The 115343-nt window shown below is 70.8% G+C and carries 67 protein-coding genes and 1 pseudogene (2 of these 68 cut by a window edge); 26 read left to right on the top strand and 42 right to left on the bottom strand.

The genetic code is table 11. The annotated features are described in order from the left end of the window. From KYK13_RS19955 to KYK13_RS19875, 17 genes are all read right to left on the bottom strand, one after another. On the bottom strand, positions 1-1406 hold the start of the coding sequence (locus KYK13_RS19955) for a glycoside hydrolase family 2 TIM barrel-domain containing protein (RefSeq protein WP_223631613.1). 1903 nt of this gene lie to the left of the window's left edge; the window shows 1406 of its 3309 coding nt (coding positions 1-1406); it begins with the start codon at positions 1404-1406; its stop codon lies beyond the left edge, outside the window. Further along, positions 1403-2773 (bottom strand): GH1 family beta-glucosidase, encoded by a 1371-nt coding sequence (locus KYK13_RS19950; protein WP_223631612.1) that lies wholly within the window; start codon positions 2771-2773, stop codon positions 1403-1405. The genes KYK13_RS19955 and KYK13_RS19950 overlap by 4 nt, the downstream gene beginning before the upstream one ends. Next, complete coding sequence (locus KYK13_RS19945; RefSeq protein WP_223631611.1) at positions 2754-3749, bottom strand: ABC transporter ATP-binding protein; 996 nt, start codon at positions 3747-3749, stop codon at positions 2754-2756. The genes KYK13_RS19950 and KYK13_RS19945 overlap by 20 nt, the downstream gene beginning before the upstream one ends. Then, positions 3746-5518 (bottom strand): dipeptide/oligopeptide/nickel ABC transporter permease/ATP-binding protein, encoded by a 1773-nt coding sequence (locus KYK13_RS19940; protein WP_223631610.1) that lies wholly within the window; start codon positions 5516-5518, stop codon positions 3746-3748. Before KYK13_RS19940 ends, KYK13_RS19945 begins: the two co-directional genes overlap by 4 nt. Continuing rightward, positions 5511-6494: an ABC transporter permease gene (locus KYK13_RS19935; protein WP_223631609.1), complete on the bottom strand. Its 984-nt coding sequence runs from the start codon at positions 6492-6494 to the stop codon at positions 5511-5513. The genes KYK13_RS19940 and KYK13_RS19935 overlap by 8 nt, the downstream gene beginning before the upstream one ends. Before the next feature lie 2 nt (positions 6495-6496). Then, positions 6497-8140: an ABC transporter substrate-binding protein gene (locus tag KYK13_RS19930; RefSeq protein WP_223631608.1), complete on the bottom strand. Its 1644-nt coding sequence runs from the start codon at positions 8138-8140 to the stop codon at positions 6497-6499. After that, complete coding sequence (locus KYK13_RS19925; RefSeq protein WP_223631607.1) at positions 8137-8892, bottom strand: family 16 glycosylhydrolase; 756 nt, start codon at positions 8890-8892, stop codon at positions 8137-8139. The genes KYK13_RS19930 and KYK13_RS19925 overlap by 4 nt, the downstream gene beginning before the upstream one ends. Before the next feature lie 104 nt (positions 8893-8996). Beyond that, the gene (locus tag KYK13_RS19920; RefSeq protein WP_223631606.1) at positions 8997-10223 is read right to left on the bottom strand and encodes an ROK family transcriptional regulator; all 1227 of its coding nucleotides are present in this window, start codon (positions 10221-10223) and stop codon (positions 8997-8999) included. A gap of 50 nt (positions 10224-10273) precedes the next feature. Next, positions 10274-11038, bottom strand: coding sequence for a hypothetical protein (locus KYK13_RS19915; RefSeq protein ID WP_223631605.1), 765 nt, complete (start codon positions 11036-11038; stop codon positions 10274-10276). Between the two features lie 956 nt (positions 11039-11994). Beyond that, positions 11995-12957, bottom strand: a complete 963-nt coding sequence (locus tag KYK13_RS19910) for an RHS repeat-associated core domain-containing protein (RefSeq protein ID WP_223631604.1) — start codon at positions 12955-12957, stop codon at positions 11995-11997. 259 nt (positions 12958-13216) lie between these two features. Next, positions 13217-14059 carry a hypothetical protein gene (locus KYK13_RS19905; protein ID WP_223631603.1) on the bottom strand — a complete coding sequence of 281 codons (843 nt, stop codon included), beginning with the start codon at positions 14057-14059 and terminating at the stop codon, positions 13217-13219. An 8-nt stretch (positions 14060-14067) separates the two neighbouring features. Beyond that, positions 14068-14436, bottom strand: a complete 369-nt coding sequence (locus KYK13_RS19900; RefSeq protein WP_223631602.1) for a two-component system response regulator — start codon at positions 14434-14436, stop codon at positions 14068-14070. Between the two features lie 2 nt (positions 14437-14438). After that, positions 14439-16004, bottom strand: coding sequence for an ATPase domain-containing protein (locus KYK13_RS19895; protein WP_223631601.1), 1566 nt, complete (start codon positions 16002-16004; stop codon positions 14439-14441). A gap of 143 nt (positions 16005-16147) precedes the next feature. Then, positions 16148-16927, bottom strand: coding sequence for a 1-acyl-sn-glycerol-3-phosphate acyltransferase (locus KYK13_RS19890; RefSeq protein WP_223631600.1), 780 nt, complete (start codon positions 16925-16927; stop codon positions 16148-16150). A gap of 28 nt (positions 16928-16955) precedes the next feature. Beyond that, on the bottom strand, positions 16956-17741 hold the full coding sequence (locus tag KYK13_RS19885) for an exodeoxyribonuclease III (protein WP_223631599.1): 786 nt from the start codon (positions 17739-17741) through the stop codon (positions 16956-16958). An 84-nt stretch (positions 17742-17825) separates the two neighbouring features. After that, positions 17826-19619, bottom strand: a complete 1794-nt coding sequence (locus KYK13_RS19880; RefSeq protein ID WP_223631598.1) for a lamin tail domain-containing protein — start codon at positions 19617-19619, stop codon at positions 17826-17828. Between the two features lie 159 nt (positions 19620-19778). Then, complete coding sequence (locus tag KYK13_RS19875; RefSeq protein ID WP_223631597.1) at positions 19779-20741, bottom strand: alpha/beta fold hydrolase; 963 nt, start codon at positions 20739-20741, stop codon at positions 19779-19781. A 98-nt stretch (positions 20742-20839) separates the two neighbouring features. Between KYK13_RS19875 and KYK13_RS19870 the strand changes: the two genes are divergently transcribed. Then, a complete protein-coding gene (locus tag KYK13_RS19870) occupies positions 20840-21649 on the top strand; it encodes a phytanoyl-CoA dioxygenase family protein (protein ID WP_223646672.1) in 810 nt (269 codons plus the stop codon). A gap of 20 nt (positions 21650-21669) precedes the next feature. Then, on the top strand, positions 21670-22518 hold the full coding sequence (locus KYK13_RS19865; RefSeq protein ID WP_223631596.1) for a WbqC family protein: 849 nt from the start codon (positions 21670-21672) through the stop codon (positions 22516-22518). On the opposite strand, the gene KYK13_RS19860 is transcribed toward KYK13_RS19865, so the two are convergent. Next, entirely contained in the window at positions 22458-24362 is a 1905-nt protein-coding gene (locus KYK13_RS19860; protein ID WP_223631595.1) for an ATPase, read from the bottom strand. The genes KYK13_RS19865 and KYK13_RS19860 overlap by 61 nt on opposite strands. A 67-nt stretch (positions 24363-24429) precedes the next feature. Between KYK13_RS19860 and KYK13_RS19855 the strand changes: the two genes are divergently transcribed. Both KYK13_RS19855 and KYK13_RS19850 read left to right on the top strand, forming a co-directional pair. Next, the gene (locus KYK13_RS19855) at positions 24430-26091 is read left to right on the top strand and encodes an acyl-CoA dehydrogenase family protein (RefSeq protein WP_223631594.1); all 1662 of its coding nucleotides are present in this window, start codon (positions 24430-24432) and stop codon (positions 26089-26091) included. 50 nt (positions 26092-26141) lie between these two features. Next, complete coding sequence (locus KYK13_RS19850; protein WP_223631593.1) at positions 26142-26885, top strand: phytanoyl-CoA dioxygenase family protein; 744 nt, start codon at positions 26142-26144, stop codon at positions 26883-26885. A gap of 8 nt (positions 26886-26893) precedes the next feature. Here KYK13_RS19850 and KYK13_RS19845 read toward each other — a convergent pair whose 3' ends face one another. The 3 genes from KYK13_RS19845 to KYK13_RS19835 form a co-directional block, all read right to left on the bottom strand. Next, positions 26894-27346, bottom strand: coding sequence for a hypothetical protein (locus tag KYK13_RS19845; protein WP_223631592.1), 453 nt, complete (start codon positions 27344-27346; stop codon positions 26894-26896). 854 nt (positions 27347-28200) lie between these two features. After that, on the bottom strand, positions 28201-28950 hold the full coding sequence (locus tag KYK13_RS19840; RefSeq protein ID WP_223631591.1) for a hypothetical protein: 750 nt from the start codon (positions 28948-28950) through the stop codon (positions 28201-28203). A gap of 160 nt (positions 28951-29110) precedes the next feature. Beyond that, entirely contained in the window at positions 29111-32125 is a 3015-nt protein-coding gene (locus tag KYK13_RS19835; RefSeq protein WP_223631590.1) for an error-prone DNA polymerase, read from the bottom strand. 234 nt (positions 32126-32359) lie between these two features. Between KYK13_RS19835 and KYK13_RS19830 the strand changes: the two genes are divergently transcribed. After that, complete coding sequence (locus KYK13_RS19830) at positions 32360-32650, top strand: hypothetical protein (protein WP_223631589.1); 291 nt, start codon at positions 32360-32362, stop codon at positions 32648-32650. A 144-nt stretch (positions 32651-32794) separates the two neighbouring features. Here KYK13_RS19830 and KYK13_RS19825 read toward each other — a convergent pair whose 3' ends face one another. Further along, on the bottom strand, positions 32795-33271 hold the full coding sequence (locus KYK13_RS19825; RefSeq protein WP_223646957.1) for a hypothetical protein: 477 nt from the start codon (positions 33269-33271) through the stop codon (positions 32795-32797). 64 nt (positions 33272-33335) lie between these two features. Next, positions 33336-33419: pseudogene (locus KYK13_RS38885) on the bottom strand (hypothetical protein); the annotation flags it as partial. Between the two features lie 201 nt (positions 33420-33620). Between KYK13_RS38885 and KYK13_RS19815 the strand changes: the two are divergent. From KYK13_RS19815 to KYK13_RS19800, 4 genes are all read left to right on the top strand, one after another. Then, positions 33621-34121 (top strand): NfeD family protein, encoded by a 501-nt coding sequence (locus KYK13_RS19815; RefSeq protein WP_223631588.1) that lies wholly within the window; start codon positions 33621-33623, stop codon positions 34119-34121. Continuing rightward, on the top strand, positions 34112-35203 hold the full coding sequence (locus KYK13_RS19810) for an SPFH domain-containing protein (protein ID WP_223631587.1): 1092 nt from the start codon (positions 34112-34114) through the stop codon (positions 35201-35203). Before KYK13_RS19815 ends, KYK13_RS19810 begins: the two co-directional genes overlap by 10 nt. A 276-nt stretch (positions 35204-35479) precedes the next feature. Next, positions 35480-36988 (top strand): ATP-binding cassette domain-containing protein, encoded by a 1509-nt coding sequence (locus tag KYK13_RS19805; RefSeq protein ID WP_223631586.1) that lies wholly within the window; start codon positions 35480-35482, stop codon positions 36986-36988. Positions 36989-37146: 158 nt separating this feature from the next. Further along, positions 37147-40038 (top strand): CARDB domain-containing protein, encoded by a 2892-nt coding sequence (locus KYK13_RS19800; RefSeq protein ID WP_223631585.1) that lies wholly within the window; start codon positions 37147-37149, stop codon positions 40036-40038. A gap of 297 nt (positions 40039-40335) precedes the next feature. Here the strand turns inward: KYK13_RS19800 and KYK13_RS19795 are convergent, their stop codons facing one another. From KYK13_RS19795 to KYK13_RS19775, 5 genes are all read right to left on the bottom strand, one after another. Beyond that, positions 40336-41310, bottom strand: coding sequence for an NAD-dependent epimerase/dehydratase family protein (locus tag KYK13_RS19795; RefSeq protein WP_223631584.1), 975 nt, complete (start codon positions 41308-41310; stop codon positions 40336-40338). Positions 41311-41344: 34 nt separating this feature from the next. Next, a complete protein-coding gene (locus KYK13_RS19790; RefSeq protein WP_223631583.1) occupies positions 41345-41878 on the bottom strand; it encodes a hypothetical protein in 534 nt (177 codons plus the stop codon). Between the two features lie 58 nt (positions 41879-41936). Then, a complete protein-coding gene (locus KYK13_RS19785) occupies positions 41937-43466 on the bottom strand; it encodes a DNA polymerase Y family protein (protein ID WP_223631582.1) in 1530 nt (509 codons plus the stop codon). An 18-nt stretch (positions 43467-43484) separates the two neighbouring features. Continuing rightward, a complete protein-coding gene (locus tag KYK13_RS19780; RefSeq protein WP_223631581.1) occupies positions 43485-44339 on the bottom strand; it encodes an ImuA family protein in 855 nt (284 codons plus the stop codon). Between the two features lie 255 nt (positions 44340-44594). Beyond that, on the bottom strand, positions 44595-45812 hold the full coding sequence (locus KYK13_RS19775) for a VWA domain-containing protein (protein WP_223631580.1): 1218 nt from the start codon (positions 45810-45812) through the stop codon (positions 44595-44597). Positions 45813-46099: 287 nt separating this feature from the next. Between KYK13_RS19775 and lon the strand changes: the two genes are divergently transcribed. Together lon and KYK13_RS19765 are read left to right on the top strand one after the other, a co-directional pair. Further along, complete coding sequence (gene lon, locus KYK13_RS19770; RefSeq protein ID WP_223631579.1) at positions 46100-48562, top strand: endopeptidase La; 2463 nt, start codon at positions 46100-46102, stop codon at positions 48560-48562. A gap of 144 nt (positions 48563-48706) precedes the next feature. Then, the gene (locus KYK13_RS19765; protein WP_223631578.1) at positions 48707-49687 is read left to right on the top strand and encodes an aldo/keto reductase; all 981 of its coding nucleotides are present in this window, start codon (positions 48707-48709) and stop codon (positions 49685-49687) included. 25 nt (positions 49688-49712) lie between these two features. On the opposite strand, the gene KYK13_RS19760 is transcribed toward KYK13_RS19765, so the two are convergent. The 4 genes from KYK13_RS19760 to KYK13_RS19745 all read right to left on the bottom strand — a co-directional run bounded on the left by KYK13_RS19760 (position 49713) and on the right by KYK13_RS19745 (position 84317). Further along, positions 49713-50681 (bottom strand): FHA domain-containing protein, encoded by a 969-nt coding sequence (locus KYK13_RS19760; protein ID WP_223631577.1) that lies wholly within the window; start codon positions 50679-50681, stop codon positions 49713-49715. Further along, entirely contained in the window at positions 50669-52018 is a 1350-nt protein-coding gene (locus tag KYK13_RS19755) for a serine protease (protein ID WP_223631576.1), read from the bottom strand. Before KYK13_RS19755 ends, KYK13_RS19760 begins: the two co-directional genes overlap by 13 nt. A 65-nt stretch (positions 52019-52083) precedes the next feature. After that, positions 52084-52752, bottom strand: coding sequence for a hypothetical protein (locus KYK13_RS19750; RefSeq protein WP_223631575.1), 669 nt, complete (start codon positions 52750-52752; stop codon positions 52084-52086). 50 nt (positions 52753-52802) lie between these two features. Then, positions 52803-84317: a non-ribosomal peptide synthetase gene (locus KYK13_RS19745; protein ID WP_223646441.1), complete on the bottom strand. Its 31515-nt coding sequence runs from the start codon at positions 84315-84317 to the stop codon at positions 52803-52805. 311 nt (positions 84318-84628) lie between these two features. Between KYK13_RS19745 and KYK13_RS19740 the strand changes: the two genes are divergently transcribed. The 9 genes from KYK13_RS19740 to KYK13_RS19700 all read left to right on the top strand — a co-directional run bounded on the left by KYK13_RS19740 (position 84629) and on the right by KYK13_RS19700 (position 96365). After that, positions 84629-86230: an MBL fold metallo-hydrolase gene (locus KYK13_RS19740; RefSeq protein WP_223646439.1), complete on the top strand. Its 1602-nt coding sequence runs from the start codon at positions 84629-84631 to the stop codon at positions 86228-86230. 88 nt (positions 86231-86318) lie between these two features. Further along, positions 86319-87326, top strand: coding sequence for a CPBP family intramembrane glutamic endopeptidase (locus KYK13_RS19735; protein ID WP_223646437.1), 1008 nt, complete (start codon positions 86319-86321; stop codon positions 87324-87326). A gap of 76 nt (positions 87327-87402) precedes the next feature. Beyond that, complete coding sequence (locus KYK13_RS19730) at positions 87403-87882, top strand: hypothetical protein (RefSeq protein WP_223646435.1); 480 nt, start codon at positions 87403-87405, stop codon at positions 87880-87882. 161 nt (positions 87883-88043) lie between these two features. Beyond that, entirely contained in the window at positions 88044-89141 is a 1098-nt protein-coding gene (locus KYK13_RS19725) for a 6-phosphofructokinase (protein ID WP_223646433.1), read from the top strand. A gap of 22 nt (positions 89142-89163) precedes the next feature. Further along, entirely contained in the window at positions 89164-91215 is a 2052-nt protein-coding gene (locus tag KYK13_RS19720; RefSeq protein WP_223646431.1) for a serine/threonine-protein kinase, read from the top strand. Then, positions 91212-92207, top strand: a complete 996-nt coding sequence (locus KYK13_RS19715) for a hypothetical protein (RefSeq protein WP_223646430.1) — start codon at positions 91212-91214, stop codon at positions 92205-92207. The genes KYK13_RS19720 and KYK13_RS19715 overlap by 4 nt, the downstream gene beginning before the upstream one ends. Before the next feature lie 23 nt (positions 92208-92230). Next, positions 92231-94129 (top strand): sigma 54-interacting transcriptional regulator, encoded by a 1899-nt coding sequence (locus KYK13_RS19710; protein WP_223646429.1) that lies wholly within the window; start codon positions 92231-92233, stop codon positions 94127-94129. Between the two features lie 32 nt (positions 94130-94161). Next, complete coding sequence (locus tag KYK13_RS19705; RefSeq protein WP_223646427.1) at positions 94162-94731, top strand: hypothetical protein; 570 nt, start codon at positions 94162-94164, stop codon at positions 94729-94731. Then, positions 94728-96365 (top strand): carboxypeptidase regulatory-like domain-containing protein, encoded by a 1638-nt coding sequence (locus KYK13_RS19700; protein WP_223646426.1) that lies wholly within the window; start codon positions 94728-94730, stop codon positions 96363-96365. Before KYK13_RS19705 ends, KYK13_RS19700 begins: the two co-directional genes overlap by 4 nt. A 12-nt stretch (positions 96366-96377) precedes the next feature. On the opposite strand, the gene KYK13_RS19695 is transcribed toward KYK13_RS19700, so the two are convergent. From KYK13_RS19695 to KYK13_RS19685, 3 genes are all read right to left on the bottom strand, one after another. After that, complete coding sequence (locus KYK13_RS19695) at positions 96378-96887, bottom strand: hypothetical protein (protein ID WP_223646425.1); 510 nt, start codon at positions 96885-96887, stop codon at positions 96378-96380. Positions 96888-96989: 102 nt separating this feature from the next. Continuing rightward, complete coding sequence (locus tag KYK13_RS19690) at positions 96990-97976, bottom strand: tol-pal system YbgF family protein (protein ID WP_223646424.1); 987 nt, start codon at positions 97974-97976, stop codon at positions 96990-96992. A gap of 176 nt (positions 97977-98152) precedes the next feature. Further along, entirely contained in the window at positions 98153-98890 is a 738-nt protein-coding gene (locus KYK13_RS19685; RefSeq protein WP_223646670.1) for a hypothetical protein, read from the bottom strand. Between the two features lie 208 nt (positions 98891-99098). Here KYK13_RS19685 and KYK13_RS19680 point away from each other — a divergent pair, with 208 nt between their 5' ends. Beyond that, on the top strand, positions 99099-99530 hold the full coding sequence (locus KYK13_RS19680; RefSeq protein WP_223646423.1) for a YciI family protein: 432 nt from the start codon (positions 99099-99101) through the stop codon (positions 99528-99530). A 4-nt stretch (positions 99531-99534) separates the two neighbouring features. On the opposite strand, the gene mutL is transcribed toward KYK13_RS19680, so the two are convergent. Continuing rightward, positions 99535-101433, bottom strand: coding sequence for a DNA mismatch repair endonuclease MutL (gene mutL / locus KYK13_RS19675; RefSeq protein WP_223646422.1), 1899 nt, complete (start codon positions 101431-101433; stop codon positions 99535-99537). A gap of 102 nt (positions 101434-101535) precedes the next feature. Here mutL and KYK13_RS19670 point away from each other — a divergent pair, with 102 nt between their 5' ends. Both KYK13_RS19670 and KYK13_RS19665 read left to right on the top strand, forming a co-directional pair. After that, positions 101536-102507: an SDR family oxidoreductase gene (locus KYK13_RS19670; protein WP_223646421.1), complete on the top strand. Its 972-nt coding sequence runs from the start codon at positions 101536-101538 to the stop codon at positions 102505-102507. Continuing rightward, positions 102504-104588: a 1-acyl-sn-glycerol-3-phosphate acyltransferase gene (locus KYK13_RS19665; protein ID WP_223646420.1), complete on the top strand. Its 2085-nt coding sequence runs from the start codon at positions 102504-102506 to the stop codon at positions 104586-104588. The genes KYK13_RS19670 and KYK13_RS19665 overlap by 4 nt, the downstream gene beginning before the upstream one ends. A gap of 29 nt (positions 104589-104617) precedes the next feature. On the opposite strand, the gene KYK13_RS19660 is transcribed toward KYK13_RS19665, so the two are convergent. Together KYK13_RS19660 and KYK13_RS19655 are read right to left on the bottom strand one after the other, a co-directional pair. Then, a complete protein-coding gene (locus tag KYK13_RS19660; RefSeq protein WP_223646418.1) occupies positions 104618-105496 on the bottom strand; it encodes a GGDEF domain-containing protein in 879 nt (292 codons plus the stop codon). A 97-nt stretch (positions 105497-105593) separates the two neighbouring features. Then, positions 105594-108185, bottom strand: coding sequence for a carboxypeptidase regulatory-like domain-containing protein (locus KYK13_RS19655; protein ID WP_223646416.1), 2592 nt, complete (start codon positions 108183-108185; stop codon positions 105594-105596). 185 nt (positions 108186-108370) lie between these two features. Here KYK13_RS19655 and KYK13_RS19650 point away from each other — a divergent pair, with 185 nt between their 5' ends. Both KYK13_RS19650 and KYK13_RS19645 read left to right on the top strand, forming a co-directional pair. Continuing rightward, positions 108371-108670, top strand: coding sequence for a DciA family protein (locus KYK13_RS19650; RefSeq protein WP_223646414.1), 300 nt, complete (start codon positions 108371-108373; stop codon positions 108668-108670). After that, positions 108667-110268: a CAP domain-containing protein gene (locus tag KYK13_RS19645; protein ID WP_223646412.1), complete on the top strand. Its 1602-nt coding sequence runs from the start codon at positions 108667-108669 to the stop codon at positions 110266-110268. Before KYK13_RS19650 ends, KYK13_RS19645 begins: the two co-directional genes overlap by 4 nt. 119 nt (positions 110269-110387) lie before the next feature. Here KYK13_RS19645 and KYK13_RS19640 read toward each other — a convergent pair whose 3' ends face one another. Beyond that, entirely contained in the window at positions 110388-110621 is a 234-nt protein-coding gene (locus KYK13_RS19640) for a hypothetical protein (RefSeq protein ID WP_223646410.1), read from the bottom strand. A gap of 294 nt (positions 110622-110915) precedes the next feature. Here KYK13_RS19640 and KYK13_RS19635 point away from each other — a divergent pair, with 294 nt between their 5' ends. Beyond that, positions 110916-113051: a transglycosylase SLT domain-containing protein gene (locus KYK13_RS19635; RefSeq protein WP_223646408.1), complete on the top strand. Its 2136-nt coding sequence runs from the start codon at positions 110916-110918 to the stop codon at positions 113049-113051. 15 nt (positions 113052-113066) lie between these two features. Here KYK13_RS19635 and cmk read toward each other — a convergent pair whose 3' ends face one another. The 3 genes in view from cmk to KYK13_RS19620 are tightly spaced (at most 12 nt apart) and all read right to left on the bottom strand, a layout consistent with a single transcriptional unit that may run on beyond the window. Next, positions 113067-113762: a (d)CMP kinase gene (gene cmk / locus KYK13_RS19630; protein ID WP_223646406.1), complete on the bottom strand. Its 696-nt coding sequence runs from the start codon at positions 113760-113762 to the stop codon at positions 113067-113069. Continuing rightward, entirely contained in the window at positions 113759-114850 is a 1092-nt protein-coding gene (gene hisC / locus KYK13_RS19625) for a histidinol-phosphate transaminase (protein ID WP_223646404.1), read from the bottom strand. The genes cmk and hisC overlap by 4 nt, the downstream gene beginning before the upstream one ends. Positions 114851-114862: 12 nt before the next feature. Continuing rightward, a protein-coding gene (locus KYK13_RS19620) for an acetyl-CoA carboxylase carboxyltransferase subunit alpha (RefSeq protein ID WP_223646402.1) crosses the window boundary here: on the bottom strand, positions 114863-115343 show its final stretch. 488 nt of this gene lie beyond the right edge of the window; 481 of the gene's 969 nt are visible here — the last part of the coding sequence; its start codon lies off the right edge, out of view — the gene reads right to left on this strand; the stop codon is at positions 114863-114865.

Raw genomic sequence — 115343 nt, 5'->3', positions numbered from 1 at the left:
AAGTAGTCGCGGATGACGTCCGGGTTGGTGGTGGGCGCATATGGATCCAACCGGAACGCGGCCTGGAGGACGTAGTAGGCCGTGCGCGGCTGGATGACGCTGATGCCGTTGGAGTCCGGCGGGCCCAGGGCCGCGATGCCGAACCACTCCTCGTTCATGTTGTTCTGACCGGGGACGAAGTCGGCCATGTAGCCGCCGTTGGGCCACGTCGCGGTGGTGTCGTGGATGGACAGGTTGGACTCCTGTCCGTGCTTCCACCAGCCGTCCACCCACTGGAACACGAAGCCGCCCAGCGCGTTGCCGGACAGGCCCTGGCCGTAGCCCTCCAGGTAGATCTGCTCCCACTGCGTGCGCAGGTACTCCGCCTGCATCACGTGGTCCTCGCGGCCCGCCTTCGCGTCGTAGGCGTCCGCGCCGAACTCGGAGAAGAACACCGGCTTGTCGAGCCTGGCCTTCACCTCCGCGAACAGGTCGCGCGCGGTGGGGCCGCGGTAGACGTTCGTGCCCAGCGCGTCCAGGTCCTGGCAGTGCTTGGCGATGAGGTCGATGTACTGGAGATCGCCGTTGGCGATGGACACGGGGTGGTTCGTGTCGCGCTTCTTCACCGTGCGGGCCGCCTCGCCGTAGAGCGAATAGAGCGACTCCGCGCGCGCGGCGTCCTCGTGGCCCGGCAGGGCTTCGATTTCAAACGACGTCCAGTGCAGGCCGTAGTTGTTCTCGTTGCCCAAGAGCCACATGAGGACGCCGGGAACGTCCCGGTAGACCTCCACCTTCTCGGCGAGCGCGCCGAGGATGGCCTTGCGATGCTCCGGGTTCGAGTAGTCGATGTTGACGACCATGACCCCGTTCACCGGGTGGCCATAGCGTCCCATCAGCGGGTTGAGCATCGTGTAGATGCCGTAGTTCCGGTAGATGTACTCGACCCAGACGGGCGGGATGTCGTCGAACTGGCGGATGGCGTTGATGCCCGCGTCGCGGAGCATCCCCATCTCCTTCGCCAGCACCTGCTTGATGAAGTCCTCCGGCTGCGTCCAGAGCGAGTACCGGTAGTTCTCACCGATGGGCGTGTAGCCCCAGTTCACGCCGTGGATGGGGAAGTCCTTCCCGTCCACCTGGAGCTTGAAGCCGCGCTCGTCGTGGATGATGCGCGTCACCGTCGTGCGCCTCGCGTCCGAGGCCGCGGCGGCCTGAGGTGGCGGCGCCTCGGGAGCCACGGGCGCCGCCGGAGCCTGCTGCTGTCCAGGCGGCGGCTGCCCGGGCACGGGCGCGGCGGAGTCAACGGGGCCGGCCGAGGGCGGCTGCGCCGAGGGCGGTGATTGAAGAGGCGCGCCTGCTCCGGCAACCTGGGCGAAAGCCTGGGTGCCGCCGCACAGCGCCAGACACGTCGTCAGGAAGAGCTTTTTCAAGCGGCCTGCTCCACGTCCAGGCCGTTGTGGGCCACGACGTCGCGATAGAGGTGGGCGCTGTCCTTCGGGATGCGCTGCTGGGTGGCGTAGTCCACCCACACCAGGCCGAAGCGCTTGGTGTACCCGTAGGCCCACTCGAAGTTGTCCAGCAGCGACCACGCGAAGTAGCCGGCAAGGTTCACGCCCTGCGCGATGGCGTCACCGCACGCCTCCAGGTGCCCGCGCAGGTACTCCACGCGCTGCGCGTCGTGCACGCGGCCGTCCGCGCTGGGGGCGGTGGAGTACGCGCAGCCGTTCTCCGTGATGTAGATGGGGCCCGGCTTGTATTCCTTCTCCAGGTGCACCAGCAGGCGCGTGAGGGAGGCCGGACACACCTCCCAGTCCATGTCTGTCTTGTCCGGGCGCACGAACACGGTGCGCGGCGCGTTCTGCTCCTCGGGGATGCGATTGCTGCGCAGGACGGCGCGCGAGTAGAAGTTTACGCCCAGGAAGTCGGTGGGCGTGGCGATGGTCTCCATGTCCCCGGGCTGGATGAAGTCCAGGTGTGGGGACGCGATGCGGCCTGCCTTCACGTGGTCTTCAATCACGTCCCGCGGGTAGCCCCGGCCGTAGAGCGGCTCCAGGAACCAGCGGTTGAAGCCGCCGTCGAAGTCGCGCGTGGCGTCCGCGTCCTCCGGGCTGGGCGACGCGGGCTCGCCCGGTGTGAGGTTGAGGGTGATGCCCACGTCCGCGTGCTTCACGTTGGCGCGCAGCACCTTCACCGCGTGGCCATGCGACACGAGCAGCGTGTGCGCCGCGGCCAGCATCTTGGACCAGTCCTTGTGGCCCGGCGCGTGCTCGCCATTGCCGTAGCCCAGGTAGCTGATGCACCAGGGCTCGTTGTGGGTGATCCACCGCTTCACGCGGTCGCCCAGGGCGCGGCTGATGACGTCCGCGTACTCCACGAAGGCGTCACCGGTGGCGCGCGCGGGCCAGCCGCCCTGGTCCTCCAGCACCTGCGGCAGGTCCCAGTGGTAGAGTGTGACGAAGGGCTCGATGCCCGCGCCCAGCAGCGAGTCCACCAGGCGCGAGTAGAAGTCCACGCCCGGGGTGTTCACCCGGCCGCGGCCCTCCGGGAGGATGCGCGGCCACGCGATGGAGAAGCGATAGGACTTGAGCCCCATCCAGCGCATCAGCTCGATGTCCTCCGGCCAGCGGCGGTAATGCTCACAGGCCACCGAGCCGTCGGACTTGTCTTGGATCTTCCCCGGGGTGGCGGCGAAGCGGTCCCAGATGGACTCGCCGCGGCCATCCACGCGGGTGGCCCCTTCAATCTGAAACGCGGAGGTGGCCACGCCCCAGAGGAAGTCAGGAGGAAACTGACGCATCGGCGGTAACTCCTTTCGGAACTTCAAGGTGGCAGCGGACGAGGTGATTCGCGGCCGGGAGGACGTCGGGAGGGGTGAGCGAGGAACAGCGCGGCTCGGACACCGGGCAGCGCGGAGCGAAGGGACAGCCCACGAGCGGCGGCGCCCCCGTGGCGGGCCTCGCCGGCAGCGCGGCCTGGAGGAAGTCGTCGCCATCCGGCACCGCGGACAGGAGCAGCTTCGTGTACGGATGGTGCGGGTGGCGCAGCACCTCATCCGCCCTGCCCGCCTCCACCACCGTGCCCGCGTAGAGCACGAGGATGCGGTCGGCCAGGTGGCGCGCGCTCGCCAGGTCGTGGGTGATGAAGAGGATGCCGATGCCGCGCTCCTGCGTGAGGCCGCGAAGCAGCTGCAGCACGCCCTTGCGCGTGGACACGTCCAGCATGGACGTGGGCTCGTCCGCGATGATGACCTGCGGCTCCACCGCCAGGGCGCGCGCGACCGCCACGCGCTGGCGCTGGCCACCGGACAGCTCATGCGGGTAGCGCTTCGCGAAGGCCTCCGCGGGCGTCAGGCCCACGGACTCCAGCAGCGACAGGACCCGCGTGCGCAGGCCGGACTTCGGCACGCGGCCGTGGCGCACGAGCGGCCGCTCCAGGTGATACGCCACCGTGTGCACGGGGTTGAGGGACGCGAACGGATCCTGGAACACCATCTGCACGCGGCCGCGGTACTCGAGCGACGCCTGCGCGCTGCCGTCCGCCAGCACATCGCGCCCGGCGAGCCGCAGCTGCCCCGCGTCCGGCATGTCCAGCCGCGCCAACAAGCGCGCCAGCGTGCTCTTGCCGCTGCCAGACTCGCCCACCAGCGCGACGATCTCCCCCGGCTGGAGGGAGAAGGACACGCCCTTGAGGATGGGCTTGCGCTCGCGGGAGAAGAAGCCGCCTGCCAGGTAGCTGCGGGTCAGTCCCTCCGCCTCCAGCAGGGGCGCGCTCATCGGTGACCTCCGGGGACGGCGGCGATGCGCCTGGACGGCCGGGCCACGGACAGCTCCGGCGCCTGCGTCACCGGCTGGGGCACGGGGGCCACGTCCTTCGCGGACAGGTGCGGGAACGAGGACAGCAAGAGCTGCGTGTACGGGTGGCGGGCCCCGGCGCGCAGGTTCGCCGAGGTGTCCACCTCCACCAGCCTTCCGCCCTGGAGCACGCCCACGCGGTCCGACAGCGCGAGCAGCAGCGGCAGGTCATGCGTGATGAAGAGCATGGCGAAGCCCAGCCGCTGCTTGAGCTCCACCATGCGCTGGAGCAGCTCCTTCTGGACCACGACGTCCAGCGCCGTGGTGGGCTCGTCCATGATGATCAGCCGGGGCTCCAGGGCGAGCGCCAGCGCGATGCCCACGCGCTGCCGCATGCCGCCGGAGAGCTGGTGCGGCCACGCCGTCACCAGGTCCGGCGACAGGCCCACCATGCCCAGCAGCTCCCGCGCGCGGGCATAGGACGAGGCACGCGATACGCTTCCATGCGCCGCGAGCGTGTCGTGGAACTGCTCGCCCAGCGTGAGCACCGGGTTGAGCGCGCTCATGGCGCTCTGGAACACCATGGACACCTGGCGCCAGCGGAACGCGCGCTGGGCCTGCCCCTCCAGCGCGGTGACGTCCATGCCGTTGAAGAGGATGCGCCCCTGCGTGACACGGGCGGAGGAAGGCAGCAGCCCCAGCAGCGCGGAGCCGATGGTGGACTTGCCGCTGCCGGACTCGCCCGCGAGGCCGAACACCTCGCCGGGCGCCACGTCGAACGACACCGAGTCCACCACGCGCGAGGCGCCCTTCTCCGTCGCGTAGTCGATGCACAGGTCCTGCACGCGCAGGAGCACGCCCGGCACCGGCTTCTCCAGCTGCGCGCGCGGAGCGGTGCTCACGGGCAGCGCCGCGGGCTTGTGGACGCGCAGCGCGGGGTTGGTCATCTCGTCGATGGCGGAGCTGAGCAGCGTGAGCGCGAAGCCCACGAGCGCGATGCACAGGCCCGTGGGGACGAAGATCCACCAGGAGCGGGTGAGCAGCGCCGCGTCGTTGCCAGCCCAGTAGAGGTTGGTGCCCCACGTCACCACGCTCACGTCGCCCAGGCCCAGAAACTCCAGGCCCACCTGCGCGCCCACGGCGTAGAGCGTGTTGCCGATGAACGACGAGCCCACCAGCGACGCCATGTTCGGCAGCAGCTCGCGCGACACGATGCGCGAGTGGCTCTCTCCCGTCACCACCGCCGCGGACACGAAGTCGCGCCCGCGCAGCGCCAGCGACTCCGCTCGGAACACGCGCGCGTTCCAGGCCCAGCCCGCCACGGTCAGCACCGCCACCATGCGCAGCGGCCCGGAGGGCAGGTACGCGCCCAGCACGATGGCCAGCGGCATGCCGGGGATCACCAGGAACACGTTGGTGGTGAGCGACAGCACGTCGTCCACGCGGCGGCCCAGGTAGCCCGCGGTGACGCCCACCAACGCGCCCATCAGCGTCACGAGCGCGCCCACCGCGAAGCCCACCGCCAGAGTCTGGCGCGAGCCCACCACCGTCTGCGCGAGCACGTCCTGCCCCTGGCCCGTGGTGCCGAACCAGTGCGCCGCGCTGGGCGGCTGGTGCGGCCGGCCCACGAGCTCCGTGGGATCCATCACGAAGAACGGCCCCACCACCGCGAGCAGGAGGAAGAACAGGAGCAGACCGCCCCCTACCCCCGCCTTCCGGTGGCGGGAGAGCCTTCGCAGGAAGTCACGCATGGGCGCGGGTCCTCGGGTCCAGCCAGAGGCAGAGGAGGTCCACGGCGAAGTTCGCCGCGAGCACCGCCAGGGTGATGACCAGGAACAGGCCCTGCATCAGCGGGTAGTCCTGGTTGCGCACGGCGAGGATGAGCAGGTAGCCCGTGCCCGGATAGGAGAAGACGATCTCCGTGAGCAGCGAACCGGACAGCACGAAGCCCACCGCCATGCCGAAGCTGGTGACGTTGGGCAGAAGCGCGTTGCGGGCCGCGTAGCGCAGCATCACCTGCCGGGGCGGCAGGCCGCGCGCGTGCGCCAGGCGGATGGAGTCCGTCCCCAGCGTGGCCACCATCGTGTTGCGCATGCCGAGCATCCACCCGCCCAGCGTGGCCACCACGATGGAGGACGCGGGCAGCACCGCGTGGCGGGCCACGTCCGCGGCGAACGCGAACGAAAGCCCAGGCTCCATGTCGTGCCCGTACGCGTGGCGCAGCGGGAACCACCCCAGCACGAAACCGAAGAGGTACAGCGCCAGCATGGCCAGCCAGAAGTAGGGGAAGGCCCCCAGGAACGCGAGCGCGGGCGCCAGCGCCGAGTCCAGCCACCCGCCCCGGTTCCACGCGGCGAGCACGCCCAGGAAGGACCCCACCACGAAGCTGATGATCACCGCCACGCCAGCCAGCCCCACCGTCCACATCAGGCCCGTGCCGATGACTTCGGAGACGCGCGAAGGGAAGTACGCGTAGGACATGCCCAGGTCGCCCTGCACCAGGTGCTTCAGGTAGGTGAAGTACTGGGCATAGAGCGGCGCGTCCGTGAAGCCGAAGGCGGCCTTCAGCGCGCCCATGGCCTCCGGCGCGACCTTGCCCTCGAAGCGCGCGAACATGGCCGCGGCCGGATCGCCGGGAGCCAGCCGCGGAATCACGAAGTTGAGCGTGAGCGAGGCCCACGCGGCGATGAGGTAGAAGCCCAGTCGCCGGAGGATGTAGCGGCCCATGGTCAGCGCTCCCTCGGGGACAGCGCCGTCAGCACCAGCAGGCTGTCCGGCTCCGCGTGCGGCGCGAGCCGCGCGTAGGGGTTCTGCTCGGTGGGGAAGCCCGTGAAGCGCGAGGAGTTGGACTCGCCCCACGACGGGTTGGGGAACAGGGGGATCGCGGGCGCGACGGCGGAGAAGCGCTGCTGCACCTGGGACATCAGCGCGTGCTGCTCCTCCGGCGTGCCCGCGCGCTCGAAGCGGATGAGCAGCTCATCCGCCTGCGCATCGCCCATGCGGTGCCAGTTGGCCGCGGCCACCTCGCCCACCGGCCGCACCGTGCGCGGCGACAGGAGCCACTTGTAGAAGTTGTACGGCGTGGGTCCGTCCAGCGACCAGGAGATGGCCAGCTGGAACTCGCCCTTCTGCAGGCGCGTGAACCAGGTGCCGAACTCGTACGTCTTGAGCGTCACGCCGATGCCCAGCTTGCGCAGGTCGCGGCCCACCACCTGCCCTGCGCGCACCCAGTCCGACCACCCGCTCACGACCTCCAGGTCCATCGTGAAGGGCTGCCCGTCCCTCAGGCGCCGCATCCCGTCCGCGCCGCGCGTGAGGCCCGCCTCGTCCAGGAGCTTGTTCGCCGCGCCCAGGTCGTAGTGCGTCCACGCGTCCTTCGCGACGTCCGCGTCCTTCCAGCCGGTGTACGCGTCGTTGAGCGCGGTGGCGTCCGCGGGGCGGGTGTAGCCATACATGGCCACCTCCACCAGCTGGTCGCGGTCCAGCGCCATGCTCAGCGCCTTGCGCACGCGCACGTCGTCCAGCGGCGGGCGCGTGGTGTTGGGATAGAGGAAGACGGTGCTGCCGTAGAGCGGGAACCAGCGCGCATGGTGCGCGGGGTCGCGCGACACGAAGGTGCGGTCCACCGCCGGCACGAAGTTGCCCGCCCAGTCCACCTCCCCCTCCACCAGCGCCATGTTGGCCTGGTCATTGGTGGGGAACGCGAGGAAGCGCAGCGCGGACACCGCGGGCTTGCCGGGCTGCCAGTAGTGCGGATTGCGGCCCAGCTCGTAGACCTGGTTGCGGAACAGCGTCACCTGGGTGAACGGCCCGGTGGCCACCGGCTCCGGGTTGGTGAACGTCACCGGATCCGCGACGTCCTTCCAGATGTGCTGGGGGACGATGATCTGGTGCGCCAGGTCGCTGAAGCCCGGCAGGTACACGCGCGAGAAGCTGAAGGTGACGGTGCCCTTGCCTTCCGCCTTCACGTCCGTGAGGAAGCGCCACACGCCGGCCGCGTCCAGCGCCGGGTGCTGCTTGAGCACGCCGAAGGTGAAGACGACGTCGTCCGCGGTGAAGGGCGTGCCGTCCGACCAGAGGACGCCGTCGCGCAGGTTGAAGCGCAGCGTGCGCTGGTCCTCCGACCACGCGTGGCTGACCGCGAGCCACGGCACCCACCTGCCCTGCGCGGAGCTGAAGACCTCCATGCACTCGTACACGCCCGCCCGGGTGGGCCAACGCGCGTTGGCGCCCGCGAACAGCGGGTTGAAGTTGCGCACCCACGCGCTCTGTTGCTCCACGGAGACGAACAGCACCCCCGGTGGCCGGGGGCGCGGCTCGGAGGAGCACGCCACCAGCAGCGCGAGCGGCAGGAGCGCGCGGGCGAACCTCACTGCGCGGCCCTTTCGTAGACGCGCACGTAGTCCACCTTCATCGACTGCGGGAACACCGTCTTGGAGTCCGGCGGCCCCACGAACGAGCCGCCCACCGCGACGTTGAGGAGAATGAAGTGCGGATGGTCGTAGACCCACTTCCGGCCGGCGGGCAGGTTCTTCGGGGTGACCTCGAAGAAGACGGTGTCGTCGAGGATGAAGCGCAGGCGCTCGGGCTCCCACTCCACCGCGTAGATGTGGAAGTCCGCCGCAAGCGGCGCGCCGGAGATCGCATGCTCGCGGCCGATGTTCCCGCCGCCCGAGTAGCCCGGTCCGTGCAGCGAGCCGCGGATCACCGAGGGGATCTGCCCCTTGTGCTCCATGATGTCGATCTCGCCGCAGTCCGGCCAGCCGACGGAGTCCACGTCCGCGCCCAGCATCCAGAACGCCGGCCAGATGCCGCGGCCCGTGGGCAGCTGGATGCGCGCCTCGATGCGGCCGTAGGCCTTGCTGTAGCGGTTCTTCGTCGACAGGCGCGCGGACGTGTAGTCGTTGTTGCCGTAGCGCTCCTTGCGCGCGGTGATGAGCAGGTGGCCCTCACCGTCCAGCGACGCGTTCTCCGCCCGCGCGGTGTTGTATTCGAACTGGCCGTTGCCCCACCCGTCCCCGCCCACTTCCGGGGTCCAGCGCTCCTTGGACGGCTGCGAGCCCGCCGGCCCGTCGAACTCGTCCTGCCAGACGATCTCCCAGCCCGTGCCCGGCTGCTCCGTCACGGGCCCGGGTTGCTCGCTTTGCTTGTTATCCAGACCTGCTGCCGGATCACACGAAGCCATCCCCAGGCCCGACAGGGCCAGGGCGAGGACAACACGGCGCGAAGTCATGCAGTTCTCCCGACGTTCTGCGTGGGAAAGAGGGAGCGGTCGCGCAGCGCCGCCTGGAGCACGAGGGTGGCCGCGCCCACGGCGATGGAGCGCTCGCCCAGCGTGGACGTGACGATGCGCGTCTCCGCCATGGAGACGGACAGGGCGCGCTGCCGAACGGACGCGCGCAGCGGGTCGAGCAGCATCTCGCCCACGGAGGAGATCTCCCCGCCGAGCACGACGACGGCGGGGTTGAGCAGGTTGAGCAGGCCGCCCACGGCGATGCCCAGGTAGGCGCCCATGCCGTCGATGATCTGCTTCGCGGCGGCGTCGCCGGTGCGGACGCCGTCCACCAGGTCGCGCACGGTGGGGCCCTTGCGGCCGCGGGTCCCCATGAGCTCGCGCGCGCGTTCGGTGAGCGCCGTGGAGCCGATGAGGGTGACGAGGCAGCCCCTCAGGCCGCACACGCAGAGCGGCCCGTTGGAGTCCACCGGGATGTGGCCAATCTCACCGGCCGTTCCGCCGGCGCCGCGGTAGACGTCGCCGTGGATGATGTGGCCGGCGCCGATACCGGTGGCCAGCTTGATGTACGTGAGGTCCTCACCGTTGGAGCCCGCGCCCCAGAAGCACTCGGACAGCGCGCCGAGGTTCGCGTCGTTGTCCACGAACACCGGCATGTCGAAGGTGGTCTGGAACCACTCCTTCACGTCCACGTGCTTCCACGCGGGGAGGATGAGGGGGGACATCTTGCCGGGAGCCGCCGGGTGCACGGGGCTGGGCACGGCGATCCCCATGCCGACGACGGAGCGGCGCGGAACGCGCTCGGCATCCAGACACTCCTGGACGAGCTCCCTGGCCTTCTGCAGCGACCCTTCCGGATCGCCGCGCACCGCGTGGCTCGCCTTGCTCTGCGTGCGCACGCGGCCGCGGAGGTCCGTGAGGACGACGGTGATGTGGGTGGCGCCCAGCTCGACGCCCACCAGGCTGAATGCCTCGTCGCAGAAGCCGATGAGGGTGGGACGGCGGCCCCCGCGGGAGACCCCGGCGCCAATGCTGCGCACCAGGCCCGCCTGCTCCAGGTCCGCGACGATGGCGGAGACGGTCGACGGGCTGAGCTCCGTGCGCCGGGCGATCTCCGCCCGGGAGATCTGACGCTCGTGCCAGATCATGTTCAGCAGCAGGCCGCTGTTCTGCGCACGCATGCCCGCCGCATCGACCGTCAACACCGCCGTTCCCGCTTTCATCGTCCGCTCACGTTCCTTGGTTGGCGCACCGGGCGCTCACAGGTTGGAGATCAGTGCCACTGGATGTCGTCGAGGAAGAAGACCAGCGGTTTGACGTCCAGCCCACCCGCCGACCAGCCGAAGCCCGCGCCGACCGCACCGTAACGGACCTTGCTGATGTCCAACGTGTACTGCTTGGGCTCGGTGGTCAGCGTGACGTTGATCTTCTTCGTGAAGCCATCCTTGTCTTCGTAACCGACGAAGAAGTCGACGATCTCACCGCCGGATTCACCCCAGGCGTAGAAGGACACGGAGTTCGCGCCATCCGGCACCTGGAAGCCGGGCCGCGGGTCATCCGCCCAGGCCCCTTCCGGGAACTGCCAGAAGACGCCGGCCCACAAGTCCGCCTTCTGGGTGGCGGTGAACTTGTGGCAGTTGCCCAGGCCCGAGCCCGGACGGGGCGTGTGGCAGACAGGCTCGTCCACCAGGCCGCCCTGGTTACCACCGCCTGAGCCCATGTAGCCGCTGGCCGCCCAGGTACCGTCGACCGCCAGGGGCAGCGACGTCTGGGTGCCGGCATCGGTGCCCGCGTCGGTGGTGGTGCCCGCGTCTGTCGTCGTCCCGGCATCCGTATTGGTGCCCGCGTCGGTGTTGGTCCCCGCGTCGGTGTTCGTGCCCGCGTCGGTGTTCGTGCCCGCGTCCGTCTTGGTGCCGGCGTCGCTCTGGGGGCTGGGAGTGGGCTTCTCATCCTCGGGGTCACAGGCGCCCACCAGCCCCGCCGTCGCGAAAACTCCGACGACCGCCAACGTCCACGCGAAACGCTTGTTGCGAAGCATGAGTCCCCTCCGGGTTGTCTTGCTGGGATGACTTCGTTCTTACGGCGAAGAAATTAGAAGCTGCTGTAAGCCGCCACCCGCGCGTCGCAATGCGTCACTCACACCGACATACGCCAGAGGAGAATCCGCTGTCTCCCGCCGCCGGGGCTCCTGCCACCTGGAGTCGTCCCGCGTCCCCGCCAACCGCGAACATGCGAGTTCGTTCGATTGACGAAGAAATACCAGCCCCCTTTGCCAATTTGCAAGCGCGTGACCGCACGCGCAGTGCTGTCAATCGGCTGATGCAGTGCGCTATGGGCCTCATGCGCAGCGTCGACGTTGAGGTGACCGCACCGCGCCACGATGGGAGGGGGCCAACCTCAAAACAGGAAGGCCCTGGAGCAACCGAACGCGGCTCCAGGGTCTCGCTCACGACGTTCTACAGCTGACGTCCAGTTCGGCCAGGTGTGCACGGCACGTTGCACGCCTCATGCTGGCACCGAACGCACGACTCCGGGCCGGATACCTTGCACGCGTCGAGAACGCCCTGAAGTATCTCTCCAGTCCACTCTTCCGCCTGCCGGTAATCCGCCTCACCCACGCGATCAGGTGGCAATGTCGTCACCGCGACCAGGATGAAGGCGGGCCCAAGAACCTTGTGATGCTGAATCCTCACAGGAACCTGATGGGCCATTGATGGCCCATCAGGTTCCGCTATCACAAACAGCTGGTTATCCAGATTGCCGGTGCTCCGCAACCGGAGTCGATGCAATCCCTCATTGATGCATGACTCCGTCAACGCCGACTTGAGGCGTGCCGACCGTTCCACTGTTGGCTCTCTCTTTTTGCCGGGCAGCCACGAACAAGCCCACAAGGCCGAAGCAGCAGCCACGAGAATGATAAGAAGAACAGGCTTCATGGTTCACTTGGGAATCTGCGTCGGCCAAGGGGTCGGCGGGTTCTGGTTCGGTCCCCACTCAAGAGGGTTCAGCGCGTAGTGAGTTCCAGTAAAGGCCTGCGAGATTCCCTGGAGCATCAAATGAGTCGTGAGGTACGCGTCCCCCAAGAAGTCCGACTGCAGGATATGAGCCTCTTCGTGGGGGGCGATTGGAAAGGTCCTTGCCTGAATAGCAGATGATCCGCCCAAACGTGGTGTCGTAACCACGCTGCGCCTGAATCGGGTGATTCTGCACTTGAATGTAGGGGCCGACCGTTGGCGAGAACTGGAGGCTGACGTCCGCACCACCGAGCAATCCCAATCCAACGCCATAGTAAAGACCAATGTAGGTCTGCAGGCTGATGATCGGGTCCTTTCCGGAAGGGTCGGTTACATTGACCGGATTGTTCATCGCATATGCGTACGTCGGCAGCACCGCCGGCCCCATCGCGAGTAACGGCTCCGGCTGGAGATACCGCCCCACACTCGGGTCGTAGTATCGGTTCCAGTTCTCGAAGAGGTCCGTCTCCGCGTCGTAGTAGTGACCCGCAAAGCGCAGGGGCGTCCAGAATGGCTGCGCACCCGTCTGGTAGCGCTGGTACTCGAAGCTTTCCATCGCCGCGCCCAGGGAGGTATTCGGTCCGGAGCTATCCTCCGGGCCCGCGGAGATACGCACGCCCATCCCATCGTCGGGCAACGAGTACCAGGGCGTGATCACCTGGCTCATCTCCGGGTCCTGATAGGTCACCTCCTGGGGAGCCACGGGGTCATTCCTGTAGACCGTCACGTCGTCCTGCCCATCGTGGATGTCGACGAACATGAACCGGGCGCGCGCACGCCCCTGGACGTTGCTGTTCTCCGCGGGCTGCCGGAAAGAAGTGAAGGTCTCTCGGTCCTCATCCAGGTAGGGAAGGTTTGAGCTGTCCGGAGTGGAAAGCCGGTTGACGTGGCCAAAGGGCTGGTAGTCCGCCGCGCCTGCCACAAGTCCATTGCTGTTCAACATCAAAACCGGCTTACCGATGATGTCTGTGACGGGGAAGTAGACACCTCACGCCGCAGCTTCACCGTCACGCCTGCAATCCACGGTCGAGTCAGGCTCCCGAACGTTCTGTGTCGCGTCCAGCCTGCCCCGGAAGATCATCAACGGATGGCCTCCGAGCCATACGTAATCATCCACCACACGGAAGTTGCCCTGACTCTGCGGGATGGGCTCATTCCATCCCTGATCCACCAGCAGCTGATTGCCAGTGCCATGGAAGAATTCATCCCGCCGATTGAACGGGTTGACCTTGGCGCGCCTGCGTCCCAGGGCATCGTAGAAGTAGTTGTACGTCAGGCCGTTGACCCGTACGGCACGGAAGACAGACTCTCGCGCTGCCCCCTTGCCCTTCCGCCGCGTTGAAGGGTGCATAGCGGAACTCCATCAGGTTCGCGGGCTGTCCAGACATGTAGTGACCCGATTCCTTGGTCACTGCGCGCCCATCCGCGTCGTAGGTGAAATTCGTCTCCCTGTACTGCCCACCGGGGGGCGCCACTGACATCAGCAGGTCCGCGCGAGCCCCGGTGTCGTATGCGAGCGAGTATGAGAAGGTGCTGTAGAACTGGGAGAGCTGTGACCGATTGCTACGGCGATCGTAGCCAAAGGTCTGCTCCGCAAACGCGCCACCGGTCGCGTCCCAGTTGCCAGGAGGCCGGGACGCGGACGTCAGCCGCAGGGTCCGATCATAGGCATACAGTTCCGTCCTGGGAGTCGTCGCCCCCAGCAGGCACGTGTCCGTCCGCACGACCTGATCCGCGCTCCACGTGAAGGTGCGCTTGTAGATGCCGCCGTTGTTGAACGTGCTGCCCGGAGTGAAGTCATCCCGGTTGACGCGCAATGAGCGCACCCGCCCCGTCAGATCCGAATTCGCGGCGGATGGGAAGGCCGCCGAGCAATTGGCGGGGGCCTGCGTGCCATCATCCCCCAGCGCGTACTCCACGGCCACCGGACGCGTTTGAGCGGGCAGTGGGTTGATTTGATAGCCCCGCAGACCGCCGAACGGTTCCCACGCCACCTTGCTCACCAGTCGTTCGGTTTGCGGACCGGAGCTCGTGAAGAGGGTCACGTCGACCCTCAGTGCGCCACGGGCGGCGGACCCGCGATGCGCTGGACGATGGCGATCAATTGATCGATGTCGAAGGGCTTGGGCAGGAAGCCCGCGCACGGCAGGTGCTGCCAGTAGTCCGGCGGACTGGCGCTCATCATCACCACCGGGACGTCGCGCAGGGCCTCGTCCTTCTGCATGGCTTCCAGCACGCCCGGCCCATTGAGCAGCGGCATCATGTAGTCGAGCAGCACCACCGACGGGCGCTCCTGGCGCATCCGCTCCAGGGCCTCCCGGCCATTGAGCGCGGTGACCGTGCGGTAGCCCTCGTCGGACAAGAGATCCCGGACGGCCTCCACGATGCCGAACTCGTCGTCGACGATGAGGACGGGCCCCATGGTCACGTGCCTCGGCGCTTGACGTTGCGGCGCGGCTTCGAAGAGGTCGCCCTCGCGGAGGACTTCGCGCCCGCGCGCGGCTTGCGGCGCGGCTTCGGCAAGGGGGTCGGTTCCGGCGTCCGCGTGCGCGCGAGCCCCGTCATCAACATCTGCCCTTCGGCGAAGGGCGCTCCCACTTGGATTCCCTTGTCCGTGATCTCCAGCTCACGCAGGGCGGGATCGTAGGCGCTGTTGCGCACCTTGAGCACCGCGATGAAGCGGCGCAGCCCGGAGTGCAGCTCCACCATGCGCAGGAACAGGATGTTCTCGGCCACCATGGAGATGCCCTTGAGCGGGAACCTCACCTCCGGCCCGAACGCGGAGGTGACCTCCGCGGTGTAGAGGAGCGTCACCTCCCGCACGCGGCACTCGTTGATGAGCGCCGCCAGGAAGCGAGCCACCCGCGTGCGGCGCGTGGAGGCGCGGCGCAGCGCCTCGTAGCCGTCCAGGAAGATGCGCCGCACCCGGCCGCTGCGCACGAGTGTCAGCAGCTCCGTCCCCAGCTTGTCGAGGATGTTCTCCGTGGGCGGCCGGAAGCTCACCTCCAGCTCGCCGCGCTCCATCAGCGGCTGCAGGTGCAACCCCACGCCCGCCGCCTGCGCGAGCATCCGCTCCGGCGCGTCGTAGAAGGCGAAGTAGTGGCCGCGCTCTCCCTGGCGCGCGCCCTCCGCCAGGAAGCTCAGGCCCATCAGCGTCTTGCCGCTGCCCGGCGGCCCCAGGAGGATGGTGGTGGAGCCCGCCGGCACGCCGCCCTTGAGCATCCGGTCCAGGCCGGTGATGCCGAAGGCGTCCCGCTCGCGCCGGCCCGCGCCCGGCACCAGGTTGCCGTCCACCATCGACTCCAGGCGGGGATAGACGGTGAGCCCGTCACCGGTGATTTCAAAGCCGTGCCGCCCCAGCTTGTACGCGCTGCCGCGGAACTTGCGCACGCTCAGCTCGCGCAGGGTGCGCACGCCGAAGGTGCGCTGCTGGAGCATCAGCAGGCCGTCCACCATGGTGTGCTCCGCGCGCAGGCCCTTGTCGCCGCCGGTGGTGAGCACGACCGTGGTGCAGCCGATGAGGCCCGTCACGACCTGGAGGCCGTGGATGAACTTCTTGAGCGCCTGCCGCGACGGGGCCAGCTCCTCCGCCGCCAGCAGGCCATCCAGCACGAGCAGCGAGGCCTTGTGAGACTTGATCTCCTTGCGGACCAGCTCCGCGAGCGCGTCCAGCCCTCCCTGCTCCAGGATGGTGAAGGCGCTCAGGTAGCTGATCTTCCCCGGCACGCAGGACGGGTCGAAGAACGACAGCGTCTGAAGGTTGCTCACCAGCTCCGTGTGCGACTCGGCGAGGAGCGTGAGGTAGAGGACCTTGTGGCCCAGGGCCGCCTGATGGAAGCAGATCTGGTTGGCCAGGATGGTCTTGCCCGCTCCCGGCAGGCCCATGACCATGTACATGCGGCCCTTGCGCAGGCCACCACACAGCACGGTGTCCAGGCCGGGAATGCCCGTGGACACCCGCTGCTCTTCACGTGGACTGCCCAGCGCCATCACACGTTCCCTTCCTGGGGCGCCAGGCGCCGAGCCGGCCCTGGGGACCGGACCTGGAGACTCTTAGTCCAGCCAACCCTGGAGGGATCAACAATCTGGGAAACGTGTACGACTGGACGACGAATGCCGGGTCCGCCGTCCGTTCACCGGGCGGTGTTGGCGTCCGTCGCCGGGGCGACGGGCCCGCTCCCCGTCAGCGGCTTGAGCGACGCGCGCAGGGATTCAATCTGGGCGCGCGCCTGATTCTTGAGCGTCTCCACGTCGTCCAACGTCATCCCCTTCGTGGAGATGGGCGTGCCCACCGTCACCAGCCCGCGTGACGTGGCGAAGCGCCACGAGTGCTTGGGCAGGGCCAGCCGCGTGCCGCTCACCGCCAGCGGCAGCACGTCCGCCTGCGCCTCGATGGCGAGCCGGAAGGCGCCGTCCTTGAAGGGCAGGAGCTCCTCGGTCTTGGAGCGCGTGCCCTCCGGGAAGATCATCACCGGCATCCCCTTGGCCAGCCATTGCTTGCAGCGCGCCATGGCGCCGGTGGCCGAGTCGCGGTCGCCGCGCTCCACCGGGATGTCTCCGGCGATGCCCATCATCCAGCCCACCACTGGCACCCGGAAGAGGCTCTTCTTGCCCAGCCACTTCATCTCCCACGGCAGATGGGAGATGAGGAACGGATCCGCGTTGGACTCGTGGTTGCTCACCACCACCGTGTTGGGCGCCACCTGGGCCGGCACGTTGCCGTGCACGCCGAAGCGCCAGTAGGGCGTGAGCTTCGCGGCGGTGACGCCCACCAGCCGGAAGCAGCGGCCCACGGCGTAGCGGCGCTTGTCAAACGGGAACGTGAAGATGAGCAGGAAGATCTGGACGAAGAAGCCCACGAGGGCGACGAGGCCCACCTCGACCCAGGTCCAGATGGAGAGCAGTGCGTTCATGAGGGGTGTCCCTTGAGGATGCGCGGGTTCAGGTGAGGATCGCGGGGTCCAGGTCCACGCTCACCGGGCAGTGATCCGAGCCGTGGACGTCCGCGTGCACGGAGGCCTTCTTCACGAAGGCGAGCGCCGCGGGGGTGGCGAGCACGTAGTCGATGCGCCAGCCGATGTTCTTCTCGCGCACGCCAGCGCGCTGGCTCCACCAGGAGTAGTGGCCGCCGTCGGCGTTGAAGTGGCGGAAGGTGTCCACCCAGCCGGAGCGGATCCACCGGTCGAACTCCTCGCGCTCCTCCGGGCGGAAGCCGCTGGTCTCGCGGTTCTCGCGCGGGCGCGCCAGATCGATGTCGCGGTGGGCGGTGTTGAAGTCCCCCATCACCAGCACGCGCTGGTTGTCGCGCAGCGGCTTCTCCAGGCGCGCGAAGAGGCGGCGGTAGAAGTCCAGCTTGAAGGGGATGCGGGAGAGGTCGCGGTCCTTCCCGTTGCCATTGGGGAAGTAGCCGTTCACCACGGTCAGCTTGCCGAAGCGGGCGAACTGGAGGCGGCCCTCCGCGTCCACCTCCGGCGCGTCCAGGGTGGTGGTGAGGTCGTAGGGCTCGTGGCGGCTGTAGAGGCCCACGCCGCTGTAGCCGGGGCGCTCCGCAGCCACGAAGTGGGTCTTCCACCGGCGGGGGGCGCGGACCTCCGCGGGGAGCTGCTCCACGCGGGCGCGCACCTCCTGTAGCCCCACGATGTCCGCCCGGGCCTTGGAGAGCCACGGGAGGAACCCCTTGCGGTGGATGGAGCGCAGACCGTTGACGTTCCAGGAGACGACTCGCACGCCCCCGCTTATGGCGAAAGCGCGCGGGCATTTCCAGCCCCACCGTTCCTGGAAGGACGGTGGGGCCGGTCACTGCTCAGTGCGTCACGGCACTTCGAGGGCACTCGCCTTGTTCTGCGGATCACGCGTGGTGCGGATGATGAAGTCCGCGCCGTTCACGTCCGTGTCCTGGCTGTTGCCCTTCGTCGCGTCCGAGCCACCCTCCATGGTCGCCGCGGACGAGCCGGCGTTGGCCTTGCGCTCGATGCTTCCGTTGGTCCCGATCGTTCCCGAGACGGGGCTCTTGCCTTCCGCGGAGTCCGCCGTGCCGAAGCCCACCGTGTCCACCGCGAGCGCCTCCGTCGGGGCGTTGCCGATGCCGGGCTTACCCAGCCGGATGTGGCCGTTCACGGCCATGGAAATGGACCCAGTGCTCGCGTCGCCCTTGACGGTGCCCTGATAGGACGTGTGGGTCACCAGGAAGAAGCCGTGCGCGGCGATCTTGGCTCCCGAGGCGAACGTGAATGCGGTGGCGTTGTAGGTCGGACCCGACGCGCTCTTGTACTGGAGCTTCCAGCCGGTCAGGTCCACGTCCTCGTTCGTCGGGTTGTAGAGCTCGATGAACTCATCGTTCGCGCCACCAGGACCCGCGGGGGCGAGCTCGCTGATGACGACGTGGTTCGTCGTCGGGGCGGCGGTGACCTTCGCCTGGGCGGACACGGACTGGCCGTTGAGCGTGGCCACGATGGTGCCCGTCGAGCCGGCCGCGCCGGCGGTGAAGACGAACTTCGCGGAGATCTCGTTGGCCGGCACCGTCACGGTGGCCGGCACGGAGCCCACGTTGCCCGTGGTGGACAGCGCGATGGACGTGGCCGCCGCGGCCGGGATGTCGAGCACCACGGTGACGTTCGCCGTCTGACCGGAGGACAGGGACACGGTCTCCGGCGACAGGTACGCCAGCGAGGCCGCCTCGGTCGCGCCGAGCACGCGCACGGTCGCCGTGCGCGAATCGCCGCCCAGCGTGGCCGTCAGCGTCGCCTTGGCGGAGCCCGCCGCGTCGTTCGCCGTCACGATGACCGCCGCGGAGCGCGAGCCCGCCGGCACCGTCACCTGGCCGTTGTTGGCCACGACCACCGACGGGCTGGACGAGGAGACCTGGACCACCACGTCCGCGGTGGCGTTGGCGCTCAGCGTCACCGCCAGCGGCTCCGGAATCGTCTCACCCGTGGTGCCCGAGCGCGCGAAGACCGCGGCCGGCTCCAGCGCGCTCAGCGTCGCGGTGGTGCCCGCGTCGCTGCCTGTGCCGGCGTCCGGAGCCGGGCCACCGTCGATGGCGCCGCCATCCGTGCCCGCGTCGATGGTGCCGGCATCCGTACCCGCGTCCGTGCCCGCATCGATGGTGCCGGCATCCGTACCCGCGTCGATGGTGCCGGCATCCGTGCCCGCGTCGATGGTGCCCGCGTCCGTGCCCGCATCGATGGTGCCGGCATCCGTACCCGCGTCCGTGCCCGCGTCGATGGTGCCGGCATCCGTACCCGCGTCCGTGCCCGCATCGATGGTGCCGGCATCCGTGCCCGCGTCGATGGTGCCCGCGTCCGTCTCCGTCCCGGCGTCCGTGCCCGCATCGATGGTGCCGGCATCCGGCTCCGTGCCCGCGTCGGTGCCCGCATCCACCTCGGTGCCAGCGTCAGAGCCCGCGTCGACCGCGGGCGTATTCACCTGACAGCTGTTGTTGCAGCGGTCGTTGTCGACGCGGTTGCCGTCGTCGCACGCCTCGCCGCTCTCGACGATGCCGTTGCCGCAGACAGGGTTCTTGTTGTCGTCATCACCACCGCACGCCGACAACACCAACAGCACCGCTGACAAAGGGACCAGCAGGTGCCGGGAAGACCAGGACATGGAGACTCCGTGTTGAGTACTGAGCCTCCTCCAAACCACAAAATTACAGGGCGACGCAAACCCCACCCTGTGACTTCTGGCTCACGTCCAGGGGACCTTCCAGGTCGCCGGTTTCTCAGGATTCGACAGCCCAGATGGGTTGTCCGGACCCAAGCGCGTTCAGCCTGGAGTGACGGGGGTTTGCGCGGGGTCCGAAGCCTCCAACCCATGTGCATCCAGGAAACCCCGCACAGCCTGGGCGATCTCGGTCCCGGCCTCCAGGAGGCCCGCGTGGCCGGCGTCATCCACCTGGAGCCAGTCGGCCTGGGGCAACGCGCGGTGCAGCCGCTGCACCTCCGTCAGGGGCACCAGGACGTCATTCGCCGCGGCGATGATCAGCACGGGCACCCGGATGGATGGGAGCACGTCCCAGGCGTGGCCCTCGGTGAGGCCCCGCAGCGTGCGCCAATAGGCCTGCACACTCATGTGATAGAGCGCGTCGAGGAACTCGGCGATGTCCTCGCGCGGAGCCCGGGGCCGCAGCGCTCCCACGGCCCTCGCGAACGGATCCGCCAGCGGGCTGGCGAGGAAGGCCCTCACCGCGGGCGCCGCCACCGGCACCCATGGCGTGCTCGCGGCGAGGAAGCCCTTCGCGGCGGACAGCACGGCGCGAGGCCCCCAGCGCGGATCCGCCGAGCCCGGCACACCCGGCGTCCCCGCGATGAGCGTCATGGAAGGCACCAGGTCCGGGCGCCGGCGGTACAGCTCCAGCAGGATGCGCACGCCCATGGAGAAGGCGATGTGGTGCGGCGGCCGGCCGTCGCCGCGCGCCATGGCCGCCTCGGTGATGCGCTCCAGGTCGTCCACGTGCACCTTCACGCGGTAGTCCCCGTCGCGCGACTCCTCGCTCATGCCGTGGCCGCGGTAGTCCCAGTGCACCACGCGGTGGTCCTGCTCCAGGTCGGCGACGATGTGGCGCCAGAAGTTCTCCGACGTGCCGATGCCGTTGGTGAGCAGCACCGTGGGGCGGTCCGCGAGCAGGGCGTCGCGCCTCTCCTCCGGCATGCCCGAGCTGTGGGTGTGGACCGCCACCCGGGTACCATCCGGGGCGGAGACGAAGTGCGTGGCGCGACGATAGGGCATCCCCGCCCACCATGCGGCCGGGCAGGCGCGGGTGCAAGGCCCGAGGGCTCCCTCCCCCGCCCTCACGGCCGGACTGGACGCGCACGGTGCTTGGGGCAATGGTGGCGGAGATGCTCAGCACGGAGGCGGAAGGGTTGGACGTGGCGGCCGCGCTCGCCCACTACGGGGCGCACGGCTACGCGCGCCTGGGCCGGGTCCTGGACGACGCGGGCGTGGAGGCCCTGCGCGAGCGGGCGGACGACTTGATGCTCGGCCGTGTGGTGTACCCGGGGATGTTCTTCCAGCCGGACGCCACCACCGGCCGCTACGAGGACGCGCCCCTGGGGCTGGGCTGGCAGGGCCCGTCCCTGGAGTACCGCAAGCTGGAGAAGCTGGAGAAGGATCCGCGCTTCCTCGCGTGGCTGGAGAACCCGCTGTTCGAGCGCATCGCCCGCGCCCGCATCCCCGGCGACATCGTCCTCTACCGCGCCATCCTCTTCCACAAGGGCCCCGCGGGCGGCAGCAACCTGCCCTTCCACCAGGACGGTGGAAAGCTGTGGGGCCTCACGCGCGAGCCGGACCTCCAGATCTGGACCGCGCTGGATGACGCGCCGGAAGGCGGCGGCTGCCTGGAGGTCATCCCCGGCAGCCATCGCGCGGGGCTGGTGACGGCCCTGGGAGGCGTGATTCCGCAGGATCGCGTGGAGGCGGAGGACGCGGAAGGACACGTGGTGTCCCTGCCGGTGCGTGCCGGAGAGGCGCTGCTCGTGCACAACCACGTCTGGCATCGCTCCGGACGCGGCCGGCCCGGACAGCGGCGGCGCGCGTTCTCCGCCTGCTACATGAGCGCGGACACCACCTGCGTGCGCAAGAAGAAGGCCCCCCGCGTCTTCCCCCCGGTGTTCCGCCACCCGCCGCGCGGCGGCTGAAAGGCCCTATCATCCGGGCCGTGTCCGGACACCCTGGAGTCCTCGTCGCCGAGCAGCCCCACTACCTGCCGTGGGTGGACTTCTACGAGCAGGTGGCTCGCGCCGGCACCCTGGTGGTGCTCGACGACGTGCAGTGGCTCCGGCGCGGCTGGCAGCGCCGCACGCGCGTCGCCCTGCCCCACGGCGTCCCCATGCCGCCCCCGTCCGAGCCGGGCTTCCAGTGGCTGTCCATCCCGCTGGAGGATCCGCACCGCGACACGCGCATCCGCGACCTGGCGGTGGACGCGAGCCAGCCCTGGGCGCGCAAGCACCTCCAGTCCCTGGTGACGCTCTACGGAGGGCGGCCCTGCTTCCGAGCGCAGGTGCTGCCGCTGCTGGAGCCCTTCTATGACGCCGCCGCGCGCGAGTCCGGGCCGGGGTCGCTCCTGCGCGTGCTGCTGTCCAGCATGGCGCTGTTCTACGCGCCGCTGGGGCTTCAGCCGAACCTCGTGTGCTCCTCCACGCTGGAGCGCCGGGGCGAGGACAAGACGCAGCGGCTGGTGGAGTACTGCCTCCAGACGGGCGCGCACACGTACTACTCGGGGACGGGCTCCACCGTGTACCTGAAGCCGGAGCGCTTCCGCGCGGCGGACGTGCGCCTGCTGTGGCAGCGCTTCCGCCACCCGGACTACGCGCAGGGGCGCGAGGGTCGCTTCGTGACAGGGCTGTCCATCGTGGACGTGCTGGCCAACGTCCCCGTGGAGACGGTGCGCGAGTGGCTCCAGCCGTCGCCGTGGGGGCCGTTCGCGGGGGACGGCCCCCAGCCGCTTCAGCCGGCGGACGCGGAGGTGGGCGAGGACGTCTGGGGCTTGTCGAAGCGCACGAAGTAGCTGCGCACGGCGGCGTCGAGCAGCGCGGGCTCCAGGCGCGGCGACATGCCCTGGTAGTGCGCCATGTCGATGACCTGATCCAACAGGTCGCGAGGCTGGCACGCGGCGAAGGGCCGGTTCGCCGGGCGGTAGTGCTCGTCGATGAGGTAGTCCACGGCGCGCGCGTCGTAGGGCACGCCGCGCTTCTTGCACATCACCTGGAAGATCTCGTGGAACTGCTCCTCGTCCGGGCGCTGCACCTCCAGCTTGTAGCGGACGCGGCGCAGGAAGGCGTCATCCACGAGGGCGCTGGGGTCCAGGTTGGTGGAGAAGGCAGCGAACACGTCGAAGGGCACCTGGATCTTCTTGCCGGTGTGGAGCGTGAGGATGTCCACGTCGCTCTCCAGCGGGACGATCCACCGGTTGAGCAGGTCCTTGGGGGACACCTTCTGGCGGCCGAAGTCGTCGATGAGGAGCATCCCGTTGGACGCCTTCATCTGGAACGGCGCCTCGTAGTACTTCACCTCCGGGGTGTAGACGAGGTCGAGCATCTCCAGCGTGAGCTCACCGCCCACCACCACGAGCGGCCGGCGGCAGCGCACCCAGCGGCGGTCGTACGAAGGCGCGCCGGGTTCGTCCTCCACCGCGCGGTGGATGTTCGCGTCGAACATCTTCACCACGAAGTCGTCGATGAGCACCGCGTGCGGGACGAAGATGTCCCCCTCGTAGCAGTTGACCATGCCCTGGCAGATGGCCGTCTTGCCGTTGCCCGGAGGGCCGTAGAAGAAGATGGCGCGTCCGGAGTTCATCGCCGGGCCGATGCCGTCGAAGATGTAGTCGCGGATGATCAGGTCGCCGAACTTGTCCTGCATGCGCTGGCGCGTGATGCGGTTGCCGCGCACGGTCTGCTGCTTCACGGCCGCGACCCATTCGTTGAACGGCACGGGCGCCGGACCGTTGTAGCGGTTGCGGTCCAGGATCTGCCGCAGCACGTCCGTCACGAAGGTCGTGAGCTGGTAGATCATCGTGGAGCGGCCCACGCCGGACGAGCCACCGCCGCGGATGTCGATGTACTTCTGCCGGCGCAGGCCCTCGATGACCTCGTCCACCAGCGTGGTGGGCAACTGCAGCCGCGTGGCCACATCCATGCCGCGCATCTCGCCCGCGAAGAAGATGGCCTTGAGGACCAGCTCCTCCACGAACGTGGTGGTGAGGCCGGCATCCTGGAGCGACTTCGGCTGCGCGGGCCAGAAGCGGTTCGTCGCCGGGGCATCCGACGCCTCACCACGCCGGAAGCCGCGACGCTCCGGGCCGACATAGCCCTGCGGGGCCGCGCCCGCGCCACGCCGGTCGGGGCCCCCCGGGCTCGGTGCCGGACCCCGGCGATCCGCGTCCGAGCCGCGACGCTCCGGCCCTGGGGCCGCGCGGCGCTCGGGGTCCTGTGAGGAGGCGAAGGAGGCCCCACCCCGCCGGTCGCCTTCCGGGGGCGGTGGAGGGGGACCGGGGGGCGCGGTGCGCCGTTCCGTCTGCACGTCCAACATCTCCCCGTCGAAGGGCGGCGGCGCCGGAGGGGCCACGCTCGCGGACTGCGCGGGGGGCACCCGAGGGCGCGGCATTGGATCAAAGATGACAGAGGGAAGCGGCGCGGGCTGCGCGGCCCTGGAGCGCGTGGGCTCCGGGGGCTGAGACCCTCCCAGGGGCATGCCGGCCACGGGGGGCTGGCGCGGACGGGGAGGCGGCGCCAGGACGGGATTCGCCGACGCGGCAGGCGTCTCCAGGGGAGTGATGCTGCGATTGGGGTCCTGCTCGGCGTCGAGAGAAGACGAACCTGGGCCAGGAGGGGGCCTGCGGGGAAAGTCGCTCATCACGGCTCCGGCGGGAGGGGGCGACCACTGTACCCCACCGTCGTGTCAGCGGTGTTAACTTCGGCCCATGAGCTTCTTCCAGGCGCCCCCCGTTCTTGGCAACCAGTACGACGACGACGCGTTCCTGCAGGGCTACCTTGCCCGCACCCTTCCAGGGGACTTGTTCCGCTCGCTCCAGGATGACTTCCGCGAGCTGGGCGAGCTGGGGGGCAAGTACTTCTACGAGTTCCAGCAGCGCGACCGGCTGAACGAGCCCGTGCTCACGCAGTGGAGCCCGTGGGGACAGCGCATCGACCACATCGAGGTCACGCCCCTGTGGAAGGAGGCGGAGGCGCTGACGGCGAGGAAGGGCCTGATCGCGGTGGCCTACGAGCAGAAGAGCGGTGCGCTCAGCCGCGTGCACCAGTTCGCGCTGAACTACCTGGTGCAGCCGTCGCTGGATGTCTACTCGTGTCCGCTGGCGATGACGGACGGCGCGGCGCGGTCGCTCCTGTCCCTGGGCAACCAGGCGCTCATCGACCACGCCCTGCCCCGCCTGACGTCGCGGGATCCGGCGACGTTCTGGACGTCCGGCCAGTGGATGACGGAGCGCACGGGCGGCTCGGACGTGGGCCTGACGCTGACGGAGGCGCGGCAGTCCCCCGATGGCTGGCGGCTCTACGGCACCAAGTGGTTCACGTCCGCGACGACAGCGCAGATGGCGCTGACCCTGGCGCGGCCCACGGGCAACGGCCCTGGCGGCAAGGGGCTGGCGCTCTTCTTCGTGGAGACGCGAGACGCGCAGGGCCGGCTCAATGGCATCCAGATCAACCGGCTGAAGGACAAGTTCGGAACGCGCAAGGTGCCCACGGCGGAGCTGACGCTGGACGGGACGCTGGCGGTGCCGGTGGCGGGGCTGACGGACGGCATCCGCAACATGGCGATGATGCTGAACGTGACGCGCACCTGGAACGCGATGGGCGCGACTTGGAGCATGCGCCGCGCGATGGCGCTGGCGCACGATTACGCGAAGCGCCGGGTGCAGTTCGGCGCGCCGCTGTCGGAGAAGCCGCTGCACGTGGACACGCTGGCGGGGCTGGAGGCCGAGTTCCAGGCGGGCTTCCTGCTGGCGTTCCGCGCGGTGGAGCTGCTCGGCAAGCTGGAGACGCGCACGGCGACGGAGCAGGAGCTGCTGCTGCAGCGGCTGGTGACGCCGCTGGCGAAGCTGACGACGGGCCGGCAGGTGGTGCACATCACGTCGGAGGTGTCCGAGTCCTTCGGCGGCGCGGGCTACGTGGAGGACACGGGCCTGCCGCGCATCCAGGCGGACGCGCAGGTGCTGTCCATCTGGGAGGGCACGACGAACGTGCTGTCGTTGGACTCGCTGCGCGCGCTGGCGAAGGAAGGCACGCTGGAGGCGTTCTTCCACGAGGTGGAGGGCCGGCTGTCGAAGGTGACGGACGCGGGCCTGCGGCCGTGCGTGCAGACGGCGCACGACGCGCTGGAGCACGCGCGGGCGTGGGTGTCCGGCGCGATGGCGAACCCCACCACGATGGAGGCCGGGGCGCGGCGCTTCTCCATGACGCTGGGGCGCACGCTGGAGCTGGCGCTGCTCAGCGAGCACGCGCAGTGGTGCCTGGAGCACGGGCACGGGCCGCGCAGCCGGGCGGCGGCGCGGCGGTTCCGGCAGAACGGCGTGGACCTCATCCGGGATGAGATCGACCTGGATGATTCGCGGCTGCTGGGCTGAGCATCACGACAGGTGCAGACGGCGGGCGCCCCCATTAAGAAGCGGGCGCCATGTCCGTCCTGAGCCCCGAGCAGAGCCAGCGCTTCGCCACCGATGGGTATCTCGTGCTGCCGTCCTTCGTGGACAGCGGGACGTGCGAGCGGATGCGGGCCGTCATCCTGGAGCAGCTGGCCTCCGGCGGCGGCCCGGTGGAGTACGAGGCCGACGTGGCCTATCCGGGCTCGCCGGCCAGCCTCGAAGCCGAGGGCGGACGGACGGTGCGGCGGTTGTTGAAGGCCCATGGGCGCTCGCCCCTGTTCGCGGCGTGGTTCGACGACGCGCGGGTGTTGGAGGCGCTGGGGCAGTTGCTGGACGGGCCGGTGGTGCAGGCGCGGGCGCATCACAATTGCGTGATGACGAAGCAGCCGCGCTTCTCGTCGGACACGGGGTGGCACCAGGACGTGCGCTACTGGGCCTTCGAGCGGCCGGAGCTCATCTCCACGTGGTTGGCATTGGGGGCGGAGGCGCCGGAGAACGGCGGCCTGAAGGTGCTGCCCGGCACGCACCGGATGCAGTTCGCGCCGGAGCGCTACGACGCGAAGCTGTTCCTGCGACCGGAGCTGCCGGAGAACGCGGCGCTCATCCAGGGCGCGCAATACGTGCGGCTGTCCCCCGGGGACGTGCTGCTCTTCCACGCGCGGCTGTTCCACGCGGCCAGCCGGAACCACACGGGGGACACGAAGTACTCCGTGGTGGCGACGTACCGGCGGACGGACAACCTGCCCGTCCCCGGCTCACGGTCCGCGAGGGATTGAGGGCAGGCTCACGGCGAGTACTGATACCGCTCGATGATTCGTCCTTCGGGTGAGACGGCGTAGAGCTCGAACCAGTCGAGCTCGAAGTTGCCTCCAGGCCCAATTCCCTCGCAGTGGTCGACTCGCCGATTCACCCGGACGATGTAGACGCCCTTCCCCTTGCCCACGACGACCTCCAGGGCTCGCGCCGTGAAGATGCACTCATTCCTGCGATCCTTGGGGAAGCGACTCACGACGTCCTGAAGGGCCGCATGGGACGCCAGGACTGCGGGTCCATCCAGCGTCGCCATGGGCTCCACGTCCTCCGGCCATTCAAAGGCAGACGTCCCCGCATCCAGCGCAGGGACGAGACGAGGCACTGCGGGGGCCCCCGCATCCGCCTTGGCTCCCTTCTGAGACGGAAGAGGTGTGCCCGCGTCCGCGAGCAGCGCGGCCACCAGCAGCAGCATGGAACCAATCATCACGGGTGCGCTCCGAATGGAGTCGAGAACCTTGCCTGTGCCGCTACCAGGTCAGGTCGGGAGTACATGTCGGCATCACTCCACTGCGACGGAGAATGTTGGAGGTAGCGGGGCGACATGTCGCCTGGAAGGTCCACCCGGCTTCACGTCCCGTCCAGCGGAACACCGCTCCTGACGGGTTCCACTTGTAAAAGCGCGGCGCACTCCGTGGCCCCGTGGCGAGCCAACCCCATGCTGGGATGGGCTCGCCGCGAGCGTCTCGAGCAAGTCGCCCGCTGGGCGTAGAGGCATAAGCGACCAGCACCCAGCCCTCCTCGCCAGCCTTCAGTCGCGGCCAGCTCTCCAGATCCTGGCTGCTTGCTCCCGCTCCACACGGGTGGTTGTGCGCATAGCCAAAAACAGGCAGGTCATCGCCAAAATCCGCGTCATCCACGCCACCAAAGGGCGGCCAGCAGGTTTTCGATGCTCCCGACATGCTGCGCACAGGCCAGGAGACACGTCAGTCCCTGGGGGTGCGATAGAGGGCAACGCAGTACTCGGTGGCATCCGCTCTGGGACGACCTGTTGACGCTTCGCAGGCATCCACCGCCCCGGGAAGCCCCTTGAGAGAAGACAAGGTACTCAGGACCAGATCATCTGGAACGTGAGCCACGTCTTCAATGACCGCAGGAACCTCTGGCCAGGGGCCCGGCGCGATGGAGAGGAAGGAATTGTCCTCTCTTCGGCGCAGCTCTTCGCTCAAGTAATAGCGTTTCGCGCCCGCGCAGGAGAGCAGCCCCAACAAGAATGCTGACGGCGAACTGCACCGTGCCGCGTCTGCTGTTCGGAAGACGCGGCATCGGGACTGACATGCGCTACTTCGCGGCCTGCGCGAGGGCGTCTTCCACGTAGCGGATGCCCTTGGCGGTGATGGCCTTGCCCTTCTTGGTGTCCTGGGCGTAGCCGGCATGCAGACGCAGGGCCTTGGCGGCGTTCGGCGCGGCGTAGGTCACGCCCAGCCCGCTCCAGAAGCGCGACGTCGTTCCGGACGTCACCTCCACGTCCAGCGCCTTCGCCAGGTAGAGCGGGATCAGTGAGCGCAGCAGCTGATCCTTCTCCTTGCCGGCGGAGACCAGGTCCTTCTGGCGCGCGTGGCCGCGCAGCGCGGACTCCAGCACCGACACCGCGTCCTCGCTCGCCCCCTGCGCGGCCTTCTTCGCGGCAGGGGCCTTCTTCGCCGCGCTCTTCTTGCGCGCGGGCGCCGCCTTCTTCGCGGCCGGTGCCTTCTTCGCCGCGCTCTTCTTGCTCGCAGCCTTCTTCGCCTTCGGCGCCGTCTTGCGGCGGGCGGCGGGCGCCAGCTCCATGCGGCCCTCGAAGGGGATCTCCACCACCGTCGCGTCCACCTGACGATCCGGGATCGCGTTGCGCAGGGACTCGATCACCTCATGCACGGACGCGCGCGGGGGCTCGGAGTGCACCGGGCGGGAGACGCGGGTCGGCGCGGGCTCGTTCACCGGCGGCTTGCCCTGCGCATAGTACCGCACCCAATCGCTCGCCTCCTCCACCACTTCCGACAGGCCCACGCGATCGAGCAGCGACCCCAACCACCGAAGACTGTTGCGCACTGAGTACCCTCCCGTTCTGATCCACGCTACTACACTCCAGACAGAAGCAACCTATATCGCTAGCAATACGGGTTGTTCCATGCCCCCGTGGGCCTTCCCGCCCCCTCCCTCACGGATCACAGGAACAGACGTGCAGATGTAGCACGGGGCTCCTCGCTGCTCACTGACGCACGGACACCACGCTGCGCGTCTTCACGTTCGTCACCTTCCCCGAGCGCTCCAGCGTCCCCTCCCCCACGAGGAACAGCGCGCCGTGGATCTCCTGCCTGCACCGCGCATACACCTCCGAGGGCACCACCAGGTTGGCGATCCCCGTCTCGTCCTCCAGCGAGATGAAGCAGATCCCCTTCGCCGTGGGCGGCATCTGCCGGCAGATCATCATCCCCCCCACCTTCACCCGCCGCCCCGCCGACACCCGCTTCAACCCCTCCGCCGTCACCGCCCCCATGCGCTTCAACGTGGGCCTGAGCAGCTCCATCGGGTGCTTCTCCAGGGACAACCCCACCGTGTCGTAGTCCGCCACCACACGCTCCTGGACGTCCATGGGCGGCAACCGCACCGCCGTGCCATCCATGGGCATCCCGAAGAACAGGTCGTCCGCGTCCAGCGGGCCCAGCGCCTGTATCTCCCACAGCGCCTGCCGCCGCGCCCCGCACAGTGACGCCAGCGCCCCCGCCAGCGCCAGCCGCGTCAGCTCATGCCGGGGGATGCGCGCCCTCCGTGCCAGGTCCCCCACGCTCGTGTAGTCCCCCCGCCTGGCGGTCTCCACCGCCCGGCCGGAGGACTCGCCCAGCCCCCGCACCATCCTCAATCCCAGCCGCACCGCCCCGTCCTCCAACGTGCAATCCCAGTTCGAACGGCGCACGTCCACCGGCCGCACCTCCACGCCGTGCCGCTGCGCGTCCGCCACCAGCGTGTGCGGCGCGTAGAACCCCATGGGCTGGGAGTTGAGCAGCGCCGCGGTGAAGGCCGCCGGGTAGTGGCACTTCAGCCAACTGGACGCATAGGCGATCAACGCGAAGCTCGCGGAGTGGCTCTCCGGGAACCCGTAGTGCGCGAACCCGCGGAAGTGATCGAACCACTCCTCCGCCTGCCGCCGTGTGTAGCCGCACGCCTCGCAGCCCTCCACGAACCGGCCCCGGTACGGGAGGATGCGCGTCTCCGCCTGCTTGTGGCTCAGCGCCCGCCGCAGGCCGTCCGCCTCCCCCGCGCTGAAGCCCGCCGCCACCATCGCGAGCCGCATCGCCTGCTCCTGGAAGAGCGGCACGCCCAGCGTCTTCTGGAGGATGCCGCGCACGTCCTCGCTCGCGTACGTCACCGGCTCCTGGCCGTGCCGCCTTCGCAGGTACGGGTGCACCATGTTGCCCACGATGGGCCCCGGCCGGATGAGGGCGATCTGCACCACCAGGTCGTAGAACGTCCGGGGCTGGAGCCGGGGCAGCATGTTCATCTGCGCGCGGCTCTCGATCTGGAACACGCCCACCGTGTCCGCCTCGCACAGCATGTCGTAGACCTTCGGGTCCTCCGGCGGCACCGTGGCCAATGACAGCTCGCGGCCGTAGTGCTGGTGGATCAGGGCGAAGCAGCGCGACAGCGCCGTCAACATGCCCAGCGCCAGCAGGTCCACCTTCAGGAGGCCCACCGCGTTGATGTCGTCCTTCTCCCACTGGATGACCGTGCGCCCCGGCATCGCCGCGTTCTCCACCGGCACCAGGTCCACCAGCGGCTCGCGCGTCATCACGAAGCCGCCCACGTGGATGGACAGATGCCGGGGCACGCCCTCCAGCTCCTTCGCCACCGACAGCGTCCGCTGCACCCGCCCGTCCGTCGGGGACAGCCCCGCCTCCTGGAGCACCTCCGGCGTCACCTGGAAGCCGTGCGACGACGCCACCCGCGACAGCCGGTCCACCTGATCCAACGACAGCCCCAGCGCCTTGCCCGCCTCGCGCAACGCGAGCCGCCCCCGGTAGCAGATCACCTCGCACACCATGCCCGCGTGGCGGCGGCCGTGCTTCTCGTAGACGTACTGGAGCACCTCCTCGCGCCGCTCGTGCTCGAAGTCCACGTCGATGTCCGGCGGCTCCTTGCGCTCCATGCTGAGGAAGCGCTCGAACAGCAGCCCCATCCGCACCGGATCAATGGCCGTGATGCCCAGCGCGTAGCAGACCGCCGAGTTCGCCGCGCTGCCCCGCCCCTGGCACAGGATGCCCCGTCCCCTCGCGAACATCACGATGTCCCACAGCGACAGGAAGTACCCCGCGAAGTCCAGCGCCGCGATGAGCCGCAGCTCGTGCTCGATCTGCCTCGTCACCTCCGGAGGCACTCCCCCCGGATAGCGCGCGCGCAGGCCCGCCTCCGTGAGCACCCGCAGGTGCTCGTCCGCGGTGCGGCCTTCCGGCAGGTCCTCCTCCGGGAAGCGGTAGTGCAGGGCATCCAGGGACGCCTCGCAGCGCGAAGCCAACTCCACCGTGCGCGCCAGTGCCTCCGGCCGGTCCGCGAACAGCCTCGCCATGTCCCCGGGCGATTTCAGCGTCCGCTCCGCGTTCGGGAACAGCCGCGTGCCGGACTGATCCACCGTCACCCCATGGCGGATGGCCGTGAGCACGTCCTGCAGGGGCTGCCGGTCGCGGTGGTGCGTGTGCACGTCGTTGTGCACCACCAGGGGCACGCCCAGCGCCCGGGCCAGGGCCTCCGCTCGCGCTTCCCGGACCGCGTCCCCCGCGGACAGCGAGCGGCTCAGGCCCACGTGGAAGCTCCCGGGAAACGCCTCGGCCAGCGGGGCCACCGCCTCCAGCGGCGCGGGGGCCGGCAACAGCGCGAGCAACCCCGACGCGTGCTCCGCCACCTTGCGCCAGGGCACGCCCGCCTCCCCCTTGGGGTGCGTCATCCGGCCGTGGGACACCAGCCGGCACAGGTTCGAGTACCCGGCCGCGTCGCGCGCGTACACCACCACCGGGGGAGCATCCTCCAGCGTCAGCTCCGCGCCGAGGATCAGCTTCACGCCGCGTTCCTTCGCCGCCAGATGCGCCTTCACCACGCCGTAGAGCCCGTCACGGTCCGTCAGCGCCAGCGCGGACAGTCCCAGCCGGGCCGCCGTGGCCACCAGCTCCTCCGGATGGGAGGCGCCATGCAGGAAGGAGAAGTGGGATCGGCACACCAGCTCGGCGTAGCTCACGCCGGATCAGGATACTGAGCAGGCGTTCAGGCGCTAGATTGGATCGCCGTTCGGCGAGAGGGCGACTTCATGGGTTGTTCCAGACGCGCGGACTGAAGACAGACATCCCCCAGCCCTGTCCGTGACACCTGGCGCCGAGCTGTTTTTTCGCCCGCCCGCGACCAGCACAGCGATTGGATTGCGTATGAATTCCTGCAGGACGCCGTTCAACCCAAGCAGACAGGAGTTCCCACCATGAAGCACACCAAGACCCTTCTCGCTGGCGCTGTCGGTCTCTTCCTCCTTCCCCTGACCGCTGGCGCCGCGCCCCGGCCCTGCCCCGAGCAGTGCAAGCCCACCAGCTCCTGCGGCCTGCTCTGCGACAACGGCGGCGAGATCATCCGGTGCAGCGAGTACGGCATCTGCAGCGGCCTCCTGCAAGTCGCCCCGTCCGAGCCGCAGGCATCCGCGCAGCAGCCCGCGCCCGCGCAGGCAGATGACGCGGAGCTCGTCTGCCGCGCCCCCGTCGAGCAGGCCCAGGGCTGACATTCACCTTCGTCCCACCTCCTGGAGCGGTATCCACACCGCCTCCAGGAGGTACTTCCGGCCAAAGTCAGGGCTCAGAACGGATTCCGCTGCCGCCGCGAATGAAAGAGCATCCGCCCAAATGTTGTCTTTCCGCCCCAGACCTCATCTGGCGCCGGGTGTGTCATTGCCTCTCATCCAGGTCCTCGCGCCGCTGACCGCCAGCGCGCTGCCGCCCGACTGTGATGTCCAGTGCAAGCCCACCCGGTCCTGTACCCTGCTTTGCGCCATGGGCAGCTCGATCATCACCTGCGGCGAATACGGCATCTGCCGTGGCGTGCTGCCGGTGCAGCCCTCCGAACCGCAGGCCTCCGCGAAGCCCGCTCGGACCGACGAGGAATCGGAGGCGGTCTGCCGCGCGCCCGAGGCCCGGGGCTGGTTCGCCGCCGCCATCGCCACAGCCTGGAGCGAGGCGCGCTCCACCTCCCCCAGGAAATCCCCCAGCGCGGCGTTGACCGCATGGGGTTGCCACAGCACCCGATAGCGCGCCCGCGTCAGTGGCAGCTCCGCCGCGGCGGATGAGGCCAGGAGCGCCAGCGAGTGCAGGAGCTCCGGATGCCGCGCCGCCACCCTCAAGCCCACGAGGCCCCATGGACTGGCCCACGAAGTGGCACGGCGCCAGCCCCAGGGCCTGGATGACCGCCACCGCGTCCTCGTACACGGTGCGCAGGTCGATGACCGAGCCGCCAGGCGGAGGCTCGCTCAGGTCCTGTCCACGGTGGTCGTACACGATGCAGCGACAATGGCCCTGGAGGGCCTCCACTGTCCTCGTAGTACAATCTCGCGCCACGGATGGACAGGGAGGGCATCTGATTTTCCCCCGGCTGGGACCCGCTTAAGTCCTTGCCCGGACCCCACCCTCCTTCCGGATTGATTCCAGCTGCCCGCCCGGTTTGACAGAGGACCGAAGCGGCTGCCAAACAAGGACCCCATGGACCCCACCGCCTGGCAGCTCTGGCTCATCGCCGCGATCGCCCTGGGCGTGCTGGAGATCAAGCTCTCCGGCTTCGTGACGCTCTGGTTCGCCGTGGGCGCGCTGATGGCCGCCCTGGTGGCCGGCGCGGGCCTGGGCCTCAACAGCCAGCTCTTCGCCTTCACCCTGGTGTCCGCCATCCTCTTCGGCGCGTCCCGCACCATCTTCAAGAACATTTTCATGCGGGACGCCGTGCATTTGAAGACCGGCGTGGAGGCGATGCTGGGCCAGGAGGCGGTGGTGACCGAAGCGCTGGAGGACGGGCCCGGAGGCACCGTGCGCATCAACGGCGAGTTGTGGATGGCGCGCTCCCTGTCCGGGCCCCTGCCCGAGGGCGAGCGCGTCACGGTGGAGCAGATCGAAGGCCTCAAATTGTGGGTGCGACGCCCGTCTGCGTCCCCCGAAGTCGCGCTGCAACCGGCGCGTCAGAAGAAGAAGGAGAACGCAGGATGGGACTGACCATTGTTCTGCTCGTCGCGGCCGCGGCTGTCGTGTTCGGGCTCGTCACCGGAGTGCGCATCGTTCCCCAGGCCAAGGTGATGGTCGTGGAGCGGCTGGGGAAGTTCCACCACGTGGCCTCCAGCGGCCTCAACATCCTCATCCCCTTCATGGACAGCCCCCGCGCCATGGAGATGCGCGCCGGCAACCGCTTCACGCGCAACACCCTGGTGGACCTGCGCGAGCAGGTCATGGGCTTCGAGACCGTCCAGGTCATCACCCATGACAACGTCAACATGGAGGTGGGCTCGGTCATCTACTACCAGATCATCGACCCCAGCCGGGCGCTCTACCAGGTGGAGAACCTGGCGCTCGCCATCGAGCAGCTCACCATGACCAACCTGCGCAACGTCATGGGCGGCCTCACGTTGGATCAGACGCTGACCAGCCGCGAGACGGTCAACTCCAAGCTGCGCAACGTGCTGGACGAGGCCACGGAGAAGTGGGGCGTGAAGGTGACGCGCGTGGAGCTGCGTGAAATCGAACCGCCCCAGGCCATCAAGTCCGCCATGGCCAAGCAGATGACCGCCGAGCGCGAGCGCCGCGCCGAGGTCACCAAGGCCGAAGGCGACAAGGCCGCCGCCATCCTCCAGGCCGAGGGTGAGAAGATCTCCCGCATCCTGCGCGCCGAGGCCGAGCGCGACGCGGAGATCGCCCGCGCGGAGGGCCACAAGCGCGCCGTGATGCTGGAGGCCGAGGGCAAGGCCGAGGCCACCCGCCTCACCTTCGAGGCCATCCACACCGGCCGGGCCACGCCGGAGGTGCTGGCGCTGCGCTACCTGGAGACGCTCCAGGAGCTGGGCAAGGGCGACAACAAGATGTTCGTCCCCTACGAGGCCACCGCCGCGCTGGGCTCCATCGCCACGCTGAAGGAGGTCTTCGCCAAGGAAGACGCCCCGGCCGCCGCGCCCCAGGCGCTCCCGCCCCGTGCGCCCGCTCCATCGGCCGCCGCGCTGAGCGCCCAGGCCCTGGCCCGCAACGCGGCTGCCAGCTCCACCCTCCCCGCCACGCGCCGGGTGCAGCCGCCGCCGTCGGAGGAGTAGTCCCCGCCCCGCGGGAATCGTTGTCAGGGCACCGGCGTTTTTCCGTCGGTGCCCGCGCCACGGCACACGTCCGGCCTTGTCATCCGCCCGGGCCGTGCCGCATGCTGCACCTGAAGCACCGGCTGTCCACGCGGGGAGATGTCAGAGATCTTCCCCTGAACGAGGTCCGCAGACCCTTGAAGCTGCACGCCTGAAACCCCGGTCCCCCGCTGTACCCCGCCGCCGCGCGCCCTGATGGGCGTGTGCGCTGGCTTCCGGTTTCAGGAGTCGCTTCACATGCCCTCGTCCTCTTCCTCCGTGCGCGCGCACGACGTGTGCTTTTCGTTCACTGATGCCATCCCCGTCCTCACGGACGTGGAGTTCCACCTCGCCCCGGGCTGGACGGGCCTCGTCGGTCCCAACGGCGCCGGCAAGTCCACCCTGCTGCGCCTCTTGTCCGGGGAGCTGAAGCCCACGTCCGGGCAGCTCCAGTTCGAGCCGGACTCGCCGCTCGTGTGCCTGTGTCCGCAGGGCGTGGAGGAGCTCACGCCCGACATCACCGCCTTCGCGGACGCCTGGGACGCGCTGGCGCGCAGGCTCCAGGGCCAGCTGGGCCTGGACGTCACCGCGCTGGAGCGCTGGCCCACGCTGTCCCCGGGCGAGCGCAAGCGCTGGCAGGTGGGCGCGGCGCTCGCCCGCGAGCCGGACGTGCTGCTGTTGGATGAGCCCACCAACCACCTGGACGCGGAGGCGCGCACGTGGCTGGTGGCCGCGCTGCGCCGCTTCCGGGGCGTGGGCGTCGTCGTGTCCCACGACCGCGAGCTGTTGGAGACGCTCACCCAGGCCACGCTGCGCGTGCACGGCGGCGAGGCCCACCTGTACCCGGGCGCCTACTCCGCCGCGAAGGGCCACTGGGAGGCGGAGCGCGAGGCGGAGATCGCCTCCCACCAGCAGTCCAAGGCGGAGCGCGACCGGGCCGCGCAGTTGCTGGACAAGGCCCGGCGCGAGCACCAGGGCGCCACCCTGTCGCGCAGCACCAGCCGGCGGATGCGCAACAAGAACGACAGCGACGCGCGCTCCATCATGGCATCCACGAAGGCCAGTTGGGCGGAGTCGCGCCTGGGCCACCAGGTCACCGTGAAGCGCCGCGAGCTGGAGCGCGCTGAATCCGCCGTGGGCACCTTCACCGTGGACAAGACGGTGGGCCGCTCCGTGTTCGTGGACTACGTGCGCTCGCCCAACCCGTGGCTCTTCACCTTCGACACGCCGGGCCTGAAGGCCGGCGACGTGGAGGTGCTGGGGCCCACTCGCCTGGACGTGGACCGCGAGGCGCGCATCCGCATCGAGGGCCCCAACGGCGCCGGCAAGACGACGCTGCTGAAGGCCCTGCTGGAGCAGGCGCGCGTGCCCCGCGAGAAGCTGCTGTACCTGCCCCAGGACCTGAGCGCGGAGGAGACGCGCGCCATGCTCGATGCGGTGCGCGAGCTGCCTCCGGAGGAGCGCGGCCGGGTGATGTCCCTGGTGGCCGCGCTGGGCGTGGATCCGCACCGGCTGCTCGGGTCCGGACAGCCGTCGCCCGGCGAGGCGCGCAAGCTGGCCATCGCGCGCGGCCTGGGCCAGCACGCCTGGGCCCTGGTGTTGGACGAACCCACCAACCACCTGGACCTGCCGTCCATCGAGCGGCTGGAGGCGGCGCTGCACGACTACCCCGGCGCGCTGCTGCTCGTCACCCACGATGCCCCCTTCGCCCGCGCCTGCACCACCACGCGCTGGCTGGTCGCGAACGGACGCGTCGAGGTGGAATGAGCCACCCGGCCGCCGGGGTGGAGTGAAGACAGACACTGTCGGGAAAACGCTGAAACACGTTTTCTCCAGTGGGGGCTCAGTCCTAGAAGAGACGCGCAGGCCCGGTGGATGTCACACCGGGTCTGTATCGTCTTCGTCCCCCCATTCCAGGAGTCCGTATGTCTCGGCGTACGCCGCCATGGCGGCATTCGTGTCTCTTCATCACGGGCGTGCTCGCGCTCACCGGTTGTTCGGAGGGGGTCGAGCAAGAGGAATCGCCCCCGCTCCAGCAACAGGCCCGCGCGCTCATGCCCGGTCCGGACCTGCGCATCACGGAGCTGACGGCTCCGGACAACGCGAAGCCCGGCCAGCCCGTCAGCGTCACCGCGAAGGTCTGTAACACCGGTGACCAGGCCGTGTACGCCAACACCCAGCTCCAGGTGTACCTGTCCACCACGCCCACGCAGCAGATGCCGGGGCCGGGGACGCCGCCTCCTCCCACCCAACAGCTCCTCCAGGGCCAGACGGACGTGGGCACCGTGTACGCGGGTCAGTGCGTCAGCCGTTCGTTGAGCATCTACATCACTCCTCCCTCGGGATTCACGGGCAACGGCGCCTACTACCTGGGGGCCATCGTCGACGCGTTCCAGGCGGTGCAGGAGTCGGATGAGACGAACAACGGCTTCGTCCGCGGCCTGATGGGCGTGGGCTCCCGCCCGGACCTGATCGTCACGCGGGTGGATGCACCGGCGAGCCTGGCGCCGGGCCAGTCCTTCAGCGCCACCGCGACGGTGTGCAACACGGGCACGGAGTCCAGCTCCGTCGCCGCCGTGCAGCTGTACCTGTCCACGGTGAATGGCGTGACGATGCCGTCGCCGTCCGGCCCGCCCCCCGCCACGCAGGCGATGCTCGGCGGCACATCCATTGCCAGCCTGGCCGCGGGCCAGTGCCGCATGGAGCCCATCATGGGCAACGTCCAGATGCCGCCCACGCCCGTGCCGCCGGGCACGCCCCTGTACCTGGGCGCCATCGCGGATGCCCAGGCGAACGTGGTGGAGCTGCGCGAGGACAACAACGCGTTCGTGCAGGGCCTGGTGGGAGTGGGCAACGGCCCGGACCTCGTCGTGCGCTCCGTGACGGGGCCCGCGAGCGTGCGTCAGGGCGACCCGCTCCAGGCCACGGTGACGGTGTGCAACGCGGGCACCCAGTCCTCCAACTCGGCGGACGTGATGGTGGTGCTGTCCACGGGGACGTCGCTGGCGGCCCCGTCGTCCCAGCCCCGTCCCCCGACGGAGGCCCCGGTGGGCAACGCCAACGTGCCGCCGCTGTCCGTGGGCCAGTGCGCCACCCGCACGGTGCAGGGATATGCCTACCGCCCGTACTCGCCGCCCGGCGAGCAGCCGCTGTACCTGGGCGCCATCGTGGACCTGCCCCGGAGCGTGCAGGAGCTGCGCGAGGACAACAACACGCGCGCGGACACGCTGGTGGGCGTGGGCACCCAGCCTGATCTCACGGTCGTCACGCTGGAGGCCCCCACCAACCTGCCGCTCAGCGGTCCGTTCACGGTGTCCACGAAGCTCTGCAACGTGGGAACGACGCGCTCCATGGATTCGCTCGTGGAGGTGTACATCACGAGCGAGCCCTCGCTGGCCATCACGGCGGGCCCGCCGCCCATGACCGCCATGATGGCGGGCTCGGCGAACGTGCCCGCGCTGGAGCCGCGTGAGTGCATCACCCGCCAGGTGAGCAGCTACGGCACCGTGCCGCCCGGAGCGACGATGCCGAACCCGACGCTGTACGTGGGCGCCGTGGTGGATCCGCGCGCATCGCTCCTGGAGCTGCGTGAGGACAACAACGTGTCCGCCCTGTCCCGCATCGGCATGGGGTCCGGACCTGACCTCGTGGTGCGCACGTTGACGGCGCCCTCCAGCGTCAAGCCCGCCACCTCGCTGTGGACGGACGTGCAGGTCTGCAACGAGGGCACCCAGTTCGCGCCGAACTCCACGGTGGGGCTCTTCCTGTCCACCACGCCCACGGCGGTGTCGCCCGTCCAGGGCCCGCCTCCGTCCCAGATGCAGATCGGCTCGGTGGAGGTGTCCTCGCTCCAGCCGGGCGCCTGCGCGCTGTACACGAAGTCGGTGTACGCCGCCGCGCCCCCTCCCGGGGCTCCCCCCTCGCAGCCGCTGTACCTGGTGGCCCTGGCTGACGTGGGCGCGCAGCAGCAGGAGCTGCGTGAGGACAACAACCTGGGCGTCGCTGGTCCCCTCCTCCTTGGCAACGGCCCGGACCTCGTGGTGACGGACGTCACCGGTCCCACCAGCGCCATCCCGTATGGCCCTGTCACGCTGAACGTGACGGTCTGCAACACGGGGACGGATCCGGCGGGTCCCTCGCGGGTGATGGGCGTCGTGTCCGCGGGCGAGACGCTGCCCACGCAGTTCCCGTCCCCTGGAGCGACGGAGTCCGTGGTGGGCGAGGTGTCCCTGCCTCCGCTCGCCGCGGGCCAGTGCGTGACGACGCCGGTCAGCGGTTCCGCGCCCCCGCCGTATTACGCCGAGCCCAACAGCCCGCTCTACCTGGGGGCCCGCGTGGACAGCACCAATCAGGTGATGGAGCTGCGTGAGGACAACAACACCCGCGTGACGTCGCGGCTCGTCCTGGGCAACGGCCCGGACCTGGTGGTGCGCTCGGTGACGGCCCCCACGAACCCGACGCCATACAGCGCCTTCAGCGCGCAGGTGAAGATCTGCAACGAAGGCAACGTGTCCACTTACGGCTCCGTGCCGCTGGACCTGGTCATCTCCACCGAGAAGTCCCCCTACGTGCCCGGCCAGGGGCAGCCGCCGTACACCCAGGTCCAGATGCCCGTGGGCGGCGTCATGGTGCCCGCGCTGGCCGTGGGCCAGTGCACCACGCTGCCCGTGCAGGGGTCGTTCAACCGTCCCCCCGCGGCCACGCCCGGGCAGTCGCTCTACCTCGGCGCCATCGTCGACGGGCCGAACACCCTGCAGGAGCTGATCGAGGACAACAATGCGCTGACGATGGCCACGTCCATCGGACAGGCGCCGTAAGGGCTTCCCAAGCGGAAACCCGCATCGGTTGAGCTGGAATCGTCGGCCAGGGGACTCCCTGGCCGGCGATTGTCTTTCCCGCGCCGCCGCATCCGGTGGACCTGCTGTTCTCCACGGTGGCCACGCCATCTGCGTCCGCCATCCACTGGGAGCCCATCGAGTCGCCCCCCCTGCCGCGGCTGGGCTCGGTGCAGGTGCCGCCCCTGGCTCCCGATGAGTGCGCCTCGGTGGGCGGCTCCGTCAACGCCATCCCTCCGCAGGCCGCGCCGCTGGGCGCGCCCCTCTTTCGTACAAGCTTCAGCGGACGGTGCCGCTCCACTCGCGGTACCACGCCACCAGCCGGGCCACGCCCGCGTCCACGGACACGTGTGGCCTGAAGCCCGTCTCCGCCTCCAGCCGCGAGGTGTCCGCCCACGTGGAGGCCATCTCCGCGGGCTGCGCGGGCACGGACGTCACGTGGGCCTTCGCACCCCAGTACCGCTCCAGCAGGCCCACGAAGTCCCCCAGCGCCACCGGCTCGCCGTGCCCCACGTTGAGCAGCCGGTGCGGCGGGCTTCCCGAGGGCGGCCGGTCCAGCACGCGCAGCACGGCCTCCGCCACGTCGTCCACGAAGGTGAAGTCGCGCCGCATCCGCCCGTCGCCGTGCAGCCGCAGGGGCTCTCCCTTCGCCAGCGCGCGCAGGAACAACAGCGGCGCCATGTCCGGCCGCCCCCACGGCCCGTACACCGTGAAGAAGCGCAGGCCGCTGGCGGGCAGCCGGTGCAGGTGGCTGTACGCGTGCGCCATCAGCTCGTTGGCGCGCTTGGTGGCGCCGTAGAGGTTGAGCGGTTGATCCACGGGCGCGTCCTCGCGGAACGGCGCGGGCGTGGCCGCGCCGTACACGGAGCTGGAGGACGCGTAGACCAGATGCGCGACCTTCGCCTCGCGGCAGGCCTCCAGCACCCGCACGAAGCCCGTCACGTTGGTGTCCGCGTAGGCCGGGGCCTCCGCGTCCGGGGCCCGCACACCCACCCGCGCGGCCAGGTGCACCACGCCCTCCGGACGCGCGGCCGTGAACGCCTCGCCCAGACGGGCCGCGTCGGTGATGTCCCCGGCCAGGAAGGTGAAGCCACGCGCACCGGCCAGCCGCTGGAGCCGGGAGCGCCGGAGCGCCACGTCCCCCGGGGCCGCGTCCAGCGCGTCCAGGCCCACCACCGCGTCGCCCCGGGCGAGGAGCCGCTCGCAGACGTGGGCTCCGATGAAGCCCGCCGCGCCCGTCACCAGGACCCGCATGCCCCCCTCTTCCCGAGTGAAAGGAGGACGGCCATCACGGCACCGCCTGCACCGCCTCGATGACGGCCCGGCGCAGGAACGAGTTCCAGTCCGTGGCGGACTGGTAGGCGCTCACGATGGGCTGCGAATGGAACGTGTCCGTCCAGAGCACCTGGCCGTTGGGATCCACCAGTCCCAGCCGCAGCACCACGTCCACCCGGTTCAGCACCGTCGCGCCGGACACGTCCAGCCAGTCCAGGATGACCACCACCGCGGCCTCGGCCTTGTTCTGCTGGACGAAGGACGACACCTCGTCCGTGAGCGGCACCGGGGCCTGGGACTGACGGGTGGCGACGACATCGAAGCCGCGCGAGAGCAGCTCCGACTCCGCCTGGCGGGCCAGCACCGTGCGCGGGTTGCTCTCGCCGATGATGTCCTGGCGGAACGTGCCCGTGGGCAGCACGTCCACGCGCGAGCCCGCCACCACCACCACCTTGCGGATGCTTCCCTCCGGGCGCACCTGCCGGGCGGCGCAGGCCGAAAGGACGAGGGACACCAGGAGCAGCGGAAGGAGTCGTGCGGGGCGCATGCCGTCACGCTAGGCCACAAGCGGCGGGGCCTCCACCCCGACCGCACCCGCCCGCCCCTCAATCGAACAACCCCTGCAGGTAGAAGCCTCCGTCCCGCCCGTCCCGGTACACCCAGGCGGGCCCCAGCCCCTCGAAGTGCACGCGGTAGTAGTCCCGCTGGTACGGGGTGTCCGTCCACCACTCGCCGCCCAGTCGCTCCGGCCCCGCCATGGCCGTCACCCGGTGCCGCCGCCCCGCGAGCCGCGCCGCCAGCATCTCCCCGGACGCCGCCACCTCCGCGTCCAGCCGGGCCGGCCGGGCCAGCAGCCGCGACGGCCGCTCCCGGGCCGCCCCTGCCTCGCGCCAGACGGTGACGGGCGCGGCAGGCTCCGGCGCCAGCGGGCCGGAGGGGGACAGCAGGCCGCGCCGCGTCTCCGGCGGGTGGAAGGCCCGGGGCGCGTGCGCGGCCTCCGGCCGGTGCACCGCCTCCAGGGACGCCGCGAACAGCGCCTCCTCGCCCAGCGTCGTCGCCAGCCGCGACAGCACGCCCTCCAGGGCCATGTCCCCCTCGGGCTCGTCCCCCAGCGCCAGCTGCTGCCCCAAGTCCTCGTCGTGCGCGTCCACCCGCACGGCGACCTCCGCCACCGGCCGCTCCAGCCGCAGCTCCCCCAGCCGGTGCCGCGCCAGGTCCAACAGCAGCTTCGCTCGCGCCGTGGGACGCGCCAGCAACAGCGGCACCTGGGCCTCGCCGGTGGGGTCCAGGCGCAGCACGAAGGTGAGCCGCACCGCCGCCCGCTGCCGCCCGGAGAGCCGCGCGCCCAGCCGGTCCAACAGCGTCTTGAGCGCGAACTGCACGGGCTCGAAGGTGTCCGCGGGCGCGTCCAGCACCACCCGGTCCTCCAACGCCTCCTCCAGCGGCTCCGGCGTGAAGGGCGTGTCGTCCACGCCCCGGCACCGCGCATGGGCACGGGCCGCGCCCGCGCCTCCGCGCGCCGTCACCGCTCCGGCCGGCAGCGCCGCCACCTCCCCCAGCGTGGACAGGCCCAGGACGGAGAAGGCCTTCGCCGCCGGGGCCTCCAGCGCGCCCAGCGGCAGTGGCGCCAACGCGCGCGCGCCCTGCCCCTCCGCGACCACCTCCACCCGCCGGGCCCCATGCCGCGCCAGCACCCGCGAGGTGAACGCCTCCGACGCCACCGTCACGTGCGCCCGGTAGCCCAGCCCGGCGCAGACCCCCAGCACGCGCGCGCCCAGCTCCAGCTCCCCCCCCACCAGGTGCGCCGCGCTCGCGTCGAACCACAGGCCTTCCGGCGCGTCGCGCTGGAAGCCCGGACACAGGCCGAGCAGCGACTCCCCCAGCGCGGCCAGCGCCTGGGCCTCGTCCTTCGGCCGGTATGGGAAGGACTGCAGCGCCGGCTCCAGCGCGGTGGCCGCCGTCAGCGTCATCCCCGGCCGCACGCCGACCTTCAGCGCGCGCGTGGAGGCGAAGGCCACCCGGCGCTGGCCGCGCACCTCCTCCACCAGCACCAGCGGCTGTCCCGCGAGCGCGGGCGACTCAATGACCTTGCGCTGCACCGGGAAGCGCGTGACGTGCAGGTAGCCCCTCCGCATGGCCCACCCTCTCCCTTGTCAGCGGCCGTCCGGGGACAGCGCGCCCCCCAACGAAGGCATGGGCGCGTCGCGGCCGGGGCGCTGGCCCAGGATGCCCATCCCGTTGCGCACGCGGTCCGCCGGGTCGCGGTAGAAGCCCGGGCCCGCGTCCCCGGCTTGCGCCACGTCCGCGTCCAAGAGCCGCGCCCCGGCGTCCAGCCCCACCTCCGGGTAGAGCTCCCGCCACGGGCGCACGATGCGCGTGCCCACGCCCCCGCCCCGGCTGCGCTCCAATTCCACGGACCAGCCCTGGACGCCCCGGGCCTCCAGCCGCAGCCGCGCGAGCCCGTCCGCGGGCGCCTCCGGCGACGTCAGGAGCAGCACCAGCGTCCCGCCCCGCGCCGCCGCGTCCGCCAGCTTGCGCGCCTCCGTCAGGGCCAGCCGCTCCGGGCGCCCCGGAGCGCCCACACCGAGCGTCAGGTCCACCACCACCGCCGTGAAGGCCCCGCTGCGCGCGAGCTGCACGGCGGACCACACCCGCTGCGAGAAGGCCTGGGGCCTCACGACGAGCAGCCGCTCCAGGTCCACGCCCAGCGCCGCCGCGGCCGGCGGATAGAGCTCCCGGGGACCATCCACCCACGCGCACAGGCGCATCTCCCGGTGCGCGGTCGCCACCGCGCGCAACGCCAGGCTGGTGCGCCCCGACGCGGCCTCGCCGCACAGCTCCACGGAGGTCCCCAGCGGCAGGCCCCCCTGCGGCAGGAGCGCGTCCACCGCGTCCACGCCCGTGCGCAGCACCGACAGCGCGCGGCGGGGCGCCGCCTGCAACTGGCGGATCCGTTCACGCAGCTCCTCCACCACCGCCAACCCCGACCGCTCCAGCGCCGCGCCCATGTGGCCTCCTGGCCTCGAGCACCCGCCACCTTCGCGAGTGCGGGGCCAGTATCCGAGCCCGTCTGACACCCCGGCCGGCGGGATTCCGAGCGGGCCGGACCTGTCGCGTCGGGTGCGCCGCTCGACGGGAGGGGGCGGCTCCGCGCCCATCACTCCACCTGGCACCGGACATGACAGGTCACGCGCCAGACCACGAAAAAGGGCCCCGCGTCCTTCTCGCGGGGCCCTTCGGGTGAGGCGCGCTTCAACGCCGCGCTAGCCGGCGCACAGCACCTTCACCTCCACCTTCGTGTCGCCCACGCGGCGCAGGCACGGGCCCAGGAAGAAGATGCGCGCGGCGCGGCCGCCGCTGGGGGGCTCGTAGCGGAAGTCGCCGTTGGCCGCCGTGCACGTCTGCACGGAGCCGTCCGCCCGCGTGACGTACACCACCGCGAGCCGCGGATCCGGCAGGTTCATCACGGCCACGCTCTGCGCCACCGTGGCCAGCTCCGCGATATCCAGCAGCGTCTGCTGGTAGCTCGCCTTGCAGATGGAATCCAGGTTCGCCCGGGTCGCGTCGAACGCCTTCGCCATGTCGCTCTGCCGGTAGCCGGGCCCATAGGACGTCGGGCAATCGACGTTGCGCACGTAGGTGGTGCCGCCCACCGTCTCCGTCGTCAGCTCCGCCCGCTTGTCCGTCAGCGCCACCGGCCCGATGGTCGCCCACAGCACCTCGCGCGACGCGCCCCGGCTGTCCTTCAGGGACTGGAACGCCTGGTAGTACTCCGACACCGGCGTCAGCTTGTCCCCCTGGGCGGTGCACGAGTCCACGGCCGTGTCCTGCCCCAGCGCCACCGGGGGCGGCCGCTGCGTGGAGCTGCAGTCGTCCTCGTCCGACACCACCACCACCAGCAGGCGGGCGTCATCCCGCAGGAAGCCCCCGTTGCCCCCTTCCGCCAGGGGCTGGGTGGCCAGGGGGGAGGCGACCGCCAGCCGCACCGCCTCGAAGGGCGTCTCCTGGCCGCTGCCGGACGTTCCCTGGTTCACCAACCGCTGGAACTTGGGCAGCAGCTGCGGATCCGAGCTCTCGATGAAGCGCTCGGCGGTGGGCTGGTTGGACTCGTCCTTCACCGGCTGCAGCCGCCCCTCCTGATCCGGGAAGGAGCGGATGACGTCCGCCCCGTCCGGGAAGACCTGGCGCTGGTACACGGACGTGGTGATGACGCCCACGCGGAAGTCCTGGATCACCCCGCTGCCCGCTTTCAGCGCGGACAGGAAGGCGGGCAGCTCCGTGGCGATGCCCTGCTGCTCCTCCCGCATGGATCCAGAGTTGTCGATGACGAAGAGGATGTCCGTCTTCTGGGGAGCGACCACCGGAGGGGTGGCCTCGCAGGCATCCGGGACGGTGGAGCCCGCGTCATCCACGGGGGAGTGGCATCCGAGCGCCAGGAGCGCGGACAGCGACAACAGGTGGGCGCAGGTGTGGAGCTTCACATCGGCCTCCAGTGCGGGGGCGCGCGCTCGCGCACCGCATCAAGCGTGAGAGGGGGGCAAGCATGCCCCACCCCTTCGCCGGACGCGAGACTTCTGGGCCGTTACGACTTCAGGGCCGTTACATAGAGGAGCGTCGTACACCCGACGAGGCACGGAAATAACGTACATCGCGTTTGCCATGTCCGGTTTGGTTGTTACGTTGGTTCATCCGTCGCAGAAATCAACCGGATGGTTCACCGGCCCGGCCGCTTGCTGACCGGGTTCAAGCAAGGAAGAGGCCGAACTCCATGTCTGACGAGAAGAAGAAGGGCACCGCGGCCAGCGCAATGCCCACCGCGATGGCCCCTCCGGGGCTCATCAACAAGGAAGACATCCCGCAGGTGTTGCCCATCCTGCCGCTCCGCAACAGTGTCTTCTTCCCCGGTGGCGTGCTGCCCCTGGCCGTCGGCCGCCAGAAGACGATCGCGCTGATCAAGGACGCCGTCCGTGACGACCAGGTCATCGGCGTCGTGACGCAGCGCCGCGCCGAGGAAGAGGATCCCGGCGCGTCCGACCTGTACACGATGGGCACCGTCGCCCGCATCGTGAAGCTGCTGAAGATGGGCGAGGACAACTACTCGCTCGTGGTCCAGGGCCTCGCGCGCTTCCGCGTGATGGAGCTGGTGCAGGAAGCGCCCTACCTGAAGGCCCGCGTCGACGCGGTGGAGGACAAGACCTCCAGCGAGAACGTCGAGGTGGAGGCCCTGGGCATCAACCTGAAGAAGCTGGCGCGCGAGGTCATCGAGCTGATGCCCGAGCTGCCGGCCGCCGCCACGGAGCTGGTGGAGAGCATCACGCATCCGGGCCACCTGGCGGACCTCATCGCCGCCAACGTGGACGTGCCCATCGAGGAGAAGCAGGCCGTGCTGGAGACGGTCGACCTCAAGGCGCGCATGAAGCTCGTCCTGGAGCTGCTCAACCGCAAGCGGGAGATCCTCAAGCTCTCCAACAAGATCGACTCCGCCGTGAAGGGCGAGATGTCGAAGACCCAGCGCGAGTACTACCTGCGCCAGCAGCTCAAGGCGATCAAGGAAGAGCTCGGCGAGATGGGCGAGGAGGAGGAGGAGCTGGACGAGTTGCAGGAGCGCCTGAAGAAGGCCGCCCTGCCCCCCGAGGTGGAGAAGGTCGCGCAGAAGGAGCTCAACCGCCTGAAGACGATTCCGGCGGCCTCCAGCGAGTACACCGTCGCGCGCACCTACCTGGACTGGATCGCGGACCTGCCGTGGTCGAAGGTGTCCGAGGACAACCTCGACATCGAGAACGCGCGCCAGCAGCTGGACAAGGATCACTTCGGCATCAAGAAGGTGAAGAAGCGCATCCTGGAGTACCTGGCCGTCCGCAAGCTGAAGAACGACATGCGCGGGCCCATCCTGTGCCTCGTCGGTCCCCCGGGCGTCGGCAAGACGTCGCTGGGCCAGAGCGTGGCCAAGGCCACGGGCCGCAAGTTCGTGCGCCTGAGCCTGGGCGGCGTGCGTGACGAGGCGGAGATCCGCGGGCACCGCCGCACGTACGTGGGCGCGCTGCCGGGCCGCTTCATCCAGAGCATGAAGAAGGCCGGGACGAAGAACCCGGTCATGATGCTGGACGAAATCGACAAGCTGGGCGCGGACTTCCGCGGCGACCCGAGCGCGGCGCTGCTGGAGGTGCTGGACCCGGAGCAGAACAGCACGTTCAGCGACCACTACCTGGACGTGGCGTTCGACCTGTCGAAGGTCATGTTCGTCGCGACGGCGAACCAGCTGGATCCCATCCCCGGGCCGCTCCGGGACCGCATGGAGATCATCGAGCTGACGGGCTACACGTTCGAGGAGAAGCAGTCCATCGCGCGGATCCACCTGGTGCCCAAGCAGCTGAAGGAGCACGGGCTCAACGGGGACCACATCGAGGTGCAGGACGACGCGCTGCTCATCCTCACGACGTCGTACACGCGTGAGGCCGGCGTGCGTAACCTGGAGCGCCGCATCGCGGACATCTGCCGCGCGGTGGCGGTGGAGGTGGCCGGCGGGAAGACGGAGAAGCAGACCATCAACGCCGAGCGCGTGAAGGAGATCCTCGGGCCCGAGACGTTCTACTCGGAGGTCGCGGAGCGCACGGAGGTTCCCGGTGTGGCGACGGGGCTTGCGTGGACCGCGGCGGGTGGCGACCTGCTCTTCATCGAAGCGACCAAGATGGCGGGCAAGGGCGGCATGACCCTGACCGGCCAGCTGGGCGACGTGATGAAGGAGTCCGCCACGGCGGCGCTGAGCTACCTGCGCAGCAAGGCGGAGGCGCTCGGCATCCCGTCCAACTTCCTGGAGAAGACGGACCTGCACCTGCACTTCCCCGCGGGCTCCATCCCGAAGGACGGCCCTTCGGCCGGCGTCACCATCCTGACCGCGCTCACCAGCCTGCTGACGGGCATCCGGGTGCGGCACGACACGGCGATGACGGGCGAGGCCACGCTGCGCGGCCTGGTGCTGCCGGTGGGCGGCATCAAGGAGAAGGTCCTGGCGGCGCACCGCGCGGGCATCAAGCGGGTCATCCTGCCCGAGCGTTGCCGCAAGGATCTGGCGGACGTGCCGGATCAGGCGAAGAACGAGCTGGAGTTCATCTTCGCCACGAAGATGGACGAGGTCCTCAACGCCGCGCTGGAGACGTCTCCGTTCAAGGAGGGCGCCGCCATCCCGGCGGCCACCCCCACGGACTCGCCTCCGGCGGAAGTCCGGGCGTAACGGCGGGCTTCGGCTCCTGAAGTGACGCGGGCAGGTTCCCTTCACGGGGGACCTGCCCGTTGTCTTATACGCACGCAGCGGACGGAGCTGGCACCACCAGGCGCCCCGGCACCTGGAGGTGCCGGCCACGCGAAGGAGCGGACCATGAAGTACGCCAATCTGGGACACACGGGCCTGCGGGTCTCCCGCATCTGCCTGGGCTGCATGAGCTACGGCACGCCGAAGTGGCGCCCGTGGGTGCTGGACGAAGCGGCGGCGCAGCCCTTCTTCCGCCGCGCGGTGGAGCTGGGCGTCACATTCTTCGACACCGCGAACATGTACTCGGACGGCGTCAGCGAGGAGGTGACGGGCCGCGCGCTGCGCAAGTACGCGAAGATGGACGAGGTGGTGCTGGCCACGAAGGTCTACTTCCCCATGGGCAGCGGCCAGAACGAGCGCGGCCTGTCGCGCAAGGCCATCACCCAGGCCTGCGAGGCGAGCCTCCGGCGGCTGGGCGTGGACACCCTCGACCTCTATCAAATCCACCGGATGGACCCGCACACGCCCATCGAGGAGACGCTGTCCGCGTTGGATCAGCTCGTGCGCCAGGGAAAGGTGCGCTACCTGGGCGCGAGCTCCGCGTACGCGTGGCAGTTCATGCGCGCGCTGAGCGTGTCCGAGCGCAACGGCTGGGCGCGCTTCGTGTCCATGCAGAACCACTACAACCTCGTCTACCGCGAGGAGGAGCGGGAGATGCTGCCCCTCTGCGAGGCGGAGGGCGTGGGCGTCATCCCGTGGTCGCCGCTGGCGCGCGGGCTGCTCGCGGGTTCACGCAAGTCGCTGGACGACAAGGAGTCCACGACGCGCGCGGGCTCCGACACGCTGTCGCCGGTGCTCTACAACCAGCCCGGGGACTGGGACGTGGTGGAGGCGGTGAAGCAGGTGGCGGACGCGCGCAAGGCCCCGCCCGCGCAGGTGGCGCTGGCGTGGCTGTTGTCCAAGCCCGTCGTCACGGCGCCCATCATCGGCGCGACGAAGCCCGAGCACCTGGAGGACGCGGTGAAGGCCGTGAGCCTCAAGCTCACGCCTGAAGAGGTGAAGGCGCTGGAGGCCCCCTACAAGCCGCACGCGGTGCGCGGCCTGTAGCAGGCCGTGAAGCGGTGGACGCGCCTCAGCGCTCCTTCACGAGCGCGTCCACCTTCTTCTCCAGCGGCTTCGCGTCCTCGAAGAACGAGTCCATGGAGTGCGCCGGAGCCAGGCGCAGCACCGGCGGAAGGAGCGAGCGAGGGAACTCCAACTCCTCGCTGAAGTCCTCGTTGCCCAGCGCCTTCGACACGTTGGTGAGGACCAGCACGCCCACTGACGCGATGACGAGCCCGCGGACCACCCGCCTGCCGCTCCAGCGCGTCACGTAGCGCAGGTGCCAGTAGAGCCCCCACCCCACCAGCCCCAACACGGCCAGGATGCGCACGAAGCCCAGCCACGCGCCCAGGGAGAAGCTGAAGCCCAGCAGCGCGAACAGGGGCGGTGCCAGCGAGAAGCCCAGCAGCACCAGGGCGGCGATGGTGGTGTGCACGCGGAAGTAGAAGCGCTTGCGCGCGATGCGGCTCGCCAGCGACCAGCCGCCGGCCCACAGGAGCGCCAGTCCCAGGGGCACCACGGCGGACATCAGCAGGTCGCCCCAGTCCGTCTTCCGGAACTGGGTCACCCGCTCGGAGATGAAGGACGTCACGACCAGCGCCTGGAGCGCGAGCGCGAAGGCCCGGGGCCGCTCCAGCAGACGCTCGCTGGGCGCGGCGGGGGCTTCGTTGACGACGGTGTCCTCCACCACGAAGGAGCGCGGGCGGAAGCGCAGCACCGTGTCCCCCACGGACACGCGCGCGTCCGGGGTGAGGACCCATTCCTTCAGCGCGGCCCACGGCTCCACGCTGAAGGTGCCGTTGACGCTGCCCACGTCGCGCAGCACCACCGCGCCGTCCTCGCGCCGCTCCAGGCGCAGGTGCTCCGCGGACACCTTCGGGTCGTCCAGGATGATGTCGTTGGCGTAGCCGCGCCCCACCGACACCGGATACGTGGACAGCCGGTGGCGGGCCTGGACGGCGTCCCCTTCCAGCACCTCCAGGAAGATCACTTCGTCCACGACAGGCCCTCCAGGTAGCGGCGCGCCAGCTTGCGCGCGTTCTCCGCGGAGAAGCCGCCCAGCGTGAGGCTGGTGTCCACGCCGCGCGTGGAGGCGTTCAGTGTGGCCGCGCGCAGCACCAGATCATAGAGGCCCGGGAAGCGGCGGTAGGCGCGCAGGCACAGCGCCGCGCGCACCGGGAGGCCCTTCACGTCGACGAACTCGGACGTGCAGCGGAAGTTGGTGACGTCCTCGCGCGTGGCGGACACCGCGTCCGGGTCCTGTGAGAAGAGCGTGCTGTAGAGCGCGGAGAAGCGCATCGCGCCCAGCTTCTGGCTCTCCACGTGCTGGTGCAGGTAGGCCACCACGCCCGTGCGGTGGCTGGAGGACAGGAAGATGTCCTCCTCGGAGGAGCACTGGTAGCTCGTCACCGTGTAGGGGGTCTCGGGGTCGTGCGGCGTGTCGCCCCAGCACTTGAGGAACGGGCTCCAGCGGCCGGGGACGCGGTAGTCCCCCAGCGCCTGCTTCGGCAGGTCCGTGGCCATCAGCCGGTCGGTGATGCGCTGCTGGTTGGCCATCAACTGGTCCTTCACGGACGTCATCAGCGCGGCCGGGTCCGGGGGCGCGTCCTGCGCCAGCGCCCGGTCGAGCAGCGCCCGCGCGCGGGCCACCGGCACCAGGAAGCCCACCTGGTTGCCCATGGTGGCCACGTTGACGCCCACGACGCCGCCCTCGCCGCTCAGCGTGGGCCCGCCGCTCATGCCGGGGTTGATGGCGCCGGTGAAGTGCACGCGTTCATAGAGGGCGTCGCGCACCAGGCCGTTGTAGGTGCCCTCCACGATGGTGGTGCCCAGGTCGCGCGGGTTGCCCATGGCGAACAGGCGCGTGCCCTGCGGCGGCTCGTGCTCCTCCAGCTTGAAGTAGTCGCTGATGGGCGTGTCCACCTGGATGACGGCCAGGTCGCTCACCACGTCCACCGCGAGCAGGCGCACCGGCACCGTCGCGTCGCCGCGGTCCAGCTCCGCGGTGTAGTCCTCCGGGTGGAGCACCAGGTCGGACACGACGTGGTAGTTCGTGAGGGCGTGGCCCTTCGCGCCCACGAAGAACGCGGAGCCGATGGAGGACTTCGTGCCGGAGCGGCGCTCGATGATGCGCACCTGCGCGACGCGGCCCTGGATGCGGCGGAACAGCTCGTGCGTGGCCGGAGGCAGCGTGGCCACCGGCAGGGGCGGCACCACCGCGTCCGCGACGCCGGCGTCTGGCGCCGGGAGGACCGGCGGCGGGGCCGGGGACGCCGAGGGCGCCGGAGGGGCGGCGGGCCCCTGCGCGAGCACGGCGGCAAGGAGAAGGGAGAACATGGGCGGAGGACCGTATCCCACCGCGAGCCCCACCGGGGGACGCTGTCGCCCTCCCGGCAGGCACGTTACGACGAGGCCGGCCCCTCCCCCTGCCGGCGGCGCCGCCAGGCCGCGTAGGACACCACCAGGGCTCCGGCCAGGGTGCCGGCCAGCGCCCCCGCGAGGCGCCGGGACAGGACGCCCGCCACCGGAGTCTCCATGCGGAAGGTCTCCAGCGAGGCGCGCACCCCCGGGGCCAGGGCGTCCCAGCGGGCGGCGGGCGCGCTGACCGTCACCACGGCGTGGCGGCCCTCGGAGGCCAGCCCCGTCACCAGCACCGTGCGCACCTGCCCTGCCTCACGCAGCGTGCCCAGCACCTCCACGCGGGGCACCGGGCCGCCCACGCGGTCCACCCGCTCCGGGGTCAGCGCCACGCCCAGCTCGCGCTGGAAGTGCTGCACCACGGCGGTGGAGAACGCGTCGCGCTCCGAGGGGCTGGCGGAGAAGCCCCCGTCCACCACGGCGATGAGGAACGTGGCCGCGTCCGGGCCCTCGCCGTCCGCCAGCGCCGCGGACAGGGCGCGCGTGCGCACGCCGTCCTCCGACACCGCGCCCACCTGCGAGCCCGTGTAGCGCTCCCAGCGCGTCATCCGGAACGTGTCCGGCGGCCGGAAGCTGTAGCCGTCCCGCCGCAGCTCCGTGCCGAGCGCGCCGGACAGCGACAACCACACACCGGTGAGGACGGGCAGGAGCACGGGCCGCGAGGATAACCCCGAAGCCCGCGCCGCGCCCGCCCCCTGCCCCGCTACCCGCTCTTCTTCTTCGCGTCGTCCACCGGCGCCGTGAAGGAGCGGATGCGGGCCTGGAGCTCCCGGGCCACGTTCGTGATGAGCGGCTTGCGCATCATCGTCATGTGCGAGCCCGGCATGTCCACGACCTCCACACCGCCGGTGACGAGGTCCTCCCACCCGTGGTGCTCACGCGTGTCCGGCCGCTGGCTGGCGCGCAGCAGCACGAGCTTCCCGTCGAGCGGCTTCGCGTCGTACTGCGTGAAGGCGCGCGAGGTGGACTCGAACACCCGGTACAGGTTGCGCACGCGCTCCACGCCCACGTCGGCGATCTGCGTGTCGCCCTGGCTGCCCACTTCGTAGAAGTAGTTCACGCGCTCCGCCTGCGTCATCTGGGAGATGCGCTCGCGCAGCTCCAGGGGGTCGCGTCCCGTGGTGGCCGCCAGCATCATGGTGAGCTCGGAGGTGAGCATGTCCTCCAGCACCTGCTCCGGGGTCTTGTCCGGCACCATGTGCTGCACGGTGTACGCGTCGATGCTCGCCACCAGCGCGACCTCCTCGCCCTGGGCGCGCAGCTGCCGCGCCATCTCGAAGGCGATGATGCCGCCCAGCGACCAGCCCGCCAGGTGGTAGGGCCCGTGCGGCTGCACCTGACGCACGGACGCCAGGTACAGCGCGGCCATCTCCGCCACGGTGCCCAGGGGCTCCTCGCCCTCGGTGCCCCGGGCCTGGAGGCCGTAGCACGGCTGATCCGCGTCCAGCTCGCGCGCCAGGTCCACGTAGCAGAGGACGCCGCCGCCCGCCGGGTGGATGGCGAACAGCGGAGGCCTGGTGCCCTCCGGCTTCAGCGCCACCAGCGGCGACCAGGCGTTCGACTCCTGCTCCAGCAACGCGGCCAGCTGCTCCACCGTCGACGCCTGGAACAGCGACGCCAGGGGCAGGTTGCGGCCGGTGAGCTGCTGGATGCGGCCCATCAGCTGCACCGCGAGCATGGAGTGGCCACCCAGGTCGAAGAAGTCATCGCGGATGCCAATGGGCGACATCCCCAGCGTCTCCTCCCAGATGCGGACCAGTTGCAATTGCAGCGGAGTCCGCGCCACCACCAGCGTGGAGGCCTCCGTACGCGTGGTGTCCGGCGCGGGCAGCGCGCGGCGGTCCACCTTGCCGTTGGACGTGAGCGGCAGCACGTCCAGCGTGACGAAGGCCGCCGGCACCATGTACTCCGGCAGCGTGCGCCGCAGCTGCTCGCGCAGCTCCTGGCTCCCCGCCACGGCCTGGCCCGGCGCGCCCACCAGGTACGCCACCAGGCGCTTGTCGCCCGGCACGTCCTCGCGCACCAGCACCACGGCCTCGCGCACGCTCGGGTGCGAGAGCAGGCCCGCCTCGATTTCGCCCAGCTCGATGCGGAAGCCGCGCACCTTCACCTGGAAGTCCGCGCGGCCCAGGTACTCCAGCGTGCCGTTGGGACGCCACCGCGCCAGGTCGCCGGAGCGGTAGAGCCGCGCCCCGGGCCGCGTGCTGAACGGATCCGGGATGAAGCGCTGCGCGGTCAGCTCCGGCCGGCCCAGGTAGCCGCGGCCCAGGCCGTCGCCGCCCACGTACATCTCCCCCGTGACGCCCGGAGGCACCGGCTGGCCGTGCGCGTCCAGCACGTACACCTGGAGGTCGGGAATCGGCAGCCCCACCTCGCTGCCGCGGCCGCCCTCCGCGTCCACCGCCTTGAGCGCCCGGTAGGTCACGTGCACGGTCGTCTCGGTGATGCCGTACATGTTGACCAGCACCGGCGCGTTGTCCGCGTGGCGCGCGTACCAGGGACGCAGGCTGCCGAACTCCAGCGCCTCGCCGCCGAACACCACCGTGCGCAGCGACAGACCCTCGTGGTCTCCCGTGCGCTCCTCGTGCTGGATGAGCTGACGGAAGGCGGACGGCGTCTGGTTGAGCACCGTGACGCCCTCGCGCTTGAGCAGCGCGTGGAAGTCCGCGGGCGTGCGGCTGACCTCGTAGGGCACCACCACCAGCCTGCCGCCGTACAACAGCGCCCCCCACATCTCCCAGACGGAGAAGTCGAACGCGTACGAGTGGAACAGCGTCCACACGTCCTGCGTGCCGAAGTCGAACCAGTGCTTCGTGCCGTCGAAGAGGCGCACCACCTGGGCGTGCTCAATCTGCGCGCCCTTGGGGCGGCCCGTGGAGCCGGACGTGTAGATGACGTAGGCCAGATGATGCGGCGCCACGCCGCTGTCCGGCGTCGTGGTGGGCGCGGAGGCCCACTTCGCCGCGTCCGCGTCCAGGCACAGGCGCTTGGCCGCGCCCGACGGCACCACGTCCAGCAGGTGCTGGTGGGTGAGCACCACCGGCACGCGCGCGTCCTCCACCATGAATTCCAGGCGCTCGCGCGGGTACGCCGGATCCATGGGCAGGTATGCGCCGCCCGCCTTGAGGATGGCCAGGAGGCCCACCATCAGCTCTAGCGAGCGCTCCACCGCGAGGCCCACCAACACCTCCGGTCCCACGCCCAGCGAGCGCAGGTGGTGCGCCAACTGGTTCGCCCGCGCGTCCAGCTCGCGGTACGTGAGGCGCTGTTCGCCGTAGGTGACGGCGATGGCGTCCGGGGTGCGCGCCGCCTGCGCCTCGAACAGCGAGTGCAGGCACGCGTCCACCGGGAAGCGGTCGTACGTGTTCCAGCCCGCCACCACCTGCTTGCGGTCCTCCGGCGTGAGCAGCGGCAGCTGGTGCAGCCGCGCATCCGGATTCGCCGCGATGCCCTCCAGCAACACACCCAGGTGCCGGGCGAGCCGCTCGGCGGTGCTCGCGTCGAACAGGTCGGTGTTGAACTCGAGCCCGCCCTCCAGGCCGTTCGCCGTCTCCGTGAGGCCCAGCGACAGGTCGAACTTCGCGGTGCGGTGCTCCACCTCCACGCCTTCCAGCGTGAGGTCGGTCAGCGTGAACGCCCCCTCTGGCGCGTTCTGCAGCGTCATGGACACCTGGAACAGCGGCGTGCGGCTGGTGTCGCGCGTGGGCGCCAGCTCCTCCACCAGCTTCTCGAACGGCACCTCCTGGTGCGCGTACGCGCCCAGCGTCGTCTCGCGCACGCGGCCGAGCAGCTCGCGGAACGTCGGGTCGCCGTCCAGCTTCGTGCGCAGCACCAGCGTGTTGACGAAGAAGCCGATGAGGCCCTCCGTCTCCGCGCGCTGGCGGCCCGCGATGGGCGTGCCCACGCTGATGTCATCCTGTCCGGAGTAGCGCGCGAGCAGCACCTGCCAAGCAGCGAGGAGGACCATGAAGGGCGTGGTGCCCTCCTTCAGCGCCAGGGCCTTCAGCGCCTCCGTCAGCTCTTGGCCCACCTTCACCGGGGCGCTGCCGCCGTGCGACGTCTGCACGGCCGGACGCGGACGGTCCGTGGGCAGCTCCAGCGCGGACGGCGCGCCGGACAGCTGCTGCTTCCAGTACCCGAGCTGCTTCTCCAGCACCTCGCCCTGGAGCCAGCCGCGCTGCCAGCCCGCGTAGTCCGCGTACTGCACCGGCAGCTCCGGCAGCACCGGCGCGCGGCCGTTGGAGAAGGCCTCGTAGGACGCGGCCATCTCGCGCACCAGCACGCCCATGGACCAGCCGTCGGAGACGATGTGGTGCATGACGAGCACGAGGATGTGCTCCTCCTCGTCCAGCTTGAGCAGCTTCACGCGCAACAGCGGGCCGGTGGCCAGCTGGAACGGGTGCACGGCCTCCTCGTCCGCGAGCCGGCGGGCCTCATCATGCCGCTCGGGCTCCGGGATGTCGGAGAGGTTCACCACCGCGAGCGGCAGGGACACCGCCGGGTGGATGACCTGCGTGGCCTGTCCGTTCACCACGTGGAACGACGTGCGCAGCGATTCGTGGCGGCGCACCAGCTCCGTGAAGCTCTGCTCCAGCGCCATCACATCCAGCGAGCCCTTCAGGCGAAGGACCATGGGCACGTTGTAGGCCGGGCTGGCTGCATCCAGCTGGTGCAGGAACCACAGGCGCTGCTGGGCGAACGACAGCGGCAGCTGGCCCTCGCGAGGCAGCGGCACGATGGCGGGCGCCTGCGTGCCCGCGCCGGCCTGGAGCGCCAGGTCGATGAGGGCCGCCAGCTTCGCCAGCGTGGGCGCGTTGAAGACGTCCCGCAGCTGCAGGTCCACGCGGAAGATGCTCCGGACGCGCGACAGGACCTGCGTGGCCAGCAGTGAGTGGCCGCCCAGCTCGAAGAAGTCGTCCGTGGAACCCACGCGCTCCACACGCAGCAGCTCGCTCCACGCACCGGCGAGCAGCTGCTCCGTGGGGGTGCGCGGCGCGATGAACGCATCGGCCTCCGTGCGCTCGTCGCTGGGGACGGGCAGCGCCTTGCGATCCACCTTGCCGTTGGAGGTGACGGGCAGCGCCTCCAGCACCACGAAGGCGGACGGCACCATGTACTCCGGCAGCGTGCGCTCCAGGTGCTCGCGCAGGCCCTGGCGGTCCAGGGACTCCACGTCACCCGCGACATAGGCCACCAGCCGCTTGTCGCCGGCCACGTCCTCGCGAACGACGACGACGGACTCGCGCACGCCGTAGGCGCCCATGAGGGCGGATTCGATCTCCCCCAGCTCGATGCGGTAGCCGCGCACCTTCACCTGGTGGTCGACACGGCCCATGTATTCGAGCGTGCCGTCGGCGCGCCACCGGGCCAGGTCGCCGGAGCGGTACAGCCGCGCGCCAGCGTCGGTGCTGAACGCATCCGGGATGAACCGCTCCGCCGTGAGCTCCGGCCGGCCCAGGTAGCCGCGGCCCACCTGCACGCCGCCGATGTAGAGCTCACCCGGCACGCCCACCGGCACGGGTTGCAGCTGCGCATCCAGCACGTACATCCGCGTGTTGGGCAGCGGCTTGCCGATGCGCACCGCGCCGGAGCCCGGGTCCTCCGGGGCCACGACGTGCACCGAGCAGCCCACCACCGTCTCCGTGGGGCCGTACTCGTTGATGAGCCGCGTGGCTGGCGCGTGCGTACGCCAGAACGCCAGCTCCTCCGAGAAGAGCGCCTCACCGCCGATGACGAAGGCACCCGTGCGCCCCGCCGCCGCGTCCGCGCCCAGGAGGTCCGACAGCAGCCGCAGGTGGCTGGGCGTCAGCTTCACGAGGCTGAAGCCCGTGCCCTCGCGCAGCACGTCCGCGAGGCCCTCCACGCCCCGGGCCTCGGACACCATCACCACGCCCCGACCCGCGACCAGCGGTGCCAGCATGCTGGTGACCGTCAGGTCGAACGCGAGTGACGAGTGCACCGGCGCGCCCGCGCCTGAATCCAGCCCATACGCGGACAAGCACCACGTCAGGTAGTTGGACACGCCCCGGTGTTCGATGGCCACGCCCTTGGGCTTCCCCGTCGAACCGGACGTATAGATGACGTAGGCCAGGTTGCCCGCCGTCACCGCCGTCACGGGCGCGTCCTCGCGCTCACGGGCGATGCTGCGCTTCCAGTCTCCATCCAGGCTGATCAGCTGCTGGGTGGTGACGGGCAGCTCGTCCGCGAGCGAGTCCTGCGTCAGCACCACCGGCACCTGCGTGTTCTCCAGCATGAAGGACAGCCGGTCCAGCGGGTACTTCGGGTCGAGCGGCACGTAGGCGCCGCCGGCCTTGAGCACGCCCATCACGGCGATGACCATCTCCAGCGAGCGCTCCAGGCACAGGGCGACCTTCACCTCGGGCCCCACGCCCAACCGGCGCAGGTGGTGCGCCAGCTGGTTCGCCTTCGCATCCAGCTGCCGGTACGTGAGCTGCTCACCCTCGAAGGTCGCGGCGATGGCGTCCGGAGTGCGCGCCACCTGCGCCTCGAAGCGCTGGTGGATGCAGGCGTCGCGCGGGAAGTCAGCCCGCGTGTCGTTCCAGGTCGTCAGCAACTGCGTCCGCTCGCCTTCGGTGAGCAGCGGCAGGCGCTGGACGGGCACGTCCGGCTGAGCAGCCACGCCCTCCAGCAGCACGCGCAGGTGCTCCAGCATCCGCTCGGCGGTGCCGGCGTCGAAGAGGTCGGAGTTGTACTCCATGGCTCCGCGCAGCTCGCCCTCCACCTCCGACAACGTCATGTTCAGGTCGAACTGCGCGGTGCGGTGCTCCAGCGGCACGGCGCGCAGCGTGAGGCCCTTGACCTCCAGCTCCGGCACCGGCGCGTTCTGGAACGACAACAGCACCTGGAACAGCGGTGTGCGGCTGGTGTCGCGCGTGGGCGCCAGCTCCTCCACCAGCTTCTCGAACGGCACCTCCTGGTGCGCGTACGCGCCCAGCGTCGTCTCCTTCACCTGCGCCAGCAGCGCGCGGAAGGAGGGGTTGCCCTCCAGCTTCGTGCGCAGGACCAGCGTGTTGACGAAGAAGCCGATGAGGCCTTCCGTCTCCGTACGGCCACGACCCGCGATGGGCGTGCCCACGCTCACGTCGTCCTGTCCGGAGTAGCGCGCGAGCAGCACCTGCCACGCGGCCAGGAGGACCATGAAGGGCGTGGCGCCTTCCTTCAGTGCCAGGGCCTTGAGCGTATCCGTCACCGGCTTGCCCAGGCGCAGGTTCACGCTGGCGCCGCGGTACGTCTGCACCGCCGGACGCGGGCGGTCCGTGGGCAGCTCCAACGCGGAGGGCGCGCCGGTCAGCTGCTGCTTCCAGTACGCCATCTGCTGGGCCAGCACGTCGCCCTGGAGCCAGCCGCGCTGCCAGCCCGCGTAGTCCGCGTACTGCACTGGCAATTCCGGCAGGGACGGCGCGCGGCCGGAGGCGAAGGCCTCGTAGAGCGCCGCCATCTCCCGCACCAGCACGCCCATGGACCAGCCGTCGGAGACGATGTGGTGCATCGTCGCGAGCAGCACGTGCCGCTGGGCCTCCAGCTTGAGCAGCTTCACGCGCAAGAGCGGGCCGTTCGCCAGATGGAACGGACGCTGCGCCTCTTCGTTGGCCTGGCGCTGGGCCTCGGCCTCACGCTCGGCTTCGGGCCGAGCGGACAGGTCCACCACCGGGAGCGACACCTTCGCCGCGGGGTGGATGACCTGCGCGGGCTGACCGTCGCGCATGGGGAACGTGGTGCGAAGCGATTCGTGGCGGCGCACCAGCTCCGTGAAGGCGCGCTCCAGCGCGGAGACGTCCAGCGTCCCCTCCAGCCGCACCGGCAGCGGGAGGTTGTAGAAGGCGCTGTCCGGCTCCAACTGGTTGAGGAACCACAGGCGCTGCTGCGCGAACGACAGCGGCATCCGCTCCGCGCGGGGCAGCGCGACGAGCGGCGGCGCCTTCACGCCCCTGCCCTGCGCCACGAGCATGTCCACGCGCCGGGCCAGATCCGACACCGTGGGCGCCTCGAAGAGCGCGCGCAGCGGCAGCTCCACGTCGAAGGACTCGCGGATGCGCGAGGCCAGCCGCGTGGCCATGAGCGAGTGACCGCCCAGCTCGAAGAAGTGGTCCTCCACGCCCACGCGCTCCACGCCCAGCAGCTGCGCGAAGAGCGCGGACAGCAGCTCCTCCGTCGGCGTGCGCGCGGCCACGAAGTCGCGCGTGCGGGACACCTGGCCCGTCGGCGCGGGCAGCGCCTTGCGGTCCACCTTGCCCGCGGGCGTCAGCGGCAGTGCGTCCAGCACCACGAAGGCCGCGGGCACCATGTACTCCGGCACCTCGCTCTTCAGGTGGCGGCGCAGCTCCACCACGTCCAGCGGACCGGCCTGCTGGGGCACGACGTAGGCCACCAGGCGCTTGTCGCCCGGGACATCCTCGCGCACCACCACCGCCGCCTCACGCACTTCCTTGTGGTGCAGCAGCACGGACTCGACCTCGCCCAGCTCGATGCGGAAGCCGCGCACCTTCACCTGCGAGTCGATGCGGCCCAGGTACTCCAGCTCGGCCGAGCCCGTCCACCGCACGCGGTCGCCCGTGCGGTACAGGCGCGCGCCCGCGTCGGCGCTGAACGGGTTCGGGATGAACCGCTCCGCCGTCAGGTCCGGCCGGCCCTGGTAGCCGCGCGCCAGGCCCACGCCGGACACGTACAGCTCACCCGCCACGCCCGGAGGCACCGGGCGGAGCGCGTCGTCCAGCACGTACACCTGCACGTTCGCCCACGGCCTGCCGATGGTCAGCCGCTCGGGGTTGGCTCCGCCCTCGGTCAGCGTCGCGCAGACCGTGGCCTCCGTGGGGCCGTAGGCGTTGATCATCAAGCGCCCTGCGCCCCACTTGCGCGCCAGCTCCACGCTGAGCGCCTCGCCGGCGGAGACGACGGTGCGCAGGCCCTCCAGGCCCTCCGTGCCCAGCTGCGCGAGCACCGACGGCGTCAGCGTGACGGCGGTGATGCGCTGCGCCTGGAGCAACGTGCGCAGCGGTGCATCCGGCAACAGCCGGTCGCGTGGCGCGAGCACGAGCGTGGCCCCGGCGACGAGCGTGCCGAACACCTCGCACACGCTCGCGTCGAAGCTGGACGCCGCGTACTGGAGCACGCGGCTGCCCGGCGCGTACCGGTGCGCGCGGCCCGCCTGAAGGGCCGTGTTCACCAGGCCCTGGTGCTGCAGCAGCGTGCCCTTGGGCCGGCCCGTGGAGCCCGACGTGTAGATGACGTAGGCCAGGTTGGCGGAGGTCATCACCACGGACGGCGCGGTGGTGGGCAGCGCCTGGAGGACGTCGCGCACGTCATCCAGGTGGAGCCCCTCACGGCCCTCCGCGTGCAGGCCCGGCATGGGCTCGCCGCGCGTCACGAGCACCGTGGCGCCGCTGTCCTCCAGCATGTAGTCGAGCCGGTCGATGGGGTACGCCGGATCCAACGGCACGAACGCGCCGCCGGCCTTGAGCACGCCCAGCATGCCGACCACCAGGTCCAGCGAGCGGTCCAGGCAGAGCGCCACGCGCACCTCCGGTCCGACGCCCCGGCCGCGGAGCAGGTGCGCCAGCTGGTTCGCCTTCGCGTCCAGCTGCGCGAACGTGAGCGACGTGTCCTCGTAGACGAGCGCCGTCGCGTCCGGCGTGCTCCGCGCATGCGCCTCGATGAGCGACGGGACGCACACGTCGCGCGGGAAGGCCATGGCGGTGTCGTTCCACACCACCAGCACCTGCCGCGCCTCGTCCTCCGTCATCAGGGGCAGCGACATCACGCGCTGGCCCATGTCCGTGGCGATGCCGTCCAGCATCATCACGAAGTGCTGCACCAGCCGTTCGGCGGTGGCGCGGGAGAACAGGTCGGAGTTGTACGCGAGCCGGCCCAGGAAGCCCTCGGCTGCGTCCGCCAGCGAGAGCGACATGTCGAACTTCGCCGTGCGCGCTTCCGCCTCGAACGTCTTCAGCGTGAGGCCGGCCACGGACACCTGGCCGGACAGCTCCTCCGCCTGGAGCACGAACATCGCCTGGAAGAGCGGCGAGCGGCTGGTGTCGCGCACCGGGTGCAGCTCCTCCACCAGCTTCTCGAACGGCACCTCCTGGTGGACGTGCGCGGACAGCACCGTGTCACGCACCTGGCCCAGCACGTCGCGGAAGGTCGGGTTGCCGGACAGCCTCGCGCGCAGCACCAGCGTGTTGACGAAGAAGCCGATGAGGCCCTCCGTCTCCGAGTGCCCGCGGCCCGCGGCCGGCGAACCCACGCTGACGTCATCCTGGCCCGCGTGGCGCGCCAGGAGCACCTGCCACGCCGCCAGGAGGAACATGAACGGCGTCACGCCCTGTTCGCGGCACAGCGCCTTGATCCGCTGCGACAGCGTCCGCGGCACCTTCACCGCCACGCCGCCGCCCGAGTACGTCATCACCGCCGGGCGCGGGAAGTCCGTGGGCAGCTCCAGCGCGGAGGGCGCGCCGGAAAGCTGCTGCCGCCAGTACTCCACATGCCTGCCCATCACGTCGCTGCGCAGCCACTCCCGCTGCCAGCCGGCGTAGTCCGCGTACTGCACGGCCAGCTCTGGCAGCGGCGAAGCCTTGCCCTCGCGGAAGGCCGCGTAGAGCGTGGCGATCTCGCGGACCAGCAGGCTCATGGACCAGCCGTCCGTGATGATGTGGTGCAGCGACAGGAGCAGCACGTGCTCCGTCCGCGACATGCGCAGGATGAGGGCGCGCATGAGCGGCCCGGTATCCAGGCGGAAGCCCCGGTTCGTCTCCGCGTCGGCCAGGCGCTTCGCCTCGGCCTCGCGCTCCGCGTCGGCCAGGCCGCTCAGGTCCACGACGTTGAGCGACGCCGGCGTAGGCTCGTGGATGCGCTGCACGGGCTGGTCGCCTTCCGCGTGGAAGGTGGTGCGCAGCGATTCGTGGCGGCGGACCAGCTCCGTGAAGGTCCGCTCCAGCACGCCCAGGTCCAGCTCGCCCTCCAGACGGACGGGCAGCACGATGTTGTAGAACGCGCTGTCCGGCTCCATCTGGTCCAGGAACCACAGGCGCTGCTGGGCCAGGCCCAGCGGCAACGAGCCATTGCGCGGCAGCGGCACGATGGGCGGCGCCTGGAGGCCCTGCTCCGTGCGCACGGACTGATCCACGCGCTGGGCCAGGTCCGCGATGGTGGGCGCCTCGAAGAGCGCGCGCAGCGGCAGCTCGACGCCAAACGCCTCGCGGATGCGCGAGGCGACCTGCGTGGCCAGCAGCGAGTGCCCGCCCAGTTCGAAGAAGTTGTCGCGCACCCCTACCCGCTCCACGCCCAGGACCTCCGACCAGACCGTGGCGAGCATCTCCTCCGTCGGCGTGCGCGGCGCGGCGAACTCCGCCTCGCTGCGCTCCGTGCGGGCATCGGACGGCGCGGGCAGCGCCTTGCGATCCACCTTGCCCGCAGGCGTCATCGGCAGCGCCTCCAGCACCACGAAGGCGGACGGCACCATGTACTCCGGCACCTCGCCCTTCAGGTGGCGGCGCAGCTCCGCGACATCCAGCTCGCTGTCCGGATGCGCGACGACGTAGGCCACCAGGCGCTTGTCGCCCGGCACGTCCTCGCGCACCACCACCGCCGCCTCACGGATGTCCGTGTGGTGCAGCAGCACGGACTCGACCTCGCCCAGCTCGATGCGGAAGCCGCGCACCTTCACCTGGAAGTCGATGCGGCCCAGGTACTCCAGCTCGCCCGTCGCCAGCCACCGCACGCGGTCACCCGTGCGGTAGAGCCGCGCGCCCGCGTCGGTGCTGAACGGGTTCGGGATGAACCGCTCCGCCGTCAGGTCCGGCCGGCCCTGGTAGCCGCGCGCCAGGCCCACGCCGCCGATGTAGAGCTCACCGGCCACGCCCACCGGCACCGGACGCTGTGCCGCGTCCAGCACGTACACCTGCGCGTTCGCCCACGGCCTGCCGATGGTCAGCCGCTCGGGGTTCACGCCGCCCTCGGTGAGGGTCGCGCAGACCGTGGCCTCCGTGGGGCCGTAGGCGTTGATCATCAAGCGCCCTTCGCCCCACTTGCGCGCCAGCTCCACGCTGAGCGCTTCACCGGCGGACACGACGCTGCGCAGGTTCTCCAGGCCCTCCGTGCTCAGCTGCGCGAGCACCGACGGCGTCAGCGTGGCGGTGGTGATGCCCTGCTCCTTGAGCAGCGTGCGCAGCGGTTCGTCCGGCAGCAGCCGGTCGCGCGGCGCGAGCACCAGCGTGGCGCCCGTGGCCAGGGTGCTGAAGATCTCCCAGACGCTGGCATCGAAGCTGGACGCCGCATACTGGAGCACGCGGCTGCCCGGCCCCACCCGCTTCGCCGCGGCGGCGCGCAGGGCCGTGTTCACCAGGCCCTGGTGCTGAAGCAGCGTGCCCTTGGGACGGCCCGTGGAGCCGGACGTGTAGATGACGTAGGCCAGGTGGTGCGCGGACACGCCCGAGCGCGGCGCCTCTTCCGGCATCCGCTCGATGGCATCCACGTCCATGTCCAGTTGGATGGTCAGGCGGCCATCGGTGGGCAGCGAGTCCATCAGCGACTCCTGCGTCACCAATACCGGCGCGCCCGAGTCCGACAACATGTAGTCGAGCCGCTCCACCGGGTACGAAGGGTCGAGCGGGATGAACGCGCCACCGGCCTTGAGGATGCCGAGCATGCCCACCACGAGATCCAACGAGCGCTCCATGCAGAGCGCCACGCGCACCTCGGGCCCGACGTAGCGGCGGCGCAGGTGGTGCGCCAGCTGGTTGGCCTTCGCGTCCAGCTCCGCGTACGTGAGCGACTGGTCCTCATACACGAGGGCCACCGCGTCCGGCGTGGCCTCCGCGTGCGCCGCGACGAGCGAGTGGATGGTCGCCTCGCGCGGCAGCTCCGCGTGCACGCTGTTCCAGCCCACCAGCACCTGGTGCCGTTCCTCGGCGGACAGCACGGGCAGCTCGCCCACGGGCGACTCCGGCCGGGCGACGATGCCCTCCAGCAGCACGTGCAGGCGCGACATCATCCGCTCCGCCGTCGCGCGGGCGAACAGGTCGGAGTTGTACTCCAGGCGGCCCACGAAGCCGTCCGCCGCGTCCAGCATGGACAGGGCCAGATCGAACTTCGCGGTGCGGGCCTCCGCCTCGTAGGCGCTCAGCGTGAGGCCCGGCACGGACAGCTTCGCCGCCAGCTCCTGGTGCAGCACGAACCACACCTGGAAGAGCGGCGAGCGGCTGGTGTCGCGCACCGGCTGGAGCTCCTCCACCAGCTTCTCGAACGGCACCTCCTGGTGCGCGTGAGCGCCCAGGACCGATTCGCGCACCCGCGCGAGCACCTGGCGGAACGACGGGGCGCCGTCCAGCCGCGTGCGCAGCACGAGCGTGTTGATGAAGAAGCCGATGAGGCCTTCGGTCTCCATGCGGCCGCGGCCGGCCACGGGCGAGCCCACCGTGACGTCGTCCTGGCCCGCGTGGCGCGCGAGCAGCACCTGCCACGCGGTGAGCAGCAGCATGTACGGCGTGACGCCTTCCTTCAGCGCCAGCGCGCGCAGCGCATCCGACAGCTCGCGCGGCAGCGTGAACGGCAGTGTCTCACCGCGGTAGGTCTGTACGGCCGGGCGCGGGAAGTCCGTGGGCAGCTCCAGCGCGGAGGGCGCGCCGGTCAGCTGCTGCTTCCAGTAGCCGACCTGCTTCTTCAGCACGTCGCCCTGGAGCCAGCCGCGCTGCCAGCCCGAGTAGTCCGCGTACTGCACCGGCAGCTCCGGCAGCGGCGACGGCTTGCCCTGGCGGAAGGCCTCGTAGAGCGCGGCCACTTCGCGCACGAGCACGCCGCGCGACCACCCGTCGGACACGATGTGGTGCACCGTGAGCAGCAGCATGTGGCGCACGTCCGAGATGCGCACCAGCGTGGCGCGCAGCAGCGGGCCCGTGGCCAGGTTGAACGGCTTGCTCGCGTCCTCGTCCGCCAGGCGCTGCGCCTTCGCCTCGCGCTCGGTCTCCGGCAGGTCCGTGAGGTCCACGAGCGGCAGCGGCACGGCGGCAGGCGCGTGGACAACCTGCACCGGGTTGCCACCCTCCGCGCGGAAGGTGGTGCGCAGCACTTCATGCCGGCGCACCAGCTCCGTGAACGCCTGCTCCAGCGGGGCCACCTCCAGCGCGCCGTCCAGCATGACCGGCGCGGCGATGTTGTAGAACGCGCTGTCCGGCTCCAGCTGATCCAGGAACCACAGGCGCTGCTGCGCGAATGACAGCGGCAGCGTCTGCTCGCGCGACAGGGGCACGATGGCCGGCGCCTCCAGGCCGAAGCCCTGGCGGACCGCCTCGTCCACGCGGGCGGAGAGCGTCTCCACCGTGGTCGCCTCGAAGAGCGCGCGCAGGGGCAGCTCCACGCGGAATGCGCTCCGGATGCGGGAGATCATCTGCGTCGCCAGCAGCGAGTGGCCGCCGAGCGCGAAGAAGTCATCCTTCACGCCCACGCGCTCCACGCCCAGCAGCTTCGACCACAGGCCCGCGATGAGCTCCTCGGTGGGAGTGCGCGGGGCCACGTGGGCCCGGCCGCCTTGAGTCTCCTGCTCCGGTGCGGGCAGCGCGCGGCGGTCCACCTTGCCGTTGGACGTGAGCGGCAGCGCGGCCAGCATCACGAACGCCGACGGCACCATGTACTCCGGCAGCCGCGACTTCAGGCCCTGGCGCAGCGCACCGGCCTCCAGCGTGTGGCCGGGGACCGCGACGACGTAGGCCACCAGGCGCTTGTCGCCCGGCACGTCCTCGCGCGCCAGGACGACGACCTCCGCCACGCCGGGCAGGCCGCTCATCGCCGCTTCGATTTCAGGCAGCTCGATGCGGAAGCCGCGCACCTTCACCTGGAAGTCGACGCGGCCCAGGAACTCCAGCGCGCCGTCCGGCAGGTAGCGCACGCGATCGCCCGTGCGGTACACGCGCGCGCCCGGCGCAGGGTGGAACGGATCCGCCAGGAAGCGCTCCATCGTGAGGCCCGGCTGGCCCAGGTAGCCCCGGGCCACGCCCGCGCCGCCGATGAAGAGCTCACCGGGCACGCCCACGGGGACGGGCTGCATGGCCGCGTCCAGCACGTACATGCGCGCGTTGGGCAGCGGACGCCCCAGCGGCACGGAGGCCGTGGCCGCCAGCTGCGTGCCCCGCTCCACCTTCCACGTCAGCACGCCGACCGTGGTCTCGGTGGGGCCGTAGTGGTTGAAGACCTCGAGGCCGGGCACCAGCGCGTGCACGCGCGCCACGAGCGCCGGGTCGGAGGCCTCACCGCCCAGCACCAGCCGCTTGCGCGGCAGGACGCGCTCGGGAGACGACGACGAGAGCAGCGCCGTCAGGTGAGAGGGGACGATCTTCAAGCAGTCCACCGCGTGGCGCTGGAAGTAGTCGCCCAGCGCGGCCGGATCGGAAGCCCGGTCGCGGGAGATGAGGTGCAGCGTGCCGCCGCCGCTCAGCGTCGGGAAGACGGCGGTGTGGCCCAGGTCCGCGGCCAGCGTGGACACCGACGCGAAGCTCGCCGCGGGCGGCAGCTCCAGACGCAGCGTCACGCCCTCCACGTAGTGGTTGAGCTGGCGGTGCTCGATGGCCACGCCCTTGGGCCGGCCCGTGGAGCCGGACGTGAAGATGACGTAGGCCAGCGAGCTCGCGTCGCCCAGCCGCGCGGGGTTGTCCTCACGCTCGCGCGCGAGCATCGAGGCGTCGGAGTCCAGGCACACGTGTCCCCTGGAGGCATCCGCCACGTTCGCGGCGAGCGAGGCCTGGGTGACCACGAGCGAAGCGGCCGCATCCTCCAGCACCGTGCGCAGGCGCTCCGGCGGGTGCGAAGGATCCAACGGCACGTAAGCGCCGCCGGCCTTGAGGATGCCCATCATGCCGACGATGGCGTCTGGGGTGCGCTCTGTGAGCAGACCCACGCGAGCATCCGGGCCCACGCCGCGCGCGCGCAGCCAGTGCGCGAGCTGGTTGGCCCGGCGGTTCAGCTCGCCGTAGGTGAGCTGGCCGTCGTCGCAGACCACCGCCACGGCGTCCGGCGTGTGGGCCGCGTGAGCCGCGAAGCGCTCATGCACGCAGGTGTCACCCGCGGGCGCCGCGTCCGTGGCGTTCCACTCCACCAGCAGCTTCTGGCACTCCACGTCCGGCAGCAACTGCGCGTGCTCATGACGCGCGTGCGGGTTGGCGGCCATCGCCTCGAGGGCACGGAAGTAGTAGCCCGCAAGCGCCTCCGTCTGGTCCGCGTCACGCTGCGTACCGTTGGTGCGCAGCACGAGCATCAGCGCGCCGGTGTCCGGCCGCTGGAGGAAGAGCGTGCTCAGCGGCAGCTCCATCCACGCGGTGGACGGCGTCTCCTCCAGCAGGCGCACGCCTTCGAGCTGAGACAGGCCGCCGGCCACGTGGAAGTGGACGAAGTTGAAGATTGTCTCGAACAGCCGCTGGCCCCCCAGCTGCTGCTGCAGCCGGCCCATGGGATAGCGGCGGTGCGGCCAGATGTCGCCGTCCGCCTTCGAGACCTGGCGCACCAGGTCCAACCACGTTCCGTCCTCCAGCGTCACCGGGAACGGGATGCTGTTGAGGAACAGGCCCACCATGCGCTCGCTGTCGGCGGTCTCCGGACGGCCGTTGGCGACCACGCCCGTCACCACCGAGCGACGGCCCTCCATCAACGCGCGCACGCGCAGGTGCGCCGCCAGCAGCACGGTCTTCAGCGGCACGTTGGCCGCCTGCGCCACGCGCTGCAGTCCTTCCTGGAGCGCGCCGGGCACGTCCACCTGCCGCATGCTCAGCACCGGCGACTGGCCCTCGGGCAGCGGCGGGCGCGGAGCCGGACGGTCCACTTCCGCGAGGCGCGACTTCCAGAAGCGCTCGCCCTCGCCGGAGGTGAGCGACTGGTGCTCCAGCGCGACGAACTGGCGGTAGGTGACGGCCAGCGGCGCCGCCTCCGGGGCCGGGGTGCCGCGCAGCAGGTTCACGTAGCCGCGGAACAGCTCCGCCAGCAGCGTCGCGAGGCTCCAGCCATCCAGGATGGCGTGGTGGAAGATGAGCGAGAACTGGAGCGTCCTCTCCGTGCGGCGGTAGAGCGCGAAGCGCAGGAGCGGCGCGCGGCCCCAGTCGAACGGACGGCAGCGGTCCTCCTCCACGAGCTTGCGCAGGAGCGCGTCCTGCTCCGCGGCAGGCACGTGGCGCACGTCGTGGAGGGTCAGCGGCACCTGCGCCTCGCGGTGCACGAGCTGCAAAGGCTGCTCGTAACCGGTGAGGTCGAACGACGTGCGCAGGATGGAGTGGCGGCGGGCCAGCTCGGCCAGCAGCTGGCGCAGCTTCGCCTCATCCAGCGCCATCTCCAGGTGGTAGCTGGTGGCGTCGTGGTACATGCCGGACGCCTGGTCCAGCTCGCTCTGGAAGAGCATGCCGGCCTGGAGCACGGCGACCGGGTAGGCGTCCTCCACGTCCGAGGGCAGGCGCGCGCGGTCCGCGTCGGACAGCAGGCTGAACGGCTCCGAGCCCGGGACGGCCTGCGCCGCGGCCTTCGCCGGGGCCGCCTGCACCAGGTTTCCGAGCGCGCGGATGGTGGGCTGGCGCAGCAGCTCCATCATGGGCAGATCCAGCCCGCGCTCGCGCAGCTTCGCGATGAGCTGGATGCTGCGGATGGAGTCACCGCCCAGGTCGTAGAAGCTGTCGTCGATACCGACGCGCTCCACGCCCAGCACCTCCGCCCAGACCTCGCACAGCGCGGTCTCCTCCGGCGTGCGCGGCGCAGCGAACGCGGTGGACATCTGCGGACGCTCGCTGCCGGGCACGGGCAGCGCGCGCCGGTCCACCTTTCCGTTGGGCGTGAGCGGCAGCGCGTCCAGCGGCACCAGCGCCGTGGGCACCATGTACGCGGGCAGCTTGTCGTGCAGGAACGCCCGCATCGTGTCCACGCCCAGCGGCTCCGCGCCCTCCTCCGTGACGACGTAGGCCACCAGGGCCTTCTCGCCCGCGACCTCCTGCACGGCCACCGTGACGTCCAGCACGGACGGGTGTCCGCGCAGCGCCGCCTCGATCTCGCCCGGCTCGATGCGGAAGCCGCGCACCTTCACCTGCTGGTCGATGCGGCCCAGGAACTCCAGGGTGCCGTCCGCGCGGAAGCGGACCTGGTCACCGGTGCGGTACAGCCGCGCGCCCGGTACGGGGCTGAACGGGTCCGGGATGAACTTCTCCGCCGTCAGCTCCGGCTGGTTCAGGTAGCCATGCGCCAGGCCGTCGCCGCCCGCGAAGAGTTCGCCGGGGGCGCCCAGGGGCACGGGCTCCAGGGACGCGTTGAGCACATGCACGCGCGTGCCGTTGATGGGACGGCCAATGGGCACGGAGATGCCGAGCGCGCCCGAGCCCTCCACCGGGTAGCACGCGGTGAACGTCGTGTTCTCCGTGGGGCCGTAGCCGTTGATGACGCGGCAGCCCGGCAACTGCTCCATCACGCGCAGCACGTGCGCGGGAGACAGCACGTCACCGCCCGCCAGCAGCTGACGCACGGGACGCAGGCCCTCCAGGTTGCCGTCCACCATCTGGTGGAACAGGCCCGCGGTGAGCCAGAGCGTGCTCACACCCTCGCGAGCGATGACCTGGCCCAGCTCGTCCAGCGTGGGCGCGCGCGGCGGGAACACCGCGAGCTTCGCGCCGTTGAGCAGCGCGCCCCACAGCTCGAAGGTGGACGCGTCGAACGCGAGCGGCGCCAGCTGGAGGAAGACCTCCTTCGACGACAGGCTCACCCACTCCGGACCGCACACGAGGCGCACGACGGCGCGGTGTGGCACGGACACGCCCTTGGGCCGGCCCGTGGAGCCGGACGTGTAGAGGACGTACAGCTCGTCCTCACCCGCCGGCGCCGCGTCGAGGTTGGTGTCCGGACGCCTGGCGAGCGCTGCCGCGTCGTCATCCAGGCTGACCACCTGGAGCCACTGCGCGGGCAGCTCGTCCGCGATGGCGGAGACGCTGACGAGCGCGGACAGGCCCGCGTCCTCGATGAGCATCGAGAGGCGCTCGGTGGGGAAGCTGGGGTCGAGCGGCACGTACGCGCCGCCCGCCTTGGCGATGCCCAGCACCGCGACGACGAGGTCCAGCGAGCGCTCCAGTGACACGCCCACGCGCTTGCCGGGCCTGACGCCCAGGGCACGCAGGTGGTGCGCGAGCTGGTTGGCGCGGGCGTTGAGCCGCGCGGCGGTGAGCGCCTCACCCTCGAAGCTCACGGCCACCGCGTCGGGGGCGCGAGCGACCTGCGCCTCGAAGACGCGCGACACGGGCTGGCCGTGCGGGTACGTCCGCGGGCGGTCGTTCCACGCGGCGAGCGTGCTCCGCTCGTCCTGCGTGAGCAGCGGCAGCGTGCCGATGCGGCGCTCGGGGTCGTCCACGACGGCGCGCAGCAGCGACTCGAAGTGGGCGAAGAGCCGCTCCACCGACGCGCGGTCGAGCACGTCCGTGTTGTGCTCCACCGTGACGGTGAGGCCGCCCTGCCACGGGAATACGACGACGAGCAGGTCCCACTTGGCGGTCCCGTTCGTCTCCGCGTCCAGCAGGCTCAGCTCCAGGCCCGGCAGCTGGAGCGGCGGCAGCGGCGCGTTCTCCAGCACGAACTTCACGTTGAAGAGCTGCCCGCCCGGCTCGCGCGGCGGCTTGAGCGCCTGCACCAGCGTGCCGAAGGGCAGGTCCTGGTGCTCGTAGGCGTCGAGCGTCCCCTTGCGCACGCGCTCCAGCAGCGCGCGGAAGGACAGGTCGTCCGTCACCTGCGTGCGCAGGACGAGCTGGTTGGTGAAGAAGCCGACCAGCGACTCCAGCTCCTCGCGGGCGCGGTTCGCGATGTCCGTGCCCACGACGATGTCGTCCTGGCCGGTGCGGCGATGGAGGAGCGCGTCGAACGCGGCGAGCAGCACCATGAACAGCGTGGCGCCCTCTCCGCGTCCCAGCGCCTCGATGCGGGACGTAAGCTCCGGCGACAGGTGGAAGCGGCGGCTGTCACCGTGGAAGCGATCGCCCGAGGGGCGCGGTGCGTCCGTGCGCAGCGCGATGCGGGGCGCTCCGGCGAGCTGCTTCTTCCACCAGGAGATCTGCTGCTCCAGCACGTCGCCGCTCAGCCACTGGCGGTGCCAGAGGGTGTAGTCCGCGTACTGCACGGGCAGCGCGGGCAGCGGCGAGGGCTCACCGCGCGAGAACGCGGTGTAGAGCGCCTGGAGTTCGTGCATGAACACGCCCACGGCCCAGCCATCCACCACGATGTGGTGCTGGACGAGGCACAGAACATGCTCGCGCGCGCTCAAGCGCAGCAACTGGGCGCGCAGGAGCGGACCCTGGACGAGGTCGAACGGACGCGCGGCCTCCGCGTTCAGGTGCTTGCGGGCCTCGACCTCCGCCTGGGCCGCGGGCAGCGAGGACAGGTCCACCAGCGGCAGCACGAACGGCTTCGGCGGCAGGATGACCTGAGTGGGCGCGCCGGACGCGTCCTGACGGAAGACGGTGCGCAGCGCCTCGTGGCGCCGGACGATCTCCTCCAGGCCGCGGCGGAGCACCTCGACCTCCAGGTCGCCGCTCAGACGGGCCGCGCTGGGCACGTTGTAGATGGGCGTGCCCGGCGTGAGCTGCTCGAAGAGCCAGAGGCGTTCCTGATCGAACGACAGGGGCAACGCGCCGTCGCGAGAGGCGGGCTTCAGGGGCGGCGTCTTGAACTTCCGCTCGGCACCCGCCGCCTCGTCCACGCGGGCGGCCAGGGCGGCCACCGTCGGGGATTCGAAGAGCGCGCGCAGGGGCAGCTCCACCTGGAACTCGCCGCGCAGGCGCGACACCACCTGCGTGGCCATCAGCGAGTGGCCACCCAGTTCGAAGAACGAATCCTCCGCGCCCACGCGCTCCACGGTAAGCACACGCGCGAAGAGGGCCGCCACGCGCGCTTCCGTCGGGGTACGAGGGGCCACGTAGGCGTCAGGGCGCGTGAGCGTGCCCGTAGGGGCCGGCAAGGCCTTGCGGTCCACCTTGCCAGCGGGCGTCATCGGCAGCGCGTCCAGCACGACGAAGGCCGACGGCACCATGTACTCCGGCACGCCGTCCTTCAGGTGCTTGCGCAGCGAGGCCGCGTCCACCGACCGCTCCGGATGCGGCACGACGTAGCCGACCAGACGCTTGTCTCCCGGCACGTCCTCGCGCACCACGACCGCCGCCTCACGCACGTCCGCGTGGCGCAGCAGCACGGCCTCGATCTCGCCCAGCTCGATGCGGAAGCCGCGCACCTTCACCTGGTGGTCGATGCGGCCCAGGTATTCAATCTCGCCGTCCACCAGCCAACGGACGCGGTCGCCGGTGCGGTACAGCCGCGCGCCGGGCTCCTGGCTGAACGGGTCCGGGACGAACTTCTCCGCCGTCATGTCCGGCCGGCCCTGGTAGCCACGCGCGAGGCCCTCGCCCGCGACGTACAGCTCGCCCGGCACACCCACGGGCACCGGGTGGTGCAGGGCATCCAGCACGTACACGCGCACGTTCGCCAGCGGCTTGCCGATGGTCAGGCGCTCCGCGCGGACCCCGCCATGCGTGAGCGTCGCGCAGACCGTGGTCTCGGTGGGGCCGTACGCGTTGATCAGCGTCCTCCCCTGCCCCCACTTGCGAGCCATCTCCACGCTCAGCGCCTCACCGGCGGAGACGATGGTAAAAAGGCCCTCCAGCCCGTCGGTCCCCAGCTGCGCGAGCACGGACGGCGTCAGCGTCACGGTGCTGATGCGCTGCGACTTGAGCAGCGTGCGCAGCGGCTCATCCGGAAGCAGCCGGTCGCGAGGCGCGAGCACCAGCGTGGCCCCGGACACGAGCGTGCTGAACACCTCCCACACGCTGGCGTCGAAGCTGGACGCCGCGTACTGCAACACACGGCGGCCCGTGCCCAGGCCCTTCGCCGCGGCGGCCTGCCGGGCGGTGTTGTTGAGGCCGCGGTGCGGCAGCAGCGTGCCCTTGGGGCGGCCCGTGGAGCCGGACGTGTAGATGACGTACGCCAGCGTGTCGGCGTTGGCGCCGGAGGCCGGAGCGGTCTCCGGCAGCGTCTGGAGCCGCGCCGCCTCCACGTCCATGCGGACCACGCGCAGGCCATCCGTGGGCAGTTGCTGGCTCAGCGACTCCTGCGTCACCAGCACGGGGGCGCCGCTGTCCTCCAGCATGAAGGACAGGCGCTCACGCGGGTAGGACGGATCCAACGGCACGAAGGCCCCCCCGGCCTTCTGGATGCCGAGCATCGCCACCGCCAGGTCCAGCGAACGCTCCACGCAGAGCGCCACGCGCACCTCGGGCCCGACGCCCAGCGAGCGCAGGTGGTGCGCCAACTGGTTCGCCCGCTCATCCAATTGCGCGTACGTCAGCGAGGCGTCCTCGAACACCAGCGCCTGCGCGTCCGGCACGCGACGCACCTGGGCCTCGAAGAGCGCCGGGAACGTCACATCGCCCGCGGTCTCGCCGCACGTGTCGTTCCACGCCACCAGCACCTGGTGACGCTCCTGATCGCCCATCAGCGCGAATTGGGACACCTTCGCCATGGGCCGCACGGCCACGGACTCCAGCAGCACCCGCAGGTGCTCCGTCATCCGCCGCGCCGTCGCCGCCGCGAACAGGTCGGTGTTGTACTCCAGCGCTCCTTCGAACCCGTTCGCCGTCTCCGTCAGCGACAGCGTGAGGTCGAACTTCGCCGTCTTGGATCCGACCTCGTACGGGGACAGCTCCACGCCCGGCAGCTTCAGGTGCGGCAGCACGTCCTGCTGCAGCGCGAACATCACCTGGAACAGCGGCGCATGGCTCAGGCTGCGCTGCGGCTGCAGCTCCTCCACCAGCTTCTCGAACGGCACCTCCTGGTGCGCGTACGCCCCCAGCGTCGTCTCGCGCACCTGCTGGAGCACCTGCTGGAAGCTCGGGTTCCCAGAGAGCTTCGTGCGCAGCACCAGCGTGTTGACGAAGAAGCCGATGAGGCCCTCCGTCTCCGCCTGCGTGCGGCCCGCGATGGGCGAACCGACCGAGATGTCGTCCTGGCCCGAGTAGCGAGACAGCAGCACCTGGAATGCGGCCAGCAGCAACTGGTACGGCGTGACGCCTTCCTGCTTCGCCAGCGCGTTGAGGGAACGGCTCAGGTCCGCGCCGAGCTTCACGGGCACCGTGGCGCCCCGGTACGTCTGCACCGGCGGGCGCGCGAAGTCCGTCGGCAGCTCCAGCACCGCCGGCGCACCGGACAGCTGCTGCTTCCAATAGCCGACCTGCTTCTCCAGCACTCCGCCCAGCAGCCACTCCCGCTGCCACTGCGCGAAGTCCGCGTACTGCACCGTCAGCTCCGGCAGCGGCGACTGCTGGTTGAGGACCTGGGCCTCGTAGAGCGCGGCCACTTCGCGCACGAGGACGCCCAACGACCAACCGTCGGAGACGATGTGGTGCATCGTCACCAGCAGCACGTGCTTCGCTTCGCCCAGCTTCAGCAGCTTCGCGCGGAACAGCGGACCCGCGCCGAGGTCGAACGGGCGCGCGGCCTCTTCCTCCGCCAACCGCCGCGCTTCCGTGTCCTGTGCACCGGAGAGGTCCACCACCGGCAGCTCGAAGGCCTTCGCCGGGTGGATGACCTGCACCGCCTGACCGTTCTCATCGCGGAAGGTCGTGCGCAGCGACTCATGCCGGCGGACGATCTCTTCCAAGGCCCGGCGCATGGCCTCCACATGCAGCGTGCCCTCCAGCTTCACTCCGCCCGCCACGTTGTAGAAGGCGCTGCCCTGCTCCAACTGGTCCAGGAACCACAGGCGCTGCTGCGCGAACGACAGCGACTCCGTGGCGCTCCGAGGCCGAGGCGTGATCGCCGGAGCCTTGGATACACCCTGATCCGAAATGGCCGTGTCCACGGACGCGGCCAGCGCCGCCACGGTGCTCAGCTCGAAGAGCGAACGCAGCGGGATTTCGACGCCGAACGCAGCACGCAACCGGGAGACCAGCTGCATCGCCAGCAGCGAGTGACCGCCCAGCTCGAAGAACGAATCCTCCACTCCCACGCGCTCCATGCGCAGCAACTGCGCGAAGAGCGTGGCCACCTGCTCCTCCGTCGCCGTGCGCGGCGCCACGTACTGGCCCTGAGACAACTGGGCCTCCGGCACGGGCAGCGCCTTGCGGTCCACCTTGCCGTTCGGATTGAGCGGCAGCGCGTTCAGCACCACGAACGCCGACGGCACCATGTACTCCGGCAACCGCGACTTCAGCCCCTTGCGCAGCTCGGCCACATCCAGCGACGCGCCCGCCACGTACGCGACGAGGCGCTTGTCGCCCGGCACGTCCTCGCGCACCACGACCACGGACTCGCGAACGCCGGCCTGCGAAGCCAGCACCGACTCCACCTCGCCCAGCTCGATGCGGAAGCCGCGCACCTTCACCTGGAAGTCGATGCGGCCCAGGTACTCCAGCTCGCCCGTCGCCAGCCACCGCACGCGGTCGCCCGTGCGGTACATGCGCGCACCGGGCTCATCACTGAAGGGATTGGGGACGAACCTCTCCGCCGTCAGTGACGGCTTGCCCAGGTAGCCTCGCGAGAGGCCCGCACCCGCGATGTACAGCTCGCCCGGCACGCCCTGTGGCACCGGACGCAGCCATGCATCCAGCACGTACCCCCGTGAACCCGTCAGGAGACGGCCAACGGTCGGCTCCCGCGTCGCGCCCTTCTCCACGCACAGGTACGTCGAGTACGTCGTGTCTTCCGTCGGGCCGTAGAGGTTGTAGACGGCCTCCACGTTCTTCAGTCCGTACACCGCCTGCGCCAGACGGTTGAGCAGCGGCTCGCCCGCGAGGTTCACCGTCCGCACGGTCTCCGGCACGCCCTGGCTGCGCAGCAACTCCGCCATCGCGGAGGGCACCGTGTTCACCAGCGTCACCCGGCTCGCGTCCTTCATCGTCGGCAGCGCCAGTGCGTTCTCCGCGACGATGACGGCACCGCCGCTGCTCAGCGGCGCGAAGACTTCAAACACCGAGATGTCGAAGTTCAGCGACGTCGACGCCAGCGTGCCCGACAGCTGCTGCGGCATGAAGAACGCCGTCGCCCAGCGCAGGAAGGCCACCACGCTGCGCTGCTCGATGGCCACGCCCTTCGGACGACCCGTCGAACCCGACGTGTAGAGCACGTACGCCAGGTTCCCCAAGCTCGTGCGCGCATCGATGCGCGACGCAGGGTTCTTGGAGATGGTCTCCCAATCCGTATCCAGGCACACGTTGCGAGCCGAGTGCGCAGGCAGCGTGCCCAGCAGCTTCTGCTGCGTCAGCACCACGGGCGCCTGCGCGTCCTCCAACATCCAGCCCAGGCGATCACGCGGGTACGCCGGATCCAACGGCACGTAAGCGCCACCCGCCTTCAGCACGCCCAGGAGCGCCACCACCATGCGCGCCGAGCGCTCCAGGCTCACACCCACCAGCGTGTCCGGCCCGATGCCCATGCCACGCAGGTGATGCGCCAACTGGTTCGCCTGCGCCTCCAGCTGCGCGTACGTCAGCACCTGCCCGTCGAAGTAGACGGCCGGCGCGTCCGGCGTACGAGCCGCCTGCGCCTCGAAGAGCGCCTGCATCGTCCCGCTCACTGGGGCCGGAAGGTCCGTCCCCGAGATGTCCTTGAGCAGCGCCTGCTTCTCCTGCGCGCTCATCAGCGCAAGGTCGAACACCTTCGCCATGGGCCGCACGGCCACGGACTCCAGCAGCACGCGCAGGTGCTCCGTCATCCGCCGCGCCGTCGCCGCCGCGAACAGGTCGGTGTTGTACTCCAGCGTTCCTTCCAGCCCGTTCGCCGTCTCCGTCAAGAAGAGCGTCAAATCGAACTTCGCCGTCCTGGACTCCACGTCGTACGGCGACAGCTCCACGCCCGACAGCTTCAGGTGCGGCAGCACGTCCTGCTGCAGCGCGAACATCACCTGGAACAGCGGCGCATGGCTCAGGCTGCGCTGCGGCTGCAGCTCCTCCACCAGCTTCTCGAACGGCACCTCCTGGTGCGCGTACGCCCCCAGCGTCGTCTCGCGCACCTGCTGGAGCACCTGCTGGAAGCTCGGGTTCCCAGAGAGCTTCGTGCGCAGCACCAGCGTGTTGACGAAGAAGCCGATGAGGCCCTCCGTCTCCGCCTGCGTGCGGCCCGCGATGGGCGAACCGACCGAGATGTCGTCCTGGCCCGAGTAGCGAGACAGCAGCACCTGGAATGCGGCCAGCAGCAACTGGTACGGCGTGACGCCTTCCTGCTTCGCCAGCGCGTTGAGGGAACGGCTCAGGTCCGCGCCAAGCTTCAAGGGCACCGTGGCGCCCCGGTACGTCTGCACCGCGGGACGCGCGAAGTCCGTCTGCAACTCCAGCAGCGCCGGAGCCCCAGCGAGCTGCTGCTTCCAGTAACCGACCTGCTTCTCCAGCACCCCGCCCGACAGCCACTCCCGCTGCCACTGCGCGAAGTCCGCGTACTGCACCGCCAGCTCCGGCAGCGGCACGGCGCGGCCCTGCGAGTGCGCCTCGTAGAGCGCGGCCATCTCGCGCACGAGGAGCCCCAGGGACCAACCGTCGGAGACGATGTGGTGCATCGTCACCAGCAGCACGTGCGTCGCCTCACCGAGCTTCAGCAACTGCGCACGGAACAGCGGACCCGTGCCCAGATCGAAGGGCTGCAGGGCCTCCTCGTTGACGCGGCGCTGGGTCTCTGCCTCGCGGGCCGCTTCGGCCACGGTCGACAGGTCCACCACGGGCAGGGCCACCCGGCCCGCGGCCTGGATGATCTGCACCGCCTCGCCGTTCTCCTCACGGAACGTCGTGCGCAGCGACTCGTGCCGCGCGACGATCTCCTGGAGCGTCAGGCGCAGGGCCTCCACGTCGAGCGCACCTTCCAGACGCACCGCGCCCGGGATGTTGTAGAGCGCGCTGCCCTGCTCCAGCCGGTCCAGGAACCACAGGCGCTGCTGCGCGAACGACAGCGGCAGCGAGCCCTCACGAGCCACCCGCTTCAACGGCGGCAGGCTCGCGCCTTCCGACGGCTGTAGCTTCTTCCCGTCGATGAACGCCGCGAGCGAAGCCACCGTGCTCAGCTCGAAGAGCGAACGCAGCGGGACCTCGACGCCGAACGCAGCGCGCAGCCGGGAGACCAGCTGCATCGCCAGCAGCGAGTGACCGCCCAGCTCGAAGAACGAATCCTCCACTCCCACGCGCTCCACGCGCAGCAACTGCGCGAAGAGCGTGGCCACCTGCTCCTCCGTCGCCGTGCGCGGCGCCACGTACTGGCCCTGAGACAACTGGGCCTCCGGCACGGGCAGCGCCTTGCGGTCCACCTTGCCGTTCGGATTGAGCGGCAGCGCGTTCAGCACCACGAACGCCGACGGCACCATGTACTCCGGCAACCGCGACTTCAGCCCCTTGCGCAGCTCGGCCACATCCAGCGACGCGCCCGCCACGTACGCGACGAGGCGCTTGTCGCCCGGCACGTCCTCGCGCACCACGACCACGGACTCGCGAACGCCGGCCTGCGAAGCCAGCACCGACTCCACCTCGCCCAGCTCGATGCGGAAGCCGCGCACCTTCACCTGGAAGTCGATGCGGCCCAGGTACTCCAGCTCGCCCGTCGCCAGCCACCGCACGCGGTCGCCCGTGCGGTACATCCGCGATCCAGGATCCGTGCTGAAGGGATTCGGAACGAAGCGCTCCGCCGTGAGCGACGGCTTCGCAAGGTAGCCACGCGCCAGGCCCGCGCCCGCCAGGTACAGCTCGCCCGGCACGCCCTGCGGCACCGGTCGCAGCCACGCGTCCAGCACGTAGGCACGTGAACCCGTGAGCGGACGTCCAATCGTCGGCTCGCGGGCACCGTTCTTCTCCACCCGCGTGTACGTCGAGTACGTCGTGTCTTCTGTCGGGCCGTAGAGATTGTAGACGCCCTCCACGTTCTTCAGCCCGTACAGCGCCTGTGCCAGACGGTTGAGCAGCGGCTCACCCGCGAGGTTCACCGTGCACACCGAGGCCGGCACGCCGTGGCTGCGCACCAACTCCGCCATCGCGGAGGGCACCGTGTTCACCAGCGTCACGAGGCCCGCGTCCTTCAGCGTCGGCAGCGCCAGCGCGTTCTCCGCGACGATGACGGCACCGCCGCTGCTCAGCGGCGCGAAGACCTCGAACACCGACAGGTCGAAGTTCAGCGACGTCGCCGCCAGCACACCCGCCAGCTGCTTCGGAGTGAACGCAGCCTTCGCCCAGTGCAGGAACGCCACCGCGCTGCGCTGCTCGATGGCCACGCCCTTCGGGCGACCCGTCGAGCCCGACGTGTAGAGCACGTACGCCAGGTTCCCCACGCTCGTGCCAGTCGCGACAGGCGTGGTCGGCTGACGCGCGATCACGGATCCGTCCGTGTCCACGCAAACGGTCTTCGCCGGGTGCTCAGGCAGCACCGTGAGCAGCTTCTGCTGCGTCAGCAGCACCGGGGCCCTCGCATCCTCCAGCATCCAGCCCAGACGCTCACGCGGATACGCCGGGTCCAACGGCACGTAAGCGCCACCGGCCTTCAGCACGCCCAAGAGCGCCACCACCATCCGGGCCGAGCGCTCCAGGCTTACGCCCACCAGCGTGTCCGGTCCCACGCCCAGTCCGCGCAGGTGGTGCGCCAGCTGGTTCGCCTGCGCATCCAGCTGTGCGTACGTCAGCAGCTCTCCATCGAAGTGCACCGCGGGCGCATCCGGTGTCCGCACCGCCTGCGCCTCGAAGAGCGCCTGCATCGTCCCGCTCACAGGGCCCGACAGGTCCGTCCCCAAGATGTCCTTCAGCAGCGTCTGCTGCTCCTGCGCCCCCATCAGCGGAAGCTCGGACAGCTTCCCGCCCGGGTTGGCGACCAGCGACGCCAGCAGCACGCGCAGGTGTTCCATCATCCGCCGCGCCGTCTCGGCCGCGAACAGGTCCGTGTTGTACTCCAGCGTCCCTTCCAGCCCGCCCGCCGTCTCCGTCAGGTAGAGCGTCAGGTCGAACTTCGCCGTCTTCGACTCGACCTCATACGGGGACAGCTCCACGCCCGGCAGGCGGAAGTGCGGCAGCACGTCCTGCTGAAGCGCGAACATCACCTGGAACAGCGGCGCGTGGCTCAGGCTGCGCTGCGGCTGCAGCTCCTCCACCAGCTTCTCGAACGGCACGTCCTGGTGCGCGTACGCACCCAGCGTCGTCTCCTTCACCTGGGCCAGCAGCGCACGGAAGCTCGGGTTGCCCGAAAGGTTCGTGCGCAGCACCAGCGTGTTGACGAAGAAGCCGATGAGCCCCTCTGTCTCCGCGCGCGTGCGTCCCGTGATGGGCGAACCCACGCTCACATCGTCCTGGCCGCTGTAGCGAGCCAGCAGCACCTGGAACGCCGCCAGCAGCAGCATGTACGGCGTGACGCCTTCCTGCTTCGCCAGCGCTCCCAGCGCCTTGCTCAGCTCCGCGCCCAGCTTCACCGGCACCGTGGCGCCCCGGTACGTCTGCGCCGCCGGACGCGCGAAGTCCGTCGGCAACTCCAGCAGCGCGGGCGCACCGGCCAGGCGCTGCTTCCAGTAGCCGACCTGCTTCTCCAGCACCCCGCCCAGCAGCCACTCCCGCTGCCACTGCGCGAAGTCCGCGTACTGCACGCGCAGCTCGGGCAGCGGAGAACCCCGGCCCGCACGGAACGCGTCGTAGAGCGCGGCCACCTCCCGCACGAGCACGCCCATGGACCAGCCGTCGGAGACGATGTGGTGCATCGTCACCAGCAGCACGTGCTTCGCCTCGCCCAGCTTCAGCAGGTGCGCGCGCACCAGCGGCCCCGTGCCCAGGTCGAACGGGCGCACGGCCTCTTCGTCCACGCACCGGCGCGCCTCCGCCTCACGCGACACCTCCGGGAAGCCTGTCAGGTCCACCACCGGCAGCTCGAAGGCCTTCGCCGGATGGATGAACTGCACCGCCTCGCCGTTGTCCTCGCGGAACGTCGTGCGCAGCGACTCGTGCCGGCGGACGATCTCCTCCAGGCTTCGCCGCAGCGCCTCAGCGTCCAGCGCGCCGTCCAGCCGCACTGCGCCCGGGATGCTGTAGAGCGCGCTGCCCTGCTCCAGCCGGTCCAGGAACCACAGGCGCTGCTGCGCGAACGACAGCCGCTGTGTGGCGCCCCTCGGCCGAGGCGCGAGCACCGCCGCCTTCGTCGCGTCCTGCTTCGAGGCCACGATGCGCTTCGCCAGCTCCACCAGGCTCGGTCCCTGGAGCAGCAGCTCCATGGGCAGCGCCGTCCCCAGCCCCTTCTCCACCGCGTGCGCCAGCTCTACCGCGCTCAGCGAATCCAGGCCGTAGCGCGTGATGGGCTCACGCACATCCACCGTCTTCGCCGGCACCTTCAACTGCTCCGCCACGCGCTCCACCAGCCATGCCAGCGTGGCCCGCACGGGCTCCGGCACGTCCTCCCGGACCGGCGCCGCCACGGGCTCCGCGGCGGCTTCCGTCTCTTCCGACTCCTCGAACCCCGGCTCGCGCCACACCAGCACCGTGCGCAGCTCGTCCGAGAGGAACTGCGCCTTGCACGCGTGCCGCTGGATCTTCCCGCTGGAGGTCTTCGGGATGCTGCCGGGCTCGATCAGCGCCACGGCGTGCACCTGCACCTCGTGACGCTCGGCGACGCGCTGGCGGATCTCCTTCACCGCCGCCTCCGCCATGTCCACCTGCTTGCGCAGGTTGCCCGCCTTGCGCAGGTCGATCTCCTGCACCACCACCAGGCGCTCCTCGCCCGCTACCTCCAGCGACACCGCCGCGACGCTGCCGGCGCGCAGCGCGGGGTGGCTCTCCTCCACCGTCTGCTCGATGTCCTGCGGGTAGTGGTTGCGGCCCCGGATGATGATCAGGTCCTTGGCCCGGCCGGTGACGTACAGCTCACCGTCCCGCATGAAGCCCAGGTCGCCCGTGCGCAGGAACGGACCTTCGTCCGTGCCCTTCACGCGCGCCTGGAACGCCTCCGCGGACGCCTCCGGCTTGTTCCAGTAGCCCAGCGCCACGCTGGGACCACGCACCCAGATCTCACCCACGCCGCCGGGCGCGCACGCCTCGCGTGTCTGGGGATCCACGATGACCACGGGGTGCCCCGGCCGCTCCTCGCCGCAGCCCACCAGGACGCGTGCCTCCGGCTTCGCCGCGTCCACCAGCACCGCCCGGCGCTGCTCCAGCGCGGGGGCATCCAGCGCGCACTGCACCGGCGGCGCCTCCACGCGTCCGCCCGACACCAGCAGCGTCGCCTCCGCCAGGCCGTAGCACGGGTAGAAGAACTCCCGCTTGAAGCCGTGCGGCCCGAAGGCCTGCTCGAAGCGCTCCAGCGTCGCCGGACGGATGGGCTCCGCGCCGGTGAACGCCACACGCCAGGAGCTCAAATCCAGCGACTGCCGCTCCTCCGCCGGGATGCGCCGCACGCACAGATCGAACGCGAAGTTCGGTCCACCGCTGACCGTGGCCTTGTAGCGGGTGACGGCCTCCAGCCACACGCGCGGGTTCTTGAGCATCGTCAGCGGCGACATCAGCGCCGCGTGGAACGTCGCGTACAGCGGCGTGAGGATGCCGCCGATGAGCCCCATGTCGTGGTACGGCGGCAGCCAGATGACGCCTGAGCTGCTCGCATCCAACTGGAACGCGTGGGTGATCAGCGCCAGGTTGTGCGCCAGGTTGCCGTGGCTCAGCATCACGCCCTTGGGCGAGCCCGTGGACCCTGACGTGTACTGGAGGAACGCCAGCGTCGACGCGTCCACCGCAGGCGGCGTCCAGTCCGCCTCCCCGCCCGCCGGAATCTCGTCCGTCGCCACCCAGTGCAGCGAGCGCAGGTCCGGCGCCTGCTCGAAGACGAACTCCGTCATGGACAGGATGCCGGACGTGGTGATCACCACCGTCGCGTTCGCGTCCTGGATGATCGCGCGCAGGCGCGGCAGCGTGCGCTCCAGCCGCATCGGATCCGGCGGGTACGCCGGCACCGCGACGAGCCCCGCGTAGAGGCACCCGAAGAACCCCGCCACGTACTCCAGGCCGGGCGGGTACAGCAGCATCACGCGCTCGCCGGGCTTCGCCACCTTGCGCAGCGCCACCGCGATCCGGCGCGCCCGCGCATCCAACCCCGCGTAGCTCAGCGTCCCGTCTTCCTGCCCCGCATCATCCAGGAAGGTGTACAGCGGCTGATCGGACCGATCTCTGGCCCGGCTCCGCAGGATTTCGATGAGGGTGGAATGCGAGGGCGTCAGCGCAGGGGGACGAGACAAGGAGGAACCCATCAAGGAAGGCCGGAGCACATGACACGGGCTTCAGCGGGCCGACTTCCCGTGTGACACGCACGGACTGCGTGACACAGGCACCCTTGAAATGTGTCCGGGAAAGCAGAACTGGATACGAGAATACCACTACGATTGGGTTCTACCGCTCTTGAACAATTTGCTCGAATCGCACAAATTCGCTCGGCAGCTCTGCTTCCTGCTCTTCAGCGCTCACCCCACCCTTCATTGACTCCGCGAGTTCCCACTTTGGAACCGCAGTGAATCGAGTCCGGGTGTGGGTGCCTTCTCGATCGCACACCATGACCGTTCCCCTGTATCGCCTCGCGGACGCCACCCTCGTTGAACCGCTCGTCCAGGACTTCCAGGCCTGGTGGATGACGGTGGCCCCCATGCCCGCGAGCCTGCATCTGCAGGCCTACCTGCTTCCCCTGCTGAAGGCCTACCTGCAGACGCCGGACTTCCACGCGAAGGCGGCGAAGGACCCCGCGCTCAGCGGCAGCTCCTTCGTGGGCATCGCGCCGGAGCGCGCGGACGAGGTGCGGGCGCTCATGCAGCGGATGACCGCCGCGCAGGAGGATCGCATCAAGCTGGCGGAGGCGTTCGACGAGTTCCAGACGCAGCTGCTGGCGGAGGCCAAGGGCCAGTCCCTGGAGCCGCTGTACGCGCGGCTGCCGGAGCCGCTCAAGGGCGTGGTGGAGCTGGTGTACGACTACGTGAACCGCCCGTCGATGCGCGTGCACGAGGGCCTGCTGTATCGCGGGCGCCACCACAAGACGGACCTGCAGTCCATGCGGCTTCGCCGGCTGAAGACGGACGCGGAGCGCGACTCGCTGCTCACCACGCCGCGCCTGATGGGGCCGGGGCAGCTGGACTGGAAGGTTCCGTTCCACGACGAGCGCCTGGACAAGCTGTTCAGCCTGGACCTGGAGCCCAAGCCCCTGGAGTGGATCCGCGACGTGCTGGGCGACGCGGTGCAGTCCGACGCGGACCTGATGCCCCTGCTCACCGAGGCGCCGCAGACGCTTCCCGAGACCTGGAACGGGCCGGGCGTGCGCATCCGCTACGTGGGCCACGCGTGCGTGCTGGTGGAGTGGAAGGGCACGTCCATCCTCATCGACGCGGTGGTGCCGGTGCGGCCGGAGAAGACGGGCCCGCTGGAGCGCATGTCCTTCGCGGACCTGCCCCGCCGCATCGACTACGTGCTGATCACGCACAGCCACCCGGATCACCTGGACATCGAGACGCTGCTGCGCCTGCGCCACCGCATCGGCACGCTGATGGTGCCGCGCGCCAGCGGCGCCCTGGCCGGTGACTACTCGCCGCGGCTGTTGGCCAGGTCGCTCGGCTTCAAGAACGTGCTGGAGCCGTACTTCTACGAGTCCCTGCCCATCGCGGACGGAGAGATCATCGCCGCGCCGTTCATGGGCGAGCACGGCGACGTGGCCCACGCCAAGACGGCGTGGATCATCCGCACCGGCGACGAGCGCCTGTTCTTCGCCGCCGACTCCATGTGCGTGGACGAGACGACCTACCGCGACCTGCGCAGCACCGTGGGCGAGCTGCATACGGTCTTCATGAACACGGAGATCGAGGGCGCGCCGCACACGTGGATGATGGAGGGCTTCTTCCCCAAGAAGCGCGACCGCAAGCTGGAGAAGAACCGCCGCTGCCGCGGCAGCAACTCCACGGAGGGCCTGCGCCTGCTGGAGCTGGTGGGCGCGAAGCGGCTCTTCAACTACGCCATGGGGCTGGAGCCCTGGATGGAGCACATCATCGGGCCCGCGGCCACGCCGGAGACGCCCCGCATGAAGGAGTCCGACCTGCTGCTCACCACCGCCCGCGAGCGCGGCCTCCAGGCCGAGCGGCTCCAGGGCGCCCAGCAGGTCCACCTCAAGGCCTGAGACGCACCCGGGCGCGGGGCGGGCCGTCCGCCCTCCCCCCTGCCACGTCGGGCTCGACGGGACGAGCCCAACCGGTATGCTCGGGAACATGAGGAATCCCCGGAAAGAAACCCTCACCTTCATCGCGGTGACGCTGGCGGTGAGCTGGACGATGGCGGTCCTGTTCATCGCCGGTGGTGAGAAGTCCCCGTGGCTGATTCGCTGGATGATGTGCGTGCCCGGCATCGTGGGCCTGGGGTGCTCGTGGTTCTTCCGGCGTGAGCCTCCGTCCGCGGTGGGCTTCGCTTTCCCCGGCTGGAAGTGGTGGTTCCTGGGGCTCGCGCTGCCGCTGGCGTACGGCGCCGTCATCGCGCCGCTGGCCTACGCGGTGCGGTTCGTGACCGGGGACGCGGCCTTTGTCCGGTACCAGCCGGAGCTGCTCAAGGGGCCGTTCGGCGTGACGGGCCTCGCCACCGTGCCGGTGATGATCCTCCTGTTCTGGACGCTGACGGTGACGTGGTTCCTGGCCGCGGCGGCCGTGCGCTGGCGCTGGGTGGAGAAGCTGGGCGCGAAGCTGCCCGAGCGCTGGCGCTGGCTGCGCTACGGCCTGGCGGCGCTGGTGTGGTGGCCCGTCGTGGGCTTCGGCGTCCCCAGCGAGCTGGGCGAAGAGGTGGGCTGGCGCGGGACGCTCTTGCGCTGGTGGATGGACCGGCCGGCGGTGGCCGCGGCCCTCACCATGCCGGTGTGGGCCGCCTTCCACCTGCCCCTCGTCTTCTCCTCCACACAGCGCGGGCACACGGCGCAGAACGTGACGTTCCTCCTGTCCATCGCCGCGGCCGCGGTGGTGTTCGCGCAGCTCTACATGGCGTCGCGCTCCATCTGGCCGCCCGCCCTCTTCCACATCAGCTGGAACCTGATCAACCCGCTCCTCTTCGGCAGCGTCTACAACGGCCGGCCGGGGCTCTTCGGCGGTCAGGTCTGGGTCTTCAACGGCGAGGGCGTCTTCGGCCTGCTGCTTCACGGAGTGGTCGCCGCGTGGCTCTTCCGTCACTGGCGGCGCAGCGCCCGGAGCGCGGAGCGCGATGTGATGCAGGGCTCCGCCGCCACGCCCGCCTGAGCCCTTGCGGCCCGGCGAGCGCCGGCTTTTCCGAATGTGACATCCCGGGCGGGGTCCAGTTACTCTCCCGCGCGAGATGACCCCTGCCGTCCGGGCCGACATGGAAGCACGTGCCGACCGCGCCTTGCGCCGGGGCGAACTCGCGGAAGCGTTCGAGCTCTTCGAACACCTGCTCGCCGCCTTCCCCCGCGAGGAGGCGCTGGCCCTCAAGGTGGCCCACCTGCGCGACAGCCTCCAGCCGCAGGAGCTTCAGCACCTGAAGAACCGCGTGCGCGAGCCCCAGCGCCTTCCGCTGGCCCCGCCCTCGCCCATGCAGGAGGGCGAGCGCCTCTTCATGCTGGGCGACTACGTGGGCGCCGCCGCCGCGTACCGCCGCGCACTGCAGGAGCGCCCCGGCAACGAGCTGGTGCTGGAGCGGCTGGAGGAGCTGTACCGGATGGCCCGGGAGATGCCCGTACAGTCCCCCACCGACCGGGCCCTCCCCGCGCAGAAGGAGGACCGGCTCCAGGCGCTCCTGGACCGCCTGGCCTCCCGGCGCCGCCTCAAGCGCGACTGAGGGGCCGTCCCGGCGTTCCAGCGTGCGCGGATCCGACCTCCCCCGCTGATTCGTGCGTTGCACCCCCCTGGGGTGGCACCTACAATCCGCACCGACGTTGCTGTCATAGTGCCGCCCGTTCCCACTGACACCCGCGTCCGACTTTCTTTCCGCGCGCTCCCATGGCCCGACCTCTACGACTTGGTGTCCTCACCGGCGGTGGTGATTGCCCGGGGCTCAACGCGCTCATCCGGGGCCTCGTCCGCCGAGGGGTGCACGAGTTCGGCCACTCGTTCGTGGGCATCGAGAACGGCTACATGGGCCTGGTGGAGCCAGAGCTCGTCCGCCCGCTCGGCGTGGAGGACACGCGCGGCATCCTGCCCAAGGGCGGCACCATCCTCGGCACGTCCAACAAGGCGAACCCGTTCTCCTACCCGGTGCGTGAGAGCTCCGGCTGGGTGGAGATGGATCTGTCGGACCAGGCCCTGCGCCGCTGCGAGGAGTTGCGGCTGGACGGCCTGGTCGCCATTGGGGGGGACGGCACGCTCTCCATCGCGCACCAGCTGGCGGACAAGGGGCTGAAGGTCGTCGGGTGTCCGAAGACCATCGACAACGACTTGTCCGGCACGGACCAGACGTTCGGGTTCGACACCGCGCGGCTCATCGTCACGGAGGCGCTGGACCGGCTGCACTCCACCGCGGAGGCGCATGACCGCGTGATGGTGGTGGAGATCATGGGCCGCCACGCGGGGTTCCTCACGCTGGAGAGCGGCATCGCGGGCGGCGCGGACCTCATCCTCATCCCGGAGATTCCCTACCGGGTGGAGTCCGTGCTGGAGACGCTGAAGCGCCGGGCCACGCGGCGGCGCAGCTTCTCCATCATCGCCATCTCCGAGGGCGCCTATCCCGAGGGCGGCGCGCTGTCCGTGCTGGCGGAGGCCGCGGACATCCCGGGCCGGGGCGTGGTGCGGCTGGGCGGCTCCGGCAAGGTGTGCGCGGACCTGCTGGCGCGGCACATCGACGCGGAGATCCGTGTCACGGTGCTGGGCCACCTGCAGCGCGGCGGCAGCCCCAGCGCGGCGGACCGGGTGCTGGCCACGCGCTACGGGTGCAAGGTGCTGGACCTGGTGCGGGACGGACAGTGGGGACACATGGTGGCGCTGCGGAACAACGACGTCGTCGCGGTGCCGCTGAGCGAGTCGCGCAAGGAGCGACGCGTGGACGTCCAGGGAGACCTGGTGCGGTTCGCGCGGAGCATGGGCATCGGGTTCGGGGACTGAGGGGAGCGCACGCGCCTACGCCATGACGCTCGTCGGCCGCCATATCGGTCGTTATCGCATCCTGGAGGAGCTGGGCTCCGGGGGCATGAGCGTCGTGTACAAGGGCCTGGACACGGCCCTGGACCGCGAGGTCGCGGTGAAGGTGCTGCACCCGCACCTGGCCGGCAAGGACGAGTCGCGGCGGCGCCTGGCTCGCGAGGCCCGCGCGGTGGCGAAGCTGCACCACCCCAACATCCTGGAGGTGTTCGACTTCTCCTCGGCGGAGGCGCACGACGCCTTCATCGTCACGGAGTACATCCGCGGGCGGACGCTCAAGACGTACCTGGATGAAGGCCCGCTGGAGCCGCCGGAGCTGGCGGCGATGATCATCCACGAGCTGGCGGCGGCGCTGGCGCACGCGCACGAGGCGGGCGTCATCCACCGCGACCTGAAGCCGGAGAACGTCATGGTGCGTGAGGACGGCGTCCTCAAGCTCATGGACTTCGGCATCGCGCGGCTGCTGGACATCGAGGACCGGATGACGGTGACGGGCGCGCTGGTGGGCTCGCCCGCGCACATGTCGCCGGAGATCATCGAAGGCCTGGAGGCCGGGCCCGAGGCGGACGTCTTCAGCCTGGGGATCATGTTCTACGCGCTGATGACGGGCCGGCTGCCGTTCACCGCGTCGAACACCACGGCGACGCTGAAGCGCATCCTGGACGGGGCCTATGAGGACCCGCGCCGCCGCGTGCCCGCGCTGTCGGACGAGCTGGCGGACATCTGCGCGACGTGCCTCCAGCGGGACCCGTCGCGGCGCTATCCCAACGCGGGGAAGCTGCGCGACGCGCTGGCGGATGCGCTCGCGGGGCTGGGCTTCCCCCGCGTGGGCGAGGAGCTGATCTCCTTCTTCGCGGATCCGCCGTCGTACCAGCGGCTCGCGCGCCAGCGCATCGTCGCGGCGCTCCTGGACCGCGGGGAGCGGCAGCTGGAGGAGAAGCGGACGCCGCGCGCGCTGGCGTGCCTCAACCAGGTGCTCGCGCTGGACGCGACGAACGAGCGGGCGCTGGGCTTGCTCAAGGGCCTCCAGCGTCAGCAGCGGCGGCGCACCTGGCGCAGGCGCGGCATCCGCGTGGGCATCGGTGCGGGCGTGGCGCTCGCGCTGGGGCTGGGCGGCTGGCAGCTGCACCGGATGAACGCGAGCTCGCCCGAGACACCGAAGGCCGAAGGTTCGAAGGCACCGGGTTCTCAGCTCGCGGCCGGCGCCGCTCCGTCCAAGGGCGCGCAGGCCGGCGACACCGGCTCGCAGGCCGTGGGCAACGCCCGTGGCGCACAGGACACCGCAGGCACGACGGGTTCGCCTGGCGGCACGGGCCCCACTCGCGGCACGCAAGTCACGGGCCCCGTCAACGGCGCGCCGGGCACTCCGAGCGGCGCACAGGCCACGGGTGGCACCACGGGCCCTCCGAACGGCGCGCGCCCCTCCGGCGCGCAGGGCATGGGCGGCACCGGCCGCGACGCCCCCGCGTCCCAGGGCGACACCTCTCCGCGCCTCCCCCCCTCCCCGGATCGCGCCCCCTCGCGTCCCACGCTCGTCGCCAGCGTGGAGCCGCAGGACGACCCCAGGCACCCGCGCGGTGGCCGGATCCCCGTGTCCATCCTCGTGCGCCCCTACGGCTCCATCCGCGTGGACGGCGGCCCGTCCGGCACCCAGCAGCTGGCGCAGCACGACCTGCACCTCACCCCGGGTGAGCACACCGTCATCGTGTCCTGCGGCTACTGCGAGGACGCCACGGAGACCATCGACGTGAAACCGGACGGAGATCACGTCTTCCGCCTGCGCGCCCTGCTCAAGCCGTCACAGCTCTCCATGGACTACCAGCCCCCGGACGCGACCGTGCGCGTGGGAGACGTGGAGCGCACCGCGAGCGACAGCCTCCAGCACCCGTTCGACATCCGCTCCCCCCGGGGCCCCGCCAGCTTCCAGCACCGCGTGCAGGTGGAGATCTCCTCCCCCGGCTACAAGGCGGAGAAGCGCGTCGTCCTGCTGGAGCCCGGCAAGCCCACCACCCTGCGCGGGAGCCTGGCGCCCGAATGATCCGCGGCCTGCTGCTTCTCCTCGTCCTCCTCGTGGCCCTGTTCGGCCCACTGTCCGCGCGCGCGCAGATGCCCACGGCCGCGGATCCGGAGGTCGCCGCCCTGCGCTCGTCGTTCGAATATGGCAAGTACGCCGAGGTGCTGGAGCGCGCCGGCCAGCGCATCGACCGGGGCGACCTGCCGGAAGACGACCTGGTGGAGCTGCACAAGCTCGCGGGCCTGTCCGCCTTCAACCTCAACAAGACCGAGGAGGCGGAGCGCCACCTGCGCGCCGTGCTCCGGCTGGACCCCGACTTCAGCCTGGACCCCTTCGTCGTCCCGCCCCCGGCCGTCGCCTACTTCGAGGACTTGAAGAACCAGATGTCCGGCGAGCGCGAGTTCCTCCGCCAGGAGCAGCGCCTGCGCCTGGAGCGCGAGAAGGCCGAACAGGAGCGCCGGGAACAGGAGCGCGTCGCCCTGGAGACGCAGCGCCGCCGCGCGGAGGAGCTGGCCCGCCAGGTCACCGTGCGCACCGTGGAGAAGCGCAACTTCCTGGTCAACTTCGTCCCCTTCGGCGCCGGCCAGTTCCAACAGGGCCGCAACGGCATGGGCATCGCCTTCGCCGCCACCGAGGGCGTGCTGGCCCTCACCAGCATCATCGCGTTCTTCGCGTACGACTCGCTCTTCGAGGAGCGGCTCGTCAACCTGGACAACGTGCTGGACGAGGACGGACGCGCCTCCATTCCGGTGCGCTACATCCCCACGGACCGCGCCCGGCAGGCGGACACGTGGCAGCTGCTCAAGCTCGCGTCCGCCACCGGCTTCTACACCGTCTACACCCTGGGCGTGGTGGACGCCGTCTACCACCATGAGGACCAGGTGGTGACCAGCACCACCGTCGAGTCCCGCCCCGAACCGAAACCCAGTCCCTCCGTCTCCCAGGCCGCGCCGCCGCGCGTGCGGCTGTACTCCACCCGCGGTGGGCTGGGCGCCGGCTTCTCCCTCACGTTCTAGCCCCCGAAACGCAAAGTCCGCCCATGGCCAGCCTCACCGTCCGCACCCCCGATGGAAAGGTCCGCACGGTCTCCCTGCTCAAGCGCATCACCAGCCTGGGGCGGGGATCCGACAACGACGTGCTCCTGGAGGACGCCAGCGTCCCCGCCAGCGCCCTGCACGTCACCTTCGACGGCACCCGCTATGAAGTGGGCAGCCTGGGCGCCACCTTCCACGTCAACGGCAAGCGCCGCGACAGCCACGCGCTCTCCACCGGCGACGTGGTCAAGGTGGGCGGCACCGAGCTGACCTTCTCCCGCGAGGACGCCCTCCGCGAGCCCGCGCGCCGCGACCTGCCCGAGCGCGAGGTGCCCCTCTCCCCCGCCACCACCGCGTCCTCGGATTCCCACACCGCGGAGCTGCCCGGCGTGGTGGGCCGCGAGCTGGTGCTGCTCAAGCGGCTCACCGTGTTCAGCGAGCGGCTCTTCGGCAGCTACGACGTGGACCGCATCCTGGAGAGCCTGCTGGACGAGGCCATCGAGGTCACCCGCGCGGACAAGGGCTTCCTCATCCTGATGGAGAGCGGCGAGCCGCGCGTGAAGGCCGCGCGCAACGTGGCCCGGGAGAACATCGAGGACGCGGTGGAGAAGCTGTCCGACTCCATCATCGCCAAGGTGGTGAAGGACCAGAAGGCCATCATCGTCGCGGACGCGCTGGACGCGCCGGAGTTCAAGGCCAGCGAGTCCGTGGTGAACCTCAAGGTCCACTCCGTCATGTGCGTGCCCGTGATGCACAAGGGAGACCTGTTCGGCGTGCTCTACGTGGGCAATGACCGGCTGGTGAACCGCTTCGAGCCCAAGAGCCTGGACATGCTCACCGTGTTCGCGGCGCAGGCGTCCCTGCTGCTCCAGAACGCGCTGCTCGTGAACGACCTGAAGCTCGACAACACGGAGCTGCGCCGCAAGCTGGAGGATCAACGCTACGGCGACATCGTGGGCGCGTGCCAGGGCATGCGGGACGTGTACAAGCGCATCGACAAGATCGCCCCCACGGACATCTCCGTGCTGATCACGGGCGAGACGGGCACCGGCAAGGAGCTCATCGCCCGGGAGATCCACCGCCGCTCGCCTCGCGGCAAGGGCCCGTTCATCACGGTGAACTGCGGCGCCATCCCGGAGAACCTGTTGGAGAGCGAGCTGTTCGGCCACGCCAAGGGCGCCTTCACCGGCGCGGTGGCCACCCGGCCCGGCAAGTTCCAGGCGGCCATCGGCGGCACGCTCTTCCTGGACGAAATCGGCGAGATGCCGCTCCAGCTCCAGGTGAAGCTGCTGCGCGCGCTCCAGGACAAGGTCGTCTACAAGGTCGGTGAGAACCGCGGCGAGCCGGTGGACATCCGCGTGGTGGCCGCGACGAATAAGATCCTGGAGGAAGAGGTGAAGCGGAACACGTTCCGCGAGGACCTCTACTACCGGCTCAACGTCGTCACGGTGAAGCTGCCGCCCCTGCGCGAGCGCGGCGAGGACGTCATCGTCCTGGGCCGCTACTTCCTCCAGAAGTACGCGCGCGAGTTCAACTCCAAGGCGCGCGGCTTCACGCCCGCGGCCGCCGTGTCCATGAAGAAGTACGGCTGGCCGGGCAACATCCGCGAGCTGGAGAACCGCCTGAAGAAGGCGGTGGTGCTGGCGGACAAGCCGCTGCTCGGCGCGGACGACCTGGACCTCAAGCCGGAGAACCTGGAGCCCATCATGCCGCTGCTCCAGGCGAAGGAGGAGTTCCAGAAGCGCTACATCAACGAGGTGCTGGCGCGGAACAACGGCAACCGCACCAAGACGGCCAAGGACCTGGGCGTGGATCCGCGCACCATCTTCCGCCACCTGGAGAAGCTGGAGGCGGAGAAGACGGGCGGTCCGCTTCCTCCCGACGAGAACGAGGAACTGCTATAGCGTTCCCCGTCCACGCCATGCACCGTCACGCGATGCGACAGTCCCGGGGCATCCTCCAGCCGCTCATGGCGGCGCTGGTGCTGGCGGCGATCGCGACGGGCTCGGGCTGCCTCATCCCCCAGGACGAGGCGCTGCTGGAGGGCGTGCCCCGGTTCAGGAACCGGCCGCCGCGCATCGTGGAGGAGCAGGTGGAGCCCTCCGAGCGCATCCTGCGCACCTTCGGCGTGGGCAGCTGCACCCAGGACTTCGGCGTGGTGGTGGAGGACCTGGACGTGGACGACCAGATCATCGTGGAGTGGTACGTGGACTACAACCCGGCCGCGCCCAAGGGGCCGGACCTGCAGGTCGCGCTCGCCGCCACCGGCCAGCCCCGGCGCGACAGCCGCGGCACGCTGCACGTGGACCTGCGCACGGCCAACAGCCCGCTGGCCCCGCCGGGCATCCACCTGGTGGAGGCGCTCGTCACGGACCGGCACCTCATCAACCGCCAGCCGGCGCCGCCGGACGAGGTGCTCCTCCCGGATGGCGGCGTGGTGAAGGACCCCGGCTTCGTCACCTCGTATGCGTGGGTGGTGAACACGGTGGCGGGGGACTGCCAGTGAGGCGCGCGCTCCGGGCCCTGGCGCTGGCGCTCGGGCTGACCGGGGCCGGGTGCGCGTTCCTGAAGGATGAACCGCCTCCGGAGCAGCTCGTGTGCCGCTCCGACGCGGAGTGCGCCGCCGGTCAGGTGTGCTTCGTGGACGGCTGCGGCGACCCCGGCGGCGACATCGTGGTGGAGGTGCAGGCCCTGCCCAAGGCGGGCCTGTTCGCGCAGGACTTCCCGGTGGACCGGCTGCGGCCGGAGCAGAACCTGGAGCTGTTCAGCCCCGTGCGCCTGCGGGGCACCGTGACGCGAGGCACCACCATTGCGCCGGACGGCGGCACCGAGCCCCTCCCCTATCGCGCCCCCATCCACCTGCTGGCCACGGGCGAAAGCCGCCTCATCCCGGGCGTCGCGCGGCGCTACGAGGCGACGCTCGACCCGCTGGACGGCGCGTGGGCCCTGCCCGTGGGCAGCGGCGACTACACGGTGACGCTCACGCCGAAGGACACCGCGCTGCCGCCGCTGTCGCGCACCGCCTCCGTGGCCCCCGCCACGGGCGGCACGGTGGCGTTCGACCTGCCCACCGCCTCGCACGTGGTGAAGCTGAACGGGACGCTGGTGCTCCAGGGCACGATGCGGGTGGACGCGGACATGGAGGTGCAGGCGCTGGATGAGTCGCTGCGCCCGCTGTCCCAGCGCGTCCACGTGACCCGCGGCACCGGAGCCTTCCAGCTGGTGCTCGCCGACGAGGACGCGAAGCGCGCCACGGTGCTGTTGCGCGCGACACCCGTGAACGCCGAGGACCTGGTGCCCTGGAAGACCTTCGTGGTGGAGCCGTCCGCCACCCGGCCGCTCGTGCTGGAGCTGGGCGACCCCGGCGCGGCCGTGAAGGTGGAGGGCCGCGTGCTGGAGACGGACGGCCAGACGCCCATGGCGGGCGCGCGCGTATCGCTGCAGGGCCGCGTGGCCGGCGGCGGCACGTTCAAGGGCGCGCCGGTGATGACGGACGCGCAGGGGCGCTACCAGCTCCAGTCACTGCCCGGCGTCACGGAGGCCCCGCTCACGCTGGTCATCTCCCCGCCGCCGGGCTCGCCCTCGCGCCTGACGCTCCAGCCGGTGGCGGTGGCGGCGGTGGACACGGCGCTGCCGGACGTGACGTGCCCCGCGCGCATGACGGTGCTGGGCAACGTGAAGAACCCGGAGGGCACGGGCCCCGCGTCGGGCGTGCGCGTGGTGGCGGAGCCCGTGGGCGCCCTCACCGGCTGGCCCCAGCCGCCGCTGGGCTTCGAGTCGCCCTTCACCACCGACAGCGAGGGCAACTTCTCCCTGGCCCTGGACCCGGGCGAGTACCGGCTGGACTTCCTGCCCGGGGAGAACCTGCCGCGCGTCAGCCGCTTCGTCACCGTGCCGCCCGGCGGCTTCGGGTCGGACGTGATGACGCTGGCCGCGTTCACGCTGTCGCGGGGCCGTTCGCTGAGCGGCCGCATCACCCTCCCCCCGGACCCGGTGCTGGCGCCGGGCGGAATCGGGGCGAACGCGTCCGTGCGCTTCTTCCGCGTGGTGACGGTGGCGGGACGGCCGGCGTCGCTGCTGCTCGCGCAGACGGTGTCCGACAGCACGGGGCGCTACTCCACCGTGCTGCCCACGCGCTGAAGGAAGCGCGTCCTAGCGGCCGCTGTCCTTGCGGCGCGCGGTGTCGAAGGCGGCGTGCAGCGCGTCCACCGCGCCGCCCACCTCGCCCGCGTACTGCACCGCGTGGATGGTGTAGAGGTCCTGCACCCGCGTGAGGTGGCGGTAGACGGAGCGCAGCTCCACGCGCGCGGGGTCGCGCGACTCCAGGGCGCACTCGGATTCGGACTTGCGCACGCGCGTCAGCCAGTCCGTGCGGAAGCGCATCCATTCCTGGTCGACCTTGCGCGCGGGCAGCACGTGCACCAGCTTCTCGCGCTCGGACTCCAGGTCCTTCCAGTGCGCGTCCGCGGCGTCCAGGCACTCACGCACGGTGAGCGGCGGCATCACCTCCGGGGGCCGCCCGGGTGTCATCGCCGCGACGGAGCGCCCCACGTTCCAGATGAGCCACACCGACACCAGCGAGGCCAGCGTGATGTGGACCGCGTACGCGGCGCCACGATAGCGGCGGAAGCGAGGGTCTTTCGGCGAGTCGGAAACGGACACGGGGTCCAGGTCTTACGACCCTGGACCCCGGGTGGCAATCCTTCCCTTGAACTCCGTCCGGAAGCGCAAATCCCGCCTCCGGAGGGGCGGACCGCCTGGGGCCTACTGGCCCGCGACGGGGGCCGCCTGCACGGCCGGAGCGGCCTGGGGCGCGGCGGCCGGAGCGGCGGCGGGCACCGCGGCGGCCTCGGTGCCACCAGCGGCGGCGCGCTTGGCGGAGTTCAGACGGCCGCGGAACTGCGACAGGTACTGGGTGGCCGGGTACGTGGCCAGCGCGTCGCGCACCGTGTCCGCCGCCTTATCGAACGCGCCCGTCTCCTGGTACGACTGGGCGAGCAGCAGCATGGCGTAGTCACGCGTCTTGGACTTCTTGTCGCCTTCCACGAAGCGGGCCAGCAGCGGCACGGCCTTTTCGTGCTGACGCAGCTGGTTGTAGGCGGTGCCCAGGAAGAAGGACGCGTCCAGCGCGTCCGACTCCTGCGGGTTCATGGCCAGGAAGCGCGACAGGTTCTCCACCACGGCGGGCATCTCGTTCTTGCGGAAGGCGATCTTCCCGCGCTCCAGGGCAGCGTCGCCCGTCTCGCGGCGCAGGATGGCGGCGCGGTCGTTGAGCGCCTGGCGCTCCAGCGAGGACAGCTTCGACGTGTCCAGCTTCACCAGCGCGTCGATGCCCTTGAGGCGCTCGTCACCCGGCAGCGTGGTCATCATCTTGTAGACCTCGTTCGCGGCGCGCTGGGCCGTCAGGTGCGCGGTGCTGTCCGCGCGCTGCTTCTCCAGCTGCGAGGAGAGGTCCGCCACCTGCTTCTCCAGCCGCTCGCGCTCATTGGTGTTGCTGGAGCTGCGCGCGCTGTTCACCAGCACCGCGCCACCGACCGTCAGCACCGCGAAGAGCGCGTAGGCCACGGCCGAGGAGAGCCACTGCCGCTTCTGGAAGTCCTCGTGGCGCTTGCCCACCGCCTTCACCTCCGCGTGGAGGTTCTTCAGCAGGTTGTCCGTCTTGATGACGAGGTTGCGTGACTCGATGACCTCGCGGCGGAGCTCGGAGAGCTCCTTCTCGACGTCGGTCTTCGGCTGTTCAGAGGGGGGCATGGACATCTTCCTGGGACCGGAAATGACTTCGGCCGACTCACGCATGCTAGGGGACTCTCCGGGATGAGGGGCGGGTTCTTTTTCCGCTCCCCAACAGGGCTCTTGGTGCCCACCATTCCCCGGCGTGCCTGCCTCGCGCGCGGTCGCCTGCTTTCGCGTTGGAACTTTCCGCGAGCCTAGAACGAGGACAACGGCCGCGACGGATCCGGCGGGAACGCGTAGGTGACACCGAGCGCGAACCAGTTGCCGCCGCTGCTGAAGCTGAAGGGCCCGCCCCACTTCGCCGCGTCCGGAGACTCCACGGGGCCGCGCATGAACATGAAGCGGTACTCGGCGGTGATGCCCCAGTGCGCGGACAGGCGGAGCGTGGTGCCGAGCGAGCCCACCCAGGCCTGGGAGACCTTCTCCTGGATGGACGAGCCCTCGCGCGTCGAGGAGACGACCGCGGGCCCCGTGAGCACGCCCGCGAAGGGCACCAGCCCGTGGGGACCCACGTCGAGCACGCCCTGGAAGCGCAGGCCGATGAGCAGGCCGTACGCCACGGTGCTGACCTTGCGGGACACGGTGCTGCCGTCGCCCAGGGGCTCGGTCAGGCGCAGGTTCTGCGCGGTGCCGAACAGATCGATGCCCACCTCCACCAGGTCCGACATCGCGTACGCGAACGTGGCCGCGCCCACGGGCGCGCCCGACGACTCGACCGAGCGCTCCAGGCCACTGCCCGGGCCCTTGGCGCCATACCAGGCGTCATACAGCGTGGCGTTGGAGGTGAGCCGGTAGCCTGCCTGGAAGGTGATGCGGCCCACGCCGTCCAGGTTGGTGGGGGCCTGGTCTCCGCCGGTGTCGCCGTACTCCTGGGCAAGGGCGAGGGTGGGCGCGGCGACGAGGGCGAGGACGAGCGGCAGACGACGGAGCATCAAGGCGCGGAACCCGGGGCTTTCTGCTGGCCCGGGCATGGACGGCCCGGTGCTACAGGCGTGTCGCACACCGTAGCCGGGGACCCTCCCGCGTCAATTTTCCGGAGCGTTCGTCTCCGTGTCGATTTCGCGCACTACCATTCGTCGCCCTTTTGGAATCGGCATTCCGCCCCGAATTTCCAAACCCGACGCACCCGGAGATACACCCATGCGCTTCATGATGATCGTCAAGGCCTCGCAGGACAGTGAGGCCGGTCGCCTCCCCTCTTCGGAGGAGCTGGGGGAGATGGGCAGGTACAACGAGGAGCTGGTGAAGGCCGGCATCCTGCTCGCGGGCGAGGGGCTGCACCCCAGCGCCAAGGGGGCGCGCGTGACGTTCTCCGCCAAGGGCGCCACGGTGACGGATGGGCCCTTCACGGAGACGAAGGAGCTGGTCGCCGGCTTCTGGATCATCGAGGTGAAGTCGCGCGAGGAGGCCATCGCCTGGGCCCGCCGCCTCCCCTTCAAGGACGGCCAGGTGGAGGTGCGCCAGGTGTTCTCCGTGGAGGACTTCGCGCCCAGCGACCCCACGGGCGAGCACCGCGCGAAGGAGGAGGCGCTGCGCGCGCAGTCGGAAGCGCAGGCCAAGGCCAAGGCCTGAGCCGTCAGCGGGCGCGCCGCTCCAGCTCCAGGAGCGGCATCTCCAGCACCACCACCGTGCCGTGCGTGCACGCGGGGGTGAAGTCCGCGCGGTCCAGCTCGCCCAGCAGCGCGCGCAGCTGCGCGTCGGTGAGCGGCGCCGAGGACGCGCGGCGGGCCGCGTGACAGGCCATCACGCGCACGGCCTCCGCGAGGCTCGTCACGTCCAGCGGCGCGCTGCGGGGAGGCAGCGCGCGTGACAGGGCCTCCAGGAGCGCGCGGGGGTCCACGCCCTCCAGGCCCGGCGGCACCGACTTGAGGGCCAGCGCGGTGCCGCCAAAGGGCTCCACGTCCACGCCCAGCTTGAGCAGGGCCTCGCGGCCGTCCACCAGCGCCTTCACCGCCGCCAGCGACAGGTCCACCGTCGTTCCGAAGAGCGACGGCGGCGGCGCCTTCGTGTCCTCGTCCAGGCGGCGCATGTAGGCGGTGAGGCGCGCGCGCTCCAGCGCGGCGTGCGGATCCAACACCACCAGCGTGCCACCGGGGCCTTCACATACGTGGAAGCGGCTGCCCAAGAGGCCCATGGGGCGCAGCGCCGCGAAATAGCCCGGAGGCGGCGCCTCGTTGAGCTGGGGCTGGGCCTCGCCGAACGCGGGCGTGCGTCCCGGCACCTGCGGCCCCTGGAACGGACCGGGAAACGCGCTGCCCTGGGCTCCGCCGCCCGGCGTGAAGTAGGACGGCGTCAGCGGGCGCGCGGGCATGGAGGCTCCCGAGCCGGCGCCAGGGCCGCCTGGGGCGTCCATCGCGGTGGGCAGCGGCGCGCCCCAGGTGGCCTCCTGCGCGCGGGTGAGGAAGCGCTCCACGGCGTGCGCGTAGTGGGCTGCGTCGCGGGGCTGGGGGTTCGCGGCCTGCTCCTCGGCCGAGCCCAGCCACGGGGCCGCGCGCAGCACGCGGGACAGCGCCGCGCTGACCGCGTCCTGCACGCCGCGGGCGTCCGCGAAGCGCACCTCCATCTTCTGGGGGTGCACGTTGACGTCCACCGCGCGGGGCTCCACGTCGATGTGCAGCACCACCACCGGCTGACGGCCCGCGGGCAGGTAGTCCTGGAACGCGCGCTGCACGGTGCTGATCAAGCCCCGGTCGCGGATGTAGCGGCGGTTGACGAAGGTGTAGAGGCCGCGCGCGTTGGGCAGCGTGTACTCCGGCGACGCGAGGTAGCCCGTCACGACGACGCCCAGCCGGCGCTCCTCCACCGGGAACAGGTGCGGAAAGGACGCGGGGCCCAGGGCCGCGGCGATGCGCTCGCGCGGATCATGCTCGCTGGCGGGGCTGCTGAAGAGCTCGTTGCCCTCGTGCGAGGCGAAGAAGCCGACCTCCGGGTGCGCGAGCGCCAGGCGCACCACGGCCTCCTCGCAGTGCTTGAGCTCGGTGGCGCCCTGGCGCATGAACTTGCGGCGCGCGGGCACGTTGAAGAAGAGGTCCTCCACGGTGATGACCGTGCCCACGCGGGGCGGCGCGTCCTCCACCGTCGGCGGTCCGCCGCCCTCCACCGTGACCCGGGTGCCCTCGTGCGCGTCCGGCTCCGCGGTGTGCAACGTGAAGCGGGACACCGAGGCGATGGCGGGGATGGCCTCCCCCCGGAACCCCATGGAGTCGATGTGGAAGAGGTCGTCCAGCTCGCGCAGCTTGCTGGTGGCGTGGCGCTCCAGGCTGAGCGTGGCGTCCTCGCGGCTCATGCCGTGGCCGTCGTCGGAGATGGTGATGCGGCCCACCCCGCCGCCCTCCAGCTCCACGCGCACGGTGCGCGCGCCCGCGTCGAGCGAGTTCTCGCACAGCTCCTTCACCACGGAGGCGGGGCGCTCCACCACCTCGCCGGCGGCGATCTTGTTGATGAGCACGTCGCTCAGGCGCGCGATTCGGGACATGGCGATCAGCCACCCTCCGCCACCTGGATGACGTTGTCCAGAACATCAAGGGCGCGCTCGGCTGACATTCCTGGACGGCTGGGCTAACACCCGCCCCTGCGAATGGAAGTGATCCAAGCAGGCAAGGGCCCGATGCGCATCGCGGTGACAGGCGCCAATGGCGACTACGGCAAGCTGCTGCTGCCGAGGCTGGAAGCCGATCCCGGCGTGGAGAGCATCCTCGTGCTGGACACGAAGGAGCCCCAGGGGATGAGCAAGGGGGAGTTCCACCGCGTGGACCTCACCCGCTACGACGCGGAAGGGGAACTGACGGACGCGCTCACCGAGCGCCCCGTGGACGCCCTCTTCCACCTGGCGTTCCTCTTCGGGCCCATCCTCAACGGCCCGCTGGCGCACGAGCTGGAAGTGATTGGCACCATGAACGTGCTGACGGCGGTGGGCCGCGCCCGTCTGCCGAGGCTGGTGGTGCCGTCGCTGACCGTGACGTACGGCGCGCGGGGCAACAACCCGGCGCTCCTGCGTGAGGGCTCGCCGCTGTTCGGCTGTCCCAACAGCCGGTTCGTCAACGACAAGGTGGAGGTGGAGGGCCAGGTGCGCGCGTTCCGCGAGCGGCACCCGGACACGCGCACGCTGGTGCTGCGGTTCGCGCCCCTGCTCGGCCCCAGCCTGGACAATCCGGCGACGCGGTTGCTGTCGCACGCGGTCGTGCCCACGCTCCTGGGATTCGACCCGCTCTGGCAGGCGGTGCATGAAGAGGACGCGGGCCGGGCGCTGCACCTGGCCCTGCGGGCGGAGGCCGCCGGGGACTTCAACATCGTCGGGCGCGGGGTGCTGCCACTGTCGGGGCTCATCCGCCAGGCGGGCGCACGACCCCTCCCCCTGCCGGGGCCGTTGTTTCGTGCTGCACTTCGCGCGCTCGGGGCGGTAGGGGCGAGCACGTTGCCGGTGGCCCTGCTCGACTACATGCATTACTCCTGGGTCGCGGACGGGGAGCGCGCCGAGTCCGCGCTGGGGTTCGTGCCCCTCCACCACGTCAGGGACGCCGCCTCGGCGCTCAGAAGGAGCCAGTCATGACCAAGGGTGTCCTCGGGAATGATCCCTTCCAGCGGGGTGCCGCGCCTCGCACGGGCGAGGTGAAGGACGACGCGGCCGAGAAAGCCGCGAAGAAGTCCGCGTCGCCGAAGTCCGGCAAGGGCGCGAAGTCCGCGAGCAAGGCGAAGGCCGCGAAGGGCGGCGCGTCGAAGTCCGGCGCGCAGGCGAAGGCCCCGAAGGGTGGCAAGGCCGCGGAGACGAAGCAGGCCGCGCCTGCGATGCCGAGGACGCCCGCCGCCAAGGTCCACAAGTTCGAGGCCCGCGCGAACGGGCGCGGGGGCGCGACGCACGAGCAGGACACCCGCGCCCAGGCGCCGCACGCTCCCAGTGAAGAGACCGCTCCGCTGCGAGAGCCCTCCACGCCGGGCCCCGCCGCCGGGCCCGGTCCGTCCCGGCCCCAGGTGCTCGCGGACGAGGCGCAAGGCGCGCTCCCTCAGGAGCGCAAGGTGGATCGCGCCCTGACGGAGGCGCTCGCCTCGGACGCAGCGGAGGCCGCCGCGAAGACGGCCGTGGATGAGCTGTTCGAGGGGCGCCAGACCCCGGACCGCGAAATCGAGCGCGTGCTCGCGACGGAGATGGTCGCGGAGCTGGCTGAGTCCGCCGTGAAGCAGGTGCTGGACGACGGCAACGCCGATGGCCCCGAGCGGGAGGTCGCCACCGCCGTCGCGACCCAGGTGGCCGAGGCCACCGCGGGCGTCGCCGTGGACGAGGTGCTGGACCGCCACTCCCCGAACCCCGAGGAGCGAACCCACTCCTCCGCGGAGGATCGCGACGCCGACGAGGACGAGGTCTGGACCGCGGACGCCTGGCGCCGGGATCCGAAGGACGTGCCGCCTCCCCCCGAGGAGCCCGGAGACGTCTGGACCGCCGATGCCTGGCGCCGTGACCCGGAGGGCCTGCCCACGCCAGGGGCGTCCGACGAGGACGACGACCTGCGCACCGGCGTCGAGCGCGTCGAAGAGGACGGCGTGCACATCTCCGTCTCCCTCATCGAGGGAGCCGCCGCCACGGATGTGGAGCCGGAGGTGGAGCTGCCCGACGAGTCCCACGACGAGCTGCCACCCAGCCGCCGGCCGCTTTCGCTCGTGAACGAACCCGGCGAGGCCCCCCGCGAGGAGGCACCGGAGCGGGAGGAGCCCACCGTCGAGGGTCCGGAGGAATCCGCGCCGGCCCCCGGCTTCGCGGGCCGCGCCGCGGGCGTGCTCTCCCTGGCGAAGGAGATCGCCGGTCAGGCGCTCGCGAGCGAGGGCCTGGGCCGCGCGGTGAGCGCCATGCACGGACTGGTGGAGGCCGTGCGCACCAGCCTGGGCACCGGCGGCGGCAGCCGGCTGGACGACTACGGCAAGGACGCGGAGCTGGTGGAGAACCTCCAGCCCGTCCTCGACTTCCTCTACGAGCAGTACTGGCGCGTCTCCGTGGAGGGCGTGGATCAGGTGCCGCGCGGCGCCGCCATCCTCGTGGCCAACCACTCCGGCGCCCTGCCCTACGACGGCCTCGTGATGGCCCAGGCGCTGCTGCGAGAGCGCCCGGATCTGCTGGAGGCCCGCTGGCTGGTGGAGGATCAGGTCTTCCACGCGCCCATGCTCGGCACGCTCTTCAACCGCCTGGGCGCCGTGCGCGCCTCGCCGGAGAACGCGCTGCGGCTGCTGGATGAGCGCCGCCCGCTCGTCGTCTTCCCGGAGGGCTACCAGGGCGCGAGCAAGCCGTTCGCGGAGCGCTACCGCCTCAAGCGCTTCGGCCGCGGCGGCTTCGTGAAGCTGGCCCTGCGCACCGGCGCTCCCATCGTCCCGGTGGCCATCGTGGGCGCGGAGGAGACGTCCCCGCTGCTGGGCCGCATCCCCGGGGGCTTCCTCGGGTTCCCGTCGCTGCCGCTCACCGCGCCCGGCCCGCTGCCCGCCAAGTGGACCATCCGCTTCGGCGAGCCGCTGACCATGGACGGCCTGCCGCAGGAGGCCGCGGACGACCTGGGCGAGGTGCAGCGGCTCACCGAGCGCACCCGCGAGTCCATCCAGAGCATGCTCCAGGCCCTGCTGCGCGAGCGCCGCTCCGTGTTCACGGGCTGAGCGGCCTTCGAGCGGAACCGCCGGGGACGTCAGCCGCAGACGCGGTTGCGCCCCTGGCTCTTCGCCTCGAAGAGGCGCTCGTCCGCGGCGCGCACCAGCTCCGCGGGCTCGCGGTGGTGCGGCTCCAGCGTGGCCACGCCCACGGACAGCGTGACGGGGATGACCTGCTTGTCGAACTCGAAGCGCTGCCGCTCCACCAGCTTGCGCACCTTCTCCGCGAGCTGACGCGCGCCAGCCAGGTTGATCTCCGGCAAGAGCAGCGCGAACTCCTCACCGCCATAGCGGGCGAAGACGTCCTCGCGGCGGATGCGCGTGCGCACGGTGGACGCCAGCTGCTTGAGCACCGAGTCCCCCGCCAGGTGCCCGTAGGTGTCGTTCACTTCCTTGAAGTGATCCAGGTCGAACATCACCAGCGACAGCACGCGCTCGTAGCGGCGGCTGCGGGAGATCTCCCGGTCCACCTGCTCGTCGAAGTAGCGGCGGTTGTAGATCTGCGTGAGGCCGTCCATCGTGGTCAGCCGGTAGATCTCGTCGTGGTACGCCGCCTCGATGTTGCCGCCCGCGATGAACTTGAAGATGGTGCGGCCAATCTTCACCAGGTCGCCGTTCTGCAGCGACCGCACCGTGGACGCGACGTCGTCGTTGACGAACGTGCCGTTGGTGGACCCCAGGTCCTCGATGCGCACGCCCTTGGTGGTGTTGGTGATGCGCGCGTGGTTGCGGCTCACCGCCTCCTGATCAATCTGGATGTCCGCCTTGGACGACCGGCCGATCAGCGTCTCCTCACGCGACAGGTCGTACTTGCGCCCCAGGTCCAGGCCGTAGATGACCACCAGCGCCGCGTCCAGGTTGACGGGGCGCTCGGAGATCTTCGAGATGACGGTGACGACCGTCTCCTTCTGGCCCATGACGGCTCCAAACGTATCACCGCGCAATTCGTGAAAGCGAATTCACGGCCAGACGCGGCACCCCACGAGGTCGCAGAAGGACTGACACCCCGGCACGTCAGGGCACGCGCACCGTGCGAGCGACGCTGACCGCGGGCCTCAGCGGCAACCCGGCCCCGTCCACCAGCGACGCCACCAGCGTCACCTCCGGCCCGGAGCAGGCGGCGGGCAGCGGGAGCGCCACCTCGCCCGACCGGGTGGCCACGTCGCCGCGCACGAGCGCGCCGTCGCAGCCCGGGCCGCCGTCGCGCACGGTGAGCAGCACCCCGCCCTCGTCCCCATGGGAGGCGTCCGTGCCCACCTGGAAGCCATCCACCCGCACGCGCACGGTGGCGCCCCGGGCCAGCGGCGCGCCCTCACCCGGCTGCAACCAGGTCAGCTGGGGCCGGCCGTAGTTCAGCGTGGACACGGCGTGCACCGTCTCCATGAGCGGCTCGGGCGCCAGGCCTCCGGACTCCGCCAGTGCGGAGAGGCTGAGCGCCTTGCCCTCGGGCGTGGCCACGGCCAGCGCCTCCACCGACAGCGACGCGCGAGAGCCCTCCGTGTCGCCCTGGAACGTGCGGTCCTCCATGCCGGAGGGCGGCATGGGCAGGCGCACGCCGGTGACGGTGCGGCGGCCATCCACCCACACCGTCCAGCGCCGGCCCGCCGCGTTGGTGAAGGTCGCGCGCACGAGCGTCGCGCCCGGCACGGAGGCATCCATGCGCCACTCGCGCGGCAGCAGTCCGTGCCACAGCGACGCGTCCGGGTTGTAGTGGGCCCCCTCCGGGATGGCGAGGAACACGTCGCCCAGCGTCCGCGGACTCACGCCCTCCGGATCGAAGAGGGGCGCATCCAGGGGGGACATCACCGCGCTGGTGGCCCGGCCCACCGGCTCCTCGCCGCCGAACGCCCCCGACGACGCGACGACGGTCAGCCGGTAGGGACGTCCCTCCAGGCCGTGATGGGCCGGCGCCATGCGCACGCGCACGAGGCCCGGCGCCGTCATTCCCGGCTGCGTGTCCGTGTTCGGATCCGCCGGGTTGATGTTGACGGCGGCGCCCAGGCCCAGCGGGACCATGCCCCGTCCGGGCGCGGTCACCGAACCCACCACCAGCGCTCGTCCCAGGTAGCCGTCGCGGAAGCGCGGCAGTGGCGGGACGCGCACGACGAAGGGGAAGGCCAGGGGCACCTGCCGGAAGTCCAACGACGTGGGCGGCGCCGGGGACTCCGGCTCCCCCGGTTCCGGCGAGCGGAGGACGAACTGCACGTCGCGCTCGATGGAGGAGAAGAACCGTCCCGACGGAGGCAGCGCGCGCGCCAGGAGCAGCAGCGGATCCGTGCCCGGATCCATCATCCCCGCCGGAAGCTCGCCAGACGGCACCTGCGCGGTGAGGGCCCAGGCCGTGCGAGTGCCACAGCCGCCCGCGCGCATGGCCGCGTCCGGATCCGCCACGTCCTTGAGCGCCGGGTCACACACCCCGGCGATGCCCGGCACATCCACGGCTACCGGCGCGGTGGCGCCCAGCCCGTTCACCCAGACATTGATGGGCAGCTGGAACTGGCGCGTGGCGCCCCCCAGGGTGAGGTCCACGGTCCGGTCAGGCCCCTGCACCTGGGAGGGCGCGGCCTCCGACAGGAGCCCCGGCACGGAGAGCCCCGCCAATCCCAGCGACAGCGCGCCGCCCGTCCCCACGGGCGCCGAGCGCGTGAAGCCGACGCGAATCCCTCCCACGCGGTCCGCCGGGTTGCGGCGCAGCGGCAGGCGCAGGTCGCGAGAGCCGCTCAGGTCGTAGTTCGCCACGGTGAGGTAGCCGAAGTCCGGGTGGAAGACGGACACCGTCGAGTCGCTCCGGGCCGCGAGCACCGCCACGCCCTGCGCGTCCGTCGCCTCGCGCGCCGTCGTGCCGCCCAGCGCGTCCGCCATCACCACGGAGGCCCCCTCGACGGGGTAGCCCGTGAGCGCGTCCGTCACCACCACGCGGAGCTGTCCCTGGGCCGTGTGCGGGGGCAGCACGGTGATGGTCGCGCGGCATGCGACGAGGCCGGCCCGGGCCTCCACCAGCTCCGCCTCCGCGCCCGCCGACTCCAGCGTGAAGGTGGCGCTGGGACCGACGCCGCCTCCCTTCACGCGCGGCGACACGGCGGACCAGCTGAACCCTCCTGGCAGGACGAAGGGGGCGCCGTCGGTGGCGGTCACCCAGCCCTCGAAGCGCAGGGGGGTGCCCACGGGCGCGACGACACGCTCGGGCACCACGCGGCAGGACCTGGCCGTATCGCTCGGTGCGGGCGTCACGCAGGACCCGCTGCGGCACACCCTGCCGCCGGAGCACTCCGTGTCATACCTGCAGAGCGCGGGGACGCAGCGGCTGGCGTCACAGCGGCAGCCCAGCGGCTGGGACTCGCACGCGGAGATGGCGTTCAGCTCCCCGCGGCGCTCCGCCGAGCAGTCGAGGTCCGTCCGGCACGCGGGCTCACAGCGCGAGAGGGCGGTGTTGCAGAAGAAGAGCGATGGATCCTTGCAGTCCTGATCCACCGTGCAGGCGTCGTCCGTCCTTCCGCCGTGGATGAACGGCACATCCAACTCGGACATCCCGCAGCCCACGGCGCACGCCAGCAGGCATGCGAGCACGACGCCGGGAATCCGGACCGGATGGGGGATGGAACGCATGGGAACTCCGAGGGGGACCGGCCTTGCCCCGACCTTACAAGGGGAAGGGCCGTGACGCGACCGGGGATGACACCAGCCCCGCATTCGCCGGATGCCCGGAACCGGGAGCCTCCGGGTAAATCGGCCGGGCGGGCAGGAAAGTGTCGGTTGGCTTCCGGCGCCAGGAGTTCCAGAATCGCCCGACGATGGCGCGCAGTGAACCGAAGACCTTGGAGAGCCTGATGCCGCGGGTGCTGGCGCGCCTGGCGGGAGAGTCCGGCCGCGCGTCGTCGCTCATGCCCCTCTGGACCGCCGCGGTGGGAGAGAACATCGCGCGCCACAGCCACCCGCACCAACTGGAAGGCGCCACGCTGATCATCTCCGTGGAGAGCGCCGAGTGGGCCCAGGTCCTCTCCCGTCAGGCCGACTCGCTGCGGGAGCGGCTCAACGAGAAGCTGGGCCCCGGCAAGGTGACGACGCTCCTCTTCCAACTGGAGTCGCGATGAGGGGCATGCTCCTGGGCCTGCTGCTCGCGAGCATGGCCGCATCCGCCGAGCCCCCCTCCGCCGCGGTGGCCTCCCTCGCCGTCCCCAACTCCGCGAGCCCGGACCTGCCGCCCTCCACCCCGGAGGAGACGCCCCAGTCGCAGGAGGCCCGGGCCCGGCTGCACGTGCTGCGCGAGTTCGAACGCGTGGGCCGCCGCGCGCCCACGAACGACAAGGCGCTGGAGGTCGCGGCCCGGAGGCTCGCGCGCGAGGCCCTGACCCAGTTCACCACCGGCGCCCCGGACCTGCTGACGTTGACGGAGGCGGTCAGCGACTCGGGCGCCGCGGATCCATCCCCCAAGGTGCTGGTCATCCGCGCCTGGGTGCACTCGCACGCCATCGAGACCTTCCTCGCCCGCCAGGACTTCAACGGCGAGCGCGTGAGCCACTTCGGCGTGGGCGTGGCCTTCCTGGGCGAGCGCGCCGCGCTGGTGCTGCTCACCGTGGACCGCAAGGCGGAGGTGCTCCCCTTCCCCCGCGCCATCGCCAAGGCCGGGACGGAGAAGCGCGTGTGCGGCCGGCTCGTGCCGCCGCTGCGCAGCCCGCAGGTCTTCGTCACCCGGCCGGACGGAGAGGTGGAGAGCGTGGCCCTGAGCCGCGCGCCCTCGGGCACCAACGGCTTCTGCGCGGGGGTGACCTTCGCGACGCCCGGCGGCTACACCGTGGAGGTGGTGGGCCAGGCCGATGCCGGGCCAGAGGTGACGTCGCTGTTCCTCGTGCAGGTGGGTACCCGCGCCGCGCGCGGTGCACAGGAAGCCCAGCGCGAGCCCACCACGCTGGCCGAGGCGCGCACCGCCCTCTACGAGCGCATCAACACCCTGCGCCGCGCGCACCAGCTGCCGGAGCTTTCACCGGATCCGACGCTGGAGGACGTGGCGCTGCGCTACAGCGCTCGGATGGCGACGGAGGGCTTCTTCGCGCACATCGCGCCAGACGGCTCCACCCTCACCCGCCGCCTGCCGGAGGGCACGCGCTACGTGCGCGCCGGAGAGAACCTGGGGCTGGCGGCGGGCCCGCTCGCGGCGCACTTCGGCATCGAGCACAGCCCCGGCCACCGCAAGAACCTGATGGACCCCGCCTTCCGCTTCATGGGCGTGGGAGTGGTGTTCCAGAAGGTGGACGGCCGGGAAGAGGCCGTCGTCACGGAGGTCTTCACGGCGGCGTCGCCTGGCGCGGCGCTCCCCGCGGACCCGGTGTCTGACGTCTACGAGGCCCTGTCCCGGCACCGCGCCACCCTCAAGCTGCCGCCCTTGGTGCGCAGCGAGGCGCTGGAGCGGCTGGCACGCGACCATGCCCGCCGCGCGCTGGCGCAGGACGAGCCGGGCGCCGGAGGCGACGATGCGTCCCCCCTGCACGAGCGGGTGTTCTCCGCGCTGCCGGACGCGGGCACCGCGTCGGTGGACTTCTTCGTCGTGGGAGACCCGAGCGCCGTGCCCGAGTCACGCAGCCTGGCCACCGCCGCCAACACCCGGGTGGGCGTGGGGCTGGTGCGGGGCAACTCCAAGCGCTTTGGCCAGGGCCAGTACTGGGTGGCCGTCATCTACGCCGCGGTGCCCTGAAGCAGCGGCTCCGGGTGGCACGTCCACGCGGACGCCGGCCACGACCGGACTTCGGGCGTGACCGGGGGAACTCCGGGAGCGGGCCCAGGTGGAAACGGGCCGGATGTCAGACGTCCCGGTTAGACAGGACGGCGCTGCGTGGCGTACGCCTCCAGCCCCATCTGCGGAGGAGCCAGGTTGGCGTACATCGGGCACTTCATGCACGTGAACGACTGCCAGCCGCGACGCACGGCCTCATCGAGGCAGTTGTCGTAGTGGTTGCAGTTCAGGTTGCGATGCGACTCGACGCCTGCCCGCTTCGGGCCGGCTTCGGGATTGATGGTCTGCGGCAGATCGGATGGACACGGCTTCATGGAGCCTCCCCTATGAGCTGTTTCCCCCCCCGAGGTCTGTGAACGAGCAGTGCTACCGACGACAGGTCTGACTGACACACATCGGTCCGGAGTAGCGCTCAACAGCGGCGCAACGTAAGGATTCCCTCCGGAGAGCGCAACGGGTCGACAACCCCGCGGGACCAGCCCGCGGCGGCGGGATCTAGGACTTGTCGGGCCGACTGTCAAACCGACCCCCGCCCACCTGGTGGGGAATGTCGACTGCAAATCTCTCGTTCCGGAGCCGCAAGGCCGCGAATTGAAAGGAAGAATCTCATGAGTTGGACCGGCTGGGTGGCGGGTTGGGTGGCGGGGGTGGCGCTGGGGCAATCCCCCACGACACTCGAGGCCGTCCGGCTGCACCGGTCCGACGCGGCGGCGCTCGCCCAGGCGGAGCTCGCGACCTGCGAGCAGGCGAAGTGCCCGGATGCGGGGAGGCTGGGCCTGCTCGCTGGCACGCTCGTCCTTTCGGACGGGGACGCGGCCCTGGCCCGGGACCTGCTCACCCGGCACGCGGCCCCCGCGCCCCTGGAGTCCTTCCATGCCTTCTACCTGGGACAGGCGCGCTTCTACTCGGGCGACCCCGACGGCGCGGCGAAGGACTTCGAGCGGGCCCTGGAGAAGGCCTCCCCGGCCCTCGCCGTACGTGCCCGCGCCCGCCTGGGGGAGTCCCTGTTGGACGCCCACCGCCCCAAGGACGCGGCCCCGGTGCTGGAGTCCGCGGCGGCGGCGCAGCCCACCCCGGAGCTGCTCTTCCAGCGCGCCCAGACGCGCGCGGCCACCGGCAACGCGGCGGGCCTTCGCGCGGACCTGAAGTCGGTGGCGCTGCGCTTCCCCACCCACCCGTACGCGGACGCGGCGTTGGAGCAGCTGGCCGCGCTGAAGCCCCCGGTGACGCTCACCCTCCCCGAGCACCTCCAGCGCGCCAGGGGATTCCTCTCCAGCGACGCGGCGAAGCGCGCCGAGGAGGAGCTGGCCACGGCGGAGAAGCGGGGGCTGGTGAAGGGCGCTCCCGCCCAGGCGCAGGTGGCGCTGCTGCGCGCGCAGGTGCTCTTCGCGCTCGGCAAGCGCGAGGACGCGGAGAAGGCGCTCGCGGTGGCGCGCAAGGGGCCGCCGGCCATCGCCGCGGAGGCCGCGCTGGTGGTGGCGCGCCGGGCGCTGCGCTCGGACGACAACGAGAAGGCGCGCAAGCTGATGGCGGCGCTGGACAAGGCCTATCCGTCCCAGGCGGCGGGTGAGGAAGGCGCGTTCTTCGCCGCGTGGTTGGATTTGCAGGGCAGCCGCTTCGAGGACGCGGCGAAGTCCTTCGCCGACTACGAGAAGCGCTACAAGGGCTCACGCCGCCGCGATGAGGCGATGTGGTTCCGAGCCCTCGCGCACATCCGGCTGGAGCAGTACGCGAAGGCGCGCCAGGCGCTGGACGACCTGGTGACGGCCTACCCGAAGACGTCCCTGGCGCCGCAGGCCCGCTACTGGATGGCGCGCACGGAGGAGCTGTCCGGCGGCAAGGCGGCGTCCGTGGGGCCCGCCTACGAAGCGGTCATCACCGCGGCGCCCGCGTCGTTCTACGCGCTGCTCGCCACGGAGCGCCTGCGCGAATCGGGGCGCACGCCGCCGGAGGCCTTCCCACAGCCTCCGAAGCAGCTCACCCTCCCCCGCCCGCCGGAGCTGGAGCTGGCGGTGGCGCTGACGCGCGCGGGCCTCTTCCGCGACGCTGCGGACGAGGTGCAGTCGCGCGTGTCGGACCTGCGCTCCGCGGACCAGGCGCTGCCGTTCGCGCACGCGCTCCTGCAGTTGGGGGAGTTCGGCCACGCGCACGTGGTGGCGGCGCGCTACCTCTGGGGCCGCGCCTTCGGGTCCAAGGCCCCGGACGCGCTGGCCGCGTTCTACCCGCGCGCGTTCGCCCAGGCGGTGGAGACCGAGGCCACGCGGCAGGCGCTGGATCCGTTCCTCGTGTGGGCCATCATGCGTCGTGAGAGCGCCTTCAGGCCGGAGGTCATGAGCGCGGCGGACGCACGCGGCCTCATGCAGATCATCCCGCCCACGGCGACGGCGATCGCCCTGAAGATGGCGGAGCCCGCGCCCGCCCCGGCGGACCTCTTCGCCCCGGAGCGCAACATCCGCTACGGCGCGTGGTACCTGTCGCAGCTGATGAAGCGCTTCGCGCACCCGGCGCTCGCGGCGGCGGCCTACAACGCGGGGCCCAAGGCGGCGGTGCGGTGGGCGCAGGAGCGCGGCAGCATGCCCCTGGACCTGTTCGTGGAGTCCATCCCGTACCGGGAGACGCGCGGCTACGTGAAGCAGGTGCTGGCGGACCTGTACCTCTACCACCGCTTCTACGAGAAGAACGGCACCGAGGCCCGGCTGGCCATGAGCGTCCCCGCCCCCACCACGGACGGCGTCGGCTTCTGATGCCCGGGTGACGGCTCAGGCGCCGCGCGAAGCCCGCCGGCGCTCGATTTCGTGCTCCAGCGACTGCACGACCTCCGACAGCGGCATGCTGCTGGAGTCCACGTGCACCGCGTCCTCGGCGGGCTTCAGGGGCGCGACCTCGCGGCCGGAGTCCGCGGCGTCGCGGCGCGTCTGGTCCTGGAGGACGCCCTCCAGGCTGCTGTCCACGCCTTTCTGGAAGAGCTCTTCGAAGCGGCGGCGCGCCCGGACCTCCGGGTCCGCCTGGAGGAAGAACTTCACGTCCGCGTCCGGGAACACCACCGTGCCGATGTCCCGGCCCTCCAGGATGGCGCCCGTCGGAGCCTCCAGCGCCAGCCGCCGCTGGAGCGCCAAGAGCCCCGCGCGCACCACCGGCCGCCCGGACACCTGCGACGCGCCCATGGAGATGGGCGGCGTGCGGATTTCCCCCGACACGTCCTCGCCGCCCAGGAAGACGTGGTTCTCCTCGCCCACCACCTGGAAGTGGATGCGCACGCGCCCGAGCAGCTCGCCCAGCTTCGCGTCGTCGTCGAAGGCGATGCCCTCGCGCGAGGCCATCAGCGCCACGCAGCGGTAGATGGCGCCCGTGTCCACCAGCGCGAAGCCCAGCCGCCGCGCGAGCAGCTTGGACACGGAGGACTTGCCCGCCCCGGCCGGCCCGTCGATGGCGACGATGAACGGCCGAGCGCTCACGAGAGGACCTCCTTGAGCGCGGCCACGCAGCGCGCGTTCTCCTGGGGCGTGCCCACGGAGATGCGCAGGCACGTCGGGTGGCCGTTGCCCGCCATGGGCCGCACGATGACGCCCCGGCGCAGGAGCTGCTCGTACACCTCCGCGGACGGACGGTGGCAGTCCACGAAGACGAAGTTCGCGTGGCTGTCCGTCAGGGTGAGCCCCAGCTTCGGCAGCTCCTCACCGAAGTAGCGCAGGCCCACGCGGTTGTTCTCCCGCGTGCGCTCCACGTGCGCCGTGTCCTCCAGCGCGGCCATGCCCGCCGCCTGCGCCACCGTCGTCAGGTTGAACGGCATGCGCGTGCGGTGCACGTAGCCCGCGAGCTTCGCGTCCATCACCGCCGAGCCCAGCCGGATGCCGGCCAGCCCGTGGATCTTGCTGAAGGTGCGCAGCCCCACGAGGTTCGGGTACGCGTGGAACAGCTCCACGGCGCTCGCGTAGCCGGGCCAGTCCACGAACTCCGCGTAGGCCTCGTCGTGGACGACGAGCACGTCCTTGGGCACCGCCTGGAGGAACGCCTCCAGGTCCTTGCGCCCGAACGTGGTGCCCGTGGGGTTGTCCGGGTTGGCCAGGAACACCATGCGCGTGCGCGGCGTGACGGCGCGGGCCATGGCCTCCAGGTCGTAGCGGAATCCCTCGCGCATGGGCACCTCCACGAACGCCCGCCCGTGCGCCTGCGCGGAGATGCGGTACGCCGGGAACGAGCCCTTGCACAGGAGGAGCTCCTCCTCCGGCGTCGTGAACGTGCGGATGAGCAGCTCGATCAGCTCGTTGGAGCCGCTGCCGAGCACGACCTCCTCGGGCTTCACGCCCAGGTGCGCGGCAAGCCGGCGCACCAGGTGGAAGCTCGTGGCGTCCGGGTAGAGGTTCACCTGGGCCGCCGCGTTGCGCATGGCCTCCACCGCGCGGGGCGACGGGCCCAGCGGGTTCTCGTTGGAGGCCAGCTTGATGACGCCCTTGAGGCCGTACTCCCGCTCGGTCTCCTCGATGGGCTTGCCCGGAACGTAGGCCTTGAGCGTCTCGACGTAGGAAGGAACGAGCGGTCGCATGGGAAGGAGCCCCTACTTGCCGGAGAACATGCCGAGTGCGCGGAACTTGTCGTAGCGGTCGCGCACCAGCGCGTCCGGCTTCAGCTCCGCCAGCTGCCCCAGGTGCTTGCGCAGGGCCTTGCCCAGCGCTTCCGCCGCCTTGGCCGGGTCGCGGTGCGCGCCGCCCGGAGGCTCCGGAATCACCTCGTCGATGATCTTCATCTCCAGCAGGTCCTGCGCCGTGGGGCGCATCGCGTCCGCGGCCTTGTCCGCCTTGGTCGCGTCGCGGAAGAGGATGGAGGCGCAGCCCTCCGGGGAGATGACGGAGTAGACGCTGTTCTGGAACATCAGCACGCGGTTGCCCACGCCGATGGCCAGCGCGCCACCGGAGCCGCCCTCGCCCACCACGGTGGAGATGATGGGCACGCGCAGGCGGCTCATGACCTCCAGGTTCATGGCGATGGCCTCCGCCTGGCCACGCTCCTCCGCGCCGATGCCCGGGTACGCGCCCGGC

This window comes from Corallococcus sp. EGB (genome assembly GCF_019968905.1).
In the GTDB taxonomy this organism is placed as follows: domain Bacteria; phylum Myxococcota; class Myxococcia; order Myxococcales; family Myxococcaceae; genus Corallococcus.
Note: the sequence above shows the minus strand (reverse complement) of the source record. Positions and strands in the feature narration are given on the sequence as shown.

Bases quoted from the DNA above. Each gene is read 5' to 3' on its own strand.
- KYK13_RS19950 (WP_223631612.1), bottom strand. From the start codon at position 2,773: ATGCGTCAGTTTCCTCCTGACTTCCTCTGGGGCGTGGCCACCTCCGCG.
- KYK13_RS19945 (WP_223631611.1), bottom strand. From the start codon at position 3,749: ATGAGCGCGCCCCTGCTGGAGGCGGAGGGACTGACCCGCAGCTACCTG.
- KYK13_RS19940 (WP_223631610.1), bottom strand. From the start codon at position 5,518: ATGCGTGACTTCCTGCGAAGGCTCTCCCGCCACCGGAAGGCGGGGGTA.
- KYK13_RS19935 (WP_223631609.1), bottom strand. From the start codon at position 6,494: ATGGGCCGCTACATCCTCCGGCGACTGGGCTTCTACCTCATCGCCGCG.
- KYK13_RS19920 (WP_223631606.1), bottom strand. From the start codon at position 10,223: ATGAAAGCGGGAACGGCGGTGTTGACGGTCGATGCGGCGGGCATGCGT.
- KYK13_RS19915 (WP_223631605.1), bottom strand. From the start codon at position 11,038: ATGCTTCGCAACAAGCGTTTCGCGTGGACGTTGGCGGTCGTCGGAGTT.
- KYK13_RS19910 (WP_223631604.1), bottom strand. From the start codon at position 12,957: ATGTTGAACAGCAATGGACTTGTGGCAGGCGCGGCGGACTACCAGCCC.
- KYK13_RS19900 (WP_223631602.1), bottom strand. From the start codon at position 14,436: ATGGGGCCCGTCCTCATCGTCGACGACGAGTTCGGCATCGTGGAGGCC.
- KYK13_RS19895 (WP_223631601.1), bottom strand. From the start codon at position 16,004: ATGGCGCTGGGCAGTCCACGTGAAGAGCAGCGGGTGTCCACGGGCATT.
- KYK13_RS19890 (WP_223631600.1), bottom strand. From the start codon at position 16,927: ATGAACGCACTGCTCTCCATCTGGACCTGGGTCGAGGTGGGCCTCGTC.
- KYK13_RS19880 (WP_223631598.1), bottom strand. From the start codon at position 19,619: ATGTCCTGGTCTTCCCGGCACCTGCTGGTCCCTTTGTCAGCGGTGCTG.
- KYK13_RS19875 (WP_223631597.1), bottom strand. From the start codon at position 20,741: ATGCCCTATCGTCGCGCCACGCACTTCGTCTCCGCCCCGGATGGTACC.
- KYK13_RS19870 (WP_223646672.1), top strand. From the start codon at position 20,840: ATGGTGGCGGAGATGCTCAGCACGGAGGCGGAAGGGTTGGACGTGGCG.
- KYK13_RS19860 (WP_223631595.1), bottom strand. From the start codon at position 24,362: ATGAGCGACTTTCCCCGCAGGCCCCCTCCTGGCCCAGGTTCGTCTTCT.
- KYK13_RS19855 (WP_223631594.1), top strand. From the start codon at position 24,430: ATGAGCTTCTTCCAGGCGCCCCCCGTTCTTGGCAACCAGTACGACGAC.
- KYK13_RS19850 (WP_223631593.1), top strand. From the start codon at position 26,142: ATGTCCGTCCTGAGCCCCGAGCAGAGCCAGCGCTTCGCCACCGATGGG.
- KYK13_RS19845 (WP_223631592.1), bottom strand. From the start codon at position 27,346: ATGATTGGTTCCATGCTGCTGCTGGTGGCCGCGCTGCTCGCGGACGCG.
- KYK13_RS19830 (WP_223631589.1), top strand. From the start codon at position 32,360: ATGAAGCACACCAAGACCCTTCTCGCTGGCGCTGTCGGTCTCTTCCTC.
- KYK13_RS19815 (WP_223631588.1), top strand. From the start codon at position 33,621: ATGGACCCCACCGCCTGGCAGCTCTGGCTCATCGCCGCGATCGCCCTG.
- KYK13_RS19810 (WP_223631587.1), top strand. From the start codon at position 34,112: ATGGGACTGACCATTGTTCTGCTCGTCGCGGCCGCGGCTGTCGTGTTC.
- KYK13_RS19805 (WP_223631586.1), top strand. From the start codon at position 35,480: ATGCCCTCGTCCTCTTCCTCCGTGCGCGCGCACGACGTGTGCTTTTCG.
- KYK13_RS19800 (WP_223631585.1), top strand. From the start codon at position 37,147: ATGTCTCGGCGTACGCCGCCATGGCGGCATTCGTGTCTCTTCATCACG.
- KYK13_RS19795 (WP_223631584.1), bottom strand. From the start codon at position 41,310: ATGCGGGTCCTGGTGACGGGCGCGGCGGGCTTCATCGGAGCCCACGTC.
- KYK13_RS19790 (WP_223631583.1), bottom strand. From the start codon at position 41,878: ATGCGCCCCGCACGACTCCTTCCGCTGCTCCTGGTGTCCCTCGTCCTT.
- KYK13_RS19785 (WP_223631582.1), bottom strand. From the start codon at position 43,466: ATGCGGAGGGGCTACCTGCACGTCACGCGCTTCCCGGTGCAGCGCAAG.
- KYK13_RS19780 (WP_223631581.1), bottom strand. From the start codon at position 44,339: ATGGGCGCGGCGCTGGAGCGGTCGGGGTTGGCGGTGGTGGAGGAGCTG.
- lon (WP_223631579.1), top strand. From the start codon at position 46,100: ATGTCTGACGAGAAGAAGAAGGGCACCGCGGCCAGCGCAATGCCCACC.
- KYK13_RS19765 (WP_223631578.1), top strand. From the start codon at position 48,707: ATGAAGTACGCCAATCTGGGACACACGGGCCTGCGGGTCTCCCGCATC.
- KYK13_RS19755 (WP_223631576.1), bottom strand. From the start codon at position 52,018: ATGTTCTCCCTTCTCCTTGCCGCCGTGCTCGCGCAGGGGCCCGCCGCC.
- KYK13_RS19740 (WP_223646439.1), top strand. From the start codon at position 84,629: ATGACCGTTCCCCTGTATCGCCTCGCGGACGCCACCCTCGTTGAACCG.
- KYK13_RS19735 (WP_223646437.1), top strand. From the start codon at position 86,319: ATGAGGAATCCCCGGAAAGAAACCCTCACCTTCATCGCGGTGACGCTG.
- KYK13_RS19730 (WP_223646435.1), top strand. From the start codon at position 87,403: ATGACCCCTGCCGTCCGGGCCGACATGGAAGCACGTGCCGACCGCGCC.
- KYK13_RS19725 (WP_223646433.1), top strand. From the start codon at position 88,044: ATGGCCCGACCTCTACGACTTGGTGTCCTCACCGGCGGTGGTGATTGC.
- KYK13_RS19720 (WP_223646431.1), top strand. From the start codon at position 89,164: ATGACGCTCGTCGGCCGCCATATCGGTCGTTATCGCATCCTGGAGGAG.
- KYK13_RS19715 (WP_223646430.1), top strand. From the start codon at position 91,212: ATGATCCGCGGCCTGCTGCTTCTCCTCGTCCTCCTCGTGGCCCTGTTC.
- KYK13_RS19710 (WP_223646429.1), top strand. From the start codon at position 92,231: ATGGCCAGCCTCACCGTCCGCACCCCCGATGGAAAGGTCCGCACGGTC.
- KYK13_RS19705 (WP_223646427.1), top strand. From the start codon at position 94,162: ATGCGACAGTCCCGGGGCATCCTCCAGCCGCTCATGGCGGCGCTGGTG.
- KYK13_RS19690 (WP_223646424.1), bottom strand. From the start codon at position 97,976: ATGCCCCCCTCTGAACAGCCGAAGACCGACGTCGAGAAGGAGCTCTCC.
- KYK13_RS19685 (WP_223646670.1), bottom strand. From the start codon at position 98,890: ATGCTCCGTCGTCTGCCGCTCGTCCTCGCCCTCGTCGCCGCGCCCACC.
- KYK13_RS19680 (WP_223646423.1), top strand. From the start codon at position 99,099: ATGCGCTTCATGATGATCGTCAAGGCCTCGCAGGACAGTGAGGCCGGT.
- mutL (WP_223646422.1), bottom strand. From the start codon at position 101,433: ATGTCCCGAATCGCGCGCCTGAGCGACGTGCTCATCAACAAGATCGCC.
- KYK13_RS19670 (WP_223646421.1), top strand. From the start codon at position 101,536: ATGGAAGTGATCCAAGCAGGCAAGGGCCCGATGCGCATCGCGGTGACA.
- KYK13_RS19665 (WP_223646420.1), top strand. From the start codon at position 102,504: ATGACCAAGGGTGTCCTCGGGAATGATCCCTTCCAGCGGGGTGCCGCG.
- KYK13_RS19660 (WP_223646418.1), bottom strand. From the start codon at position 105,496: ATGGGCCAGAAGGAGACGGTCGTCACCGTCATCTCGAAGATCTCCGAG.
- KYK13_RS19655 (WP_223646416.1), bottom strand. From the start codon at position 108,185: ATGCGTTCCATCCCCCATCCGGTCCGGATTCCCGGCGTCGTGCTCGCA.
- KYK13_RS19650 (WP_223646414.1), top strand. From the start codon at position 108,371: ATGGCGCGCAGTGAACCGAAGACCTTGGAGAGCCTGATGCCGCGGGTG.
- KYK13_RS19645 (WP_223646412.1), top strand. From the start codon at position 108,667: ATGAGGGGCATGCTCCTGGGCCTGCTGCTCGCGAGCATGGCCGCATCC.
- KYK13_RS19640 (WP_223646410.1), bottom strand. From the start codon at position 110,621: ATGAAGCCGTGTCCATCCGATCTGCCGCAGACCATCAATCCCGAAGCC.
- KYK13_RS19635 (WP_223646408.1), top strand. From the start codon at position 110,916: ATGAGTTGGACCGGCTGGGTGGCGGGTTGGGTGGCGGGGGTGGCGCTG.
- hisC (WP_223646404.1), bottom strand. From the start codon at position 114,850: ATGCGACCGCTCGTTCCTTCCTACGTCGAGACGCTCAAGGCCTACGTT.